The 112,611-nt window shown below is 71.1% G+C and carries 118 protein-coding genes, 2 tRNA genes, 1 other RNA gene and 1 riboswitch (1 of these 122 only partly in view); of the genes, 44 read left to right on the top strand and 77 right to left on the bottom strand.

The annotated features are described in order from the left end of the window. The 5 genes from ACILSK_RS11285 to ACILSK_RS11265 all read right to left on the bottom strand — a co-directional run. A protein-coding gene (locus ACILSK_RS11285) for a DUF4157 domain-containing protein (RefSeq protein ID WP_395727372.1) crosses the window boundary here: on the bottom strand, positions 1-496 show its start. The gene continues 1,853 nt to the left of window position 1, outside the view; the window shows 496 of its 2,349 coding nt (coding positions 1-496); the start codon lies at positions 494-496; its stop codon lies off the left edge, out of view. A gap of 80 nt (positions 497-576) precedes the next feature. Beyond that, positions 577-795: a hypothetical protein gene (locus ACILSK_RS11280; RefSeq protein WP_395727252.1), complete on the bottom strand. Its 219-nt coding sequence runs from the start codon at positions 793-795 to the stop codon at positions 577-579. A 93-nt stretch (positions 796-888) separates the two neighbouring features. Next, the gene (locus ACILSK_RS11275) at positions 889-1,581 is read right to left on the bottom strand and encodes an alpha/beta hydrolase (RefSeq protein WP_395727251.1); all 693 of its coding nucleotides are present in this window, start codon (positions 1,579-1,581) and stop codon (positions 889-891) included. Between the two features lie 51 nt (positions 1,582-1,632). Next, complete coding sequence (locus ACILSK_RS11270) at positions 1,633-1,851, bottom strand: DUF6582 domain-containing protein (RefSeq protein ID WP_395727250.1); 219 nt, start codon at positions 1,849-1,851, stop codon at positions 1,633-1,635. A gap of 25 nt (positions 1,852-1,876) precedes the next feature. Continuing rightward, positions 1,877-2,065, bottom strand: a complete 189-nt coding sequence (locus ACILSK_RS11265; RefSeq protein WP_395727249.1) for a hypothetical protein — start codon at positions 2,063-2,065, stop codon at positions 1,877-1,879. Positions 2,066-2,211: 146 nt separating this feature from the next. Between ACILSK_RS11265 and ACILSK_RS11260 the strand changes: the two genes are divergently transcribed. Further along, positions 2,212-3,216, top strand: a complete 1,005-nt coding sequence (locus tag ACILSK_RS11260) for a TIGR03557 family F420-dependent LLM class oxidoreductase (protein WP_395727248.1) — start codon at positions 2,212-2,214, stop codon at positions 3,214-3,216. Between the two features lie 52 nt (positions 3,217-3,268). On the opposite strand, the gene ACILSK_RS11255 is transcribed toward ACILSK_RS11260, so the two are convergent. Then, positions 3,269-3,928, bottom strand: coding sequence for an HAD family hydrolase (locus ACILSK_RS11255; protein ID WP_395727247.1), 660 nt, complete (start codon positions 3,926-3,928; stop codon positions 3,269-3,271). 277 nt (positions 3,929-4,205) lie between these two features. Then, positions 4,206-4,871 carry a DNA-binding response regulator gene (locus ACILSK_RS11250; RefSeq protein WP_395727246.1) on the bottom strand — a complete coding sequence of 222 codons (666 nt, stop codon included), beginning with the start codon at positions 4,869-4,871 and terminating at the stop codon, positions 4,206-4,208. Between the two features lie 157 nt (positions 4,872-5,028). Here ACILSK_RS11250 and ACILSK_RS11245 point away from each other — a divergent pair, with 157 nt between their 5' ends. Next, positions 5,029-5,808, top strand: coding sequence for an ANTAR domain-containing protein (locus tag ACILSK_RS11245; RefSeq protein WP_395727245.1), 780 nt, complete (start codon positions 5,029-5,031; stop codon positions 5,806-5,808). Between the two features lie 285 nt (positions 5,809-6,093). Continuing rightward, positions 6,094-7,830: a thiamine pyrophosphate-dependent enzyme gene (locus ACILSK_RS11240; protein WP_395727244.1), complete on the top strand. Its 1,737-nt coding sequence runs from the start codon at positions 6,094-6,096 to the stop codon at positions 7,828-7,830. 10 nt (positions 7,831-7,840) lie between these two features. Here ACILSK_RS11240 and ACILSK_RS11235 read toward each other — a convergent pair whose 3' ends face one another. From ACILSK_RS11235 to ACILSK_RS11195, 9 genes are all read right to left on the bottom strand, one after another. Beyond that, positions 7,841-8,584 carry a glycosyltransferase gene (locus ACILSK_RS11235; RefSeq protein WP_395727243.1) on the bottom strand — a complete coding sequence of 248 codons (744 nt, stop codon included), beginning with the start codon at positions 8,582-8,584 and terminating at the stop codon, positions 7,841-7,843. Then, on the bottom strand, positions 8,581-9,363 hold the full coding sequence (locus tag ACILSK_RS11230; RefSeq protein WP_395727242.1) for a PIG-L deacetylase family protein: 783 nt from the start codon (positions 9,361-9,363) through the stop codon (positions 8,581-8,583). The genes ACILSK_RS11235 and ACILSK_RS11230 overlap by 4 nt, the downstream gene beginning before the upstream one ends. Then, the gene (locus tag ACILSK_RS11225) at positions 9,354-10,403 is read right to left on the bottom strand and encodes an acyl-CoA dehydrogenase (protein WP_395727241.1); all 1,050 of its coding nucleotides are present in this window, start codon (positions 10,401-10,403) and stop codon (positions 9,354-9,356) included. Before ACILSK_RS11225 ends, ACILSK_RS11230 begins: the two co-directional genes overlap by 10 nt. A 50-nt stretch (positions 10,404-10,453) precedes the next feature. Then, positions 10,454-11,323 carry a hypothetical protein gene (locus tag ACILSK_RS11220; protein ID WP_395727240.1) on the bottom strand — a complete coding sequence of 290 codons (870 nt, stop codon included), beginning with the start codon at positions 11,321-11,323 and terminating at the stop codon, positions 10,454-10,456. A gap of 124 nt (positions 11,324-11,447) precedes the next feature. Then, entirely contained in the window at positions 11,448-12,467 is a 1,020-nt protein-coding gene (gene gnd, locus ACILSK_RS11215) for a phosphogluconate dehydrogenase (NAD(+)-dependent, decarboxylating) (RefSeq protein ID WP_395727371.1), read from the bottom strand. Between the two features lie 109 nt (positions 12,468-12,576). Further along, complete coding sequence (locus tag ACILSK_RS11210; protein ID WP_395727239.1) at positions 12,577-13,155, bottom strand: HD domain-containing protein; 579 nt, start codon at positions 13,153-13,155, stop codon at positions 12,577-12,579. 55 nt (positions 13,156-13,210) lie between these two features. Then, positions 13,211-14,446, bottom strand: coding sequence for a peptidoglycan-binding protein (locus ACILSK_RS11205; RefSeq protein WP_395727238.1), 1,236 nt, complete (start codon positions 14,444-14,446; stop codon positions 13,211-13,213). A gap of 84 nt (positions 14,447-14,530) precedes the next feature. Continuing rightward, positions 14,531-16,078 (bottom strand): flotillin family protein, encoded by a 1,548-nt coding sequence (locus ACILSK_RS11200; protein ID WP_395727237.1) that lies wholly within the window; start codon positions 16,076-16,078, stop codon positions 14,531-14,533. A 5-nt stretch (positions 16,079-16,083) separates the two neighbouring features. Next, positions 16,084-16,683: an NfeD family protein gene (locus ACILSK_RS11195; RefSeq protein WP_395727236.1), complete on the bottom strand. Its 600-nt coding sequence runs from the start codon at positions 16,681-16,683 to the stop codon at positions 16,084-16,086. A gap of 230 nt (positions 16,684-16,913) precedes the next feature. Here ACILSK_RS11195 and ACILSK_RS11190 point away from each other — a divergent pair, with 230 nt between their 5' ends. From ACILSK_RS11190 to ACILSK_RS11175, 4 genes are read left to right on the top strand one after another with little or no spacing between them, the layout of a single operon-like run. Further along, positions 16,914-17,531: a trimeric intracellular cation channel family protein gene (locus ACILSK_RS11190; RefSeq protein ID WP_395727235.1), complete on the top strand. Its 618-nt coding sequence runs from the start codon at positions 16,914-16,916 to the stop codon at positions 17,529-17,531. Between the two features lie 54 nt (positions 17,532-17,585). Beyond that, positions 17,586-18,440 (top strand): LLM class flavin-dependent oxidoreductase, encoded by an 855-nt coding sequence (locus ACILSK_RS11185; protein WP_395727234.1) that lies wholly within the window; start codon positions 17,586-17,588, stop codon positions 18,438-18,440. Then, positions 18,437-19,360: a dioxygenase gene (locus ACILSK_RS11180; protein ID WP_395727233.1), complete on the top strand. Its 924-nt coding sequence runs from the start codon at positions 18,437-18,439 to the stop codon at positions 19,358-19,360. Before ACILSK_RS11185 ends, ACILSK_RS11180 begins: the two co-directional genes overlap by 4 nt. Then, positions 19,357-20,391 carry a maleylacetate reductase gene (locus ACILSK_RS11175; protein WP_395727232.1) on the top strand — a complete coding sequence of 345 codons (1,035 nt, stop codon included), beginning with the start codon at positions 19,357-19,359 and terminating at the stop codon, positions 20,389-20,391. The genes ACILSK_RS11180 and ACILSK_RS11175 overlap by 4 nt, the downstream gene beginning before the upstream one ends. Positions 20,392-20,409: 18 nt before the next feature. Here ACILSK_RS11175 and ACILSK_RS11170 read toward each other — a convergent pair whose 3' ends face one another. Continuing rightward, positions 20,410-21,030, bottom strand: a complete 621-nt coding sequence (locus ACILSK_RS11170; protein WP_395727231.1) for a helix-turn-helix domain-containing protein — start codon at positions 21,028-21,030, stop codon at positions 20,410-20,412. 83 nt (positions 21,031-21,113) lie between these two features. On the opposite strand from ACILSK_RS11170, the gene ACILSK_RS11165 reads away from it, so the two are divergent. From ACILSK_RS11165 to ACILSK_RS11150, 4 genes are all read left to right on the top strand, one after another. After that, on the top strand, positions 21,114-22,076 hold the full coding sequence (locus tag ACILSK_RS11165; protein ID WP_395727230.1) for an NAD(P)/FAD-dependent oxidoreductase: 963 nt from the start codon (positions 21,114-21,116) through the stop codon (positions 22,074-22,076). Between the two features lie 48 nt (positions 22,077-22,124). Then, positions 22,125-22,928: a PIG-L family deacetylase gene (locus tag ACILSK_RS11160; protein WP_395727229.1), complete on the top strand. Its 804-nt coding sequence runs from the start codon at positions 22,125-22,127 to the stop codon at positions 22,926-22,928. Further along, on the top strand, positions 22,925-23,464 hold the full coding sequence (locus tag ACILSK_RS11155; RefSeq protein ID WP_395727228.1) for a cysteine hydrolase family protein: 540 nt from the start codon (positions 22,925-22,927) through the stop codon (positions 23,462-23,464). The genes ACILSK_RS11160 and ACILSK_RS11155 overlap by 4 nt, the downstream gene beginning before the upstream one ends. Positions 23,465-23,568: 104 nt before the next feature. After that, positions 23,569-24,750, top strand: coding sequence for an RtcB family protein (locus tag ACILSK_RS11150; protein ID WP_395727227.1), 1,182 nt, complete (start codon positions 23,569-23,571; stop codon positions 24,748-24,750). A 26-nt stretch (positions 24,751-24,776) separates the two neighbouring features. On the opposite strand, the gene ACILSK_RS11145 is transcribed toward ACILSK_RS11150, so the two are convergent. Beyond that, positions 24,777-25,133 carry a hypothetical protein gene (locus tag ACILSK_RS11145; protein WP_395727226.1) on the bottom strand — a complete coding sequence of 119 codons (357 nt, stop codon included), beginning with the start codon at positions 25,131-25,133 and terminating at the stop codon, positions 24,777-24,779. After that, positions 25,126-25,692: a Uma2 family endonuclease gene (locus tag ACILSK_RS11140; protein ID WP_395727225.1), complete on the bottom strand. Its 567-nt coding sequence runs from the start codon at positions 25,690-25,692 to the stop codon at positions 25,126-25,128. The genes ACILSK_RS11145 and ACILSK_RS11140 overlap by 8 nt, the downstream gene beginning before the upstream one ends. 216 nt (positions 25,693-25,908) lie before the next feature. Here ACILSK_RS11140 and ACILSK_RS11135 point away from each other — a divergent pair, with 216 nt between their 5' ends. Then, positions 25,909-26,988 (top strand): NADH:flavin oxidoreductase/NADH oxidase, encoded by a 1,080-nt coding sequence (locus tag ACILSK_RS11135; protein WP_395727224.1) that lies wholly within the window; start codon positions 25,909-25,911, stop codon positions 26,986-26,988. Between the two features lie 11 nt (positions 26,989-26,999). Here ACILSK_RS11135 and ACILSK_RS11130 read toward each other — a convergent pair whose 3' ends face one another. Continuing rightward, on the bottom strand, positions 27,000-27,629 hold the full coding sequence (locus tag ACILSK_RS11130) for a TetR family transcriptional regulator (protein ID WP_395727223.1): 630 nt from the start codon (positions 27,627-27,629) through the stop codon (positions 27,000-27,002). Further along, positions 27,626-30,223 carry a PEP/pyruvate-binding domain-containing protein gene (locus ACILSK_RS11125; protein WP_395727222.1) on the bottom strand — a complete coding sequence of 866 codons (2,598 nt, stop codon included), beginning with the start codon at positions 30,221-30,223 and terminating at the stop codon, positions 27,626-27,628. Before ACILSK_RS11125 ends, ACILSK_RS11130 begins: the two co-directional genes overlap by 4 nt. 91 nt (positions 30,224-30,314) lie before the next feature. Here ACILSK_RS11125 and ACILSK_RS11120 point away from each other — a divergent pair, with 91 nt between their 5' ends. Then, positions 30,315-31,031, top strand: coding sequence for a hypothetical protein (locus ACILSK_RS11120; RefSeq protein WP_395727221.1), 717 nt, complete (start codon positions 30,315-30,317; stop codon positions 31,029-31,031). Here ACILSK_RS11120 and ACILSK_RS11115 read toward each other — a convergent pair. Beyond that, a complete protein-coding gene (locus tag ACILSK_RS11115; protein WP_395727220.1) occupies positions 30,983-32,272 on the bottom strand; it encodes an alpha-hydroxy-acid oxidizing protein in 1,290 nt (429 codons plus the stop codon). The genes ACILSK_RS11120 and ACILSK_RS11115 overlap by 49 nt on opposite strands. Positions 32,273-32,401: 129 nt before the next feature. On the opposite strand from ACILSK_RS11115, the gene ACILSK_RS11110 reads away from it, so the two are divergent. The 3 genes from ACILSK_RS11110 to ppk2 are packed head-to-tail and all read left to right on the top strand — an operon-like array spanning position 32,402 to position 34,446. Then, the gene (locus tag ACILSK_RS11110; protein ID WP_395727219.1) at positions 32,402-32,638 is read left to right on the top strand and encodes a DUF2945 domain-containing protein; all 237 of its coding nucleotides are present in this window, start codon (positions 32,402-32,404) and stop codon (positions 32,636-32,638) included. Further along, entirely contained in the window at positions 32,635-33,543 is a 909-nt protein-coding gene (locus tag ACILSK_RS11105) for a DUF1206 domain-containing protein (RefSeq protein WP_395727218.1), read from the top strand. Before ACILSK_RS11110 ends, ACILSK_RS11105 begins: the two co-directional genes overlap by 4 nt. A gap of 60 nt (positions 33,544-33,603) precedes the next feature. After that, positions 33,604-34,446: a polyphosphate kinase 2 gene (ppk2, locus tag ACILSK_RS11100; RefSeq protein ID WP_395727217.1), complete on the top strand. Its 843-nt coding sequence runs from the start codon at positions 33,604-33,606 to the stop codon at positions 34,444-34,446. A gap of 16 nt (positions 34,447-34,462) precedes the next feature. Here ppk2 and urtE read toward each other — a convergent pair whose 3' ends face one another. From urtE to ACILSK_RS11060, 8 genes are all read right to left on the bottom strand, one after another. Then, entirely contained in the window at positions 34,463-35,155 is a 693-nt protein-coding gene (gene urtE, locus ACILSK_RS11095) for an urea ABC transporter ATP-binding subunit UrtE (RefSeq protein WP_395727370.1), read from the bottom strand. After that, positions 35,155-36,030 (bottom strand): urea ABC transporter ATP-binding protein UrtD, encoded by an 876-nt coding sequence (gene urtD / locus ACILSK_RS11090; protein ID WP_395727216.1) that lies wholly within the window; start codon positions 36,028-36,030, stop codon positions 35,155-35,157. The genes urtE and urtD overlap by 1 nt, the downstream gene beginning before the upstream one ends. 1 nt (position 36,031) lies before the next feature. Continuing rightward, a complete protein-coding gene (gene urtC / locus ACILSK_RS11085; RefSeq protein WP_395727215.1) occupies positions 36,032-37,138 on the bottom strand; it encodes an urea ABC transporter permease subunit UrtC in 1,107 nt (368 codons plus the stop codon). 88 nt (positions 37,139-37,226) lie between these two features. Further along, the gene (gene urtB / locus ACILSK_RS11080) at positions 37,227-38,111 is read right to left on the bottom strand and encodes an urea ABC transporter permease subunit UrtB (protein WP_395727214.1); all 885 of its coding nucleotides are present in this window, start codon (positions 38,109-38,111) and stop codon (positions 37,227-37,229) included. A gap of 82 nt (positions 38,112-38,193) precedes the next feature. Continuing rightward, positions 38,194-39,453 carry an urea ABC transporter substrate-binding protein gene (urtA, locus tag ACILSK_RS11075; protein ID WP_395727213.1) on the bottom strand — a complete coding sequence of 420 codons (1,260 nt, stop codon included), beginning with the start codon at positions 39,451-39,453 and terminating at the stop codon, positions 38,194-38,196. Between the two features lie 286 nt (positions 39,454-39,739). Next, positions 39,740-41,113, bottom strand: a complete 1,374-nt coding sequence (locus ACILSK_RS11070) for an amidohydrolase (protein WP_395727212.1) — start codon at positions 41,111-41,113, stop codon at positions 39,740-39,742. Positions 41,114-41,211: 98 nt separating this feature from the next. Continuing rightward, a complete protein-coding gene (locus ACILSK_RS11065) occupies positions 41,212-42,477 on the bottom strand; it encodes an Ig-like domain-containing protein (protein WP_395727211.1) in 1,266 nt (421 codons plus the stop codon). A 213-nt stretch (positions 42,478-42,690) separates the two neighbouring features. Beyond that, positions 42,691-42,912 carry a DUF3618 domain-containing protein gene (locus ACILSK_RS11060; protein ID WP_395727210.1) on the bottom strand — a complete coding sequence of 74 codons (222 nt, stop codon included), beginning with the start codon at positions 42,910-42,912 and terminating at the stop codon, positions 42,691-42,693. A 125-nt stretch (positions 42,913-43,037) separates the two neighbouring features. On the opposite strand from ACILSK_RS11060, the gene bcp reads away from it, so the two are divergent. From bcp to ACILSK_RS11045, 3 genes are all read left to right on the top strand, one after another. Further along, the gene (bcp, locus tag ACILSK_RS11055; RefSeq protein ID WP_395727209.1) at positions 43,038-43,514 is read left to right on the top strand and encodes a thioredoxin-dependent thiol peroxidase; all 477 of its coding nucleotides are present in this window, start codon (positions 43,038-43,040) and stop codon (positions 43,512-43,514) included. A 19-nt stretch (positions 43,515-43,533) separates the two neighbouring features. Beyond that, a tRNA-Leu gene (locus ACILSK_RS11050) sits at positions 43,534-43,607 on the top strand. 183 nt (positions 43,608-43,790) lie between these two features. Beyond that, positions 43,791-44,543: a hypothetical protein gene (locus ACILSK_RS11045; protein ID WP_395727208.1), complete on the top strand. Its 753-nt coding sequence runs from the start codon at positions 43,791-43,793 to the stop codon at positions 44,541-44,543. A 27-nt stretch (positions 44,544-44,570) separates the two neighbouring features. Here the strand turns inward: ACILSK_RS11045 and rdgB are convergent, their stop codons facing one another. The 9 genes from rdgB to clpS form a co-directional block, all read right to left on the bottom strand. Next, complete coding sequence (gene rdgB / locus ACILSK_RS11040; RefSeq protein ID WP_395727207.1) at positions 44,571-45,197, bottom strand: RdgB/HAM1 family non-canonical purine NTP pyrophosphatase; 627 nt, start codon at positions 45,195-45,197, stop codon at positions 44,571-44,573. Continuing rightward, positions 45,194-45,934, bottom strand: a complete 741-nt coding sequence (rph, locus tag ACILSK_RS11035) for a ribonuclease PH (protein WP_395727206.1) — start codon at positions 45,932-45,934, stop codon at positions 45,194-45,196. The genes rdgB and rph overlap by 4 nt, the downstream gene beginning before the upstream one ends. 25 nt (positions 45,935-45,959) lie before the next feature. Beyond that, the gene (murI, locus tag ACILSK_RS11030) at positions 45,960-46,787 is read right to left on the bottom strand and encodes a glutamate racemase (RefSeq protein ID WP_395727205.1); all 828 of its coding nucleotides are present in this window, start codon (positions 46,785-46,787) and stop codon (positions 45,960-45,962) included. A 25-nt stretch (positions 46,788-46,812) separates the two neighbouring features. Next, the gene (locus ACILSK_RS11025; RefSeq protein WP_395727204.1) at positions 46,813-47,511 is read right to left on the bottom strand and encodes a rhomboid family intramembrane serine protease; all 699 of its coding nucleotides are present in this window, start codon (positions 47,509-47,511) and stop codon (positions 46,813-46,815) included. Between the two features lie 79 nt (positions 47,512-47,590). Beyond that, positions 47,591-48,544: a PLP-dependent cysteine synthase family protein gene (locus ACILSK_RS11020; protein ID WP_395727203.1), complete on the bottom strand. Its 954-nt coding sequence runs from the start codon at positions 48,542-48,544 to the stop codon at positions 47,591-47,593. A 13-nt stretch (positions 48,545-48,557) separates the two neighbouring features. Continuing rightward, positions 48,558-48,884, bottom strand: coding sequence for a MoaD/ThiS family protein (locus ACILSK_RS11015; protein WP_395727202.1), 327 nt, complete (start codon positions 48,882-48,884; stop codon positions 48,558-48,560). A 69-nt stretch (positions 48,885-48,953) separates the two neighbouring features. Beyond that, on the bottom strand, positions 48,954-49,406 hold the full coding sequence (locus ACILSK_RS11010; protein WP_395727201.1) for a Mov34/MPN/PAD-1 family protein: 453 nt from the start codon (positions 49,404-49,406) through the stop codon (positions 48,954-48,956). Positions 49,407-49,458: 52 nt separating this feature from the next. After that, positions 49,459-50,004, bottom strand: coding sequence for a DUF2017 domain-containing protein (locus tag ACILSK_RS11005; protein ID WP_395727200.1), 546 nt, complete (start codon positions 50,002-50,004; stop codon positions 49,459-49,461). 4 nt (positions 50,005-50,008) lie between these two features. Further along, on the bottom strand, positions 50,009-50,296 hold the full coding sequence (clpS, locus tag ACILSK_RS11000) for an ATP-dependent Clp protease adapter ClpS (protein ID WP_395727369.1): 288 nt from the start codon (positions 50,294-50,296) through the stop codon (positions 50,009-50,011). A gap of 188 nt (positions 50,297-50,484) precedes the next feature. Here clpS and ACILSK_RS10995 point away from each other — a divergent pair, with 188 nt between their 5' ends. Both ACILSK_RS10995 and ACILSK_RS10990 read left to right on the top strand, forming a co-directional pair. Next, positions 50,485-51,804, top strand: coding sequence for a nicotinate phosphoribosyltransferase (locus tag ACILSK_RS10995; RefSeq protein WP_395727199.1), 1,320 nt, complete (start codon positions 50,485-50,487; stop codon positions 51,802-51,804). A gap of 19 nt (positions 51,805-51,823) precedes the next feature. Then, positions 51,824-52,429, top strand: a complete 606-nt coding sequence (locus ACILSK_RS10990; protein WP_395727198.1) for an isochorismatase family protein — start codon at positions 51,824-51,826, stop codon at positions 52,427-52,429. A 19-nt stretch (positions 52,430-52,448) separates the two neighbouring features. On the opposite strand, the gene ACILSK_RS10985 is transcribed toward ACILSK_RS10990, so the two are convergent. Further along, positions 52,449-53,459 (bottom strand): LacI family DNA-binding transcriptional regulator, encoded by a 1,011-nt coding sequence (locus ACILSK_RS10985; protein ID WP_395727368.1) that lies wholly within the window; start codon positions 53,457-53,459, stop codon positions 52,449-52,451. Between the two features lie 194 nt (positions 53,460-53,653). Here ACILSK_RS10985 and ACILSK_RS10980 point away from each other — a divergent pair, with 194 nt between their 5' ends. Then, positions 53,654-55,576 carry an alpha-amylase family protein gene (locus tag ACILSK_RS10980; RefSeq protein ID WP_395727197.1) on the top strand — a complete coding sequence of 641 codons (1,923 nt, stop codon included), beginning with the start codon at positions 53,654-53,656 and terminating at the stop codon, positions 55,574-55,576. A gap of 4 nt (positions 55,577-55,580) precedes the next feature. On the opposite strand, the gene ACILSK_RS10975 is transcribed toward ACILSK_RS10980, so the two are convergent. From ACILSK_RS10975 to ACILSK_RS10950, 6 genes are all read right to left on the bottom strand, one after another. Then, on the bottom strand, positions 55,581-56,408 hold the full coding sequence (locus tag ACILSK_RS10975) for a peptidyl-tRNA hydrolase (RefSeq protein WP_395727196.1): 828 nt from the start codon (positions 56,406-56,408) through the stop codon (positions 55,581-55,583). 16 nt (positions 56,409-56,424) lie between these two features. Further along, entirely contained in the window at positions 56,425-57,624 is a 1,200-nt protein-coding gene (serB, locus tag ACILSK_RS10970) for a phosphoserine phosphatase SerB (protein ID WP_395727367.1), read from the bottom strand. A gap of 3 nt (positions 57,625-57,627) precedes the next feature. Further along, the gene (gene ctaD / locus ACILSK_RS10965) at positions 57,628-59,400 is read right to left on the bottom strand and encodes a cytochrome c oxidase subunit I (RefSeq protein ID WP_395727195.1); all 1,773 of its coding nucleotides are present in this window, start codon (positions 59,398-59,400) and stop codon (positions 57,628-57,630) included. A 307-nt stretch (positions 59,401-59,707) separates the two neighbouring features. Next, positions 59,708-59,780: transfer RNA gene (locus ACILSK_RS10960), tRNA-Ala, on the bottom strand. A gap of 43 nt (positions 59,781-59,823) precedes the next feature. Beyond that, a complete protein-coding gene (locus ACILSK_RS10955; protein ID WP_395727194.1) occupies positions 59,824-60,639 on the bottom strand; it encodes a DsbA family protein in 816 nt (271 codons plus the stop codon). Between the two features lie 51 nt (positions 60,640-60,690). Further along, positions 60,691-61,140: a MauE/DoxX family redox-associated membrane protein gene (locus tag ACILSK_RS10950; RefSeq protein ID WP_395727193.1), complete on the bottom strand. Its 450-nt coding sequence runs from the start codon at positions 61,138-61,140 to the stop codon at positions 60,691-60,693. A gap of 152 nt (positions 61,141-61,292) precedes the next feature. On the opposite strand from ACILSK_RS10950, the gene ACILSK_RS10945 reads away from it, so the two are divergent. Together ACILSK_RS10945 and ACILSK_RS10940 are read left to right on the top strand one after the other, a co-directional pair. Next, on the top strand, positions 61,293-62,453 hold the full coding sequence (locus tag ACILSK_RS10945; RefSeq protein ID WP_395727192.1) for an anion permease: 1,161 nt from the start codon (positions 61,293-61,295) through the stop codon (positions 62,451-62,453). Beyond that, positions 62,450-62,674 carry a hypothetical protein gene (locus ACILSK_RS10940; RefSeq protein WP_395727191.1) on the top strand — a complete coding sequence of 75 codons (225 nt, stop codon included), beginning with the start codon at positions 62,450-62,452 and terminating at the stop codon, positions 62,672-62,674. Before ACILSK_RS10945 ends, ACILSK_RS10940 begins: the two co-directional genes overlap by 4 nt. Positions 62,675-62,731: 57 nt before the next feature. On the opposite strand, the gene ACILSK_RS10935 is transcribed toward ACILSK_RS10940, so the two are convergent. Further along, the gene (locus ACILSK_RS10935; protein ID WP_395727190.1) at positions 62,732-63,811 is read right to left on the bottom strand and encodes an FKBP-type peptidyl-prolyl cis-trans isomerase; all 1,080 of its coding nucleotides are present in this window, start codon (positions 63,809-63,811) and stop codon (positions 62,732-62,734) included. Positions 63,812-64,018: 207 nt separating this feature from the next. On the opposite strand from ACILSK_RS10935, the gene ACILSK_RS10930 reads away from it, so the two are divergent. Next, the gene (locus ACILSK_RS10930; RefSeq protein ID WP_395727189.1) at positions 64,019-65,314 is read left to right on the top strand and encodes a magnesium transporter MgtE N-terminal domain-containing protein; all 1,296 of its coding nucleotides are present in this window, start codon (positions 64,019-64,021) and stop codon (positions 65,312-65,314) included. Continuing rightward, positions 65,307-65,858 (top strand): DUF1003 domain-containing protein, encoded by a 552-nt coding sequence (locus ACILSK_RS10925; RefSeq protein ID WP_395727188.1) that lies wholly within the window; start codon positions 65,307-65,309, stop codon positions 65,856-65,858. Before ACILSK_RS10930 ends, ACILSK_RS10925 begins: the two co-directional genes overlap by 8 nt. A 79-nt stretch (positions 65,859-65,937) precedes the next feature. Here ACILSK_RS10925 and ssrA read toward each other — a convergent pair. The 5 genes from ssrA to ACILSK_RS10900 all read right to left on the bottom strand — a co-directional run bounded on the left by ssrA (position 65,938) and on the right by ACILSK_RS10900 (position 69,527). After that, positions 65,938-66,309, bottom strand: a transfer-messenger RNA (tmRNA) gene (gene ssrA, locus ACILSK_RS10920). Positions 66,310-66,402: 93 nt separating this feature from the next. Further along, positions 66,403-66,903, bottom strand: a complete 501-nt coding sequence (gene smpB, locus ACILSK_RS10915; RefSeq protein WP_395727187.1) for an SsrA-binding protein SmpB — start codon at positions 66,901-66,903, stop codon at positions 66,403-66,405. Positions 66,904-66,955: 52 nt separating this feature from the next. Continuing rightward, entirely contained in the window at positions 66,956-67,858 is a 903-nt protein-coding gene (ftsX, locus tag ACILSK_RS10910) for a permease-like cell division protein FtsX (RefSeq protein WP_395727186.1), read from the bottom strand. Positions 67,859-67,908: 50 nt separating this feature from the next. Further along, positions 67,909-68,598 (bottom strand): cell division ATP-binding protein FtsE, encoded by a 690-nt coding sequence (ftsE, locus tag ACILSK_RS10905; protein ID WP_395727185.1) that lies wholly within the window; start codon positions 68,596-68,598, stop codon positions 67,909-67,911. Positions 68,599-68,726: 128 nt separating this feature from the next. Next, complete coding sequence (locus ACILSK_RS10900) at positions 68,727-69,527, bottom strand: inositol monophosphatase family protein (RefSeq protein WP_395727184.1); 801 nt, start codon at positions 69,525-69,527, stop codon at positions 68,727-68,729. A gap of 88 nt (positions 69,528-69,615) precedes the next feature. Between ACILSK_RS10900 and ACILSK_RS10895 the strand changes: the two genes are divergently transcribed. After that, positions 69,616-70,611: a phosphotransferase family protein gene (locus ACILSK_RS10895; protein WP_395727183.1), complete on the top strand. Its 996-nt coding sequence runs from the start codon at positions 69,616-69,618 to the stop codon at positions 70,609-70,611. An 18-nt stretch (positions 70,612-70,629) separates the two neighbouring features. Here the strand turns inward: ACILSK_RS10895 and ACILSK_RS10890 are convergent, their stop codons facing one another. Both ACILSK_RS10890 and ACILSK_RS10885 read right to left on the bottom strand, forming a co-directional pair. Then, positions 70,630-71,547, bottom strand: coding sequence for an alpha/beta fold hydrolase (locus tag ACILSK_RS10890; protein WP_395727182.1), 918 nt, complete (start codon positions 71,545-71,547; stop codon positions 70,630-70,632). A 4-nt stretch (positions 71,548-71,551) separates the two neighbouring features. Then, complete coding sequence (locus ACILSK_RS10885) at positions 71,552-72,979, bottom strand: hypothetical protein (RefSeq protein WP_395727181.1); 1,428 nt, start codon at positions 72,977-72,979, stop codon at positions 71,552-71,554. A 162-nt stretch (positions 72,980-73,141) separates the two neighbouring features. On the opposite strand from ACILSK_RS10885, the gene ACILSK_RS10880 reads away from it, so the two are divergent. After that, positions 73,142-73,693, top strand: coding sequence for an Lrp/AsnC family transcriptional regulator (locus ACILSK_RS10880; RefSeq protein ID WP_395727180.1), 552 nt, complete (start codon positions 73,142-73,144; stop codon positions 73,691-73,693). A 16-nt stretch (positions 73,694-73,709) separates the two neighbouring features. Here the strand turns inward: ACILSK_RS10880 and glsA are convergent, their stop codons facing one another. Both glsA and ACILSK_RS10870 read right to left on the bottom strand, forming a co-directional pair. Then, the gene (glsA, locus tag ACILSK_RS10875) at positions 73,710-74,708 is read right to left on the bottom strand and encodes a glutaminase A (protein WP_395727366.1); all 999 of its coding nucleotides are present in this window, start codon (positions 74,706-74,708) and stop codon (positions 73,710-73,712) included. Positions 74,709-74,776: 68 nt separating this feature from the next. Continuing rightward, positions 74,777-77,521 carry an aminotransferase class I/II-fold pyridoxal phosphate-dependent enzyme gene (locus ACILSK_RS10870; RefSeq protein WP_395727365.1) on the bottom strand — a complete coding sequence of 915 codons (2,745 nt, stop codon included), beginning with the start codon at positions 77,519-77,521 and terminating at the stop codon, positions 74,777-74,779. Between the two features lie 222 nt (positions 77,522-77,743). On the opposite strand from ACILSK_RS10870, the gene ACILSK_RS10865 reads away from it, so the two are divergent. Further along, the gene (locus tag ACILSK_RS10865; protein ID WP_395727179.1) at positions 77,744-78,985 is read left to right on the top strand and encodes a CpaF family protein; all 1,242 of its coding nucleotides are present in this window, start codon (positions 77,744-77,746) and stop codon (positions 78,983-78,985) included. A 15-nt stretch (positions 78,986-79,000) separates the two neighbouring features. Here the strand turns inward: ACILSK_RS10865 and ACILSK_RS10860 are convergent, their stop codons facing one another. Continuing rightward, positions 79,001-79,579: a dihydrofolate reductase family protein gene (locus ACILSK_RS10860; RefSeq protein ID WP_395727178.1), complete on the bottom strand. Its 579-nt coding sequence runs from the start codon at positions 79,577-79,579 to the stop codon at positions 79,001-79,003. Between the two features lie 204 nt (positions 79,580-79,783). Between ACILSK_RS10860 and ACILSK_RS10855 the strand changes: the two genes are divergently transcribed. Then, a complete protein-coding gene (locus tag ACILSK_RS10855; RefSeq protein ID WP_395727177.1) occupies positions 79,784-81,589 on the top strand; it encodes a threonine/serine exporter family protein in 1,806 nt (601 codons plus the stop codon). Here the strand turns inward: ACILSK_RS10855 and ACILSK_RS10850 are convergent. Beyond that, positions 81,569-82,393, bottom strand: coding sequence for an oxygenase MpaB family protein (locus tag ACILSK_RS10850; RefSeq protein WP_395727176.1), 825 nt, complete (start codon positions 82,391-82,393; stop codon positions 81,569-81,571). The two genes, ACILSK_RS10855 and ACILSK_RS10850, sit on opposite strands and share 21 nt — an antisense overlap. Continuing rightward, a complete protein-coding gene (locus tag ACILSK_RS10845) occupies positions 82,390-83,217 on the bottom strand; it encodes a DUF1295 domain-containing protein (RefSeq protein ID WP_395727175.1) in 828 nt (275 codons plus the stop codon). The genes ACILSK_RS10850 and ACILSK_RS10845 overlap by 4 nt, the downstream gene beginning before the upstream one ends. A gap of 148 nt (positions 83,218-83,365) precedes the next feature. Continuing rightward, positions 83,366-83,461: riboswitch (TPP riboswitch) on the top strand. Between ACILSK_RS10845 and ACILSK_RS10840 the strand changes: the two genes are divergently transcribed. From ACILSK_RS10840 to ACILSK_RS10830, 3 genes are all read left to right on the top strand, one after another. Then, positions 83,454-84,527, top strand: a complete 1,074-nt coding sequence (locus ACILSK_RS10840; RefSeq protein WP_395727174.1) for an ABC transporter substrate-binding protein — start codon at positions 83,454-83,456, stop codon at positions 84,525-84,527. It overlaps the preceding riboswitch by 8 nt. After that, the gene (locus ACILSK_RS10835) at positions 84,524-85,438 is read left to right on the top strand and encodes an ABC transporter permease subunit (protein WP_395727173.1); all 915 of its coding nucleotides are present in this window, start codon (positions 84,524-84,526) and stop codon (positions 85,436-85,438) included. Before ACILSK_RS10840 ends, ACILSK_RS10835 begins: the two co-directional genes overlap by 4 nt. Then, positions 85,431-86,204 carry an ABC transporter ATP-binding protein gene (locus ACILSK_RS10830; RefSeq protein ID WP_395727172.1) on the top strand — a complete coding sequence of 258 codons (774 nt, stop codon included), beginning with the start codon at positions 85,431-85,433 and terminating at the stop codon, positions 86,202-86,204. The genes ACILSK_RS10835 and ACILSK_RS10830 overlap by 8 nt, the downstream gene beginning before the upstream one ends. On the opposite strand, the gene ACILSK_RS10825 is transcribed toward ACILSK_RS10830, so the two are convergent. The 3 genes from ACILSK_RS10825 to ACILSK_RS10815 all read right to left on the bottom strand — a co-directional run bounded on the left by ACILSK_RS10825 (position 86,183) and on the right by ACILSK_RS10815 (position 90,147). Next, on the bottom strand, positions 86,183-87,334 hold the full coding sequence (locus tag ACILSK_RS10825; RefSeq protein ID WP_395727171.1) for an ABC transporter ATP-binding protein: 1,152 nt from the start codon (positions 87,332-87,334) through the stop codon (positions 86,183-86,185). The genes ACILSK_RS10830 and ACILSK_RS10825 overlap by 22 nt on opposite strands. After that, entirely contained in the window at positions 87,324-88,838 is a 1,515-nt protein-coding gene (locus ACILSK_RS10820; protein ID WP_395727364.1) for an ABC transporter permease, read from the bottom strand. Before ACILSK_RS10820 ends, ACILSK_RS10825 begins: the two co-directional genes overlap by 11 nt. 133 nt (positions 88,839-88,971) lie before the next feature. Then, positions 88,972-90,147, bottom strand: coding sequence for an iron ABC transporter substrate-binding protein (locus ACILSK_RS10815; protein WP_395727170.1), 1,176 nt, complete (start codon positions 90,145-90,147; stop codon positions 88,972-88,974). Positions 90,148-90,320: 173 nt separating this feature from the next. On the opposite strand from ACILSK_RS10815, the gene ACILSK_RS10810 reads away from it, so the two are divergent. Next, entirely contained in the window at positions 90,321-90,665 is a 345-nt protein-coding gene (locus ACILSK_RS10810; protein ID WP_395727169.1) for a BlaI/MecI/CopY family transcriptional regulator, read from the top strand. A 20-nt stretch (positions 90,666-90,685) separates the two neighbouring features. Here ACILSK_RS10810 and ACILSK_RS10805 read toward each other — a convergent pair whose 3' ends face one another. The 6 genes from ACILSK_RS10805 to nhaA form a co-directional block, all read right to left on the bottom strand. Beyond that, positions 90,686-91,708, bottom strand: a complete 1,023-nt coding sequence (locus ACILSK_RS10805; protein WP_395727168.1) for a phosphotransferase — start codon at positions 91,706-91,708, stop codon at positions 90,686-90,688. 10 nt (positions 91,709-91,718) lie between these two features. Beyond that, a complete protein-coding gene (gene dhaM, locus ACILSK_RS10800; protein WP_395727167.1) occupies positions 91,719-92,141 on the bottom strand; it encodes a dihydroxyacetone kinase phosphoryl donor subunit DhaM in 423 nt (140 codons plus the stop codon). Then, positions 92,138-92,788 (bottom strand): dihydroxyacetone kinase subunit DhaL, encoded by a 651-nt coding sequence (dhaL, locus tag ACILSK_RS10795; RefSeq protein WP_395727166.1) that lies wholly within the window; start codon positions 92,786-92,788, stop codon positions 92,138-92,140. The genes dhaM and dhaL overlap by 4 nt, the downstream gene beginning before the upstream one ends. A 4-nt stretch (positions 92,789-92,792) precedes the next feature. Next, the gene (gene dhaK / locus ACILSK_RS10790; protein WP_395727165.1) at positions 92,793-93,794 is read right to left on the bottom strand and encodes a dihydroxyacetone kinase subunit DhaK; all 1,002 of its coding nucleotides are present in this window, start codon (positions 93,792-93,794) and stop codon (positions 92,793-92,795) included. Positions 93,795-93,926: 132 nt separating this feature from the next. Beyond that, complete coding sequence (ddaH, locus tag ACILSK_RS10785; protein ID WP_395727164.1) at positions 93,927-94,712, bottom strand: dimethylargininase; 786 nt, start codon at positions 94,710-94,712, stop codon at positions 93,927-93,929. Positions 94,713-94,722: 10 nt separating this feature from the next. Next, on the bottom strand, positions 94,723-96,006 hold the full coding sequence (gene nhaA / locus ACILSK_RS10780) for a Na+/H+ antiporter NhaA (protein ID WP_395727163.1): 1,284 nt from the start codon (positions 96,004-96,006) through the stop codon (positions 94,723-94,725). Positions 96,007-96,114: 108 nt separating this feature from the next. On the opposite strand from nhaA, the gene ACILSK_RS10775 reads away from it, so the two are divergent. The 9 genes from ACILSK_RS10775 (at position 96,115) to ACILSK_RS10735 (ending at position 104,530) form a co-directional block, all read left to right on the top strand. Beyond that, complete coding sequence (locus ACILSK_RS10775; RefSeq protein WP_395727162.1) at positions 96,115-96,987, top strand: helix-turn-helix domain-containing protein; 873 nt, start codon at positions 96,115-96,117, stop codon at positions 96,985-96,987. Further along, positions 96,984-97,412, top strand: coding sequence for a VOC family protein (locus ACILSK_RS10770; RefSeq protein WP_395727161.1), 429 nt, complete (start codon positions 96,984-96,986; stop codon positions 97,410-97,412). Before ACILSK_RS10775 ends, ACILSK_RS10770 begins: the two co-directional genes overlap by 4 nt. A gap of 54 nt (positions 97,413-97,466) precedes the next feature. Continuing rightward, the gene (gene dinB / locus ACILSK_RS10765; RefSeq protein WP_395727160.1) at positions 97,467-98,690 is read left to right on the top strand and encodes a DNA polymerase IV; all 1,224 of its coding nucleotides are present in this window, start codon (positions 97,467-97,469) and stop codon (positions 98,688-98,690) included. A 14-nt stretch (positions 98,691-98,704) separates the two neighbouring features. Next, positions 98,705-99,211, top strand: a complete 507-nt coding sequence (locus ACILSK_RS10760) for a GyrI-like domain-containing protein (RefSeq protein WP_395727159.1) — start codon at positions 98,705-98,707, stop codon at positions 99,209-99,211. A 102-nt stretch (positions 99,212-99,313) separates the two neighbouring features. Continuing rightward, positions 99,314-100,162 (top strand): LLM class flavin-dependent oxidoreductase, encoded by an 849-nt coding sequence (locus tag ACILSK_RS10755; protein ID WP_395727158.1) that lies wholly within the window; start codon positions 99,314-99,316, stop codon positions 100,160-100,162. A 790-nt stretch (positions 100,163-100,952) separates the two neighbouring features. Continuing rightward, a complete protein-coding gene (locus ACILSK_RS10750) occupies positions 100,953-101,807 on the top strand; it encodes a type II secretion system F family protein (RefSeq protein WP_395727157.1) in 855 nt (284 codons plus the stop codon). A gap of 91 nt (positions 101,808-101,898) precedes the next feature. After that, a complete protein-coding gene (locus ACILSK_RS10745; protein ID WP_395727156.1) occupies positions 101,899-102,837 on the top strand; it encodes a type II secretion system F family protein in 939 nt (312 codons plus the stop codon). A 304-nt stretch (positions 102,838-103,141) separates the two neighbouring features. Next, a complete protein-coding gene (locus ACILSK_RS10740; protein ID WP_395727155.1) occupies positions 103,142-103,915 on the top strand; it encodes a hypothetical protein in 774 nt (257 codons plus the stop codon). Between the two features lie 234 nt (positions 103,916-104,149). Then, entirely contained in the window at positions 104,150-104,530 is a 381-nt protein-coding gene (locus tag ACILSK_RS10735; protein WP_395727154.1) for a type II toxin-antitoxin system PemK/MazF family toxin, read from the top strand. Between the two features lie 49 nt (positions 104,531-104,579). Here ACILSK_RS10735 and ACILSK_RS10730 read toward each other — a convergent pair whose 3' ends face one another. The 9 genes from ACILSK_RS10730 to ACILSK_RS10690 form a co-directional block, all read right to left on the bottom strand. Continuing rightward, positions 104,580-104,894: a hypothetical protein gene (locus tag ACILSK_RS10730; RefSeq protein ID WP_395727153.1), complete on the bottom strand. Its 315-nt coding sequence runs from the start codon at positions 104,892-104,894 to the stop codon at positions 104,580-104,582. Positions 104,895-104,896: 2 nt separating this feature from the next. Next, a complete protein-coding gene (locus tag ACILSK_RS10725) occupies positions 104,897-105,307 on the bottom strand; it encodes a P27 family phage terminase small subunit (RefSeq protein WP_395727152.1) in 411 nt (136 codons plus the stop codon). Positions 105,308-105,669: 362 nt separating this feature from the next. Further along, on the bottom strand, positions 105,670-106,488 hold the full coding sequence (locus ACILSK_RS10720; RefSeq protein WP_395727151.1) for a phage major capsid protein: 819 nt from the start codon (positions 106,486-106,488) through the stop codon (positions 105,670-105,672). A 544-nt stretch (positions 106,489-107,032) separates the two neighbouring features. Continuing rightward, a complete protein-coding gene (locus ACILSK_RS10715; RefSeq protein WP_395727150.1) occupies positions 107,033-107,335 on the bottom strand; it encodes a hypothetical protein in 303 nt (100 codons plus the stop codon). A gap of 8 nt (positions 107,336-107,343) precedes the next feature. After that, complete coding sequence (locus ACILSK_RS10710; protein ID WP_395727149.1) at positions 107,344-107,580, bottom strand: hypothetical protein; 237 nt, start codon at positions 107,578-107,580, stop codon at positions 107,344-107,346. Between the two features lie 73 nt (positions 107,581-107,653). Then, complete coding sequence (locus ACILSK_RS10705) at positions 107,654-107,860, bottom strand: hypothetical protein (RefSeq protein WP_395727148.1); 207 nt, start codon at positions 107,858-107,860, stop codon at positions 107,654-107,656. 84 nt (positions 107,861-107,944) lie between these two features. Continuing rightward, positions 107,945-109,912: an AAA family ATPase gene (locus ACILSK_RS10700; RefSeq protein ID WP_395727147.1), complete on the bottom strand. Its 1,968-nt coding sequence runs from the start codon at positions 109,910-109,912 to the stop codon at positions 107,945-107,947. A 667-nt stretch (positions 109,913-110,579) separates the two neighbouring features. Further along, a complete protein-coding gene (locus tag ACILSK_RS10695) occupies positions 110,580-110,873 on the bottom strand; it encodes a hypothetical protein (protein WP_395727146.1) in 294 nt (97 codons plus the stop codon). Positions 110,874-111,052: 179 nt separating this feature from the next. After that, a complete protein-coding gene (locus tag ACILSK_RS10690) occupies positions 111,053-112,456 on the bottom strand; it encodes a recombinase family protein (RefSeq protein ID WP_395727145.1) in 1,404 nt (467 codons plus the stop codon). Here ACILSK_RS10690 and ACILSK_RS10685 point away from each other — a divergent pair. Then, entirely contained in the window at positions 112,445-112,567 is a 123-nt protein-coding gene (locus ACILSK_RS10685; RefSeq protein WP_395727144.1) for a hypothetical protein, read from the top strand. The two genes, ACILSK_RS10690 and ACILSK_RS10685, sit on opposite strands and share 12 nt — an antisense overlap. Positions 112,568-112,611: the final 44 nt, after the last annotated feature.

Here is a 112,611-nt window from a genome sequence, read left to right as displayed (position 1 = left end):
GGCCCAGGGTGAATGCGCGCGCCTGCATGCTCCGGGCGACCGATCCGACCCCGTCGCCGGTGTGCACCCGCACCGCCCCGAAGTCGGCGCCGAACGCCTGCTCCATGGGCCCGCGGTGGGCCGCCGGCAGGGGTAGGCCGGCACCCAACCTCGCCAACGCCGCCGCGGCGACCGGAGGCAGCGGGCCACCCGCCGGACCGATCGCACCGCCGGGATCCGGCCGCGGGGGGCCGCCGGCCGCCGGCCCGCCCGTCGATTCGGCGGTCCGACCGCCCCGTCGACGCAGGATGCCGAGCGCACGGTGGGCGGTGGCGTCCGCATCGAGTTCGGCCGCGTCGCTCACCGATCCGACCACGAGTGTTCCCGGCTGGACCAGCCCGGGAACGGGCCCACCGTCGACGGCGATCTCGGCCGGGCGGGTCAAGGCCTCGAGCCGATCCGACCCGGGTCCGCGGTGGGACGGCCCGACCCGCTCACGTTCCCGATGGGTGTGCATGCTCACCCCCGCGTCGCTCGACCGAGGGACGCCGGACCGTCGGTCACCCTCTGGCTGGGGTCAGACTATGGGGCGGGCGCTCAGCGGGGCAACCGCTCGACGCCCTCTCCATCCCGGGCACCACCCGAGCGCAGCCGACCCACGAAGTCGGCGACCCGGCGTCGGTTCTCCGGATCCCGCGCCTGCCGCTTCGCCTCTTCCACGATGCGCTGTCCGGCCGGGCTGCGCAGCAGTGAATAGACCGTTGCCACCGCACCCAGCTTGCCCAGAACCTTCATATTGAACCCCTTTGCCGGCACCTACGAAAAGATCGACGCCGCCGCACTGCGGCGGCCGCCACCGGTGGGTACCCGGCATCGGGTCCAGGCAATCCGCTGCGCGCACGGAACGACCTAGCGCGGGCCGGCGCCGGGACCAACGGTCAGCCGGCGTCGCAGGAACTGCGCCACGTCGGTGAGCTCGGGCATCGAAATGCTATGCCCCATCCCCGGATACGTATGTTCTTCCAGCGCCGAGTGGCTCCGCAGGAAGGTGACGGCATGCCGCAGGGCGACCCCCGGCACCCGTGGATCGACCGGGTCGTAGCCGACGAAGGCCGGCACGCCGTGCCCGGACGTCGCCATCACCCGGAGTTGGTGGTCGCCCGGATGCGCGTCGTCGTAGAGATACCCGCTCAGCCCGACGAGCCCGCCGACGAGATCAGGAGACCGGCGCATCGTCGTGATCGCCGCCGCCATGCCCTGCGAAAACCCGATCAGCACCGACGATGTGGTGTAGTGGCGGACGACCTTGGCGATGAGCTCACCGGTGTGGGCGATGTCGGCCAGCGGCGGTTGTGCCAGCAGCGGTCCGGGAAACCATGCGTGACCTCGCCGGCCTGGCGCCGGGTAGGGACCACGGACGGCCACCACCCGGGCGGTGACGCCCGGCAGGAACAGGCCCAGCGCGGGCACCAGAGCGATCAGGTCGGCCTCGCTCGATCCGTACCCGTGCAGCAGCACGAGCGTCGGGACTGCCGGGTCATCCGGCGCCGGCCGGCCCAGCCAACGGACCTGGTGGGTCGGCAATTCCGGGGGGATCGGCACCCGGCCAGGGTAATCCGCACCGACGACCGGGGTGCTCGGGTGCCGTCCGGATCACGACTTCTTGTCCTTCTTCCCGATGCTCGGGAACCTCTTGTGCACGGCGGCCTTGACCTTCTTCTGCTCGTCCTTGGTGCCATGCTGGGCGACCCGGGCGAGCGCATTCCGGGCGTGCACCTTGTCCGGGATCGGGTACTTCCGCTTCCCGGGCAACGCGAACGACTTCTTGTCGAGCTTCTTGCGGTTCTTGGTACTGCTCAGGTCCTTGCTCATCTTGCCGCTCCCGCACTCGAGGTCATCATGTGATCACCTGCCCGCCAGCGAAATCTCCCCCGCTGTAGGCACCGTCCTCCCGGAAGGCCGCACGCTCCGCCTCCTCGCCCAGCTCGGTGAATCGATCCTGGTCGACGGACGGTGCGCCCTCCACGGGTTCGGCGTGGGGGATGGCGGGGTCCGGGCGATCACTGCGGGGGGGCGGATCGGGCATCGGGCCACACTCCTTCACGACGATGTCGGCATGACCGGTACCCGATTCCGACTCGCACCACACGTGATTCGGTCCGGTGACGGGCCGGAACACTGGCGGGGACCGAGCGGCGTTTCACGGCGATGGGCGATGGGCACCGCTCGATCATGGTTTCGGTGGGATACACGTTGATGACGGAACAGAGCGGCCCGCGCGAGCTGGTCCGGAACGCGGTCGCGGCCGAGCGCGCCGGCTTCGACTTTGCCGTGTGCAGCGACCACTATTTCCCCTGGCTGGACGAGATGGGCCACTCGCCCAACGCCTGGGTGACCCTCGGTGGGGTCGCGCAGGCGACCGACCGGATCGGCCTGATGACCTACGTCACCGCGCCGACGTTTCGGTATCACCCGGCGGTGGTCGCCCAGCAGGCCGCCACCCTGCAGATCCTGTGCGGCAACCGGTTCACCCTCGGGCTGGGTTCCGGGGAGGCCCTCAACGAGCACATCGTCGGCGCCGGCTGGCCGTCGGCCGATCTGCGGCAGGAGCGTCTGGTCGAGGCAGCCACGATCATCGCCCGGCTCTTCGACGGCGGTTATCTGACCTATCAGGGCCGACATTTCCGGGTCGACTCGGCCAAGGTGTGGGACCTGCCGGTTCAGCGGGTACCGATCGGCATCGCGGTGTCCGGGCAGCAGTCGTGCGAGTTGTTCGCCCCGCTGGCCGAGGTGATGGTCGGCATCGACCCCGACCCGCAACTGGCCCGCTGGTGGGACACGGCATCCCGGCCGGGGGCGCCCGATGGAGGCCGGGCCCGCAAGGTCGCCCAGTTGCCGATCTCCTGGGACTCGGACGAGGCGGCCGCGGTGCACCGCGCGCACCGGCTGTTCCGCTGGAGCCTGGGCGGCTGGAAGGTCAACGCGGAACTCCCGGGAACTGCGGCATTCGACGGCGCGTCGGCCACCGTGCGGGAGTCCGATGTAGCCGCCCAGATCCCCTGCGGCAACGATGTGGGGGCGATCGTGGATGCGGCGTCGGCCTTCTTCGACGCGGGCTACACCGATCTCGCCCTGGTGCAGATCGGCGGCGACCGGCAGGACGAATTCTTCGAGGCGGCCGACGACATCATCGCGGCGCTGCGCCGGATCGGCGCGCCGTCCGTCGCCCCGGCCTGACCGGCGCGCGTCGGGGTCGCCGGTGGGCCCGGGGCGGCAGCCGGGCGGACCGTCAGTCGGCGGCGGCCAGCGGCGTTTCGTCGAGCCGGTCGCGCATCTCGACCAGATTCGCACACACCATGGCAGCACCGGCGTCGGTCAGCTCGTCGACCGAGAATCCGCCGGTGCGCACGGCCAGCGTCGGGATGCCCAGCTTTCCGGCCGCGAGGCAGTCCCAGGTGGAATCGCCGATCATCACCGCGCCCGCGCCGTCGACCTTGGCCAGCGCAACCTCCAGCAGATCGGGCGCCGGCTTGGTCGCTTCCACGTCGGACGACGTGGTCCAGGCATCCGCAAGCCCGCGGGCATCGAGAAGGTCGAGCATGTGCTCGATGTCGTGCTGCTTGCCGGAGCTGGCCAGCACGATCCGGAAGCCGCGGTCGCGGACATCCGCCAGTAGGTCATGGGCGCCGGCAAACGGCCGTACCTCGTCGATCAGCTCGGCGAACTGCTCCCCCGATGCTGCCCGCAGGTCGTCGCCCAGTTGCCGTTCCACCTGCGAACCGGCCAGGTGCGCCACGATCTGATCACCGCCCATCCCGATGGCCCGATGGATCTCCCAGACCGGCTTGGTGATGTCGAAGCGCCGAAACGCCCGAAACCAGGCCAGCGCATGGTGGTAGTTCGTGTCGACCAGAGTGCCGTCGACGTCGACGATCGCGGTGTCGGCCATCAGTCCTCCTGGAATCGGCCCCCGGGCGGGCGCCGATGAGAAGGGTTCCCCCTCCGGGCGATCGACAATCGGGACGCTGCGTGCGGCGGGGTCCGAACGGACGGCTCAGAACACCGGGCGACGGCGCGCCGGGCATCGAGCAGCGGAGTGGAGAATGCCCAGGGGGCCGGTGCCGCGTTCCGCCGGGGTCGAGTGAACCGCGGTTGCGCATCCGCCCGCCCTCCTGCGCAACCCAGGTTCAGCGGAGCGACCCTTGCCGTCCGGGACCGCCGGCCGCTCAACCCAAGGCCTGCCAGTTGTCGATGCGGTGGCCGGACGGCGCGAACCCATGGTTCACTCCCCACAGCACTGCTTGGGTGCGGCTGCCGGCACCGATCTTGCGGTAGATCGCCCGGATGTAGGACTTGACCGTGTTGGGGCTCAGGTAGCTCAGCGATGCGATTTCGGCGTTGCTGCGGCCCTGAGTGATCAGGGCCAGGATTTCCGACTCGCGGTCGGTCAGCCCGTGATCGCGACCGGGCCAGTCCAGGCCCGGGGCGCTGTTGACCCGTCGCTGCGGCACGCTCACCACGATCTCGCCCCCGTGGACCGCCTCCAGGGCATCCACCAGGTGGCCGGCCGGCAACGACTTGGCCAGGTAGCCATGCACCCCGTGCCGGCGGGCCGCCGCCACCAGACCCGGGTCGAAGCTCCAGGTGTAGATGACAACCCTTGACGCATGCGGATTCTCCAGCAGGGTCCGGAAGTCGTACCGGTCCGACTCCGGCTGGGCGAACGTGTCGTACAGGGCGACGTCGACATCGACCGACACGGGCTCGTTCACGTCGAGTTCGACCACCTCGACCCGGTCCCGGAAGGGTTCCAACATGTGCGCGAGCCCGTAGACGACCACGTCGTAGTCGTCGATCAGGGCAATTCGGACAGGAACTGACGGGGCGGTCACCTCACCGACGGTAAACCTCCCTAGGGGTGTGCCGGACCACCCCTGCGGGCGTGTTCAGTGGGGACTGCCGATCGGTCGTCCCGGTCGGATCGGGGGAGGAACAGGACGGTGACATGATGCGGGACAGCCACGATGGGATGAACCGCGGGTCGTCCACGTGACCGACGCAGTGGTGCCCGTGGACGGCGCCGCCGATCCGGACGGTCCCCCGATCGAGGGTGTGATGCGCAAGCTGGACGGCGCGACCAGCGGGAACGGTCTGCCGGCCGGGACCATTGCCGAGGCCGTTCGATCGGCGGTGACCCTGCCCGACGAGGACGGTGCCCGGCTGCTGATGGAGCTGACGCTCGCCGGTGGCCCCTGGGACTCCGCGGCGGTCGCCTGCCGGCTGCCCTCCGGGACCTGGGGAACCAGGACCGGTACCGGCGCTCTCGGCCAGGTGTGTGACCGGCTGCAGTGGGAGCTCGGCGAGGGACCCGCCCGCGACGCGCTCACCACCGGCCTCGTCTCGGCGCACCACCTGACCGCCGATCCGCGGTGGCCGACCTGGCGGACCGAGGTCCGCGCGCTGGGTGCCCGCGCCGCCGTGTCCGCCCGCCTGTATGCCGGCCGGACGCTCGGCACCCTGACCGTGTACGCCACCCATCCCGTCGACCCGGATCGGGCCGCCGGCGACCATCTGCGCACCATGGCGGCCCACCTCTCGGTCCTGCTCGACATGGTGGATCGACGGCGGAATCTTGAACAGGGAATGGTCAACCGGGGAATCGTCGGCCAGGCCATCGGGCTGCTCGTCGAGCGATACGGCATCGCCGCGGACCAGGCATTCGCCACCCTGCGCCGGATCTCGCAGAGCGAGAACCAGAAGATGGCGCACCTGGCGACGGTCCTGGTGCAGTCCGGAGACCTGCCCGGGTTGCACGGGCGCGGGGACTGACCCGGATGGAAGGCCGGCCGTTCGCGCGTCGGCCGGCAGCCCGCCGATTCCGGACCGCAAACCCCACGGACGAGCCGTTTCCGATGGAGAACGCTGGGGACACTACAGAAAGGGAGCCGGCCGGCCCGGGACGCCGGTGTTCCTCAGGCTCGGCCGGTTCAACCAAGAGCCGGCCGGGCCGCCCACGGGCTGTCGTCGCCCCGAACCCCGGACGGGTGAGCCGGACGTTCGACCCGACGGGCCCGCTGAGGGGTTCGCCCGGCTACCGAAGGGAAAGCGATCGCGATGAGCAACTCGACCGTGGCCGAACTGATCACGGACACCCTCGTGCAACAGGGGGTTCGTACCGTCTGGGGGGTGGTCGGGGACGCGCTGAACCCGATCATCGACGCGATTCGCCGGCAGGAGGAGCTGGAATGGATCGGCGTCCGCCACGAGGAGGCCGGCGCCTTCGCCGCGTCCGCGCAGGCCCAACTCACCGGATCGGTGGGGGTCTGCATGGGCACGGTCGGTCCCGGATCGGTGCACCTGCTCAACGGGTTGTACGACGCCAAGAAATCGCATGCCCCGGTGCTGGCGATCTGTGGCCAGGTCCCGTTGGCCGAGATCGGCACCGACTACTTCCAGGAAGTCGACAACGACCTGCTGTTCCGCGATGTCGCCGAGTACGTGCGGACGGTCACCGCCCCGGAGCAGGTGGCGACGATGCTGACCCAGGCGCTGCAGGCCGCCCTGAACCGACCCGGCGTGGCCGTTCTCACCGTGCCGGGTGACATCGGCGATCTGGAAGTACCCAAGGGGACGTCGCCCCCGCGGACCGTGCGGGCCCACCCGCCGACCGTGCCCGGCGGCGACGGGCTGGACGAGGCGGCCCGACTGATCGAGCAGGCCGGCACGGTCACCATGCTGGTCGGGATCGGCGCCCGGGACGCCCGCGCGCAGGTGCTCGACGTGGCCGAACGGCTGCAGGCGCCGATGGTGCTCACCCTGAAGGCCAAACCGGTTCTGGAGAAGGAGAACCGCTTCCAGGTGGGGCAGAGCGGGCTCATCGGCAACCCGGGCGCGCAGGCCGCGCTCGACGGCGGCGACCTGCTGCTGATGGTCGGCACCGACTTCCCGTACCGGGAGTGGTACCCATCGGGCAAGACCGTGATCCAGATCGACGCGCGGCCCGAGCACATCGGCCGGCGCACGCCTGTCGATCTGGGCCTGGTCGGGCACGCCATGCCAACACTGACCGCGCTGCTGGCCCGGGTGGCGGCCAAATCCGACGGTGCGCACTTGGCGACGAGCCGGGACGCGTACACCGAATGGGCCGACCGGCAGGAGCAGCTGACCGATCCCGACCACGACAAGGGCCTGGTCGGTCGGATCCGGGAGAGGTTCGACAACCCGGACACCCGCATCCGGCCAGAAGCGCTGGCGCAGGCGGTGAATCGACTCGCCGCCCCGGATGCGATCTTCACCACCGACACGGGCATGTCCACGGTCTGGATGTCCCGGTTCGTGCAGATGACCGACCGCCGGGAGTTGCTCGGTTCGTTCAACCTCGGCTCGATGGCCAACGCACTGCCGCAGGCGCTGGGCGCGCAGGCACTGGACCGGGGCAGGCAGGTGGTCGCCTTCTGCGGTGACGGCGGGCTGTCCATGCTGCTCGGCGACCTCATCACCGCGGTCAACTACGACCTGCCGGTCAAGCTGGTCGTCTTCGACAACGGTTCGCTGGGCATGGTCAAGCTCGAACAGGAACAAGGCGGGTTGCCGAACTTCGGAACCGCCCTGGCCAATCCGGATTTTGCCGCGCTGGCCCGGGTGATCGGCCTGCACGGCGTCCGGGTCGAGGATCCGGACGCGCTCGACGATGCGGTCCGCGATGCGCTCGCCCATCCGGGGCCGGTGCTGCTGGATGTGCTGACCAACCCCGATGAGGTGTCCTTGCCGGGCAAGGTCAAGATCGGCCAGGCGTGGGGGTTCGCCGTCGCCAAGATGCGCGAAACGGTACTGAGTCAGGGCGACTCATGATGGCCGGCGCTCACCCCGCGGCGTCGAGCGGGCCCTCCAGCCCGGAGTGCAGCCGGCGCAGGTAGTCGGCCATGCCGCCGGGCGCACGGCCGGTCAGCCGGGCGCTGGTCAGGACCGGGCTCGCCCCGGTCCGCTCGATCCGGCCACCGGCGGCGTCCACCGCGGCGGCGAGCGCGACGTCCTCCTGCCGGGCAACCGGCGGAAACCCGCCGACCCGCCGGTACCAGTCGGCCCGAACACCCAGGTTGGCCCCGTGCACGTGCCGATGACCGTCGATCAGCCGATGATTGCGATACCAGCGGTGTTCGGCCGTGCCGTCGAGTTCGGCCGGGTCGGGCCGGACGGTGCCGAGCATCATCGCCGCCCCGCGTCGCGCGGCGTCCGCGTGGGTGCTCAGCCAACCCGGCGGTACCTCGGAATCGGCGTCGGTGTTCGCGATCCAGGTGCCGGCGGCAGGCACATCGGCCCGATGCAGCATGGTGAGCAATTCGTCGATCCCGGTCGACCGCGCCGCTCCCACCCGTCCGGCCGTGCAGACCACAGGGGCGACCGCCGGCCACTGCGCGACGCGCTCGAGGGTGCGGTCGCGGCAGCCGTCGACGACGACCACGATCCGCACCGGCAGGCCGGCGCCATCGGGCCGGCAGCGCAGGTCGCGCACGGACTCGGTGACGGCGGCCAGGCAACGATCCACCCGGTCCGCCTCGTCGCGAGCCGGGATCACCACCCCGATAGCCGCGAGGCGGGGGGTCATGCCTCCACTCCCCCGGCCGGCACGAATATCTCGTAGCGCCGGCGAAAGTGCTCCAGGAACGTCGGCGTCAGCACGGTCCGATCGCCGGGATCGTCGCCGAGCGACGCGATCTGGCTGCGGTGCTCGGCGATCGCCCGCTGCTTGCACTGCCATTCCCGCTCGTCCAGTCGCAGCACCAGCAGGTGGTCGGGGCGCAGCCGCGGATCGTCCGGGGTGGCCCACAGCCACGCCCAGATCGGGAACTCGACGAGCGCGGCGCCGGAGCGGTGCGCGGCCCGGGCGACCGCCCGAGCGACCGCCTCGTGGTCGGGGTGGCCGTCCGCCCGCCACGGCGCGGCGACCAGCGTCGTCGCTCCGCCGTCGAGCAGCCGACCGACCGCGGTGGCGAGCTCATCCTCGTGGTCGGCCAGGTGCCCGTCCGGCAGGCCCAACCGGTCGATAGTCGCTCCAGGTGCCAGATGCGCTGTGGCGCGGGTCATCTCGTCTCTGCGTAGGGTCCCGATGGCCGCCGCGGAGGTGGTCGGCGAATCCGGGTGCGACCCTTCCCCGTCAGTGGCCACCAACACGTCGACGTCGGCACCTCGGGCCTGCAGGCGAGCGATCAGGCCGGCAGCACCGAGGGTTTCGTCGTCGGGGTGGGCGGAGACGACGACCAGCCGGCGATACCGGGCGGTCTCCAGGGACGTCGCCCGGTCCGCGAGCACGGCGGCGGCCCAGGTCGATTCCGCAGTGCCCGGCGATCGGCCGTCGAACCGGGCCGGACGGGTGGTCACCACCACTGCGGCAGCTCCCGGACCTGGGCGCCGAGCCGGGCGTCGTCGCGTTCGGCGTGGTGCTGGCGCACGTACAGCTGCAGGTCGGCGACCCGTCGGGCGTGCGCCGCATCGAACGCCAGGGGTGCCGGACCGAGGGCGTGCCCGACCCGGGTGAGCACCGCGTCCACCGTGCCGGCGACCACCGACCGCACCCGGGCGGCCAGCAGCGCGCCGGCCGGTCCGTCGGCCTCGCCCCGGTCGACCGACACCGCGGCCGCCGTCAGGACCGCGTCGGCGGCGAACAGCGCGGTGTCCACGGCCCCCAGGTGGGCCGACGACAGCTGATCGGGCTCGCGGTCCCGACCGGCCGCCCGCAGGGTGCGGGCGATCCCGACCGCTCCGCCGAGCCAGCAGGCCGCCACCCCCATGCCACCCCACGCGAAGCCCGATCGCTCCAGGTACCAGCCGATCGCACCGACCGGCCGGGCCGGGCAGCCGGTCAACCGGATCGACGTCGACGGCACCTCGACCAGCCCGCGGGCGACCCACCCGGTGGCCGCGTCCACCGACACCCGCCGATCGGTCAGGTCGATAGCGAACAGCCGCCGGCCGGTCGGGCCGACATGCGCGGTGACCAGGGCTCGGTCCAACCGGCCGGCCAGGGAGCACCAGGGTTTGATCCCGTGCAGCACCCAGCCGTCGCCGACCTGCTCGGCGTCGATCCGTAGCCCGGGCCCCTCGGCGGCGAAAACGCCCCACAGCGGATAGCTCTCGGCGATGTCGAGGTCGGATCCCGCGTCGGCGGCCTCGGCCAGGATGGCCAATCCGTCGGCGTGCGCCTCCAGCACCCGGGCCGCGGTCAGGTCGGCGGCGGCGATGTCGCGCAGGCGCCGCCAGCGTTCCCCGGTCCGGCCGGAGCCTGGCAGGGGCAGCTGCCGGCCGACGTCGCGGGCAAGGTTCAGAGCCCGACCTGCGTCCCCGTCGACCAGGCCGGCCCGCACGAGCTCGTCATGGACGGTGTCGGCGGGCGCGGACGGCTCGGCGAGCGCCGGCAACGAATTCACGGTCGTCAGGTGCCCGCACCCGGCAGCCGCCAAACCGCCGCCGGATCCGGTCAGCGGCCGGCGGCGACGACGCGTTGCACCGGTTCCGGGATCGGCCGGCCGAGCGGCGTGGTCGCCGAGGCCGGGCCGAAACCGAGCGCCGCCGGCAGGATCGCCCCGACGTCAAGATGCAGCCCGACGATGACGGTGTTCCCGGACAGGTTCAACTGGACGCCGAGGCCCGGCACCTTGGGGACCGGGATGATCTTGTCGTTCAGCGTCGCGGTGATCCACTGCCGGGCGTCGCGGCTGGCCAGCACCCCGGCGACGGCGCCTCCGGCAACCACGACGGACCCGGTCACCACAGCGACCGCGCCGCCGGTCGACAGTTGGTCCCACTGGGACCGGGCCCGGGCCGCCGCCTGGTCGCCGAGCGCGGTGATGGCCGGTCCGAGCGACGGCTCGGCCAGCACCGCCTTCCAGATGTCGCCCCCGGCACCCCCGCGCGGGCCCATCAGTCCGGTGCCCGGCGCCGGTCCGGTCGCCGTCGCCGGCGCGGGGGACGGCGGGGCGAGGGCGGGTCCCGGCACCGCCGCCGGCTGCCCCGTCGGCTGCGGCAGGGTGAGATCCAGCAGGCCGGCCCGCACCGGCTCGGGGGCGAGCAACGCGTGCATGGTGGTGATCGCCCGGATCTGCGCTTCGATCTCGGGATCCAGATGCAGCCGCGGTCCGTCACCGCCGCCGCCCCGCAATCCGCCCGGGTCGCGCTGCACCGTCGTCGCCGGACGCGCCAGCAGCTCGACGACGGCGCGGTTGCCGACCTGGCGCTGCAACACGGCGAGTGGGGGCGCCGGGCCGGCGCTCGACGCGTCCGCCCGCGCGACGACGGCCGTCCGGCGCGCGAACCCGGCCCGCTCGCCCGCGGCGTGCTCGTTCGTCATGCGCGACCGCCTTCGGCCCGACCGGACTCCTGCCCACCAGTGTCGCGCAGGTCCGGCCCGTCGTCACCGGACGGAGGGGGACGAATCCGCTGCCTGATCGGGCAGCCGTTGCCGGGCGCGCGGGTCAGCCCGCGGCGGGCTTCTCCGCGTGGCCCCCGAACTCGCTGCGCATCGCCGAGAGCACCTTGTCGGTGAACTCACCGAGCCGGCGGGACTCGAACCGCTGATCCAGTGCGGTGGTGATGACCGACGCCGGCACGCCCTCCTCGACCGCGGCCAGCACCGTCCAGCGACCCTCACCCGAGTCGGACACCCGACCGGCGAAATCGTCCAGCTGAGGCGACCGGGCCAGGGCGTCCGCGACCAGGTCGATCAGCCAGGATCCGATCACCGAGCCACGGCGCCACACCTCGGCGACCTCGGCCACGTTGATCTCGTACTGGTAGTCCTCGGGGTTGCGCAACGGCGTGGTCTCGGCGTCGATCTCCTGCGAGCGCTTGCCGACATCGGCGTTCTTGATGATGCTCAGGCCTTCGGCGATGGCGGCCATCATGCCGTACTCGATGCCGTTGTGGACCATCTTGACGAAGTGCCCGGCGCCGTTCGGCCCGCAGTGCAGGTAGCCCTCGGGCGCGGTGCCACCCTGCTCGGTGCGGCCCGGCGTCGGCTCGGCCGTGCCCGTTCCGGGCGCGATGGTCTTGAAGATCGGGTCGAGGTGGCCGACCACGTCGTCCTCGCCGCCGATCATCAGGCAGTAACCGCGCTCGAGACCCCAGACGCCGCCGCTGGTCCCGCAATCGACGTAGTGCAGACCGGACTCGGCCAGCCGCGCGGCCCGGGTGATGTCGTCGCGATAGTAGGAATTCCCGCCGTCGATGACGATGTCGCCCTTGCCCAGCAGCGGGATCAGCTGATCGAGAGTGCGGTCCACGATGGCGGCGGGGAGCATCAGCCAGATCGCCCGGGGCTCGGTCAGCTTGCCGACGAAATCCGCCAGCGACGACGACCCGGTCGCGCCGTCGGCCTCGAGCGCGGTCACCGCGTCGGCATTGACATCGAAGACCACGCAGCTGTGCCCGTCGCGCATCAGCCGCCGGACCAGATTGGCCCCCATCCGCCCCAACCCGACCATGCCCAACTGCATCGGCCTGTCCGTTGCCATCGACCCCTCCGCATTCTCGCGGCGGCCCGTGGTGACCGCCCGATCATGATCCTCGTTCCGAAGGCGCTTCGCAGGGGACACCCCGAACGGGTCATTTCTCCTTCAGCCGGGCCTCCACCCGTTCGGCGACGGCCAGCAGGTAGGGCACCCGGTCGACCCGGGCGCGCGCGTTGGGCGAGTCCGGTCCGTGCCGTGCAATCGCCTCGGCGATCCGGTACTCGACGGTCATCCGTCGGCCGCCCGGGCCGACGGTCTGGTCGGCGTAGGTCAAGGCGTCGGACACCGGCGAATCCTCGAAGTCGAAGGTGCCCATCAGGTCGGCAAAACCGCGTTCGACCGGGACGAATCGAGCTCCGGAATGGTGCGCGACCAGGGCCACCACCCGCGGTTCCCAGTGCTTGCGGCGCAGGTGCAGTGCCCCGTCCAGGGGGTGGAAGCCGGTCCGCCGGATGGCCGGCGAGTAGCCGATGTCGTGCAACCAGGCCGCGGCGATCAGGATCGACCGCTCACCGACCGGCACCGTCCCGGCCAGTTCCACGGCCCGCTTCGCCACGCCCTGGGTGTGCTGCCACCGTTCGATCAACGGCTTGCGCAGCAACCCCTTGGCCAGCCGGCGGGCCCGTGGGACCAGCGCCGGGTCGACGCCCGGCCGATCGAGGTGGGCCTTCACGATGACTGAGGCTGCACCAGCCGGGTGAACGGACGGCAAACAGCCAGGGCGACCGTCACACCTGGACCCGCCGGCAGCCGTCCTTGTCCGGCTGATCGAACTTCAGGTCGTCCCAACAGGTTCCCCCCGGGGTGGAGCGGAAGACCAGGTTGCCGCTGCGGGCGAAGTACAGGTCGGCCAGCTTCTCCGGGTCCACCGCGGCCAGGGTGGTGCCGGGACCGAAACCCAGGATGCAGTCGGGATTGGTGATCTTGTGATTGTTCACGTCCAGGTGGGACGGGATCAATGCCTTGAGCGCCGTCCCGAACTGCGCCCTGGTCATACCGGGCGGCAGATCGGTGGGCCCGAGAATCGGCTTGCCCTGGCCGTTCTGCCGCCGGGCCGGGGTCAGTCGCTGGGTCTCCAGGAAGCAGTTGACGCCCTCCACCGCAGCGGCCGCGATCTGACCCTTCAACGCCGTCATGCCCGGCGTGTCCCGACCGATGTTGCAGCCGAGGAACTGCACCCGGTCGATACTGCCGGCCGACCGTTTGGTCAATGTGGCCGCGATGGTGGCCAGCTTCTCGTTCGACCCGCCGATCTTGACCGTCCCGTCCAGCCCGCCGTGCGAGATGATCGCCAGCATCCCGATGTTCGGGTGCTGGTCGAGCACCGCCTTGAGGTCGGCGATCGAGCCGACCTGCACGACCTTGCCGCCGACCGCAGCCGCCTCGTCCTTGTCCTGGGCCTCGCCGGTCAGCACCACGGTCAGGTTCACCTTCGCCGCTCCGGGCGTCGGAGGTGCCGCGATCAGGTTGCCGCCACCCCCGCCGCCGGCGTTCTCGGCCAGGGCGCGCTCCTCGGCGCCGTCCGGGCCGGGCTTGTCCGGGGTGTGGCACGGGACGAGGAAGTTCGCACCCTTGACGGCCCGCTCCGCCCGCACCATCGGCGCGGTCGCCGGACCGACGATCCCGTCCGGTTTGAGCCGGTGCGCCCGTTGGAAGAACCGGACGGCGGCGTCGGTGCCGCCGCCGAACTTGCCGTCCGGTTCCAGCTGCGGGGTGGCGCCGAGCGCGTTCAGATCGATCTGCAGGGCCCGGACCGGCTCACCGGACGAGCCCCGGGCGAGCAGACCGGCACCGGCCGCGACCCGTTGCAGGTGCAGTAGCCGGCCGACCGCAGCATTGCCCGCGGCCCGTTGCAGTCCCAGCAGCGGATGGGTGGCCAGCTCGGGGTCCGACCGATCGGTCGACCGGTCGACGGGCCTCGGCGCTCGAGGTCGGCGGGTACCGCGGTGCACCGGTGGGTTCATCCGACCGCCTCCCGACTCTGCACATCGTTGTACCCGGAGGTCGGGCCCTTCGGAAGGGGCGCGGTCGAACCGACGACCGGCGGATCAGGATCTCCGACCCGCGGACGCCGGCGGCAGCGGAGCCGCTCCGTTGCCGGCGGCCGGTGAAGCGTCGTCCGTCCCGATCCCGACGTGGCCGAACAACCCGGACAGATCCAGCCCGAGCCCCTTGGCCATCTCGAGCACCTGGTTGAGCACCGCCGGGGTCACCGAGATGGCCCGCTGGATCGCGCCGCCCCCACCGGTGCCCTCGGACCCACCGGCGCCGCCGTCGACCACGACCAACCGGTCGATGCTGACGCCCTTGGCGATCGCGTCGGCCAGCTGCGGCAGCACCTGGATGAGCTGAGGCAGCACGTTCTGCCGAGCGGCCTGGTCGGACAGCTGGTTGAGCGCGTCCGCGCGCTTGGCCTGCCCGTCGGCCTCCGCCGTCATGACCGCACGGATGCCCTCCGCCTCGGCCAGCCGCAGCGCCTTATTGCCGGCCGCCTCGGCCTCCTTCTCCTTCTGCGACGCGCCGGCCAGGATGCTGCGCGCGTCGGCGTCGGCCTTGCCCTGCAGTTCCCGGCGCCGCGCGGCCGCCGTGGCCGCAGCGATGTCGGCATCCCGGAGTCCCTCGGCGCGCGCCACCGCGGCGCGGCGTTCGGCCTCGGCGGGCACCACCACGTCCGCCTGGACCGCCTTCTCCTGCTGGCGGGCCCGCTGCTCCTCCACCCCGATCTGCGCCTCGGTGCGCTCCCGGTCGGTGCGCACGCCGGCCAGGACGACGGCGCGCTGGGCCTCCGCTTCGGCCAGCGGGCCGGCCTGCCCGGCTCGGGCCTTGGCCGCGTCGACCTCGGTGGCGATCGCGGCCAACCGCAGGTCGCGTTCCTGGTTCGCCTCGGCAATCCTGGTGTCGGCCTGCGCGCGGGCGATCTTGCCCTGTTGCTCGGCCGCGGCCGACTGGATCGCCGAATCGCGCTCCGCGTTGGCCCGGCCGATGATCGCGTCCCGCTTCACCTCGGCGATCCGCCGCTGGCCCAGCGCGTCCAGGTACCCGTTGTTGTCCGAGATGTTCTGGATGTTGAAAACGTCCAGCTGCATGCCGATCGGCTGGAACGACTGCGCCGCTTCGTCCTTGACGCGGCGCATGAACTCCTCACGGTTGCCGTTGAGCTCCTCCACGGTCAACTGGGAGACGATGTTGCGCATCGTGCCGGACACGATCTCGGTCAGTTGCGGCTTCAACGCCTCGCGCGGGGTATCCAGATAGCGCTCGGTGGACAGCGCAAATGCCTCATGGGACGAGGAGAACTTCACCTGGCCCACCGCGGTCACGCTGACCGGCACGTTGTCCTTGGAGTAGACGTCCACGACCTTTGCCTCGATATTGAACGGCTCGATCGACATGACGTTGACCTGTTCCAGCAGCGGCATGCGGAACCTGGCCCCACCGTTGATGATCTTCGCCTCACCGCGGCCGGTGAACACCGCGACCTTGTTCTTCGGCACCTTGACGTAGTTCTTCGCGAACACCGTGGTGATCACCAGAATGACGGCCACCAGCACCGCCACGAGAACCAGCAGCCCACCCAGCCCGGACAGAAATTCCATACCCCTTACCTTCCTTCGAAACGCAACGGATCGGGATCGACCACCACGTGCTGCGCGGTGACGTCGACGACCAGAACGTCGGTGCCGGCCGGTAACTCGGCTCCGTCACCGGACACCGCGAAATCCGTGACCGGGGCGCCGTTGCGGTCCAGGAAACGCACGAGACCGCTTTCCCCGGAACGGATCCCGAGCGTGACCTGGCCGCGGCTACCGACATACGAGTCGCGGCTGAGCAGCAGGTTGGACTGTTGCCGCCACATCGGTCGCAGCACCAGCTGGCGAATGACGATCGCCATGCCGAAGAAGCCGACAAGGGCGATCGGGAGGGTGACCCACCCCGAGAGCCCGACGGCCTGCGCCCCGAGTCCGAACGCGCCGAAGCCGGCGGCCGCGCCGAGAATGACCCGGCTGGACAGCCACGATGGCCCGTCTGCCTCGATATGGCCTGCGTGCCCGGTGGTTTCGTGACCCGCGCCGGCGTCGTGAGCCATGTCGGTGTCGTGCGACAGTTCGGCGTCGTGCCCGAAACCGAACACCAGGGCCGCAATCAGCAGCAGGACGCTGACCAGCAGGACGCCGAGGTAGACGGCCGAGTAGGTGTCCATCGAACCTCCCTTCCGAAGAGTCGACCGGGTCGACGGAGCGACCGATCCGATCGAGGAACTCGATCGACGACGGATCAACTCGAAGGCGAACACAACCGAACTGGCCGGAATCGATGTCCCCACGATCACCGCGACCACGTGTGATTCGTGTCTCAGCTTAGCATGGCGAACCCTTCGCCTCCCGGTCGCGAACCCCGATTCGCACGCGGCGGCCTGTTACCGTGCGCGGCGTGCGCATCACCGCCGGGCGCCTGCTCACCACCGCGGATCTGGCTGCCACCTGCCTGTTTGCCATCGAGGGTGCGATCGTGGCCCGCTACGCCGACCTCGACGTGTTCGGCGTCCTGGTCATCGGATTCGTCAGCGCGCTGGTCGGCGGAATCATCCGCGACGTGCTGATCGGATACACCCCGCCGGCCTCACTGCGCAGCGCCCTGTACCCGATCACCGCCTTCGCCGGGGCCGGCCTGGTGATCGCCCTGGCCGGGCTGGTCGAGCAGGTTCCGCTCACCGTGGTCCAGGTGACCGACGCCGCCGGACTGGCGTTGTTCGCCGTGGTCGGTGCGACCAAGGCGATCGACTTCCGGATCAACTGGTTCGTGGCGATCCTGCTGGGCGCGGTGTCCGCGGTCGGTGGCGGCGTGACCCGGGACCTGCTGCTCAACGTCGTCCCCGGGATCCTGCGGCAGGACATCTACGCGGTCGCGGCGCTGGCCGGCGCGGCGGCCACGGTGCTGGCGCTGCGGCTGAACCTGCCCCGGGCGGCGGCGATGGCCATGGGCTTCGCGGTCTGCTTCGGTCTGCGCATGCTCAGCGTGTGGCTCGGCTGGAACTTGCCACGGGCGTGACCGCCAAGCCGGTTGCTAATCTCGATCTCCCACCGCCGACGTTGGGAGCTCGGAATGGACATCGGAATCGGTTTGCCGAACACCGTCCTGGAGGTCGACCGGGCCGGCATCGTCGAATGGTCCCGTCGCGCGGAGGCCGCGGGGTTCAGTTCGCTGGGCACCATCGACCGGCTCGTCTACCCGAACTTCGAGCCGCTGATCACGCTGGCCGCCGCCGCCGCGGTCACCGAGCGGATCCGGCTGCTGACCGACATCCTGATCGCACCCCTGCACTCCAACACCGCCCTGCTGGCCAAGCAGGTGGCCACGATCGACTGCCTGTCCGAGGGTCGCGTGGTGCTCGGGGTGGCCGTCGGCAGCCGACCTGACGACTACACGGCCAGCGGGGTCGAACTCAGCCGGCGCGGCCGGATCTTCGATGAGCAGTTGCAGACCATGACGTCGGTGTGGGCCGGCGAGCGGGGCATCGGGCCCGCGCCGTTCCGCGGCTCCCGACCGCAGCTGCTGATCGGTGGGACCCAACCGCGGTCCTTCGCGCGGGTCGCGCAGCATGCCGACGGCTGGACCAGCGGCGGCGGCGGTCCGCAGGCCTTCGCAGCGGCGATGCCGGCGGTCCGGCAGGCCTGGTCCGACGCCGGCCGGGACGGGAATCCGCGAAATGTCGCGTTGGCCTACTTCGGACTCGGCGACACCGCCGCCACCGACATCGCGCACACCCTGGGCAGCTATTACGCGTTCGCCGGGCCGTACCGGCAGACGGCCATTGACGGCGCCGCCGACGGGCCGGCCGCGGTCCAGGCGGTCATCGACGGTTACCGGGCGGCGGGTGCCGACGAACTCGTGCTGTTCCCGGCGTCAGCCGACCCGGCGCAGGTGGATCGGTTGGCCGAGATCGCCTTCGGCCGATGACCGGGCCGGCCCGCGATCCGGACCCCGCCGCACCGCCGTCGGGTTACTTCGAGGTCGACCGCTCCGCCGACGTCGTCGGCGCCAGCTTCGCCACCACCACCGACCCGCGGTTGCGGGAGATCCTGCAATCCCTGGTCGGTCACCTGCACGCGTTCGTCAAGGACGTGGAACCGACCGTCCCGGAGTGGGAGTCGGCGATCGCCTTCCTCACCGCCACCGGGCAGATGTGCGACGACGTGCGCCAGGAGTTCATCCTGCTCTCCGACGTGCTGGGCGTGTCGATGCTGGTGGAATCGCTGAACCACGCCGCCGGCGGCCGGCTCACCGAGGCCACCGTCGAGGGTCCGTTCCACATGGTCGCCTCGCCCGAGCGGCAGCTCGGCGCCGACATCAACGTCTCCGCCGAGCCCGGGGAGCCCTGCCTGGTCACCGGACGGGTGGTCGACCAGCACGGGATACCGGTCGCCGGCGCCTCGGTCGACGTGTGGCAGGCCAACGCTCGGGGCTTCTACGACGTGCAGCGACCGAACGAGATGCCGCAGGGCGAATTGCGCGGCCTGTTCCGGACCGACGCGGAGGGCCGCTTCCACTTCCGCACGATCGTCCCGGCCCACTACCCGATCCCGACCGACGGACCCGTCGGTGACCTGCTCCGGGCGACCGGACGGCACGGGTTCCGGCCGGCCCATGTGCATGTCGAGGTGTCCGCGCCCGGGCTGCGCACGCTGACCACGCACGTCTTCGTGGCCGGCAGCCCGTACCTGGACTCCGATGCGGTCTTCGGGGTCAAGCAGAGCCTGATCGTCGACTTCGCGACGGTCGACGATCCGGTGCGCGCCGCGTCGATCGGGCTGTCGAACCCGTTCCGGCACGCGGACTTTCCGGTCGTGCTGCGCCGTGACGAACGAGCGGGCGGATGACCACGGTCACCCGGCTGCCGGCCTGCCGGGTCCTCATCGGACCGGGTGCCCGACATGACATACCCGCCGAGGCAGCACTTCTCGGCGGTCGAGCGCTGCTGGTGGCGACGCGGTCGGCCGGAGCTGCCGCGGACGAACTGGCCGGCGCGCTCGGCGACCGGCTGGTCGCCCGGTTCGACGGGCCGGTGGCGCACACCCCGGTCGAGGTCACCGCACGGGCGATGGAGCTGGTCCGGGCGCGGGCTCCTGACCTGCTGGTCGCCATCGGTGGCGGGTCGGCGATCGGTCTGGCCAAGGCGATCTCGGCGCGCACCGGGCTGCCGCAGATCGCGGCGCCGACGACCTACGCCGGCTCCGAGGTGACCGGCGTGCTGGGTGAGACGGAGAACGGGACGAAGAAGACCCGCCGCGACCCGGCCCTGGCCCCGGGGACCGTGGTGTACGACGCCGAGCTGACCGTCGGCATGCCGCCCGGGTTGACCAGGACCAGCGCGCTGAACGCCCTGGCGCACGCGGTCGAGGCGCTGTGGGCGCCCGACGCGACTGCCCTCACCGACGCATTGGCGGTCGAGTCGTTCGCGCTGTTCCTGACCCACCTGCCGGCCGCCATCGCCCACGGCGCCGACCTGGGCGCCCGGCAGCCATTGCAGCAGGCCGGTTGGCTGGCCGGCCTGTGCCTGGCCCAGACGACGATGGGGCTGCACCACCAGCTCGCGCACGCGCTGGGCGGCACGTTCGACCTGCCGCACGCCGAGCTGCACGCCATGCTGCTGCCGCACGTGATGGCGTTCAATCTGCCGGCCGCACCGGCCGCCGCGGACCGGTTGACCCGGGCCGTCGGGCCGGATCCGGTGGCGGCCGTCCGGTCACTGGCCCAGGGGTACGCCGGACCGCGGACACTGGCCGAGCTCGGCGTGCCGCGGGCGGGCTTGCCGGCGGTGGCCGAGCGGGTGGCGGCCAACCCCTACCCCAACCCTCGATCGTTCGACGCCGACGAGCTGCTCGGCCTGCTCGAACAGGCGTGGTCGTGACGGCCGCCGGCCCGACCGTCAGCCGGCCCCGTCCGCCCGGGACGGCCCGGCCCGCAGGTGCGCCCGTTCGCCCTGCGCGCCGAACAGGCTGAGGAACTCCACGGCCTCGTCCCCGGCCGGCCCGAACCAGTGCGGGAGCCGGGTGTCGAACTCGACCACCTCGCCGGGGGTGAGAACGAGGTCGTGCTCGCCCAGGATCGCCCGGAGCCGCCCGTTCAGCACGTACAGCCACTCGTAACCCTCGTGGGTCTTCAGTTCCGGCGCGCGCCGGCTGCCGGCCGGCAGGATCAACTTGAACGCCTGGACACCGCCGGGCCGGCGGGTCAGCGGGATCATGGTCATCGTGCCGCGGGTGATCGGCCGCAGGTGGATGCGGGGGTCGCCGGTCGGTGGCGCGTCAACCAGCTCGTCGAGGGTGACACCGTGCGCCTTCGCCAGCGGCAGCAGCAGCTCGAGGCTCGGCCGGCGGACACCCGATTCCAGGCGGGACAGGGTGCTGACCGAGATGCCCGTCGCCGCGGCGAGGTCGGCCAGCGTGGTCGCCCGTTCCTGACGCAGCGCCCGCAGCCGCGGTCCCAGCGCCCGCAATGTGTCGTCCAGACGATCCTCGTCCCCACCGATCGGCTGCACGCCGACCATTTTGCCATTACCGCAAACCTACTTGCCTGTTCTTCGGCCGGTCCATCACAGTGGCCCCAGTTGTTGACAACGGTTCTCAACGGATGGACGAGGAGGCGGTCGGCATGACCGGATACGACGCGGTGGTGATCGGCGGCGGCGCCGCCGGATTGAACGGGGCCCTGATGCTGGCCCGGTCGCGCCGATCGATCCTGGTGGTCGACGCCGGCGAGCCGCGGAATGCGCCGGCCGGCGGCGTGCACGGGTTGCTGGGTCACGACGGGGTGCCACCGGCGGAACTGCTGGTTCGCGGCCGGGACGAGGTCCGGCGGTACGGCGGGCAGATCGAGGCCGGCACCGCGATCTCGGTGTCCGGGACGGTCGACGATTTCGTGATTGCGCTCGCCGACGGCCGGTCGGTCGGTGCCCGCCGGCTGCTGGTCGCCACCGGCCTCGTCGACGAGCTGCCACCCGTCCCCGGCCTACGCGCGCGGTGGGGCCGGGACGTCCTGCACTGCCCGTACTGTCACGGCTGGGAGGTCCGGGACCAGGCGATCGGGATCCTCGGCGGCCACCCCCGGGCGCTGCACCAGGCCCTGCTGTTCCGGCAGCTGAGCGCGGACGTCGTGCTGTTCGGCAACGACGCCCCGCTCTCGGCACAGGAGCGGCTCGAGCTCACCGCCCGCGAGATCCCGGTGGTGGAGGGCGCGGTCGTGGGTCTGCGGACCGAGGAAGACCGGCTCACCGGCGTCCGGCTGGCCGACGGCACGACTGTTCCGCGGCAGGCCCTGGCCGTGGCCACGCGAATGGTGGCCCGGGCCGACTTCCTGGCCGGGATCGGGCTTCGGCCGGTCGAGCACCCGCTCGGTGCCGGCGACTACCTGCCGGCCGACGCCTTCGGCCGTACCGAGGTCGCCGGCGTGTGGGCCGCCGGCAACGTCAGCGACCCGATGGCCCAGGTCGGGGCCAGCGCCGCTGCCGGGGCGTCGGCCGGGGCGCAGATCAACGCCGACCTGGTCATGGCGCAGACCCGGGCGGCGGTCGAGTCGCTGCGCGCGCCGGTGTGAAGAGACCGAGGCAGTGACGGCCGCGGGCAGTGACTAGGGTCGTCCGTCATGGCGACCCTGGTCTCGTTCCACGCTCACCCCGACGACGAGTCGATCACCGCCGGCGGACTGCTGCGGCGGGCGGCGGATCAGGGACACCGGGTGGTGCTGGTGTTCGGGACGCGCGGTGAGCTCGGCGAGGTGCCGGACGGCTTCCTCGACGAGGGCGAGCCGCTGTGGCAGCGTCGGGTGGCCGAGACGCTCGAGTCCGCCAGGATTCTGGGCGTCTCCCGCACCGAGTTCCTCGGCTACGTCGACTCCGGGATGATGGGCGAGCCGTCCAACGACGATCCGAGCTGCCTCTGGCAGGCCGATATCGACCAGGCCGCCGGCCGGCTGGCCGCGATCCTGCGCGAGGAGCAGGCCGACGTCCTGACGGTGTACGACGACAACGGCGGCTACGGTCACCCCGATCACATCCAGGTGCACCGGGTCGGGCTGCGGGCGGCCGAACTCGCCGGGACCGGGCGGGTCTATCAGCTCACCACGAATCGTGAGTACTTCGAGGCCGGGTGGGAACAGTTCCGGGCCGGCGCAGAGGCGGCCGGCATCGACATTCCGGACTCCGACGCTCCGGGCGTGGAGATGGGCAAACCAGAGGCGGAGATCACCGGCCGCTTCGATGTTTCCGACCAGCTGGAAGCCAAACGCGCGTCGATGCGGGCCCATGCCAGCCAGATCTCCGAGCACTCCCTTTTCCTCGGGATGCCCGAGGAGGCCTTCGCGTACGCCTTCGGTGTCGAGTGGGCGATCCGGGACGGCCAGGGACCGGGCATCACCGAGACCGATCCGATGGCAGGGTTGCCGGCATGACCCGGACCCTGCTCATCATCGACATCCAGAACGACTACTTCCCCGGCGGCGCCCACCCGCTGGTCGGGGCGACCGCGGCCGGCGATGCGGCGGCGGCCGTGCTCGCCGCCGCCCGGCGCGCCGGCGATCCGGTGGTGCACGTACAGCACGTCTGGGATGCACCGGACGCACCGTTCATGCGGCCCGGGACGCCCGGCATCGAGATCAACCCGGCGGTCGCGCCGTTGCCGGGTGAGCCGGTGGTGACCAAGTCCGCCCCCAACGCATTCGTCGGCACCGAACTGGCGACGCTGCTCGACCGGGACAGCACCCTGGTCGTGGTGGGCATGATGACGAGCATGTGCGTCGACTCCACCGTCCGGGCCGCCGCGGATGCCGGCTACACCGTGGAGCTGGTGCACGACGCCTGCGCCGCACCAGATCTGGAGTTCGGTGGCATCTCGGTGCCGGGCGCGGCCGTCCATGCGGCGTTCATCGCCGCGCTGGGCGACGGCTTCGCGACACTGCGGGCGAGCGCGGAGATCGCCGCCGGCTGAACCCGCCGCGGTAATTGCGGATGCGATCGGGTGCCGCATCGGCCATGCTGACGCGGCGCGCGGCCGTCCTGCGCGCTCCCGACAACCGAAGGCTGGTGATCAGCATGCCCACACATCTTGCCCCCAAGTGCATCTCGTGGGCCTCAGTGCTCGACGAGAACGCCAAGGAGCAGGCGATCCGCACCGGCTCGATGCCTTTCGTCTTCCCGCACCTGGCCCTGATGCCCGACGCCCACCTGGGCAAGGGGGCCACCGTCGGCTCGGTGATCCCGACCCAAGGAGCGATCATCCCGGCCGCGGTGGGGGTGGACATCGGCTGCGGCATGATCGCGGTGAAGACGTCGTTCACCGTGGCCCAGGTGCGGGCGGCCGCTCCGCTCGGCCGGCTGCGGACCCGGATCGAACAGTTGGTTCCGCTGTCCGCCGGTCACCACAACCGGACCCTGGACGTCGGCCCACACACTCGTTCCTACCTCGACGAACTGTCCGAGCTGGCCGAGCGGGCCGGGGTCGACCCGGCCCGTCATGCCAAGAACTGGCGGCTGCAGCTGGGTTCGCTCGGTTCGGGCAACCACTTCATCGAGGTGACCGCCGACGAGTCCGACGCCGTCTGGCTGTTCCTGCATTCGGGGTCGCGGGGGGTGGGCAACCGCATCGCCCAGCACCACATCGGCGTGGCGCAGCGGTACGCGGAGAAGAACTGGATCCAGCTCCCGGACCGGGATCTGGCCTACCTGGTGGAGCAGACGCCCGAATTCGACGCGTATGTCGCCGAACTCGGCTGGGCTCAGCGGTTCGCCCTGCTGAACCGGCGGGAGATGATGGACCGGGTCGAGCTGGCGTTCGCCGAGCACGTCGGGGCACCGGTGCAGCCGGTGGAGACGATCCAGTGCCATCACAACTACACCGTCCGCGAGACCCATTGGGGTAAGCCGGTCTGGCTGTCCCGGAAGGGGGCGATCGACGCGCACGAGGGCGTCGACGGCCTCATTCCCGGCTCGATGGGTACGGCGTCATACGTGGTGCGGGGCAAGGGCAATCCGGTGGCCCTGCATTCCTCCCCGCACGGCGCCGGCCGGCAGCATTCCCGGAGCGCGGCGCGAAAGCTGTTCACCCAGGACCAGTTGCGGACCCGGATGGCCGGCATCGAGTACCGGGACACCGACGCGTTCATCGACGAGATCCCGGACGCCTACAAGTCGATCGACGTCGTCATGCAGGACGCGGCCGATCTGGTGGAGATCCGGCACACCCTGCACCAACTGGTGAACGTCAAGGGCGATTGAGGCGGGTGGCGTTCTGGTCGGGACGATCAGAACGCCACCCACAGCGCCGCCGCGGCCAGCAGCAGCGATCCGGCGACACCGCCGAACACCCACCGCCGCACCGGTAACCGGAAGCGGCGGGCCAGCGCCATGAACACCCCGACCGCGACGGCCAGCACCGCCAGCAGGGCCGGGCCGCCGATGCCCAGTCCGAGCCCGGCGTCGCCGTCGTTCCAGGTCGGGTCGCCCAGCGTCGGGAACCATGTCGCCAGGGCGGCCAGGACGCCCAGCCCGAACAGCATCAGCGGCAGGAACAGCAGTCCGGCCGTCAGCACCGCAACGATCCCGACGAGGAGCGAGCCGAGGATCCCGGGGCGGACGGCCGGCCCGGCCGGGTCAGCCAAGCAGCACCGCCGGGTCGAAGCGGACCGGCACCGGGCCGTCGACCGTCACCATGTCGCCCGGCCCGCCCGTCGCGACCAACCGGTACTCGCCGCCGACCAGGTCGAACACCTGCACCGACGGGCCGGCCGGGTCCACCAACCAGCACTGCGCGATCCCACCCTCGGCGTACCGGGACATCTTCACCATCCGGTCGAACCGCGCGGTACTCGGCGACAGAACCTCCACCACCAGCGTCGGCGCCTCGGCGACGTTCTTCTCTCGCAATCTGTCGAGGCGGACCACCATGAGGTCTGGCTGCAGTGACGTGCGGCCGTCGGGCTGCCAGTCCACCGGCGCGACCAACACCTGATGGTCGGGCGGGCATACTCGATCCAGCAGCACCGTGAGCCGAACGATGGCGATCTGATGGCGAACCCTCGATGCAGGGCTCACCAGCAGCACCCCGTCCAGGATTTCGTAACGCTGCCCGTCGTCCGGCGAGTGCACCAGGTCATCGACCGTCCACTCACCGCGCACTCGCGGCGGCCAGGCCGGCGCCTGCTGTTCGACCGCTGACATACCCGCCATGATCCACCCTTCGCCCGGCCCACGTCAGCAGTCTGAACCAGATCGCCGACCCGTTCTCGAAGTGTCCACAATCCGCAGGCCAGCGGACGTGACGGTGGGCACGGAATAGGTCGTCGAGCGGCCGGGTTGCCCTGGGTGAGCGGCCGGGCCACCGGCCACCGGGGTCCACCGCCGCACCTCGGACACGTACCGAGGAAGGCAAGTCCCATGCCGTCGCTGTTCGACCCCATCACCCTGCAGGACCTGACGCTGAAGAACCGGATCTGGCTGTCCCCGATGTGCCAGTACAGCGTCGAGAAGCAGGACGGCGTCCCCACCGATTGGCACCTCGTGCACCTGGGCTCGCACGCCGCACTCGGCTACGGCCTGATCCTGACCGAGGCCACCGCCGTCACCCCGGAGGGCCGGATCAGCCCGCAGGACACCGGCATCTGGAACGACGAGCAGATCGTCGCCTGGCGGCGGATCGTCGATTTCGCCCACGCCCAGGGCACGTCGATCGGCGTCCAGCTCGCCCACGCCGGCCGCAAGGCCTCGACCGCCACGGCATGGCTCGGCCATGGCACGGTCCCGGAGAGCGAGGGCGGCTGGCCGACCGTCGCACCGTCCGCCGTCGCATTCGACGGGTATGCCACCCCGGCCACGCTGACCATCGAGCAGATCGGCGACATCGTCACCGCTTTCGCCGACGCCGCCCGCCGCGCCGACGACGCCGGATTCGACGTCGTCGAGGTGCACGCCGCCCACGGGTACCTGCTGCACCAGTTCCTGTCCCCGCTGGCCAACCGCCGCACCGATGAGTACGGCGGCAGCTTCGAGAACCGCACGCGGGTGGTCCTGGAGGTGGTGGACGCGGTCCGCGCGGCCTGGCCGGCCGGGAAGCCGGTCCTGGTGCGGATCTCCGCGACCGACTGGGTCGACGGTGGGTGGACCGTCGCCGAGAGTGCCGAACTGGGCGGGCTGCTGCGGGCGCACGGCGTCGATCTGATCGACACCTCGTCCGGCGGCCTCGACCCGGCGCAACAAATCACCGTCGGCCCCGGCTACCAGGTGTCGTTCGCCCGCGATGTCCGCACCAAGAGTGGCATCCCCACCGGAGCGGTCGGGATGATCACCGAACCCGTGCAGGCGCAACAGATCCTGGACGAGGGGTCGGCCGACGTCGTGCTGCTCGCCCGCGCCGCGCTGCGCGAACCGGCGTGGCCGCTGCGGGCCGCCCACGAGCTCGGGCTTCCCCGGGACCGGGCGCCGTACCCCCCGCAGTACCTGCGCGGCGCCTGGCGGTGATCCGGGACCGCTCAGCCGCCGGCGATCTCGCCGGTGAGGTAGCGCTGCAGGGTGGGCGCGACCGCGACCACGACCTGGTCCACGGTCGCGGACGCCAGTGGCTCCACCCGCACGATGTAGCGGGCCATCACCAGCCCGATCATCTGGCTGCCGACGAGGGCGGCGCGCAGCGGCCCGTCATGCTCGCCGAGCACTCCGGAGAGCCGGCGCAGGATCTGGTCGGTGACGAAGGTGCGCAACAGCACCGTCGATTCCTCGTGGGAAACCGCGGATCTCACGAGGATGATCATCGGGCTGGGCATCCCGACCACGTCCCATTCGCCGAGCATCCGGCGAAGCAGGCGCTCCCCCAGCCCTTCCGGACCGCCGTCGAGGACGCCGGCCAGCAACTGGTCCGGGTCGACGGTCGGTTCCATCGCGGCGCGAAACAGGCCGGCCTTGTCGCCGAACCAGTGCCGGATCATGCCCGTGTCCACCCCGGCGTCGGTGGCGACCTGTCGGATGGACGCGCCGGCATACCCCCGGTCGGTGAAGGCGCGACGGGCGGCCGCCAACACCTGGCTCCGGGTGCTGGACGCGCCGCCGGAGGGCCGCCCCGGTCGCCGGCCCCGGCCCGTCCGCCCGGCCACGCCTTGAGTCACTCGCCCGCCATCCGCACCACACCGGCCGCACCGTCAACGGTGATCTGCATCCCCGACCGGATGTCCCGGGTGGCCCCGGCCACGCCGACCACGGCGGGAATCCCGTACTCCCGCGCCACCACCGCGCCGTGACTGTTCGACCCACCCATTTCCATCACCAGCCCGCCGGCGGTCAGGAACAACGGTGTCCAGCCGGGATCGGTGGAGGGCGCGACCAGGATCTCTCCGGGTTCGAGCCGCGCGCCGACCGGATCGAGGATCACCCGGGCGACCCCGGTCACGGTGCCCGCCGAGGCCGGCGAGCCGACCAGCGTGCCCGGCTCACCGGTGGTGGCGACGTCCGCGACCGCCTCCGGTTCCGTGCCATCGGACAGCACCACCCGGGGCACGTGCCGCCGCCCCAACTCCTGCTCGTACCGCGCCCGGCGCTGCGCCACGGTCACCCGCAGATCCTGGCCGGCAGCCGCCGCCTTGACCTCGTCGAAGTCGAGGAAGAAGACGTCGTCCGCCGCGTTCAGCGCGCCGGCCGCGGCCAGTTCGGCGCCGACCCCGGCGAGAATGCCGCGGGACCGGGCGATCGCGGTGATCATCAGGAACTTCGGCATCTCCCGCAGCCCGACCAGGGCGCGGGCGCGGCGCAGCCCGAACGAGACCAGCACACCGCGCAGCGGGCCTCGCCGGCGTGCACGTCCGACCAGGTCGTGCACCATCTCCTCGGCCTGCCGTACCCCGTCGGCGAACCGGCGATCCGGCGCCACGGCGGTGGCGCCGGCGCCGGTGTCCAGCCGCAGGTATCCCGCGAGCACGCCGAACAGGTGGGCGGGATCGTCGGACCAGCGGGGCAGGCCGAGGTCGATCTCCGCGACCGCCCGTTGCCCGTACCGGGCCAGAAAGGCGGCCATCTCCCGCTGCAGCACCGCCGGCAGGTCCCCGGCCCGATACCGAACCGAGAGCTCGTCGGCTGCGGTCGAGGCCAATAGGTCCGCGCTCGCCCGGTCGCCGCGCACCCGGACCGCCATATCCCACAGGGACATGTCCATCTCGGTCGTCACGTTGTGTGGAACCCCGCGGAGCACCGTCTCCGCGTCGGTGGCGGTCACGTCGCCGCGCAGCAACCGCCAGGCCAGGCCCAGCCCGGCGAAGCCGACCACGGCGGCCTGCAGGATTCGCGGTGCCAGCGGGAACGACCCGGACAGCAGGTCGATCGCGGCGTCCACCCGCTCCCGGATCGGCGCGCTCGGCGGCGGCACCGGTGCGCGCTCGATCCGGGTCAGCGAACGCCGCGCGGAGCGGATCGCCGCGGCCGGCCGGACCGCCGCGCGAAGCGCACCGAACGGCGCCCGAACGGCGACCACCGCCCGCAGGATGGTGCGGACCCCGGCCCGCCGCGATCCGGGCAGCACGGAGAACCGCGGGTCGTCGAACAACCCGCGCAGCACGACCGCCGACCGGGCCTCCATGACGTCCAACCCGCGCGGGGCGATGGCGCGCCCGATCCGGGACCGCAGCGCCGGGGTGAAATCGGCGAAGACCCGCTCGGCGGCGATCGCGAAACCGGCCGGGCCACCGGTGATCGACTCCGGTGGATAGCCGGCCAGGGTGGGCAATCCACCGCCGATCACCCGCAACGCCGCCTGCCCCATCGGCGTGATCGGCCGGTGCAGACCCTGGGCCAGGGTGACACAGAAGAAGACCCGAACATCGCCGGCAGCAACGGGTTTCGATCGGACCGGGACCGGGAACAGGGTGGTGATCGGCCGGGACTGGGTCAGCCACAGGTCACCGGCCGGATCGAACGCCCACTCGATGTCCTGGGGTGAACCGAATGCCGATTCCACCCGGTCGCCCAGCTCGGCCAACTCCCGGACCTCGCCGTCGGTCAGGCAGTACGTCCCGGATCCGCCGACCGTCCGCCGCAAGATCCGCCCGGTCGCGGTGTCGACGACGAAATGATCGGGGTCGACGCTGCCGGACACCACCGCCTCGCCCAGTCCCGGTGCGGCATCGATCACCGCCTGCCGGCGCCGCCCGGTGATCGGGTCGGCGGTGAACAGCACACCGGCGGCCCGGGCGTCGACCATCCGTTGGACCACCACGGCGAGGGCGACGTCGTCGTCGATGCCCTGCGACGCGCGGTAGGCCACGGCCCGGTCGGTCCACAGCGAGGCCCAGCATCGATGGACGGCGTCGAGCACGGCATCGATGCCGACGACGTTCAGGTAGGTGTCCTGCTGACCGGCGAAGCTGGCGCCGGGCAGATCCTCCGCGGTCGCCGAGGACCGCACCGCCACCGGCACGTCCGGTCCCAGGTCCGCGTAGCGTTCCCGGATCGCGTCCGCCACCGGCGCGGGCATCGGCGCGGCGAGCACCGCCGATCGCGCAACCGCCGCCGCGTTGGCGTCGACGGGGACCGGGACCGGCAGTCGCCCGTCGGTGGCCGCCCGATACGCGGCCGTGCCCACACAGAAGCCGTCCGGCACGCGGAATCCGGCCGCGAGGAGCTCGCCGAGATTGGCGGCCTTCCCGCCGACCTGCGCCAGCTGCGAACTCGACAGGTCGGACAGCTCGAACACGACGGACGCAACGGTGGTCATCGACAAGCCCCTTGATTAATTCCACAAGTGTGGAGTTACTGGTCAGCCTGACACCACCGACCACGACGCGCAAGGGTTGCATCATGACGCCATGGGCCAACCACCGCCGCGCCGCAACCGGGTCACTCCGTCCGGTGAGATCGTGCCCATCGACGTGCGCGGGGCATGGACGGGAAACCGGGGAATCCTGCACCGCGGAGGTGGCGACGACGCCCGGATCGTCCGACAGCACGCCGGGATCGCCTGGATCACCTGCGTTCTGGACTTCCGCGGACGGCGCATCCCGCAGTGGGCACCCGGCCACTACACGCCGCTGTTCTTCCCCGACGAGGCCGTGGCCTTCGCCGCCGGGCACCGGCCGTGCGCGGAATGCCGGCGCCCGGCGTTCCGCGCCTTCCTCGACGCACTCGCCGCCGCGGGTCCGGACGGCGACCCCGACGAGCGTCTGCCGGTGCCGAACCGGGCACCGGATCTGGACCGTCTGCTGGACCGGCAGCGCCGGTACCCCCGAAGCTCACGCCGCCGGCTGCACGACCGCCCGTGGCGGGAACTGCCCGACGGCACGTTCGTCGTGCTCGGGGACGAGCCGGCCGTGGTGATCGGGGACGCGGTGATCGGCTGGACCGTCGACGGGTACGGCCCGGCGCAGGTCCGCCCGGCCCGCGGCGCGGCCCGGCTGCTCACCCCACCGGCGACGGTCCGCGCGCTCGCCGCCGGGTACCCGGTGCAGATCGACCGCCGCGCCCGGTCGTCGGCCCATCAGGCCCGTTCGAGCACCGACGGGTCGAGCTCGGCCACGGACCGATAGCCACACAGGCCCAGCGTCAGGTCGAACTCGGCCATCAGGTTGGCCAGCTGCTCGTCGACGCCCCGCCGGCCGGCCAGACCGAGCGCCAGCGCGTAGGGCCGCCCCACGCACACCGCCCGGGCACCGAGCGCGACCGCCTTGAGCATGTCGGCGCCGCCGCGGATCCCCGAGTCCATCAGCACCGGAACCGCACCGCCCACCGCCGCGACCACCTCCGGCAGGCTGTCCAGTGCGCCGCGGGCACCGTCCACCTGCCGGCCGCCGTGCGTGGACACGATGATCCCGTCGACTCCGGCGTCGAGCGCCCGGCGGGCGTCGTCACCGCGTTGGATCCCCTTGAGCACGATCGGCAGCGAGGTCAGCGACCGCAGCGCCGGCAGGTCGCTCCAGGTCAGCGATGGCCGTGAGTAGGTCTGTAGGAACGTCTGCACGATCGCCCGGGCTCGGCCGGGCGGCCGGGCGGTGCTCGACATCATCCGGGCGACCGACCGGAGTACCGCGGGCAGCTCGGCCAACCGGGGCCGCCCAGCGGGGCCGGCCGGGCCGGCCGGGGCGGTGCCGGCCAGCCGCCGGAACACCGGGTCGGAGGTGTACTGGGCCAGGCCGTCCCCCACCGCGAACGGCAGGTACGCCCGGTCCAGGTCGCGGGGTCGCCAGCCGAGCATGGTGGTGTCCAGGGTGACGACGATCGCCGAGCAGCCGGCCCGCTCGGCCCGGCCGACCAGGCTGGCGACCAGCTGGTCGGAGGTCGACCAGTACAGCTGGAACCACCGCGGCGCGTCCCCCATCGCCGCCGCGCACTGCTCCATCGCGACGGACGCCTGATTGGAGAAGATCATCGGGACACCGTGCGCGGCGGCGGCCCGGGCCACCGCCAGGTCGCCCTCCCGGTGCACGATGCCCAGCGCCCCGATCGGGGCGAGCAGCAGCGGAGCCGGCAGCCGGCGACCGAACAACTCGACCGAGGTGTCCCGGACGGACACGTCGCGCAGCACCCGCGGCACCAGGCGCCACCGGTCGAACGCGGATCGGTCGGCGTCCATCGTCGACTCGGACCCGGCGCCGCCGGCCACGTACCCGTACGCCTTCGGCGTCAGCCGCCGGCGCGCCCGGCGGTCGAGCTCGACCCAGGTGGTCGGCACCGCGGGCCGCCGGCCGAGAACACCGCCGGCGTAGATGTGCGACTGACGGGCGCGGCCGATCGATTCGAGTGCGGCCGCGGGCAGGGTGACCTGGGACATCGGTCCAGCCTGACCCACCTCCGGGCGCCCGACCACCCGGGTCCGTGGTCCGCGGGGCGAAGACCGGCGATTGAGCACCGCACGGCCCGGGAACATGCGCCGCGCAGGCAACCCAGGAGAGGCAGATCCGTGAGCAAGGACGACGAAAGGTGCCAGCCGGGCGACGAGGTGTCCTGGCGCACGCACGGTACGACCACCCACGGCACCGTGGAGCAGCAGATCACCACGGACACCGAGGCCGCCGGCCGGACCGTGCGGGCGTCCGCGGACGACCCGCAGTACCTGGTCCGCAGCGACAAGTCCGGCCGGACCGCAGTGCACCAGCCGGACGCGCTGGATCCAGACGCGTCCGGACGCCGGTCATGACCGCGAGTGCCGCCGGTGCGGCCCGCTCGGCCAAGGACGGCGCCGAGCGCGCCGGCGGGCAGGCGGTGGACAGCAAGCCGTTCCGGATCCTGGTGACTGTCGGCCTGGTCACCTACGGCATCGTGCACATCCTCGTCGGCTGGATCGCCGCGCAGGTCGCCTGGGGCGGCACGGGCGGCGGCCAGGAGGCGTCCCAGCAAGGCGCGCTGGCCGAGATGGCCCAGAACCCGGTCGGTGTCGTCGTGCTGTGGCTGACGGTGCTCGGCCTGTTCGCGATGACGGTCTGGCAGGCGGCCGAGGCCGCCTGGGGGCATCGGGACAAGCCGTCCGGATTCAAACGCGTCCGCAAGCGGCTGAGCTCCGTGGGCCGGGCAATCACCTACGCGGCGATCGCCGTCGCCGCCATCTCCGCGCTGCAGGGAGCGTCCCAGTCGGGCGATCAGAAGCAGGAAGGCTGGACCGCCCGGCTGCTGGAGCTGCCGTTCGGCCGGATCCTGGTCGGCGCCGTCGGCGTGGTGATCGTGGTCATCGCCGTCCGGCTGGTGATCAAGGGGATCAAGCGCAAGTTCACCGAGGACCTGGCGGGCGGCGCCTCGGCCGGCGTGCAGCGCCTCGGCCAGGCCGGCTACATCAGCAAGGGGGTGGCCATGGCCGTGGTCGGCGGGCTGTTCGGCTGGGCCGCGGTGACCTACGACCCCAGCAAGGCCGGCGGCCTGGACGACGCCCTGCGCACCATCAACTCGGCGCCGCTCGGGTCGGTGCTGCTGACCGTCGTCGCGCTCGGGCTGGTCTGCTTCGGCGTCTATTGCTTCTTCTGGGCCCGGCACCCGAAGATCGACGCGGGAACCGGCCAACGGTCCGGCGAAACCGCAGGTACCCGGGCAGCGGGCGGCCGGACGGCATGACAAGCTGACTCGACGCGGCGACGGCCGCGTCGAGTCCAGCCCTGCCGAGGAGTGCCCGCCGTGGGTGACAAGAAGAACAAGGTCGTCGATCCGGATCGCCCGCCGAAGATCAAGAAGTCCGCGTACGAGGCCGAACTCCGCCGCCTGCAGACCGAACTGGTCACCATGCAGCAATGGGTGCGCGAATCCGGCACCCGGATCGTGGCGATCTTCGAGGGCCGGGACGCCGCCGGCAAGGGTTCGGCGATCAAGCGGATCACCGAGTTCCTCAACCCCCGCACGGCCCGCATCGTGGCGCTGCCGGCGCCGACCGAGCGGCAGCGAACCCAGTGGTACTTCCAGCGGTACATCGAGCATCTGCCCGCGGCGGGCGAGATCGTGCTGATGGACCGGTCCTGGTACAACCGGGCCGGCGTCGAGCGGGTCATGGGCTTTTGCACCACCGACGAGTACCGGCGATTCCTGCACCAGGCGCCCATCTTCGAGCGGCTGCTGGTCGAGGACGGAATCCTGCTCTTCAAGTTCTGGTTCTCGGTGTCGGACGTCGAGCAGGAACGCCGATTCCACTCGCGGCTCACCGACCCGATGCGCCGGTGGAAGCTCTCGCCGATGGACGTGCAGTCGATCAGCCGCTGGGAGGACTACTCGCGGGCCAAGGACGAGATGTTCATCCACACCGACATCCCCGAGGCGCCCTGGTACACCGTGGAGAGCGAGGACAAGAAACGCTCGCGGATCAACGTCATCGCGCACATCCTCGAGCACGTACCGTACGAGCACATCGAACCCGAACCGGTCACCATCCCCGAGCGGCCGCCGGGCACCAGCTACCTGCGGCCGCCCCGGGAGGAGTTCAAGTACGTCAAGGACCACGCCTCTTCTCTGGTCAAGCCGGCTTTGTAGGGGGGTCGGCGGCCGGTCAGATCGTCATGGCCGCCAACACCTGCGGCACCGCGGCACCGCCACCCGCGCCCGAGGCGGTGACCCGGCCCGAGGCGAGCACGTAGTAGTGCGCGGCCGCGCCGAGCGCGAAACCGACGTGCTGCTCGACCAGCAGCACGGACAGTCCCCCCCGCGCGGTGAGATCCATGATGGTCTGCTCGATCTCGGCCACCACCGACGGTTGGATGCCCTCGGTGGGCTCGTCCAGGATCAGCATCTTCGGCTCGGTGATCAGCGCCCGGGCGATCGCCAGTTGCTGGCGCTGACCGCCGGACAGCAGGCCGGCCTTGCGCCCGAGCAGCCCGGCCAGCGCCGGGAACAGGTCGAGCGCCTCGGCGATCAGGTCCTTGCCCCGGCGCCGGCCGTCGGCGACCAGCTGCAGGTTCTCCAGGGTGGTCAGCTGACCGAAGGACTGCTGGCCCTGCGGGACGTAGGCCAGCCCGCGGGCCACCCGCTGGTTCGGCGCCAGTGTGGTGACATCCTCACCGAGCAGTCGGATCTGGCCCGACCGCGGCTTGAGCAGCCCGACCGCCGCGCGCAGCAGCGTCGACTTGCCGGCCCCGTTGTGCCCCATCACGGCCACCACGCCGTCCTCCGGCACCGCGACCGAGACCCCATGGATCACGTCCGTCCGTCCGTAACCGACGTGCACGTCAGTCAACTCGAGCATCATGACGAGGCCCCTTCCGGAACCGAACCGGCCGATTCGCCGGCCGGCGTGACCTGACCACCATCGGCCTGCCCGACCTCGAGCGCGACCTGTTCGGCCTGCGCGGCGATCACCTCCACCACGTCCGCACCGCCGGCCAGGGCGTGCCCCGCGGTGCCCAGGTAGACCTCCTGCACCTTCGGGTCGGCCTGCACCTGGGCGACGGTGCCCTCGGACAGCACCTTGCCGGCCGCCAGCACCGTGACCGATGTGGCGAACGATCGCATGAAATCCATGTCGTGCTCGACGATCACGACAGTGCGGTCCTGGGCGATGCGCTGCAGCAACCGGCCGGTCTCGTCCCGCTCCTCGGCGCTCATCCCGGCCACCGGCTCGTCCAGCATCAGCAACTGCGAGTTCTGCACGAGCAGCATGCCGATCTCCAGCCACTGCTTCTGCCCGTGCGCAAGGATGCCCGCCGGCACGTCGGCGAGCTCGACCAGAGAGATGGTCTCCAGCACCTCGTGCACCGGGCCGGGCACCCCGTGGCGCCTGCGCAGCAGCGAGAGCTTCTTGCGCGACGCTCCCGCCGCGATGTCGAGATTCTGCAGCACGGTGAGCTTCTCGAACACCGTCGCCGTCTGGAAGGTGCGCCCCACGCCGAGTGTGGCGATCGTGTGCACCTTACGCCCGGACAGCTGCTGCCCGGCGAACTCGATGTAGCCGGTGGACGGCACCAGGCCGCTGACCGCGTCGATCAGCGTCGTCTTACCGGCCCCGTTCGGCCCGATGAGGAACCGCAGATCGCCCTTGAGCACGGTCAGGTCGACGTCGTCGACCGCCACGAAGCCGTCGAAGGCGACCCGCAGCTTGCTGATTTCCAGGTAGTCGGACACGTCAGGCCGAACCCTTCACCATGTCGGGGCGATCCGCGCCGGCCGGATCCACCGGCGGCCCGGCCGGCCGCGATGGCCGCCGCAGCCGCCCGAGCACCGAGCCGAGCGACGCCAGCCCGCCGGGCAGGAACGCCACCACGAGCATGAACACCGCGCCCTGGAAGTAGATCCAGAACGAGGGGAAGGACTCGGACAGGCTGGTCTCCATCCAGGCGATCGCGATGGTGCCCAGTACCGGCCCGAGCAGGGTGGTCCGCCCGCCGATGGCCACCCCGATCAACATCGAGATCGACGGCACGATGCCGACATCGGCCGGCGAGATGATGCCGACGATCACCGTGAACAACGCGCCGGCGATGCCGGCCATCACCGCCGCGATCACGTACGCGACCGTCTTGACGTTGGCCGGGTCGTAGCCCAGGAACCGGACCCGTTCCTCGCTGTCCCGGCAGGCCACCAGCAGCTCGCCGTACCGGCTGACGTACAGCTGACGGACGATCAGCACCATCGCCAGCAGCACGCCGGCGGTGATGAAGTACACCATCCGCTTGTTCGCCGGATCGGTCAGATCGAACCCGAAGAAGGACCGGAACCCGTTGAGCCCATTGGTGCCGCCCGTGGTCGCCTGATTGCCGATCAACAGGATGGCGAACGCCGCCGCCAGGGCCTGGGACAGGATGGCGAAGTAGGCGCCCCGTACCTTGCGCTTGAACGTGGCCAGGCCCAGCACCAGCGCGAGGATCCCGGGGATAGCGACAATTCCGATCAGGGTGATGATGTCGCTGCGGAACGGCTCCCACCAGGCCGGCACGGTGCCGGAACCGTAGAGCCGCATAAAGTCCGGGACACCGGACGGCCCGGCGTCGTCCAGCTTCATGTGCATGGCCATCACGTAGCCGCCGAGGCCGAAGAACACGCCCTGGCCCAGGGTCAGCATGCCGCCGCGACCCCAGGCCAGACCGATGCCGACGGCGATGATCGCGAAGCACAGGTACTTGCCGAGCAGGTTCAGCCGGAAGTCGGACAGCACCGCCGGGGCCACCAGAAACAGCAGGACCGCCCCGATCGCCAGCCCGAGCCACACCCGATAACCCGTCAGGTATCTCATGCCGGCACTCCCGACGGGTCACTCGCAGGCTCCGCGCCCCTCCCGGGCGTGCCGCCGCGGTGTTGATGATTCGCTCGCTGTCGCTCGCTCATGCCAGGCTCCTGGTCCGCACGTTGACGATGCCCTGCGGCCGGATCTGCAGGAAGACCACGATCGCGATGAACACCAGGACCTTGGCGATGCTGGCCGAGGTCCAGAACTCGAACCCGGACCGCAGCAGGCCGAGTGCGAACGCGGCGATCACCGCGCCCTTGATCTGCCCGATGCCGCCGACGACGACCACCAGGAACGCGTCGATGACGTAGTTCGTGCCCAGAGTCGGCCCGATAGAGCCGATCTGGCTCAGTGCAACCCCGGCGATGCCGGCCAGCCCGGACCCGATGAAGAAGGTCGTCCGGTCGGTCCGGCGGGTGGAGATGCCGGACGTCTCGGCCAGTTGGCGGTTCTGCACGGTGGCTCGGATCCGCCGGCCGAGCGACGTCATGGTCAGCACCAAGGTCAGCGCGGCGACCGCGGCCAGCGAGAGCAGCAGGATGAAAATGCGGGAGAGCGGCAGGTTCACGCCGAATAGCTCGACCGACCCCTTGAGCCAGCTCGGCGCGGGCACGTCCACGTTGGGTGCGCCGAAGATGTCCCGGGCCGCCTGCTGCAGGATCAGCGCGACACCCCAGGTGACCAGCAGGGTGTCGAGGGGCCGGTCGTACATCCGGCGCAGCAGGGTGGCCTCCAGGACGACGCCCATCAGGCCGGCGACCAGGAAGCCGACCGGCAGCGCGACGAGCAGCGACACCCCGGGCGAGGAGAAGACGAACTGCATCAGGTACGCGGTGTAGGCCCCGGCCATGATGAACTCGCCCTGCGCCATGTTGATGACGCCCATCTGACCGAACGTCAGCACCAGGCCGAGCGCGATGAGCAGCAGGATCGAGCCGACGCTCAGACCCGCGAACACCTGGGAAACGAAAGTATCCATGCCGTCCTGTCTCTCGGCTGGTGGATCCCGGCGACCGCCGGCCGCGCCGCGGGTGCGGAGCGGCCGGCGGTGACGGGCGGACTCAGCCGGTGGCCAGCCCCGCGGCCCACGGGTAACCGGTGAGGAACGGGTCAGGCTGGATCGGCGCGGGCGAGCTCCACTCGGTGTAGAGCAGGCCGTCCGGGCCGATCTTGCCGATCAGCGCGGTCTTGCTGATGTGGTGGTTCGCACCGTCGACCACGACCGTGCCCTCGGGCGCGTCGAACGTGATGCCGTCGGCCGCCGCCTGGATCGAGGCGGTGTCGAACGCCTTGGCCTTCTCGGCCATCAGCTTCCACAGATACAGCGAGGTGTAGGCCGCCTCCATCGGGACGAACTTCTTGTTCACCGGGGTGTCGATCGTCTGGAAGTAGTTCCAGGCGGCCAACTGTCCGACCACGTTGTCCAGGCCGATGCCGCCGACCTCCTCCTCGGCGATGGACACGCTGACCACCGGCATGGTCTCCGGCGTCAGGCCGACGTTGCGGTACTGCTTGAAGAATGCGACGTTCGAGTCACCGTTGAGCGTGTTGAAGACCGCGTCCGCACCGGAGGCCTGCACCTTGTTCACGATGGTGGAGAACTCGGTGTCGCCGAGCGGGGTGTATTCCTCGCCCTTGATCTCGATGCCGTTCGCCGCCGCGTACGCCTTGATGATCTTGTTGGCGGTCCGCGGGAAGACGTAGTCGCTACCCACCAGGAACAGGCTGGTCACGCCCTGCTCCTTGAGATAGTCCAGCGCCGGAACGATCTGCTGGTTGGTCGTCGCCCCGGTGTAGAAGATGTTCTTGCTCGCCTCCAGGCCCTCGTACTGCACCGGGTAGTACAACAGCGAGTTGTTGCCTTCGAACACCGGCAGCATGGCCTTGCGCGACGCCGACGTCCAGCCGCCGAATACCGCTGCGACACAGTCGCTCTTGATCAGTTTCTCGGCCTTCTCAGCGAACACCGTCGGCTCGGATGCGCCGTCCTCGGTGATCACGTCCAGGGTCTTGCCGTTCACCCCGCCGGCCGCGTTGATCTCGTCGGCCGCCATCTGCAGCGAGTCGTGCACCGTCTTCTCGCTGATCGCCATCGTGCCCGACAGCGAGTTCAGGAAGCCGATCTTGACGCTGTCGCCGGAGGTGTCGACGCAGCCGGCCGCCGCTGCGCCGGGGACCGAGCCCGACCCGCCGGCCGCGGCCGAGGTGGTGGATGCGGTGTCCACCCGCGAACCGCAGGCGGTGAGCGCGAGCAACGCGGCGAGCGCCACGGCGGGGCCGCGGGTGCGGCGCAGCGTCGAACGGAAGGTCGGACGGGTCATGCGGAGCCCCTTCACTGGGCCGGGCGAACGCGTGCACGACTGCCGGACACGTCGGTGGGCCGGGGCGTGCAGCAGTGCGTTTCACTACCGGGACGTCAGGCTGATGCGAGGTCGGTGGGTACCGAGGCTCCGCGGCGGATGGGTGGGGTCGCCAGCCGGAACCCGGATCACCCCGGCGGACCGGGGATCACGCAGCGACCGTAGGAGTCCTGTGTTTCCGCTGAGGACACCACTCGTTAACTCGAGATTGCCGAGCACGGTTGACGTAGTGGATCGTTATCCGAACTCAACCCTGCGTGGCGCCCCGGTCAACCTTTCGGGTTGGTCGGCGCCCGGACGGGAGAGCACGCCCCAACTCGGCGGTGATCCGGGCGACCCGGTGCCGGACGTCCGCCCGGATGGCCGCTTCGTCCAGGGTGGTGAGCCGGCCGGCGGCGAGCAGGCGCCGGCCGGCCACCACCACGTCGGTGACGTCGGACCCCCGGGCGGAGTACGCCAGGTGCGCCACCGGTTCGGGCATCGGGGTGGCGTGCGGCGCGGTGACGTCCAGCATGATCAGGTCGGCCGGTTCGCCCACGGCGAGGCGCCCGGAGAGCCGGTCACCGAAGGCGCGGGCCCCACCCCGGGTGGCCATCCGCACCACGTCGGCGGCCAGCACCGCGGTGGGATCGCGCCGAGTGCCGCGCGCGACCAGCGCCGCCGTCTTCATCTCCTCGAACATGTCCGCGCTGTTGTTGGAGGCCATCGAGTCGGTGCCCAGCCCGGCACAGACGCCCGACCCCTGGAACTCCGGAACGGGCGCGACCCCGGCCCCCAGCTTGAGGTTGGACACCGGGCAGTGCGCCACCGAGACGGTGGGCCGGGCGAGGATCGCCAGGTCCGCGTCGTCGTGCGGGTGGACCGCATGCGCGACGTGCAACCGGCCGGCGTCCAGGCCGACCCGGTGGGCCAGGGCGATCGGCGAGCACCCGTTGCGGTCCAGGCTGTCCCGCACCTCCCCCGCCGTCTCGGACAGGTGGATGTGCACGGGCAGGTCGTGGGTCGTGGCGCGCCGGGCGACGTCCGCCAGCAGCTCGGGCCCGCAGGTGTACGGGGCGTGCGGGCCGAACGACACCTGGACCAGCTCGTCGCCGGCGAACTCGGCGGCCAGGGTCGATGTCCGGTCCAGCACCTGGGCGCCGGTCTCCGGGGTGGCCGCCGGGTACGCGACGGCGTCGTACCCGAAGACCGCGGTGGCGGCCAGCACCCGCAGCCCGGCGTCGCGCACGTCGCCCACCAGCCCGGCGTCCCACAGGTACATGTCGGCGAAGGCGACCGTGCCGGACCGGATCATCTCGGCCATGGACAGCAGCAGGCCGGCCCGGATGTCGTCCCTGGTCATCCGCAGCTCGAACGCCCGGATGTGGCCGAGCCAGCGGTCGAGCGGCTCGTCGTCGCTGTGGCCGCGCAGCAGCGACATCCCGGCGTGGGTGTGCGCATTGACCAGGCCGGGCAGCACGAGCCGCCCGGTCCCGTCCAGATCGGCGGACCGGACGGGCCCGCGGACCGGACCCAGGTAGGTCACCCGGCCCGTGTCGGACGAGTACGCGATCTCGGCGTCGCGCAACTCCCGCTCGGGATCGGCGACGATCGTCGCCCCGACGACCCGCAGTTCGCTCACCCGGGCATCTTGCCGCAGGGCCGGGGGCCGAACGCACTGCGGGCCCCCGACCGGATCGGTCGGGGGCCCGCAGCCGGGTTGCTGTCGCCCGGGTCCGGTCAGGCGGTGCCGACCGGGACCGACATGGCCTTCCACTCGTCCCAACCCATGGCCCAGGTGTAGACGTCGCCGTCCATCGAGCTGAGGGTGATGTCAGTGCCGGAGATCTCCACCGGGTCGCCCAGGAAGGCGGAGTTGAAGTACGCCTCGGCGTCCGCGTTGGACAGGTTGATGCAGCCGTGGGTCACGTTGCTGTTGCCCTGGGCGCCGGCACTGGCCGGGTTGGCGTGGATGAACTCACCGTTGTTGCTGATCCGCACTGCCCACCGCTGCAGGCTGTTGGTGTAGCCGTACCGGGCGTTGTTCATCAGGTATTCGGCGTCCTTGGCCATCACCACATGGGTGCCGGAGCGGGTGACCAGGTTGGGATCGCCGTTGTCGCCTCCCCGACCGTACGAGGCCGGGTAGGTCGCCACCACCTGCCCGTCGCGCTTGACGAGCATGTCGTGCGAGTTCACGTCGGCGACCACGACCTGGTTGCGGCCGATGGTGAAGTCGCTGGTGATGTCGGCGGCGCCGTACGAGGTGTCGTCGAGCTTGACGCCGTACAGCTTGGCATCGACGTGCACCTGGGTGCCGGACGGCCAGTAGTCCTTGGGCCGGAAGTCCAGGGCCCAGCGGCCGTCGTCGTGCTTGATCCAGGCCCAGGCACCTTCCACCTGCGGGGTGGTGGTGATCGAGATCTGTTTGGCCACGGCCGCCCGGTCCTGCGGTTCGGCGCCGAAGCTGACGCTGACCGGGACGGCGACGCCGACCTCGGCGTTGTCGCTGGGGCTGATCGTGTTGCGGGTCTTGGTGTCCTCACCGACCGTGGTCCAGGTGCCCTGGATCGGGATCTGCTTGCCGTCGGTGCCGGTGGCGGTGCCGGTGACCGTGTAGGTCTTGCCGAACCCGAGCGGCTCGCCGACCGTCCACGACGTCTGGTCGGCCCCGATGGTCGCCTGCACGACCTTGCCGTCCGGGTTGGTCATCTGGACGTTGTCGATAGTGCCCTTGGCGATGGTGAAGGTCAGCGGCTCGACCGGGGACAGGCCCTCGGTCCCGAAGGCGGGGGTCGCCGCGACGGTGGCCACCGGCGGGACGACCGTCGTGGAGGCCACCGAACTGGCGTCGGCGCTGCTGGCGCCGCCGGTGCCAGCAGTTCCACCGGCGGTCGAGGTGACCGTCTCGGTGGCGAGCGATCCACCGCTGCACCCGGCCACCAGCAGCAGTCCCACCAGGGCGAGCAGCAGCGCAGCGAGCGACCTGCGGCGTGCAGGGTTCAACCTGGTCAAATCTCGTCCACTCCCGGAGTTTCCACGGGCGGGCTATTCCCCGCCACGGCAGCCGATCAGACACGGCTGTGTGCAGGGTAGCGATCGTCGCTGTGCGAACGGCGTGAAGCACGCCGGGCGGGGCATCGCAACCGGCGTGAGTTCGACCTCATGGGGCGGCCGGCGAAGCGTCCGGGGCGCCCGCGAACGGTGCGTTCGCGCCGTCTACCGGAACAGGCGCCGGAGCACGACCAGGCCGACCAGGGCCCCCACCGCGATCAGCGAGTACTTCACCTTCGGCTCGGCGAGGGTGGCGGCCAGGGTGCGCCGGCCCTCGTCGACGACCCGCTTGGGGTTGGCCCGCGTCGTCAGTTCGTCGACCGCCGCGGCCAGGGAGTCCCGTGCACGTTCGATTTCCGCCTGGATGGTCTCCGCGTCGCGGACCACGGCGCCTCCCGTTCTGCCTCAAGGTTCACTGCCGGCGCTCATGGACATCACTGCCGGCACGTCGCTGCGCGCGGCGGTGGCGGGCCCGGACCGACACCGGCCCCGCGGGTGTTTACCCTAGCCGCATGGCCACCACTGCACCCGGAGTGGGCGACGAAGCGCCCTCCTTCACCCTGCCCGACGCGGACGGCAACCCGGTGTCGCTCGCCGACTTCGCCGGCCGACCGGTGATCGTCTACTTCTACCCCGCCGCGATGACGCCCGGTTGCACCACCGAGGCCTGTGACTTCACCAGCGCCCGCGGGTCGTTCGACGGCGGCGGGTACACAGTGCTGGGCGTCTCGCCGGACAAGCCGGACAAGTTGGCGAAATTCCGGGACAAGGAGAGCCTGTCCATCGTGCTGCTCGCCGACACCGACCGCTCGGTGATGACCGCATACGGCGCGTTCGGCGAGAAGCAGATGTACGGCAAGACGGTGCAGGGGGTGATCCGGTCGACGTTCGTGGTCGGCGCGGACGGCCGGATCGAGCAGGCCTGGCGCAACGTCAAGGCGACGGGCCATGTGGCGAGGGTGCTCAAGGAGCTGGGTCTGGCAAGCTGAGGCGCTGGGCAGACGTTGCGGGGCCGTAGCCCAATTGGCAGAGGCACACGGTTTAGGTCCGTGCCAGTGTGGGTTCGAGTCCCACCGGCCCCACTGTTCAATCCAGTTCACACTCGATTCGACAACACGCGGCCCGAGGTACCACACCTGCGCCCGGTGAACAAGCACGATGTGAAGCGCTGGCACCGGGTCCCGAGCATTGATCCCGAGCATTGATGCAGCGCGGTGCGGCGGCCAGACGGCGAAGCCAGTTGCTCGACTAGAGGGGCGAAATCGATGAGCGCACCGGAAAACACCAAGTCCGGCACAGGTGAGAGCAGTGCGGAACACTCCCGCGGCGGGGTGACCACCGTGTCGTCGGGGTACTCGACGGCGTCGCCCTTCTCGGACGACTCCCCGGACAGCCCGTACGGCGCCGCGAAGTCGTCCGGCTCGGCCTGGAGCGGCAGCCCGTACGAACCGCTGGACTCCGAGTCGTCGGCGGCGGCATATCCGTCCACGTACGGGGTGTCGGACTCCGCTAGCCCGACCTACGTGCCCGCTCCGGGCTCGGACGTCCCGGACGAGCCGCGGACGACCGGCCGGCAGACCAAGCAGCGGACCGTCGCCGGGCTGTTCAGCGCGATCCTGGGCACCCTGCTGGTGGGCACCGGCCTGTACCTGATCGGCGAGTTCGGGATGGGCATCTTCCAGTCGATGCTGAACGGCGGCGGCCAGCCGTCCGGCTGGGACATCACCTGGACGTCCGTCGGTGCGGCCCTGATCTTCGTCGCCGTGCTGCTCAACGGCTGGTCGCCATGGGCGACCCTGATCCCCGGGGCCGCCCTGACCGCCGCCGGAATCTGGTCGCTGGCCTGGTACGACGGCGCCGACCGGGTGGCCAGCTTCGTCGACCAGATGTTCGCCCGGCCCGAGATGGTCGTCTGGGGCATCACCGGCTGGATGCTGGTCCTCGGGCTGATGCTGCTGGGCGCCAGCTTCGCCGTTGTCATCGCCCGGGCCGTCGGCCGTCGCCGCCCGTTGAACTGATTCGGGGCGAATCCGGCGGGCGGTTCGTCACGCCGGATTCAGCTGCCGACGCAGAATCGGCAGCATCAGCCGCAGAGCCCGGCCGCGATGGGACAGTTCGTCCTTCTCGGCCGGGCTCAGTTGTGCCGAGGTCCGGCCGTCGCCGCCCGCGTCGCTCTCCGCCGGGATGAAGACCGGGTCGTAACCGAACCCGTTCGTGCCCACGGCCGCTCGGCCGATCCGGCCTCGCCACTCGCCGCGCAGCACCTGCACCTCGCCGCCCGGGGTGGCCAGGGCCAGCGCGCAGATGAACGCGGCGCCGCGCCGCTCGTCGGGCACGTCGGCGAGCTGACCGAGGAGCAGCGCGGTATTGGCCGGGTCGTCACCGTGCCGTCCCGACCACCGCGCGGACAGCACCCCGGGCATCCCGTTCAACGCGTCCACGGCCAGCCCGGAATCGTCGGCCAGCGCGATCTCGCTCGTCTCCCGGGCCGCCTGCCGGGCCTTGTCGGCGGCGTTCTCCTCGAACGTCGCGCCGGTCTCCGGCAGCTCCTCGAAGGCGGGTACGTCGGCCAGGCCGAGCACTCGCACGTCGTCACCGAGGATGCGGCGCAGCTCGCCGAGCTTCTTCGCGTTGCGGGTGGCCAGCACCACCTGCACGGGGCCGGCCGTCACGCCGACCCGCCGATGGGCCGGGCCAGCGCGGCCCGCTGCAGCTCGGCGAGGGTGGCGATGCCGGCCAGCGCGCTGTCCAACATCGAGTCGAGGGTGGAGCGGGAGAACGTCGCGCCCTCCGCGGTCCCCTGCACTTCGACCAGCGTGCCGACGTCCGTGGCCACCACATTCATGTCCACCTCGGCGCGCGCGTCCTCCTCGTACGGCAGGTCCAGCCGGACCCGGCCGCCGACAACACCCACCGACACCGCGGCGATCTGGCACGACAGCGGCTGCGGGTCGGCGAGTTGGCCTCGTTCGCGCAGCCAGGCCACCGCATCGGCCAGCGCCACGTACGCCCCGGTGATGGCCGCGGTGCGGGTGCCACCGTCGGCCTGCAGCACGTCGCAGTCCACCGCGATGGTGTTCTCCCCGAGCGAGCGCAGGTCCAGACAGGCGCGCAGGGACCGGCCGACCAGTCGGGAGATCTCGTGCGTGCGGCCGCCGACCCGTCCCTTGACCGATTCCCGGTCGCTGCGCTCGTGCGTCGCCGACGGCAGCATGGCGTACTCGGCGGTGAGCCAGCCCAGGCCGGAGCCCTTGCGCCAGCGAGGCACGCCGGTGGTGACCGACGCCGCGCAAAGCACCTTGGTGCCGCCGAATTCGACCAGCACCGAACCCGCCGGGTGCTGCTGGAACCCGCGGGTGAAAGTGACTGGGCGAAGTTCGGTGTCGGCGCGGCCGTCTGCTCGGGTCATACAGGCAGGCTAGTTGGCCGCCGGATCAGCCGACCGATGCGCCCAGCTCGACCACCGACCCGATCTCGGGTCCGAGGAAGCGCTTGCCCAGCTTGGTGAACGGCGCGGGGTCCCCGGTGGCCAGGAACTCGTGCGGGGCGACGGGCTCCGTACCGGGCGCCAGCAGGTCCAGCTCGGTCAGCTTGCGGTAGACGTCCTTGGCGGTCTCGTCCGCGCTGGAGACCAGCGTGACCCCGTCCCCCATCACCAGCGACAACGCGCCGGTCAGCAACGGGTAGTGGGTGCAGCCCAGCACCAGCGTGTCCAGGCCGGTGCGCTGCAACGGCCCCAGATAGGCCTGGGCCAGCCCGATGACCTGCCGGCCCGACGTGATGCCCCGCTCGACGAAGTCGACGAACGACGGGCAGGCGACCGCATGCACCGTGATGCCGGGGTTGACGTCGAACGCGTCCTGGTAGGCACCGGAGGCGATGGTGGCCGAGGTGCCGATGACGCCGACCTCGCCGGTCCGGGTTGCCGCGACCGCCCGCCGGACGGCCGGCCGGATCACCTCGACGACAGGCACGTCGTACCGCTCACGGGCGTCGGCCAGGCACGCCGCCGAGGCCGTGTTGCACGCGATGACCAGGATCTTGACCCCGCTGTCGACCAGCCGGTCACCGACCGCCAGGGCGTGCCGGCGCACCTCGGCGATGGGCAGCGGACCGTACGGGCCGTTCGCGGTGTCCCCGACATACCGGACCCGCTCCCCCGGCAACTGGTCGATGATCGCCCGGGCGACGGTCAGCCCCCCCACCCCGGAGTCGAAGATGCCGATCGGCGCGGTCACATCCGGACTGACGACAGCACTCACGCCCCGACGCTACCGCCGGGACGCATCAGGCGGCGACCGCCCGCCGCTGCCGGTCGGCCCGGCCGACGATGAACGCGGCCAGCACCCCGCCGAGCGCGCCGAACAGGTGCGCCTGCCACGACACGGTGACCACACCGGTAATGTCCGAGGCCGCCACCCGCACGATGCCGGTCCAGAACAGGCTGCCGTACAGCACGAGCAGGACCAGGCCGAGCAGGATGTGCTGCCAGGTCCGGGTCCAGATGCCGCGGACGATCAGGAAGGTCAGCCACCCGAAGACGACACCGGAGGCGCCGACGGTGACGCTGGCGGCCGGCGCGACCAGCCACACGCCCAACCCGGAGACCAGCCAGACCAGCACGGTCACGGCAAAGAACTGCCGCAGTCCGCCGACGGTGATCAGCACCCCCATGATCGCCAGCGGCACCAGGTTGGACCACAGGTGCGCCCAGGACCCGTGGATCAGCGGCGCGGCCAGCACGCCCCACAGACCGGACCAGCTGCGCGGCTCGATGCCGAACTGGTCCAGGCGGTAGTCCATCGCCCAGTTGACGGTCTGCACGACGACCATCACCAGGGCCAGCGAGCCGACCACGATGATCGCGGTCCGCAGATTCTCCGGGAGAACCTTCTTCGTGGCCGGGGCGGCCGACCCGGCCGGCGTGACGCCGTAGCCGGGGGGTACGTAGGAACCGGACGAGCCGAATTGCGACGGCGAGGTCATACCACCAGGCTACGGACCGCCGCTCGCCCGGGAATCCGGGGAAACCCTGACCGTCAGGGTCCTGACAAGCTCCGCCGGCTCAGGCCCAGAGCTGCCCCTCCAGGCCGGTCGCGGCGAGCGCGTCGTCGCCCGCGTCGTACACCCCGGTGGACAGGTACTTCCACCCGCCGTCACAGACCACGAACGCGATGTCCGCCTCGACGCCGTCCCGGACGGCCCGGGCGGCGATGCCCAACGCGGCATGCAGGATCGCGCCGGTGGAGATGCCGGCGAAGATGCCCTCGACCTCCAGCAGTTCCCGGGTCCGGCGGACCGCGTCGTCCGGTCCGACGGAGAAGCGCGAGGTCAGCACGGACGCGTCGTACAGCTCGGGGACGAAGCCCTCCTCCAGGTTGCGCAGCCCGTAGACCAGCTCGCCGTAGCGCGGCTCGGCCGCGACGATCGAGACGTCCGGCACCTTCTCCCGGAGGAACCGGCCCACCCCCATCAGCGTGCCGGTGGTGCCCAGGCCGGCCACGAAGTGCGTGATGGTGGGCAGATCGGCCAGCAGTTCGGGCCCGGTCGTCTCGTAATGTGACAGCGCATTGTCCGGATTGCCGTACTGGTAAAGCATGACCCAGTCGGGGTGGTCGGCGGACAGTTCCTTGGCCATCGCCACCGCGGCGTTCGAGCCGCCCGCGGCCGGCGAGGAGATGATCTGCGCCCCGTAGGCCCGGAGCAGCAGCTTGCGTTCCTCCGAGGTGTTCTCGGGCATGACGCAGATCAGCCGGTACCCCTTGACCCGGCACACCATCGCCAACGAGATGCCGGTGTTGCCGCTGGTCGGCTCGATGACCGTGCAGCCGGGCCGCAACCGGCCGGCGCGCTCCGCGCGGGCAACCATGGCCAGCGCGGGGCGGTCCTTGATCGAGCCCGTCGGATTGCGGTCCTCCAGCTTGGCCCACAGCCGCACCGACGGGGTCGGCGACAACCGGGGCAGGCCGACGAGCGGGGTCCCACCGACCGCGTCGACCAGGCTGGCGTACCGAGTCATGTGTTCGACGGCGTCAGTGGTCGCCGGCGGCAGTCGCCCGACTGTCGTCGGCGACAGTCGCCCGATTGTCGCCTCCGGCGACGGCGGGCAGGATCGTCACGTTGTCGCCCTCGGCGATCGCGGTCTCCAGGCCACCGGTGAACCGCACGTCCTCGTCGTTGACGTAGACGTTGACGAACCGGTGCAGCGAACCGTTCTTGATCAGCCGGTCACCGAGCCCGGTGTAGCGGCTGTCCAGGTCGGAGATCACCTCGGCCAGGGTGGCACCCTCGGCGGAGACGGTCTTCTCCCCCTTGGTGACCGGACGCAGGATCGTCGGCACGGACACCGAAACACTCATGGGGAAACTCCTTGTTCGCGCCCGGCAGCGGGCGAGGTCGTCGTGCGGTTCATCGGTTCTCAGATCGGATCAATTGTGACGGACGCGAACGCCCTCTTCTGCAACGTCGGATCGGGCGGGAATGATTTCCACCGGTTCCTCGCTGACCACGCCGTCCACGATCCGGTACGACCGGATCTCCTCCTCGTCCGGCTCCCGGGTGGAGACCAGCAGGTAGTGGGCCTGCGGTTCGCCCGCGTAGGAGATGTCGGTGCGGCTCGGATAGGCCTCGGTGCCCGTGTGCGAGTGATAGACGACGATCACCTCCTCGTCGGCCGCGTCCAGTTGGCGGTACAGCCGCAACTGCTCGCCCGAATCGAATCGGTAGAAGGTGGGCGAACGTTCGGCGTTGAGCATTCGAACCAACCGGGTCGGCGTATCCGAGCCGGCCGGCCCGGCGACGATGCCGCAGGCCTCGTCCGGATGGTCGGCCCGGGCATGGGCGACGATCTCGTCGATCATCGCGGCGGGGATGCGCAGCACCCGGACAGCCTAATGGCCGGCGAGCCGGCGGGAGGTCGGCGGGCAGCGCCGCTCAGGCGTCCAACATCGCGCTGACCAGCGAGTCCTGCACCGCGGACAGCCAGCGGTAGGTGGCGTACATTGCCGCCTGCGGGCTGTCCGGGACGTCGACGCCGGGCGGCGGGGTGTCGTCCTCGGTGATCTCCAGCCGCACCCCGAGGGCCAGCCGCACGTCGTTCAGGGCGGCCATCCAGGCCGCGGCCGCCTCGTCGTCCAGTCGCACCGGACCGCCGCCGCGCGGCAACGAATCGAGCAGCGTGACGGCCGCGGCGTCCTTGGCGGCGATCAACTCGGGTTCGTGCAACACGCGCAGCCCGGACGAGAGCCGGGCGTCGTCGGCGTGGAAGTCGGGCAGCAGCCGGGCGACCGCCGGATCGGCCGGCTTGCTGTCCGGACCCATCGTCATGCCCGTGAGCTGGACCAGCGGGTCGGTCGGCGCCTCGGCGCGGCGGTCCGCGAGCAGTTGCCGGATCTGGTCGACGAGGTCGGCGATCAGCGACGCCTCGGCCGGCTCGAAGGAGGCGCTGTACTTGCCGAAACGGCGGTGGAAGGGACGCACGCGGTCAGCTGTCCCGGGCCATCGTCGCCCAGAGACCGGCCGCCTGCAGCTTGGCGACGTCGGCCTCCATCTTCTCCCGCGGCCCGCTGGACACCGTCGCCCGACCCTTGTGGTGCACGTCCAGCATCAGCGCCTCGGCCTTGGGCCGCGGATGGCCGAGCAGCTTCTGGAACACCAGGGTGACGTACGACATCAGATTGACCGGGTCGTTCCACACGATGGTCACCCAGGGCACGTCCGGCGCCAGCACGGTCTCGGACGAACCGGTCTTCTCCGGCGCGGGCGCGGTCATCACCCCACCGGGTCCCGTGCTCGTCACCGACCCGACCTCCGACAGTTGCCCACGCCACCCACGCCCTCATTTTCGCACCGATCCGCGCGCCGGCCAACGGCCCGGGCCGATGTCTGGACATCCCCGCGGACGCGCGCCGAGCGGTACCGATGACGGCCTTGCCCGATCGGCGGACCTAGGCTCCAAGGATGCACCCCCGCACCGGGTCCACTGTCGGGTCCACCGCCCTGTTCACCGATCGGTACGAGCTGACCATGCTCGCCGCCGCACTCGCGGACGGAACCGCCGCCCGGCACTGCGTCTTCGAGACCTTCGCCCGGCGACTGCCGCCGGGCCGCAGGTACGGCGTGGTCGCCGGGGTCGGCCGGTTGATCGAGGCCGTGGCCGACTTCACGTTCGGCGACGCCGAGCTGGCCGGGTTGCAGCCGTTCCTGGACCCGGCGACGATCGACTACCTCGCCGGCTACCGGTTCGACGGGGACATCGACGGCTACCCCGAGGGCGAACTGTTCTTCCCGGGTTCCCCCGTGCTCACCATCACGGGCACGTTCGGCAACGCGGTCATCCTGGAAACGTTGGTCCTGTCCGTGCTGAACCACGACTGCGCGATCGCCGCGGCGGCCGCGCGGATGGTCTCGGCGGCCGGGGATCGCCCACTGATCGAGATGGGCACCCGACGCGCCCACGAGGAGGCGGCCGTCGCCGCGGCCCGGGCGGCCTGGCTGGCCGGGTTCTCGGCGACCTCGAACCTGGAGGCGGGTCGCCGGTACGGACTGCCAACCGCGGGCACCGCCGCGCACGCGTTCACCCTGCTGCACGACACCGAGGAGGCGGCCTTCGCGTCCCAGGTCGCCACGCTCGGCGTCGGCACCACGTTGCTGGTCGACACGTACGACATCACCCAGGGCATCGAGACCGCGGTCAAGGTCGCCGGCCCCGACCTCGGGGCCGTCCGGATCGACTCGGGCGACCTGGCCGTCCTCACCCGGGCGGCCCGGCGTCAGCTGGACGGATTGGGCGCGAGCGGTACCAAGATCGTCCTGTCCGGCGACCTGGACGAGTACGCCATCGCCGCGCTGCGGGCCGACCCCGTCGACGTGTACGGCGTGGGCACCTCGCTGGTCACCGGTTCCGGCGCGCCCACCGCCGGGATGGTCTACAAGCTGGTGGAGGTCGACGGTCGCCCGGTCGAGAAGCGGAGCAAGGACAAGGTGTCGCACGGCGGCCGCAAGTCGGTGGTCCGGCGGGCAAAGTCCAGCGGCACGGTGACCGAGGAGGTCATCTTCCGCGGCACCGAGGAGGATGCCCGCGCCGCCGCCGGACCGCACGACCGGGTCGTGCCGGTAGCCCTCGTCCGCGGCGGACGACCGGTACCGGGTCTGCCGGACCTGGCCGGCGGACGCGAGCACCTGCGCCGGGCCCTGACCACCCTGCCCTGGGAGGGTCTGACCCTCGCCGAGGGCGAACCGGCCATCCCGAGCACCCAATTGACCGAACCACCCAGCTGACGCACCGAACGGGGACACGATGAGCACGTCAACCTGGACCACCGGCCCGGACCACGCCCTGGTCGTGGTCGACATGCAGCACGACTTCGGCCACCCGAACGGGTCGTTGTACGTGCGGGGCGGCGAGGACATCGTCGAACCGATCAACACCGCGATCGAGGAGGCCCTGGCCGCCGGTCAGCTGGTCGTCTACACCCGCGACTGGCATCCGGAGGTCACCCCGCACTTCGCCGAACACGGCGGGCTGTGGCCGGTGCACTGTGTCATCGACTCGGGCGGCGCCGAGTTCCTGCCCGGGATCAAGGTCGACGGGCCGGTCGTGCACAAGGGCTCCGGTCCGGAGGACGGGTACAGCGGTTTCTCCGTGCTGCACCTGCCGACCGGCCAGGACCGGGAGACCGAGCTGTCCGCCATCCTGGACGAGAACGGGATCATGGCCGTCACCGTCGTCGGGCTGGCCGGCGACTGGTGCGTCAAGTCGACCGCGATCGACGCGGTCCGGCTCGGCTACCGGGCGACCGTGCCGTTGGCGCTGACCCGGTTCGTCGAGCTGAACCCCGGCGACACCGAGGCCGCCGTCGAAGCCATGCGGGAAGCCGGCGTCGAGGTGATCGAGGCCGGCTGAGCGGGCGGCACGAGCCCGCTCAGGCGAACGGCCCGGGGATCTCCCCCGACCCCCGGACGACGAGCTGGACCGGCAGGACCACATCCTTGGTCAGGGGTGCTCCGGCCAGCGCCCCGAACACCGCCTCGGCGCCGATCCGGCCGATCCCCTCGGGGTCCTGCGCGATCACGGTCAGCGGTGGGTCGATCACCTCGGCCAGCGCCAGATCGTCGAACCCGACCACGGCGAAGCGATGCTGCAAGTCGCGGCGGCGCAGCTCGGCGGTCACCCCGACGGCCAGCAGGTTCTGCGCGGCGAAGACGGCGGTGGGCGGGTCGGGCAGGTCGAGCATGGCCGCCATGGCCAGTTCGGCCTGGCTGGCGTCGCCGGGGATCTGGGTCCGGCCCCGCCAGACCAGGGCCGGGTCAGGGGTGACTCCGGCCTCCCGCAGAGCCCGGGCCCAGCCCCGTTGGCGTTCCTCCGCGGTGTACAGGCCGGGCCGGCTGCCCAGGAACGCGATGCGGCGGTGGCCGTGCGCGATCAGGTGGGCGGTGGCGTCGTACCCGCCGCGGCCGTTGGCGACCCGGACCGTCGGGGCGGCCAGCTTGCGCGGTGGGCGGTCGATGAACACCACCGGCAACCCGCGGTGCACCTCGGGTTCGAGGAAGGAATGGTCCCGCCGGCAGGACATGATGATCAGGCTGTCCACCGCCCGGGCCAGCAGCCGGTGGATCAGGTACTCCTCGCGATCGGGATCGGCGTTGGTGCTGACCGCCAGGACCAGGCTGCCCTCCGCGCTCGCGACCCGCTCGACGGACCGGTTCAGCACCGCCGCGAACGGGTTGCTGACATCCTCCAGCACCAGGCCGACCGACGCGGACCGACCGTCCGAACGGCGGAGCGCGTGCGCGGCGTCGTTGCGCCGGTAGCCCAGCTTGGCGGCGGCCGCCAGTACCCGCTCCCGGGTCTCCGGGGAGGCACCCACTTCGTCGTTGATCACCCTGGACACCGATTTGAGGCTGACGCCGGCGGCCCTCGCCACATCGTTCATGGTGGGGCGGCGCAACCGATCAACCATCGCGCGGAGTCCTGTCCATGGGACGACCTTTACATTCCGCGGCGACGTCGGCCACCGCAGGTCGGCGGGGTGGGGATGCCAAATCGGTTCAGCGCGGCCGAGCCGGGTCCTGCGTGTGGGCACAACCACAAACGGCCCCGCGGCAAGACATCAGGCACAATCTCGCCATGCGAACCGCGCCTGCCGACATGCACGCCGAGGCTCAGGCGATTCTGCAGGGTCGGCCACGACACCAGCAGGAACTGTTCGGGCTGCGGCTCGACCGCTGGTGGCAGGACCTGGACGATGCGCTGACCGCGGTGTACGGCGGTGAGCGGGCCACCGACCTCGAGCGCCGGCTGGTCCGGATCGCGGCCACCGCGTTCGGCGAACGGGATCCCGAGCTGCACCGGCTCGATCTGCAGCGCACGCTGGACCCGGCCTGGTTCCAGGACGAGTCGATGCTCGGCTACGCCTGTTATACCGAGCGCTTCGCGGGCGACCTCGCGGCGCTCATCGACAAGATCGGCTACCTGCGCGAGCTCGGCGTCACCTACCTGCACCTGATGCCGCTGCTGCAGCCGCGGGACGGGGACAGCGACGGCGGCTACGCGGTCGCGGACTATCGGCGGGTCCGCACCGACCTGGGCACGATGGCGGATCTGCGCACGCTGGCCGCCGAACTGCGCGCCGCCGGCATCAGCCTGGTGATGGACCTGGTCCTCAACCATGTCGCCGCCGAGCACGCCTGGGCCCGGGCCGCCCGCGACGGCGACCCGCACTATCGCGACTATTTCTACGTCTATCCCGACCGGACGGAGCCCGACCGTTACGAACGGACCCTGCCCGAGGTGTTCCCGGATTTCGCCCCGGGCAGCTTCAGCCATTCCGCGGACCTCGACGGTTGGGTGTGGACCACGTTCAACACCTGGCAGTGGGACGTCAACTGGACCAATCCGGACGTCTTCGCCGAGTACGCCGACGTCATCCTGTTCCTGGCCAATCAGGGCGTGCAGGTCCTGCGGCTGGATGCCATCGCGTTCGTCTGGAAGCGCCTGGGGACCAACTGCCAGAATCAGCCGGAGGTGCACGCGATCACCCAGGCGCTGCGCGCGGTCGCCCGGATCGCGTGCCCGGCCGTCCTGTTCAAGGCCGAGGCGATCGTCGCCCCGCAGGATCTGGTGCACTACCTGGGTCAGGGCGCGCACCACGGCAAGGTCAGCGACATCGCCTACCACAACAGCCTGATGGTGCAGATCTGGTCGACGTTGGCGGCCGGCGACGCGTCGTTGGCCGCGCATGCGCTGCGGGCCATCCCGCCGGTGCCCACCACGACCACCTGGGTCACCTACGTCCGCTGTCACGACGACATCGGCTGGGCCATCGACGCGGCCGATGCGGCGGCAGTCGGCCTGAACGGGTTCGAGCACCAGCGGTTCCTGTCCGACTGGTACTCCGGCAGCTTTCCGGGGTCACCGGCGCGGGGCCTGGTGTTCCAGGAGAACCCGGACACCGGCGACCGGCGGATCAGCGGGTCGGCGGCGAGCCTGGTCGGCCTGGACACGGCCGGTTCACCGGCCGACGTCGACCTGGTGGTGGGCCGGCTCTACCTGGCGCACGCGATCATCATGGGCTGGGGCGGCATCCCGGTGATCTGGATGGGGGATGAGATCGCCATGTCCAACGACCCGGACTGGGCGTCCGAGCCCGGCCACGAGAGTGACAACCGGTGGGCGCACCGGCCCCGGATGGACTGGGACCGGGCGGCAATGCGACACGACCTCACCACCGTCCCCGGGCGCGTCTTCGCCGGCCTGCGGCACCTGGCGGCCGCGCGGTCGGCGCTGCCGCACCTCGAGGCGTCCGTGGCCGCCGAGATCCCGGCCCTGTCCGACCCGGGCGTGCTGCCCGTGCTGCGCCGGCATCCGCTCGGCCCATTGCTGGAACTGTTCAACGTGACCGGCAGTTGGCGCGCCTTCCCGGGATCGCGCCTGGCCGAGTACGGCCTGGTCGGGGCCCGGGACGCGCTGTCGGGCGAGCAGGTCTTCCCCGGCCCCGACGGCAACATCTGGCTGCATCCCTACGCCGTGCGGTGGCTGGTGCGGGACTGAGCAGTCAGCTGCCCGGGGCGCGGGCGAGCACGGTGACCGTGCCCGGGGCCACCTCGGTGAAGCCGGCGTCCCGGACGGCCAGCAGGCTGCGTCCGGTCCAGGCGGTCGCCTGGTCCCGCCGCAGCGGTTCGCCCAGGGCCGCCCACTCCGCGTCGTCGACCCGGCGGACCCGGACCGGGTAGCCGGCGTCGCGCCACCGGTCGAGCCGGGTCCGGCCGGCCGGCCCGTCGCGACCGAGCAGGGCCGCGCCGATCATGCCGGCGTGGCCCGCCTGCGCCATCGCCTTCCCGACGGTCATCGGCAGGGCCGTCGGCACCCACAGGCGGAGCCGGCCGCGCTTGTCGGTCGACGGGGCCGAATCCGACACCGCGGGGGCCGTCGGTTCGTCCGGCGGCACGTCGGTGCCGCCGACCTGCAGCCGGGAGACCCGCGGATCCAGCTCGGCCACCGGGCCGGGTACCAGCGCCCGCACCTGGGTGCCGGCGTCCGTCACCGTGATCCCGGGCAGGCCCTGGACCGCGGTCCAGTGCGCGCCGCGGGCCCGCCGGGTCACCTTACGGATGTGGCCGCCGATGTAGGCGGCGACGGCGTCGTGCCATTCGCCGCCGGGTTCGCTGCGCGGGTCGAGGCAGATGGCGGCGGCCACCCCGGCGGCCAGCGCCACGGCCCGGTGCCACGACGGCGGGTCGGCCCGCTCCATCCGCAGGATCAGCTGCATGGCCCGGACGTCCTGCGCCGCCTCCGCCCGGTCGAGAACGACCTGCGCGGCGTCCAGCCCCAGCCAGTGCCCGTACCGGTCGGCCAGCGGGGAAAGCACCGAAGCCTCGCTCATGCCGCCCTCACCGTGCTCACTCCAACGGCACCCGACGCAACGTGCCGTCGGCGGCGTCCGCGGCCTCGATCTCGTCGCGCGAGATGCCCAGGATGAACAGGACCGGGTCCAGGAACGGCTGGTTGAGCGTGGTGTCGGCGAACCCGGCGACCACCGGCTTGGCGTTGAACGCGATGCCCAGGCCGGCCGCGGACAGCATGTCGATGTCGTTGGCGCCGTCGCCGACCGCGACGGTCTGGGCCAGGCCCACCCCGTGCTGCGCGGCGAACCGGGCCAGGGCCTGCGCCTTCCCGGGCCGATCGACGATCTCGCCGACCACCCGGCCGGTCAGCCGGCCGTCGCGGACCTCCAGGGTGTTCGCGGCCGCGAAGTCGAGGTCGAGTTCGGTCACCAGGTGGCTGATCACCTGGGTGAACCCGCCGGACACGACGCCGCAGCGAAAACCCAACCGTTTCAGCGTCCGGATCGTGGTGCGGGCGCCGGGGGTGAGCACCAACGAAGCGGCGACCTGATCGAGCACGGCGGCGTCCAGGCCGGCCAGCATGGACACCCGGGCGCGCAGCGACTCGGCGAAGTCGAGCTCGCCGCGCATCGCCGCCGCGGTGATCTCCTCGACCTTGGACCGGGTGCCGGTGTGGTCGGCCAGCATCTCGATCACCTCACCGGTGATCAGCGTGGAGTCCACGTCGAAGACGATGAGCCGCTTGGCCCGCCGGGCGATGCCGATCCGCTCGACCGCGATGTCCACCCCGGCGGCCGCGGCGACGTCGATCACGGCCGAGCGCAGCGCATCGTCCTCGGGAGCGCTGACGGTGAGTTCCAGGCCGGTGACGGGGTAGTCGGCGATCCGCCGGATCGACTCGATGTTGACGCCCAGCGTGCCGAAGCGCAGGGCCAGCTCGCCGATCGCGGTCGCCTGCAGCGGCCGGCCGAGCACGACGATCGCATGCGTGGCGCTGCGCCGGATCTCGTCCTCGGGCTGATCGACGCCGACCCGCACGGTCATCCCCATCGACCGCATCGCCCGTTCGACATCGGCCTTGATCGGCTCGGCGCTCTCGGGCGTGCGGACCAGCACACCGAGGGTCAGCTGCCCGCGGATGACCGCCTGATCGATGTCGAGCACCTCGACGCTGTGAGTGGCCAGCGCGGTGAACAACTCACCGGTGACACCGGGCCGGTCATGCCCGGTGACCGTGACCAGAACCGTGGACAGCGCTCACCCGCCGAACGGCGCGGACGCGGAACCGGATCCCTCGCCCTCCGGAATTTTCAGATGCGGGCTGGACTCGGCCTCGTCCAGCGCCTTCCACCCCCGGTGCGGGTGCGCCTCGGTCCGCATCCGATCGACCATGTACGGGTGGTGCAGTTCGAACGCCGGGCGTTCGGACCGGATGCGCGGCAACGACTTGAAGTTGTGCCGCGGCGGCGGTGAACTCGTCGCCCACTCCAGCGAGTTGCCGTAGCCCCAAGGATCGTCCGCGGTGGTGATCTCGCCGTACCGCCACGACCGGATCACGTTCCAGATGAACGGGATGGTCGAGAAGCCGAGCACGAAGGCGCCGATGGTGGACACCGTGTTCAGCGTGGTGAAGCCGTCGCTGGGCAGGTAATCGGGGTAACGGCGGGGCATGCCCATGTCGCCGACCCAGTGCTGCACCAGGAACGTGAGGTGGAAGCCGATGAACGTCGTCCAGAAGTGCAACCGGCCGAGCCGCTCGTCCAGGAACCGCCCGGTCATCTTCGGGAACCAGAAGTAGATGCCGCCGTAGGTGGCGAACACGATGGTGCCGAACAGCACGTAGTGGAAGTGCGCGACCACGAAGTACGAGTCCGACACGTGGAAGTCCAGCGCCGGGGCGGCCAGGATGACGCCGGTCAGCCCGCCGAACAGGAATGTCACCAGGAAGCCGGCCGCGAACAGCATCGGCGTCTCGAAGCTGACCTGACCCCGCCACATCGTGCCGATCCAGTTGAAGAACTTCAGGCCGGTCGGAATGGCGATGAGGAACGTCATGAAACTGAAGAAGGGCAAAAGCACGGCACCGGTGGCGAACATGTGGTGGGCCCACACCGCGACCGACAGCGCGGCGATACCCATCAGGGCGTACACCATGCCCCGGTAGCCGAACAGCGGCTTGCGGCTGAACACCGGGATGATCTCGCTGATGATGCCGAAGAAGGGCAAGGCGATGATGTACACCTCGGGATGCCCGAAGAACCAGAACAGGTGTTGATAGAGGATCGCGCCGCCGTTGGCCGGGTCGAGCACGTGGGAGCCGAAATGCCGGTCCGACGCCATGCCCATCAGCGCCGCGGTCAGGATCGGGAACGCGATCAGGATCAGGATCGAGGTGATGAAGATCGCCCAGGTGAACATCGGCAGGCGCCACATCGTCATGCCCGGGGCGCGCATGCAGATCACCGTGGTGATCATGTTGACGCCACCGAGGATGGTGCCGAGGCCGGACACCGCCAGGCCCATGATCCACAGGTCGCCGCCGACGCCGGGCGAGTTCTCGGCCAGCGAGAGCGGCACGTAGGCGGTCCAGCCGAAGGCGGCCGCGCCCCCCGGGGTGAAGAAGCCGGAGGCCGCGATCAGCGCGCCGAAGAAGTACAGCCAGTAGGAGAACGCGTTCAACCGCGGGAACGCCACGTCGGGCGCGCCGATCTGCAGCGGCAGGACGAAGTTGGCGAAGCCGAACACCACGGCCGTGGCATAGAACAGCAGCATGATCGTGCCGTGCATGGTGAACAGCTGGTTGTACTGCTCGGGCGCGAGGAACTGCATGCCCGGCTGAGCCAGCTCGGCCCGCATGAACAGCGCCATCAGGCCGCCGATCATGAACCAGGCGAACGACGTGGCGATGTACATGACCCCGAGGACCTTGGGGTCGGTGGTGTGCAGGTACTGCAGGAACTTCGCCCCCCGCGGCGCCCGCTGCACCGGGTACGGGCGGGTCACCACGGGACGGGGTGCAACTGCGGTCACAGTGGTGCCTCCAGCGGTTCGGCGCACGCTCGGGGTCGGTTCACATGCCACATCCATGACGTGACCATCAGAGCTTAATCCGACGAGGCGTAGAACACTGCGCGAGGGGGGGCCGAGTTTCCCCGGACCGGGCTCGGACTGCCGCCCGGGCGCCCTCGATCGACGACGGGGATGCCGAGATCGCGGGCGGCAGCGGCCGGCCGTTCGTCGAACGTCGCGATGGGCTCGAGCGCCGTGCGGTGCGCATGGACCGCCGACACAACAGAAAAGGCCGGCCGTCCCGAACGGAACGACCGGCCCACTTGGGTGGAGCTGAGGGGACTCGAACCCCTGACCCCCACACTGCCAGTGTGGTGCGCTACCAGCTGCGCCACAGCCCCAAGCTGCCGGAACAGGTTACCAAGCTCCCGCAGCGGTTCCTAATCAGCCCACCAGTTTGGTCAGCCAATCGGAGTTCAGGGTCACCGGCGCGCCGTTCTGCACGACGGTCGGAGTGCCCGCCCGGCCGCCGGTGATGGTGCCGAGGTTCGTCATGAACGCGGCTGCCGCGGTCGCCGCGGCCTGGGTGTTCGCGCCGGTCGAGATGCAGGTCTGCGCCTGATCGGAGGCGCCCGCGGTCTTGGCCAGGTCGGCCAGTTGCTGGTTGGACAGGTCGGTCGACCCGTTCTCGGCGGGCTGGTTCGCCGGCGCGAACAGCGCGGAGTGCATGGCCATGTAGACGCCCGGTTGGGTGCCCGAGTTCTGCGCGACGCACAGCAGCGCGCCGGCCGCGCGACTCGAGTAGTCCCCCGAGTGCGAACCCTTGTTCAGGAAGTCGACCATGTGGTAGTTCACGGTGAGGTTGCCGTTGTCCAGCTGCTGATTGATCTGCTGCCCGAACTGCCGTTCCAGTTCGGCGCAGGCCGGGCAGAGAGCGTCCTCGTAGACGTCGATCGTGGCCTTCGGGGTGCTGCCGGGCTTGGTCACGGTCACCACGCCGTCGGCCGAGGCCGTGGCCACGGACTGCGTCGAGGCGCCGTAGCCCTCGGCCTGGGTGGCGGTCTGCTGCCGGTTCAGGATGACCCCGAACACGACGATCGCGATGATCACGACAATCGCGATGCCGCCGATGATCAGCTGGGTGCGGTTGTTCCCCGGGCTGGATCGCCGGGCGGCGGCGACGGACTGCCGGCCGCTTGCGGAGCCCTTGCCCCCCTGACCCTGGTTCTTGCCGTTCTTGCCCGCGCCCGATTGCGCCACTGCCGTGTCCTCTCCGTCGCCGGGGCCGCTGCCGCCGGCTCGCCGTCACCACTATGCCGGGTCGGCCGCACGGCGATGCACGAACCGGTCCACCGACAACGGCGTGTCCGGCCGGATCACCAGATAACCGGCGAGCAGGAACAGCGCCAGGTCGCGAAGGATCTCCGCGGTGTACGCAGTCTGGCCCGCGGCCACCTCACCACCGCCGCCGAAACACCCGCAGTCGATCGACAGGCCCCGGGCCGCCGCCGAGATCACCGCGGCGACGAAGATCACCATGACCACCGCGGCGAGCACCGCGGCCAGCCGGGTCGCCAGTCCGATCAGCAACAACAGGCCCAGGGCGATCTCGAAATACGGCAGCACCGCGGCCACCGTGCCGACCAGCGACTCCGGGAGCAACTGGTAGGCGCGGACCGCCACGATCGTCTCCCGGGCGTCCCAGGCCTTGATCGCCCCCGAGACCAGGAAGACCGCCGCCAGGATCAATCGGGCTAGCACTCCTAGGACGTCGCGGATGCGCCCGCCTCGGGATACTGTCCGCGTGTTGGTCACCCGTTCACCCTAACGATCCCATTTCGCCATTCTCGGTTCCGCAACAACTCCCGCCCTCCACGCACCGACCCTGAACCCTTCGCCCAAGAAAGGCCTGGATGACGACGACGTTGTTCGTGGTGGCGCTGGTCGTGCTGACCGCGCTCGTGTTCGATTTCACCAACGGGTTCCATGACAGCGCCAACGCCATGGCAACGTCGGTCGCGACGGGAGCATTTGCGCCGCGGGTGGCGGTGCTGGTGGCGGCCATCTTGAACGTGATCGGGGCCTTCCTGTCCACCGAGGTGGCGAAGACGATCTCGGGCGGCATCGTCAACGACGCCGTCGTCACCCCGGTGATGATCTTCGCGGGTCTGGTCGGCGCGATCCTGTGGAACCTGGTGACCTGGCTCTTCGGGCTCCCGTCGAGCTCGTCGCACGCCCTGTTCGGCGGCCTGATCGGGGCCGTGCTGGTCGGTGCCGGGACGGCCGGGGTCAACTTTTCCGTGATCGTGTCGAAGATCGTGCTGCCGGCGATCATGGCGCCGCTGGTCGCCGGCCTGGCCGCGGGCCTGGCCACCTACCTGGTGTACCGGTGGATGCGCCGGGCCGACCGGGAACCCGCCGTCTCCTGGTTCCGCCGCGGGCAGACCGTCTCCGGCTCGATGATCGCACTGGCCCACGGCACCTCCGACGGCCAGAAGACGATGGGCGTCATCACCCTGGTGCTGATCACGGCCGGCTACCAGGAGTCGGGCACCGGTCCACAGGTGTGGGTGATCGTCACGGCCGGGTTGGCGATCGGGCTGGGCACCTATTCGGGTGGTTGGCGGATCATGCGGACGATGGGCAAGGGCATCGTCGAGGTCACCTCCCCGCAGGGGCTGGCCGCCGAGACCACGTCGGCCGCTGCCATCCTGGCGTCGTCACACATGGGGTTCGGATTGTCCACCACCCAGGTCTGTGCCGGGTCCATCATGGGCTCCGGCGTGGGTCGGAAACTCGCCGACGTCCGCTGGGGCACCGCGCGCCGGATGGTCTACGGCTGGTTGCTCACGCTGCCGGCGGCCGCGCTGGCCGGCGCCATCGCCGCCGCGATCGCCGGAACCGGCACCCTCGGCCTGGTGATCGTGTTCGCCGGACTGGTCGCCGGATCCGCGGCGATCTACACCATCTCCCGCCGGGCCCCGGTGTCGGCCGACAACGTCAACGACTCCCGCGACGTGGTCATCAACCCCGGCGACGACCCGACCGCCCGCTCCCCCGAGGTGATCGGATGAAGATCGATTGGGCGTCCCTGGCCCTGGTCGCGGTGACCACGGTGGTCGCCGCGATCTCCATCGTCGGCATCTTCGCCCTCGGGGTGGCGGCCCTGACCCACGAACCGGTCGGTGGCGGGCGGCCCAACATCGTGGCGCGGATGGCCGGCTTCGCCTGCGTCGGCGTCGCCGGGCTCATCGCGCTGTACGGGATCTACCTGATCGTCCCCGCGTTCCACTGACCCGGCCCGCCCCGGGTGGGGCCGGAGCTGTCGGCTGCGCCCCCTCCACCGCCCGACTCAGCTGGTCGGTGCGGCACTGCTGGGCGCAGCGCTCGCCGGCGCCGACCCGCTGGGCGTCGTCGCCGGGGTGACTGTCGTCTGGTACAGCAGGTCGACGACGGCCGCGATCGCCGGCTGGCTCTGCCCGGAGGACGGGTCGGTCTGCCCGGGTACCTGGACCAGGACCCGGCTGCCCAGAGGTACCCCGACGAGGCCCTCGAAGGGGCCACCGGTGGCCACCGGCAACTCCTGCGGACCCTGGGCCGGGGCGCCCGACGCGGGATCGGCCGTCCAGGTGGATCCGGCGTTCTCGCCGGTCCAGGTGACCGCCGCGTACTGGACCAGCACCTGACCGAGCTGGATCGGGGCACCGGTGCCCTTGGCCAGCACGGTCACCGACGGGGTCGTGGGTTCGGGAGTGCCGGCCGGCACGGTGATGGTGGCCGGTCCGCCCAGGTCCCCGCTGACCTGCGGCGCGTTGGCGGGGGCGGGCTGCACTTCGGCATCGGACTGACCGGCGGCATTGGGCCCGATGGCGTTCACGATGTCGACGACGAAGACCAGGGTGTCGGTGCCACCGATCTTGGCGTCGCTCTTGCCGGCCGACCCGTAGCCGTCCGCCGGCGGCAGGGACAGCATCACCCGGCTGCCGACCGGGACCCCGACCAGGCCGACGTCCCAGCCCGGCACCACCTTGCCGACGCCGATCTGGAACGCCGAGGTGGCCCCGCGGTCGTAGGAGTTGTCGAAGACGTCCCCGCCCCAGATCTGGCCGAGGTAATTGGTGATCAACCAGTCGCCGCTCTGGGTGACCGGACCGGTGCCCTCGGACAGGATCACCCGCTGCAGGCTGGGTGGTGGGTCGGTCGACGGGAAGGTGAGGGTCGGCTTCTCGCCGAACGCCCCGCTCGCGGTCGGCAACTGGTCGGCGGGCACCGCCGCGGCCACGGCGGTGGCCGGCGGGACGCTCGGCCCCAGGGTCGCCGGCGTGGTCGTGGCCGATGAACTCGTCGGCGTCGACGTGCCCCCGGAACCGCAACCGGCGAGCAGGACGCCGACCGCCAGGGGCAGGGCCAGGACAAGGGCGCGGACGCGCATCGAACATCCTCGGAGTCTGATGGGGTGGTGTCGGTGGAGCCGTTGCACTGCGGGCGCCGAGGGCGCTCGGCAACCCGCAACCCTACGCAGCGCAGCTGTTGGGCCACCGTTGGCCCGCCGTGTGAACACCCTGGGAATGTCCGGCCCGGGTTTGCGCGGGCCCGGGGTTGCGCGGGCCGGCCGATGCGCGGCCCCTAACCTGGTCCCGTGGCTCCCACCGCGAAGGTCTTCGTCGCCCAGCTGGCCGGGCTGCCGGTATTCGGCCCGGGCGGCGAATCGATCGGCAAGGTGCGGGACATCGTGGTCGCGCTGCGGGTGGACCGCAAGCCGCCCCGGGTGCTCGGGCTGGTGGTCGAGCTGCTCACCCGTCGACCGATCTTCGTGCCGATGTTGCGGGTCGGCAGCCTGGAGTCGCACGCAATCGCCCTGTCCACCGGCTCGGTCAGCATGCGCCGGTTCGAGCAGCGGCCGATGGAGCTGCGGTTGATCGGCCAGTTGTTGGGCGTGTCGGTGCATCTGGCCGCCCGGGCCACGTCGGCGGTCGTGGTGGACGCGGCGATGGAGCGCACCCGCAGCCGGGACTGGGTGGTGGCCCGCGTCGCGGTGCGGGAGAAGACGCGCCGGCTCGTCCGGCGGGCGCCGATCCAGGTCGTGAGCTGGCAGGACGTCCGGGGGCTTGGCCCGGCCGAGCTGACCGGTCAGCCGATCCGCGGGTCCCAGCAGGTGCTGGCCCAGATGGAAGGGCTGCGGGCGGCGGACGCGGCCGCAATCCTGCGGGAACTGGAGCCGGCGCTGCGGTACGAGGTCGCCGACACGATGGACGACGACCGGTTGGCCGACATCCTGCAGGAACTCGGCGAGGACGATCAGCAGGAGATCCTGGCCCATCTGGACGAGGCCCGGGCGGCGGACATCCTGGAGGCCATGGACCCGGACGACGCGGCCGACCTGCTCTCCGAACTGCCCGCCGGGGTTCAGGAACGGCTGCTCGGCCTGATGGAACCGGAAGAGTCGGCGCCGGTGCGGCGGCTGCTGCAGTACTCGTCCGAATCGGCCGGCGGCCTGATGACCCCCGAGCCGGTGGTGCTCACCCCGGACGCCACGATCGCCGAGGCCCTGGCCCGGGTCCGCTCCCCCGACCTGACCCCGGCGCTGTCGTCGATGGTGTTCGTCTGCCGGCCGCCGCAGGCCACCCCCACCGGCCGGTACCTGGGCTGCGTGCACACCCAACGACTGCTCCGCGAGCCCCCGTTCGAGCTGGTCGCCGGCGCGCTGGACACCGAGATGGCCCGGCTGTCGCCCGACGCCTCGCTGGCCGACGTCACCCGGTTCTTCGCCTCGTACAACCTGGTCTGCGCGCCCGTCGTCGACGACGAGGACCACCTGCTGGGGGCGGTCACCGTCGACGACGTGCTGGACCACCTGCTGCCGGACAACTGGCGGGACGAGGGGCTGGACGAGGACGAACCCGCGCCGGCCGCCCGGGGGGTGACGCATGGCTGAGTCCCCGCCCCGTCGGCGGCTGGACCAGCCGCGCAGCGGGCGCCGGTTCGCCATGGAGATCGACCCGGAGACCTTCGGCCGGCTCTCCGAACGGCTGGCCCGATTCCTGGGCACCGGCACGTTCCTGTTCTGGCAGACCCTGGTGGTGATCATCTGGATCTCGCTGAACCTGTTCGCGGTCAGCTACCAGTGGGACCCCTACCCGTTCATCCTGCTCAACCTGGCCTTCTCCACGCAGGCCGCATACGCGGCGCCGCTGATCCTGCTGGCGCAGAACCGGCAGGACGACCGGGACCGCATCACGCTGGAGGAGGACCGGACGCGGGCGGCGCAGACCAAGGCCGACACCGAGTTCATCGCGCGTGAGCTGGCCGCGCTGCGGGTCGCCATCGGCGAGGTCGCCACCCGCGACTACCTGCGCGGCGAGCTCGAACGGCTGCGGGAGGACCTGGAGCAGCCCGACGGAGGGGAGTCGACGCGGGACAAGCCGGCCAAGCGGTCGGACAAGCGCAAGTCCCGGCCCAAGCCGTCGCCGTCCGACTGACCCCGGCGCGGGTCGGACCCGGTGAGCAGCCGCCGAAACGATGAATGCCCAGGTCCGAGGACCTGGGCATTCATCACTCCAGTGGAGGTGGCGGGAATTGAACCCGCGTCCACCGCGGCCTTGCGAGGGCTTCTCCGGGCGCAGTCCGTTAGATCTCTACTCGGCCCCACCGCTGTCACGGACACCCCGGTGTGACGGGCCCAGTCGCTGTTTGATGTCCCTCGAGGTCCCGCGACCGGACCTCTCGGTGATCCCCCTAGCTGACGTCAGGGTCCGGGTCGGAGGATCCCCGGTCTGACGGACTTCTTACTCGCTCAGGCGGCGAGGGCGAAGTCAGTGCGCTTAGAGTTGGCACTTGATTTTTTTGCAACGGATGGTTAACGAGATCATCGTTGCCTTCCTCGGCCCGCTTCACCTCACTTGACGCACGCTGTCGAATCCGATCACCCCCGAGTCGCTGGGGTTACAGCTCCTCCAGTCTACGGCATGGCGCGGCGGAGCGGGACGGGATTGCGGGGCCGCCGGGCCGTCGTCGGGGACGTCGTCAGTGACCCTTGGCCCGCCGGCCGGCGTACCGCTCGAGTTCCCGGTCGGCGTCCCGCTTGGCGATGGTCTGGCGCTTGTCGTATTCGCGCTTGCCGCGGGCCAGGCCGAGCTCGACCTTGACGCGCCCGTTGCTGAAGTACAGCGACAGCGGAATCAGCGCGGTTCCGCTCTCGCGCATCTTGCCGGCGAGCCGGAGGATCTCCGCGCGGTGCAGCAGCAGCTTGCGGGCCCGCCGCGGCGCGTGGTTGGTCCAGGTGCCTTCGGCGTACTCGGCGATGTGCACCCCGCGCAGCCACACCTCGTCCTCGCTGATCGTCGCGTACCCGTCGACCAGCGTGGCCCGTCCGGCCCGGCAGGACTTCACCTCGGTGCCGGTGAGCGCGATCCCGGCCTCATAGGTGTCCAGGATCTCGTAGTCGTGCCGGGCCTTGCGGTTGGACGCGATGATCTGCCGGCCGGTCGGCCGGTTGCTGCTCTGGGACTTGGCGATCTTGTTCATGGCGCCGTCAACAGTAGTCAGTCCTCCGGACGGACTTCACCGCATTTCGACGTCACAAGCGCACGTAGAGCCGGAGCGTGACGTAGGCCGATATCGCCGCCAGACCGCCGCCGGCGGCCAGCAGGATCGGGGACACCCAGACCAGGGTCGCCGCGTCGATCTCCGGCAGGATGCCCGACCTGATCACCGGGCCGAGAGCCTGGTCGACGAACAGGAACTTGGCGGCGACCAGCCCACCGATGGCCAACGCCGCGCCGACCAGGCCGGCGATCACCGCCTCGAGCATGAACGGCAACTGCGTACGCCACCGGGAGGCGCCCACCAGTCGCATGATCGAGGTCTCCGCCCGCCGGGTGTAGGCGGCCACCTGGACCATGTTCGAGATCAGCAGCAGCGCCGCCAACGCCTGGATGAGCGCCACGATGATGGTCGCGTTGCGGATGCCGTTGAGCAGGCTGAACAGCCGGTCCAGGAACGCGCTCTGGTCGGCCACCGACTGCACCCCGGGCTTGCCGGAGAACTGCTCGGAGATCACCCGGTACCGCTGCGGGTCGTAGAGCTTCACATGAAAAGACGCGGACAGGGCCTCCGGTGAGCCGATCTCCAGCAGCTCGGGCTGCCCGGCGAACTGCTGCTTGTAGCGCTCGTACGCGGCGGCCTGGCTCTCGAAGTCGACGGTCTCGACGTCACCGTTGGCCTGCAGCGCCTGACTGATGTCCTGGCAGGGCGACTGGCGGCAGTCGGGGTCCTGCGCGGAGACGTCCGGGCTCAGGTAGATGGTGACCTCGACCTTGTCGCCGTAGATGTCGCGCATCTGGTCGGTCATCCGGGCGATGATGAGCCCGCCGCCGAGCAGGCCGAGCGAGATCGCGGTGGTGAGAATCATCGCGATGGTCATGGTGATATTTCGGCGAAATCCGGTCAGGACTTCGCTGACGACAAATCCGGCGCGCACTGGGTTCCTCTCGTTGACTGCGCGGTGGGCAGGCTGGCGGTACGACTTGTCTAGCGGCCGACGCCGTAGACGCCGCGGGCCTCGTCCCGCACGACCTTGCCCAGCTGCAGTTCGATGACCCGTCGGCGCATGGAGTCCACGATGGTGTTGTCGTGGGTGGCCATCAGCACGGTGGTGCCGGTCCGGTTGATCCGCTCCAGCAGCAGCATGATGTCGGCGCTGGTGTCGGGGTCGAGGTTGCCGGTGGGCTCGTCCGCGAGCAGCAGGATCGGCCGGTTGGCGAATGCCCGGGCGATGGCAACCCGTTGCTGCTCGCCACCGGACAGCTCGTGCGGCAGCCGGTTCGCCTTCCCCTCCAACCCGACCATCTCGAGCACCTCGGGCACGGTCTGCTTGATCGATGCCTTCGACCGGCCGATCACCTCGAGGGCGAATCCGACGTTCTGCGCCACGGTGCGGTTGGTGAGCAGACGAAAGTCCTGGAAGACACAGCCCAGCCGGCGCCGGTGCGCGGCGACCCGGCCCCGCCGCATGTGCACCAGGTCCTCGCCGTTGACCTCCAGCTCGCCCCCGGTCGGCACGTCCTCCCTGATGAGCAGGCGAAGCAGGGTCGACTTACCGGACCCGGACGGGCCGATGACGAAGACGAACTCACCCTTGTCGACCTCGATGCTGACGTCGTCGAGGGCGGGCCGGGTGGATGTCTTGTATTGCTTGCTGACCTTTGACGCGTGAATCACAACGCCGGAGTGTAAAGGCAAAAGAGTTATCGACCCGTGATTGCGAGCCGAAACACCACAGCGAAGAGCCGGTCGACCTCACCGATACGAGGATTCTTCCCGGATGAGAACGCTCCGACGGGGGTTGATCACCCGTTCAGCAGCGCCATGATGTCCTGATGCAGGAGGCCGTTCGTAGCCAGCGCGCTGACCGTCGTGCCGCCGGATGGCTGACCGTCGATCGCCGTGAATCGGCCGCCCGCCTCGATCACGATCGGCACCAGGGCGGCGACGTCCCACAGGCTCAACTCGGGCTCGGCGGCGATGTCCACCGCCCCCTCGGCCAGGAGCATGTACGAGTAGAAGTCTCCGTAGGCGCGGGTGCGCCAGCAGGCGTCGAGCAGGGCCTGGAACTGCCGGGTCCGGCCGGCCGACCGCCACTCGGCCGGTTCCGAGTAGGACAGGGACGCATGGGCGGGCGACCGCACCCCCGACACCCGGCAGCGGCGCTCCGGTCCGCCGGCGAACCGGGTGAAGGCGCCGGTTCCGGACGCCGCCCACCACCGCCGGGCCAGCGCGGGCGCCGACACCACACCCACGACCGGGTCGGCGCCGGGCGGCCCGTCGATCAGGGCGATCAGCGTGGCCCAGATCGGTACGCCGCGGACGAAGTTCTTGGTGCCGTCGATGGGGTCGACGATCCACCGCCGGCCCTGGACCTGGGCCGCCGACCCACCGAACTCCTCCCCGACGACCTGATCGTCCGGCCGGTCCACCGCCAGGCGCGAGCGGATGGCGGATTCGACCGCGAGATCGGCGTCGGACACGGGCGTCAGGTCGGGTTTGGCGGTCACCTGAAGGTCCGCGGCGCCGAACCGGGGCAGGGCGATGGCGTCGGCGATGTCGGCCAACTGCAGGGCGAGCGCGAGGTCGTGGTGATAGCCGGGCACGGTGTCACTGTAGGAACCCGGCCGACCGGCGCGAGCAGGGATACCCTTGATATGCACGATTCGTCCGGTTTATCACGCGGAGGCCGCCATGCCCGCCGTCCTGCCGCGAATCAGGGATCTGCTTGCCGGACTGGACGATCTCGAGCCGATGCCGGACGCGCCCGGAAAGTCGGGTGCCCGCCTGCGTCGCGGGCGCCGGGACGGCCACTCCTACGTGGTGAAGTTCATCGACGCCGGCCGGGACTGGACCCAGCACGCGTCGGGCGTCCTGGGCGGGCCGATCGTGCCCCTGTGGCAGCGGGGAATCCTGGATCGGCTGCCCGACTGCATCAACCAGCCGATCATCGCCGTGGCCGACGAGGGTCACGGGTCGCACCGGCGGACGGCCATCCTGATGCACGACGTGGCCCGTTGGCTGATCCCGCCGGTCGACGAGAGCATCCCGTTGTCGGTCCATCAACTCCAGTTGGCCCACCTGGCGACCATGCACGCCACGTTGTGGGAGCCGGGGGCCGAGTTCGACGTGGTCCCCGAGATGCACCGGTACCTGGAGCTGTCGCCATGGACCGCATGGACGGAGGCGGCGATCGGGTCCGACCACGTCGTGCCGCCCCTGCTCGACCGGGGCTGGCAACTGTTGCCGCAGGTGGCACCGCGCGCGGCGGCGATCGTCGGTCCGCTCGCGCTGGATCCCGGCCCGCTGGTCCAGGCGCTCGGCGGCACCCCGCAATCGTTCGTGCACGGGAACTGGAAGTTGGACAACCTCGGGCTGGACGACCGCGGACGAACGGTGCTGATCGACTGGGAGCTGCCCGGCATCGGTGCCCCGTGTGGCGACCTGGCGTGGTACCTGGCCATCAACTGCCGGCGACTGCCGCAGAGCAAGGAGGCCGCCATCGCCGACTACCGGGCCGCACTGGAAGCGGCGGGGGTGGACACCGGCGGCTGGTGGGATCGGCAGCTCGGTCTGGCCCTGCTCGGCGCTCTGGTGCAGTTCGGCTGGGAGAAGGCGTTCGGCGGGTACGACGACGAATTGGCCTGGTGGGCGGACCGGGCGACGGAAGGCGCGCGCTACCTCGGGTGATGGGTCCCGATCGGCGGGTCATCCCGCCGGCGGTGCAGTCCGCCCATCGAACCGGATCGTCTCGGCTTGCACCACCGTGCGCCCGATCTCGGCGACGAACGCGGGCCACAAGGCCTCCGGCAGGTCGTGACCCATGCCCGGGTAGGTGACCAGCCGGGCGTCCGGAATCGCCCGGGCGGTGGCCCGGCCGCCCGTCACGCCGATGAGCGGGTCCGCCTCGCCGTGCAGCACCAGGGTCGGCACGTCGACCGCGGCGAGCGCTACCGTGCGATCGGGAGCGGCGAGCAGGGCGGCGAACTGCCGGGCGTTGCCGGCCGGGTCGTACCGGCGGTCCCAGGACTCGCTGACCCGCCGACGCTGCCGATCCTCGTCGAACGGGTAGCCGGGCGAACCGGTCTGCCGCCAGTTCGCCAGGCCGCTCTCGATCGCCTCCTCCTTGGTCCGCGCGGGCTTCTGGGTGACCATCCGCCGGGCGATGTCCAGGCGGGGCCGGCCCACCCGACGGCTGCCGGTGGTCGAGGACATCGAGGTCAGGCTGCGCACCCGGGTGGGGTACTCCAACGTCAGGACCTGGCTGATGCAGCCGCCCATCGAGATGCCGACCACATGCATGCTGTCGTGGCCGAGCGCGGAGATCAGCTCGGCGGTGTCCTGGGCCATGTCCGCGAGCAGGTATGGCGGGGTGCGCCCGAAGAACGCGGCGACCGGCTGGCCGCGGGGCAGGTCGTCCAGGTGAGTGGACAGCCCCACGTCCCGGTTGTCGAACCGGGTGACGCGGTGACCCGCGTCCGCCAGCAGCTGGCAGAACTCCGCGGGCCAGCCGAGCATCTGCGTGCCCAGGCCCATCACCAGCAGGATCGGGACGGCGTGCGGATCACCGAACGACTGGTACGCCAGGGTCAGCCCGTTGGCCGCGGCGGTTCGGACATCATCCACGCCCCTATTGAAGCAACCGGCCACCGGTCAGCACCGACCAGCGTCGCCTCGGCCCGTGGCCGTGCGAGCGGACCAGCGGGTGGGTCGGCCGCAGGTAACCGCTGACGGCCAACCCCCGGTAGCCGGCGGCATCCAGCCGCACGTCCAGCTCCGCGCCGGTCAGCCGGGCGTCGCCGACCAACCGCTGCAGCGCCCGGTCGGTCACCCAGCCGAGCCGGCGCGGGTCGACGCCGTCGGCCAGTGCCCAGGTGTCGGCGTCGGTCCGGGTCAGCAGGGCCGACCCGCCGAGTTCGCGTCGCAGCCGGCGCTCGTTCACCCCGAGGGCGGACATCCGGTTCACCCCGGCGGCGATCTCCGCGGTCGGCAGCGGGCCACCGGCGGCGATCATCCGCGCCGCGATCCGCGGGACCAGATCGTCCCGCCGGTCGAAGGTGGTGGTCCGGGCCGACCGCCGGTCGCGGACCCGGCGGCGGGCCGCTTCCCGAGCCTCCACGTACTTGGTGTGGCCGCTGCCCAGGGTGACGGCCAGCGCGCCCAGGGTCAGCGCGACGACGATCGGGCTGGTCAGCAGCGAGACGGCCCGGTCGAGCAGCGTCTCGTCGAGGATGATCACCAGGTAGGCGATCAGCAGCAGCACCCACAGCGCGCACAACGACCGCCCGGTCTCCCCCGCCTTGGCCCGGTCGTCGGCGCGGGACCCGGGCATCGTGCCGACCACGAACGACCAGCGGCAGGCCACCGCGGTGCAGCCGGCGTGGATGGTGAAGGCCACCGCGCCGACCAGCGCGAACGGGGCATGCTCGGCATCGACCAGGGCGTAGCCCAGCGCCAGGCAGACGCTGAGCAGGTCGATCACCACGACCAACGCGAACCCGACCCAGCCGGCCTCGGTGGACACCGCGGCGCCGAACACCTCCAACAGCAGCCCGAGGAAAAACGCCAGGCCGAGCGCCACGGTCAGCCACTCCGGGACCGCGCAGATCCCGGCGGCCAGCAGCCAGAGCACGGCAACGGTGCTGCCGGCGAGCAGCCACCGGCCCACCGCGGTGGCCGCGGCGCCCTGGATCCGGCGCTGCCAGTTCGGGTACATCCACATCGACCGGCGCCGGCCGATCACCAGCACCCGGCGGATCGCGACGACCGCCCCGACCAGGGCGGCCAACCAGAGCCCGACGGCCGCGACCGCGGCGCCGGCGGAGACGCCGGGATCGTCCGGGCCGGCATCGAACTCCAGGTCCACCGGCAGGTCGCAGGTCGACCCCGACGACCGGGCCACGGTCACCACGGTCAGGATGGCCAGCAGCATCACCAGCGAGCTCCGGCGCAGCACCACCCAGCGGGTGCGCCGGCGGGGCAGCCCACGGGCCTGCCATCGAACATAGGAGACCTGGACGTCCCGGACCGCCCGGGCGGCCCGCTGGTGAGCCCGCACCGGACGGTCAGCCCGGGGCGCCGTCGATGGTCATCCGTGCACTCTGGCACGGGACGGTCCACCGGTGCGCCGCGACGCGCCTTCCGCCGGCCCCAGCCGGCCGGGCACCTCGCGCGACGGTCCGACCGGCTACCGTCGGACGACGACCGGAGGAGGTACCCCGTGGCCGATGCCGGGCGGTCCGACCGCGGCCACCACGGCGGGGCCGGTGCCGCCCCGCCGGCCCTGGACGCAGTCGACCTGGACCTGCTGGCGGCGCTCGCCGCCGATGCCGGGTCGACCATCAAGGCCGTGGCCCGCCGCCTCGGTCTGGCGGAATCGACCTGCGCCTACCGGCTCCGTGCGCTCCGGGCGGCCGGCGTGATCCTGGGGACGCGGCTCGAGGTCGATCTCAAGCGCCTCGGTTACCCGCTGCACGCCGTTGTCAAGGTCCGGCTGGGCAATCACAGCCAGGCCGACGTCGACCAGTTGTATGCCTCGATGGCGTCGGCGCCAGGGGTGACCCAGGTGCTGCACCTGGCCGGGGCCGACGATTTCCACGTTCAGGTGGTCATGCGCGACTCCGAAGCCCTTCGCGACTTCGTCGTCCAGCGGATCTCGTCCCACCGGATCGTGCGGCAGACCGAAACCCTGCTGGTGTTCTCGGTCCGGCAGGGACCGGGGGTGCTCGGCGGGGGCCCCGGACTCACCCGGAACGGGGGCCGGCCGAGCTGACCGGTCGGACCTTTCCTCAGCCACCCGCCCGCGAGTCGAAGAGGTTCAGCGCCAGTTGCGCGGACAGGAACGCGGCCGCGAGCTGGCCCTTGACGCTGTTGCCGTAGCCGTCCAGGCGCGGGGCGTAGGTCGCCAGCCCGCCCTTGCCGGGAAAGGACGTGACGATCCCGCCGCCGATTCCGCTCTTCGCCGGCAGCCCAACGGTGTAGAGCCAGTCACCGGAGGTCTCGTACAGTCCGGCGACGGTCATCACGGCGAGTGTGTAGCGGCATGCCTCCGCGCTGACCACCCGATGCCGGGTGATCGGATTGACGCCGCCGTTACCCAGGGTCGCGCCCATCACCGCCAGGTCGCGGACGGTCACCCGAAGGCAGCTCTGCCGGGTGTACAGGTCGAGCACGGCGCTCGGCTCGCCGTAGAGCCGGCCGACGCTGTGCAGCAGCCAGGCCAGGGATCGGTTGCGGTGATTGGTGGCGGTGGCGGAAGCCAGCACCCCCTCGTCCAGCTCGAGCGGCCGTCCGGCGAACCGTCCCAGGCCGGCCTGCAGCATCGCCCACTTCTGCTCGATCGTGTCCCCCGGCAGCAGGCCGGCCGCAGCCATCGCGCCGGAGTTGACCATCGGATTGGTCAGCCCGGTGCCCCCGTACTCCACCGCGCCCAGCGAGTTGAAGGGCCGTCCGGTCGCATTCACGCCGAGCAGCCGCCGGCTGGCCGCCGGCCCGATCGCCTCGCAGACCAGCGCGAACACGAAGGGCTTGGCCACGCTCATGATGGTGAACGGGGCCTCGACGTCCCCGGCCAGGTGCAGCCGGCCGTCGGCCTGGGCCAGGCAGATGCCGAACAGGTCCGGGTCGGCGTCGGCCAGCGCCGGGTACACCGTCGAATTCGCCCCGTCGGCGTTCGTCCGGTACCGCTCGTGGGCCTGCGCGACGAGTTCGGACACCCGGTGCCGCGGCGGCAGGTGCCCGGTGGAGACGTGCCGACCGATGCCGAGCCGGGCCGGCCAGTCGTCCAGCACGTCGGGGCGGTCCGCCTGGACGTCGGGGCGGTTCGGCAGGACGTCGGGGCGGTTCGATCCGCCGGTCACGGTTGCCCACCCACGACCGCCGACGGAGCCTGCGGCGCCCAGCGGGTCAACGCGTCCACGGTGAACACCGACAGCCCGAGCTCGGCGCGGTAGCCGTGGATCTCCTTGACGTCCAGGCCACGCAGGAAGTCCACGATCACCGGCGACACCCGTTGCCCGGGAATGAGAACCGGGAATCCCGGTGGGTACGGGACGACGAAGGTGGTGCTGACCAGCCGGCGGCCGGCGCGCAGCAGCTCCGCCGCCCGGTCGAGGCGGACGTATTCCTTGTCCTCGTCGACGTAACCGGCGTAGAACGCGGCCCGGATGTCGCCGTCCGGCGACGTCGGGGTGGACCGGAAGGCCGGATCGAAGTCGCTGAAGTCGGGCAACGCGGGAAGTCCCTCGGTCAGCGACCTGACCTTCTCCGCCTGCAGGGCCAGACCGGCCCGGCCGGCCTGCCCCTGGCGGGCGGTCAGATCGACGGCGACCGCGCGCAGCGCGTCGAGCAGGAAGTGCACGCTGGACCAGGTGACACCGATGGTGAAGATCAGCAGCACGCTGTTGATGGAGGTCTTGTTGATCTGGATGCCGAACCGCCGCATCAGCACGTCCTCGCGGAACTCGAAGCCGTTCATCCCGGTCCGGCCCAGGTAGAGCGTGACGCGGGTGGGGTCCAGGACGAATTCGTCGCCGCGCCAGGACTCGTTCCACCGCTCGACCTGCCCGCCGGACCAGGTCGCCGACGCGGACCCCCGGTACCGCTCGGGCACCAGGTCGGCCTCCTCCAGGATGGTGAACCACCGGCTGATCGTGCGGTCGGTCCGGACGCGCTGGCGGAACGCGAGCGCCATCTTGTAGGCCGATCGCACCAGCTGGAAGCCCTCCACGTCGACCTGCCGGCGCGCCAGGTCGAGTGAGGCCAGCAGCTGCTGGTTGGGCGATGTCGACGTGTGGGTCAGGAACGCTTCGTCGAACGCCTCTCGGCTCAGCCGCTCGAAGTCCTGGTCCCGGACGTGGATCATCGATGCCTGGCGCAGGGCGGAGAGCGACTTGTGGGTGGAGTGGGTCGAGTAGACCCGCACCCGGGCCGCGGCCGGGTCGGGCAGCAGCCGATGCCGGGCCCAGTCGGACCGCGGAACGGTCGCCATCTCCGCCCGCCACCGGGCGTACTCGGCGGCGTAGGCCGGGCCGGCCAGCCGGTCCGCCAGGCGTTCCGCGGCCACCATGGCCGTCCGCTGCCGCGTCCACGGCACGGCCACCGCGAAGGCGAACCACGCCTCGTCCCACAGGAAGCACAGGTCGGGCTTGATCGCCAGCAGCTCGGCCATCACCTGTTCCGGGTTGTAGACGACGCCGTCGAACGTGCAGTTGGTGAGCAGCACCATCCGGACGGCGTCCAGCCGGCCGGCGGCCTCCAGATCCAGCAGGGCCTGCTTGATCGATTCGAGCGGCACCGCGCCGTAGATCGAGTAGTCGGCCAACGGGTAGGCGTCCAGGTAGACCGGTTGGGCCCCCGCGAGCACCAACCCGTAGTGGTGAGACTTGTGACAGTTGCGATCGATCAGCACGATGTCGCCGGGCCGGGTCAGCGACTGGACGACGATCTTGTTGGCCGTCGACGTGCCGTTGGTGACGAAGTAGGTGGCGTCGCTGTTCCAGGTGATCGCCGCCTTGTCCATCGCCGAGCGCAGCGCGCCGCGCGGGTCGAGCAGCGAGTCCAGCCCGCCGGAGGTCGACGACGTCTCGGCCATGAAGATGTTGCGGCCGTAGAACTCCCCCATGTCCTTGAGCGACCGGGAGTTGAAGATGCTGGCACCCCGGGCCACCGGCAGCGCGTGGAACTGCCCGACCGGGGACGCCGCGTACGCCCGCAGCGCGTCGAAGAACGGGGTGCGGAAGCGTTCCCTGATCCCGGCCAGCACCGTGGAGTGCAGATCGGTGACGTCGTTGAGCCGGTAGAAGGTGCGGTCGTACAGCCCCGGCGCCTCCTCGGCCCCGGCCACGATCGACTCGTCGGTCAGCAGGTACAGGTCGACGGTCGGTCGGAGCTCACGGATCCACTGCCCGCACTCCACCCAGTCGTAGGTGCGATCGGTGGCCACCTCGATCCCGTCGACCCCGAGCAGCCGGCTCATCAACGGCAACCGGTCCGTGGACCGAAGGGCGAGATCGTGCCGGATGATCGCCGCCTGGATCTCCCCGTTGAGCGCGACCGCGGTGATGGCGTCCTCGACGCTGGTCACCCGCAGGACCGCGTACTGGACGTCGTCGCCGGGGCGCTGCAGCGACCGCAGCGCCCCGGCCAGGCCCTCCGGGTCGGTGGCCGGCGAGTCGTCGGCCAGCAGCACCGTATGGAACTGCTGCTGCGACGCCCGGGCGACCAATTCCTGCTCCGGCAGGGACGTGGCCAGGTCGAACATGGCCGCCCGGTCGCCGTACTCCTCGAGCAGCCGGGCGGCCAGGTTCGTCTGCGCGGCCAGACCGGCGGTGTCACCCAGCGCCAGTTGCCCGCGCAGGTGGTCCAGCCACCGCGGGCCGGGAAACAGCCAGAACCGCTCGTACCCGGCGAGCCGGTCCACCAGCCGGCGGACCTTCGCCTGCTCGACGGCGGTGTCGAAGCCGGCCCGGTCGACCGCCGCCAGTTGCTGGGTGGCGTCGTCGAGCAGGTGCCAGACGTCCAGGCGCTGGGACGACGGGTTGACCATGGCGGCCAGGGTCGACACGCGTAGTCGGCGATCACGGGTGCGGTGCACGGGCAGTGTCCTCTGTGATGGTGGGCTACTTGATCATGCGGGGGCGATTGCCCGAAATGGTGCCATTTGACACCAAACAACACCACCGATCTTGCGTTTGCCGCGATAATGCGCCGATTTCTTGCTGATTCGCCAACAGCGCGGCCTCAGCCGGCCGGGTGATTGCGCAACGGCCAACCTGTGGACAACCCGGACCCGCCGCGGCGCCGACCGGCTACCGTCACCGGCATGGCCGCGCTGACCGCCACCGAACACATCCAGGACGAGGTCCGCGAGCTGATCCGTCGCCGCGGCATCGACCCGGTGACCGACCGTCGTTCCACCCGGCTGCTCATCGACGAGGTGGTCGCGCACTACGAGGAACGGGTGCCGGTCTCGTCGCTGCCACCGCTGCTGGACCGGGCCGGCGCGATGCGGCACGTCTTCGACGCCCTGGCCGGGCTCGGACCGCTGCAGAAGTTCCTGGACGACCCGACCGTGGAGGAGATCTGGATCAACCAACCCGGCCGGGTGTTCATCGCCCGGCACGGCCGGTCCGAGCTCACCACCGTCGTGCTGTCCGCGCAGGAGGTGCGGGATCTGGTGGAACGCATGCTCAAACCCTCCGGCCGCCGCCTGGATCTGTCATCCCCGTTCGTGGACGCGCTGTTGCCGGACGGCAGCCGGTTGCACGCGGTCATCCCCGACATCACCCGGGAGCACCTGAGCCTGAACATCCGCAAGTTCGTCGTCGCCGCCAACGGTCTGGACGACGTCGTTGCGTTGGGCACCGTCACCCCGCACGCGGCGCGGTTCCTCGAGGGGGCGGTCACCGCCGGGTTGAACATCATCGTGGCCGGCGGCACCCAGGCGGGCAAGACCACGTTGCTGAACACCCTGATCAACTCGATCCCGGCGCGCGAGCGGGTGATCACCTGCGAGGAGGTGTTCGAACTCCGACCCAACCTGCCCGACGTGGTGGCCATGCAGACCCGCCAGCCGAACCTGGAGGGTCACGGCGAGATCCGGTTGCGCCGGCTGGTCAAGGAGGCGCTGCGGATGCGGCCGAGCCGGCTGATCGTCGGCGAGGTCCGGCAGGAGGAGTCCCTGGATCTGCTGATCGCGCTGAACTCCGGGCTGCCCGGCATGTGCAGCGTGCACGCCAACTCGGCGCGGGAGGCGGTGGTCAAGCTGTGCACCCTGCCGTTGCTGGCCGGCGAGAACGTGACCGATGCGTTCGTCCTGCCGACCGTGGCCGCGTGCATCGACCTGGTGGTGCAGATCGGGGTCGAACCGGACGGGTCCCGGCGGATCCGGGAGATCGTCGCCCTGCCCGGCCGCGTGGAAGGCGGCGTGGTCGAGACCGAGGACATCTTCACCAGCCGCGAGGGCCGGCTCGTCCGCGCGCAGGGCTACCCGCCGCACGCCGACCGGTTCGCCCGGTACGGGATCGATCTGGTCGGTCTGCTGTCCGGCGGCCGGCAGGCGTGACGACCTCGGCCCAGGTCAGCGGATCGGGTAACACAGGTGAAGCACCCGGTTGCCCCGGATGACCACGTCGGGATCCGCCAACAGCTGCGGCGCGTCGACCGACCCGAAGTAGCGCTTGCCGGAGCCGAGGACGACGGGCACGACGTCCATGCGCACCTCGTCGACCAGGCCCGCGGCCAGCACCTGACCGCCGACGTCCCCGGCGGCGACCTCGACCACGCGGCCGCCCGCCAGCTCGTGCGCCTTCGCCACGGCCGCCGCGACGCCGTCGACGAAATGGAACGGCGCCGCGGGGTCCCAGCCGGCCGGCGGTGGCCGGTGCGTCACGACCACCACGTGGTCGATCCCGGCCGGCGGCGTCCCGTCCCAGCCATCCGTCAGGTCGAAGACGTGGCGGCCGGCGATGGTGACTCCGATCCGGTCCCAGTACGGCCGGGTGTGGTCGAAGGACGTCTGCGACACCATGAGTTCACCACTGGCGTCCAACGGGACGTCACCGTTGGAGAGCCAGTCGAACAGCGGTCCGGGTAGGTCGTTCTCGTCCGCGATGAAGCCGTCGACCGACACCGAGCCGTACATGACCACCTTGCCCACGCGGGCCTCCTGTTCGTCGGGTGCCCCCAAACTAGCGATCCGGCCGGCCGTGCCACCGTCGCCGGCCGGCGACCGTGCTGCCTGGCTACAGTGGCGCCACACCGGTTCACGACCGACCGACGACCACCGACGGCTCACTGACGGCCACCGATCGAACCGGGGACGACCTGTGCCTGACCATCGCCACGCGATCCTGGACACCTCGTGGGTCCGCTGACGGCCCGACCGGTCCGCGGCGCCGCCGCCCTGCTGCTCGCCGCCACCCTGCTCGCCCTGGCGCCGGCCGTGGCCACGGCGCAGACCACCGACCCGCCGGCGCCGGTCGGCCCGGGCATCGCCGCGACCACCGGAGCCGGGTCCCCGGTGTCCATCACCTCCGGCGCGCCGGGCACCGGCGCCTCCGGATCGGCCGGCTCGTCCGGGTCGGCCGCGCCCTCGCGGAGCACCGACGGGTCCGCCTCGCCCACGGCCTCGCCCACCACCGCCGCCACCGAGTCCGCGCCGGCATCGACGGCGAGCGGGACGACGGAGGCGCCGTCGAGCACGCCGGAGAGCACCGCCGCGACGAGCACCTCTCGGCCGGTGCCGACCGCGGAGCTGCCGGCCGTGCCGCCGGCCGCGCAGCGGTCCGACATCGGCGCCGGCACCGTACTCATCGCCATCGCCGTCCTGCTGCTGGCCCTGGTGGTGATCACTGTGGTCCGCCGGCGGATCCGTCCGGCGCCGGCCCGGCCCGGTCCGCCGCCGGCGGCCGGTCCGACGGACGGCTCGACCGTGACCGTCGCCCGGGGCGGCGACGATCTGATCGACCTGCTGGTCGAACTGGGCGACGCGATGGTCCGCTCGGGCGCCCCGGTCACCCACGTGCAGGCCGACCTGGTGCGCATCGCCGCGGCCAACGGCGTGCGCGATGCCGAGATCGTCGTGCTGCCGACGGCGCTGATCATCACCGTGCCCGGGCAGGACCGGTCCCGCACCGAGGTAGCCACCAGCGGTGGGGCCGGGCTGCGGCTCGACCAGATCGACGCGGTGTTCCGCGTCGCGGCGGAGGCGGAGGACGGCGAGATCGGCGTCCACGAGGCGCTGAGCCGGCTCCGGGCGATTCGCACCCTGCCGCCCAGCGTCGGGCCGGCGGTCGTCGTTCTCGGCCACGCGGTGATCGCCGTCGGCCTGGCCATCGTGCTGGCCGGGACCTGGCTGTCGTTCCCGGTGGCGGCGGTGCTCGGCGCAGCGGTCGGCGGCGTCAAGCAGTGGTCGGCGGCGCGCTCGGCGGCGTTGCAGGTGTTCGTCCCGATCGCCTGCGCCTTCGCGGTCTCGGCCGCGGTCGCGCTGCTCGCCCGGACCAGCCTGGATCCCGGCGTGCTGCCGCCGATCCTGGGCGCACTGGTTACCTTCATCCCGGGTGGGCTGCTCACCACCGCGGTGCTGGAACTGGCGACCGGGCAGATGATCTCGGGGGCGAGCCGGTTCATCTTCGGCGGTCTGCAGCTGGTGCTGCTGGCCATCGGCATCGTCGGCGGGGTGCAGCTGGTGGGGCTGCCGGTGATCGACATCGTGCCGTCCGGCGACTCGGCGGTCGGCGCCATCAGCCCCTGGCTGGGCGTCCTGGTCTTCGGCGTCGGCGTGCTGCTGACCTTCTCCGGCCGGCCGCGGTCGCTCGGCTGGATGCTGCTGGTGCTCTATGTCGCGTTCGCCGGGCAGGTGCTCGGCGGCCTGCTGGTCGGCAGCTACCTGTCCGGTTTCGTCGGGGCCGCGTTGATGACCCCGGTGGCGGTGTTCGCGGCCGGTCAGCGCTCCGGCCCGCCGACGATGGTCACCTTCCTGCCGGCGTTCTGGTTGCTGGTGCCCGGCGCGGTGGCCCTGGTCGGGGTGACCCAGGTGATGGGCGACACCCGCGAGGCCGGGGTGACCTCGATCCTCACGGCCGGCGTCACCTTCGTCGCCATCGCGCTCGGCGTGGTCTTCGGCTCGGCCCTGGCCCCCGACTGGCTACGCCGCCGGCGCCGCTGACCGGGCACGGGCCGCCCGGACCTCCGGCGGCCCGGAGAACCGCTCGGGCAACGCCGACGCGCCCACCCGCAGCGCCCGCAACGCCGCGGTGGCCGCCGGGTCGGTGGTGGGCAGGCCGGGCAGCCGGTACATCCGCCGGGCCCAGCGCGGCAGCAGGGCGGCCGCCAGCCCGGCCAGCGTCAGCCAGGCCGGCCAGGCCGGCGTGAGCAGCCGGACCCAGGAGGCCATCGGGGGCACCACCAGCTGCCGGACGGCCCGGCGGGCGTCGTCGGACACCCGCAGGACGGGCCGGACGTCCTGGAAGTAGTCCCGCAGGCCGGCCACCGTCGTCGGCGCCATCGCGCCGGGGATGCCGATCAGCTCCGCCGCCAGCACCTGCTCGGCCACGTACCGGTCGGCCGACGCCGCGTCGATCGGCGCCCCGGCCCGGCGCGCGGTGCCCAGGTACGACTCGATCTGGCAGCAGTGCACCCACAGCAGCAGCTCGGGCTCGTCCAGCCGGAAGGTGCGGCCGGTCTCCGGGTCGGTCCCGCGCAGCCGCCGGTGCACCCCGCGCACCCGGGCCACGGTCCGGCGTGCCTCGTCGGCCGGGGCGAAGGTCGTCGTGTTCACGTACCGGACGGTCCGCTCCAGCCGGCCCCAGAAGTCCTCGTCGAAGCCCCCGTGCTGGGCGACGGCCGCCATCGTCATCGGGTGCAGCGCCTGCAGCAGCAACGCCCGGACCCCGGCAACCGGGAACACCGGGTCGGCGTGCACCGCCCAGGTGACGCTGGCCGGGCCGAACAACCCGTCGTCGGCCGTCACCGGCCGGTCCGGTGCTCGCCCCGAGCCTTCGGCGGGAGCGGGACGAAGAAGGACACCCGCCGCTGGTAGTCGCGGTACCCCGGGCGGTCCTGCATCCGGCGCTCGGTCCGCCGGGCGCCGGTGGCGACGACCAGCAGGTAGCTCATCAGCGCCGGCGCCGGCACGGTCCAGCCGCCGGGGGCGGACGCCGCGGACGCGAGCCAGGCGCCGTCCCAGACCAACGAGTCGCCGAAGTAGTTGGGGTGACGCGACCATCCCCACAGGCCGGTGTCCAGGATCGGCGGTTTCGCCGCGTCCGTGCGGGCCCGGTAGCGGTCCTTCTGCCGATCGGCCAGCGCCTCGATCGCCGCGCCCGCGACCATGACCGCCAGCCCCACCGGGAGCAGGCGGCGCCGGGCCGTCTGCGGCAGCGCGCTGGCCGCGGCCAGCTGGATGGGCGCCGAAACGACCAGCTGGGCCAGACCCTGCGTCACGAACACCTTGCCGACCACCGCCGCGGTGGAGTCGCCCTCCAGGTACTCGGCGTAGCGCGGATCCTCCTGGTCGCTGTGCCGGAGCCGGCCGGCGATCTGGCCGCCCAGCCGGGCCGCCCAGACCGATGTCGCCGCCGCCAGGGCCCACCGCCGGGTGCGGTCGCCGCGACCCACGACCGCGGCGGCGATCGCGATCGCCCCCAGGCCGGGCCCCCAGACCGCGTCGACGTAGTCGCGACGGCCGCGCCGCAGCGCCAGCACCGCGGTCGCGGTCTGCACCCCCGCGGTCACCGCGGCGGCGGCCGCCACCACCCGCCGCAGGTTCCGGCCGTCGACCCCGGTCACACCCATCGATCTCCCTCTCACCGTTCACCGTCACCTGCGCCCGCCGGTCCCGACACCGACTGGCCGGACTACCGCCCGACCGGCCCCGCCGGATGCCACCAGGATGCTCGCCCGATCGCTCGACCGGGCCGTCGACCGCGCAGGAGTAGGGTGAGCTCTCGACACGGGGTGCCCCGACCAGGGGCTGAGAAAACACCCGTTGAACCTGATCTAGTTCGTACTAGCGAAGGGATTGTCGTTCGATGCGACCCCGCCTGCGGCGCGTACCCGCCGTCGCATTCCTCCTGGCCGCAGTCCTTGCGGTGGTCGGCTGCTCGGCGGCCGGCGGTTCCCCACCCGGCAGCTCGGCGGCCGGCTCAGCGGACGGCTCTGGCACCACCCCGAGCGAGAAGACCACCATCCGGTTCGCCCTGGACTGGACCCCGAACACCAACCACACCGGCCTGTACGCGGCCCTGCAGCAGGGCTGGTTCGCCGACGCCGGCCTGGACGTGCAGATCGTGCCGTACAACACGGCGCTGCCCGAGACGATCATCGACGCCGGCAACGCCGAATTCGGCATCAGCTTCCAGGACTCGACGACGGTGGCGCAGGCGTCCGGCGCGAACCTGGTCTCCGTGCTGGCCGTGCTGCAGCACTGGGCGACCGCGATCGGGGTGCGGGCCGACCGGGCCGACCTGACCTCGCCCAAGGACCTGGACGGTAAGACCTACGCCGGCTTCGGCGGCCCCACCGAGGAACCGCTACTCAAGACGGTCATCAAGGACGCCGGCGGCACCGGCGACTTCACCACGGTCACCCTCGGCACCTCGGCCTACGAGGCCCTGTACTCGGGCGACGTCGACTTCACCATCCCGTTCCTGGCCTGGGAGGGCATCGAGGCGCAGCACAACGGCACCCCGATGAAGTACTTCACGTACACCGACTACGGGTTCCCCGACGCCTACTCCGTCGTCGTCATCGGCAACCGGAGCTGGCTGGCCGAGCACCCGGACGCGGCCCGCGCGTTCGTCCAGACCCTGCAGCGCGGGTACCAGTTCGCCGCAGACAACCCCGACGCGGCCGCGCAGCTGCTGATGGACGCCAACCCCGGCGCCTTCCCGGATCCGTCCCTGGTCAGCGAGAGCCAGGAACTGCTGGCCGCGCAGTACCTGAAGAACGGCGACGGAAAGGTCGGCCCACAAACCCTGGCGCAGTGGTCCGGCTATGGAAAGTTCCTGTACGACAACGGCTTGCTGATCGGGCCGGACGGCGCCCCGCTGCCCGCCGAACCGGACTACTCGACGCTGTTCACCGACGAGTACCTGACCCCATGACGATCCGATCCGCGCCGACCACCCGCCCGGATGCCGGACCGACGGGCCCGGTCCACGTCGGTCCGACCGCCAAGCCGATTGCCGATCCGACCGCCGGCCCGGCTCCGGTCGCGCGGCCCGGGCCGGGCGCCTCTCGCGTCCGGCGGATCCTGCGGACGGTCGGCCCCGCGCTGCTCGTCGTGCTGGTCCTGCTCCTTGCCTGGCAGGTCGCCGTCCAATTGACCGGGGTGCGGCCGCAGATCCTGCCGTCCCCGCTGCGAGTGGCGCAGCAGGGGTGGCTCAACCGGGACGACCTGGCCCGGCACGGGCTGTCCACCCTGGGTGTCACGCTGATCGGGTTCGCGGTGTCCCTGGTGGTCAGCTGGGCGGTCGCGATGACCGTCGACTTCGTGCCGTGGCTGCGCCGGGCGCTGGTGCCGCTGCTGGTCGGCTCGCAGACCCTGCCGATCATCGCGATCGCCCCGCTGATGATCATCTGGTTCGGCTTCGGGCTGCTGCCCAAGGTGCTGGTGATCATCCTGACCACGTTCTTCCCGGTGGCGATCGGCCTGATCGAGGGCTTCGCGGGCGCCGACCGGGAGACCGGCCGGCTGCTCGCGTCGATGGGCGCGTCGCGCTGGCAGCAGTTCCGCTTCCTGCGGCTGCCCGGCGCGATGCCGCGGTTCTTCACCGCGTTGCGGATCGGCATCACGTATGCGGTGGTCGCCGCGATCTTCGCCGAGTACGTCGGCGCGACCAGCGGCCTGGGCATCTACATGAGCATGCAGAAGAACTCGTTCCGCACCGACCTGGTGCTGGCGGCGGTCTTCGTCACGGCGGTCCTGTCGATCACCCTGTTCGCACTGACCTACCTGGTCGAGCGGCTGGTCTGCCCCTGGAACAGGCGGAGCGTCGACGCCAGTGATGTCTGACGACTACCTGCGGCTGCGCGGGGTGAGCAAGACGTTCGCCACCCCGGCCGGCCCGCTGCCGGTGCTCGACCGCATCGACACCGCCATCGGCCGGGGCGAGTTCGTCGCGGTGATCGGGCCGAGCGGCTGCGGCAAGAGCACCCTGTTCAACGTGCTCTCCGGGCTGGAACCGCCCACCGGCGGCGGCCGGGTCGAGCTGGCCGGGGCCGACATCACCGGCACCGTCGGGCACTGCGCGTACATGCCGCAGCGCGACCTGCTGATGCCGTGGCGGTCGATCCTGGACAACACCGTGCTGGGTCTGGACGTGCAGGGGGTTCCCCGGGCGGCGGGCCGCCGGCGGGCGGCCGCGTTGTTCGAGCAGTTCGGGCTGGCCGGCTTCGAGAATGCCTACCCCGCCGAGCTCTCCGGCGGCATGCGGCAGCGCGCGGCGCTGTTGCGGACGGTCGTGCAGGACCGGGAGATCGTCGCCCTCGACGAGCCGTTCGGCGCGCTCGACTCGTTGACCCGGACCGACCTGCAGGGCTGGCTGCAGGGCGTGTGGCGGCGGCACGACTGGACCGTGCTGATGATCACCCACGACATCCGCGAGGCGATCTACCTGGCCGACCGGGTGCTGGTGCTCTCCCCCCGGCCGGCCCGGATCATCCGCGACCTGGCGGTGCCACTGCCCCGGCCGCGCGAGGTCCGGCTGCTCACCGCACCCGAATTCGTGGCGCTGGAGGCGGAGCTGCTGGACCTGCTTCACTCCCCGGCGCGGCGCTGACCGGAGTAGGCCAGCACGTCGCCGGCCACGGCCAGCGCGACCTCATCGTCCGGCGGGCGCGGCGCGTACCCGGGGGTGCGGACGGCGACCAGCTCACCCGAGGCGAGCCGGGCCCGGATCACCGTGTCCGGTCCGTAGTAGCGGTGCTCCACCACCCGCGCGGCGACCCCCGTGCCGGCGGCGGTCTCCGTCCCGGCGGCGGTCTCCGTTCCGGCCAGGCTCACCTGCTCGGGCCGCAGGGCGATCGTCACGGGCCCGTCGGGGACCGGCATCCGGGCCGGCAACCGGCCGAGTCCCGATTCGACGTGCCCGCCGGACGCGGTCCCGGCGAGTTCGACGATCTCGCCGACGAACGCCGCCGCGGCCAGGCTGACCGGCCGGTGGTAGAGCTGCGCCGGCGGGCCGATCTGCTCGACCCGGCCGCCGAGCAGCAGCACCACGGTGTCGGCCAGCGACAGCGCCTCGGCCTGGTCGTGGGTGACCAGCACGGCGGTCGTCCCGGCGTCCCGGAGCACCCACGCGATCTCCTCCCGCACGGTCATCCGCAGGGCCGCGTCCAGCGACGAGAACGGCTCGTCCAGCAGGATCAGCGCGGGGTCGGCGGCCAGCGCCCGGGCCAACGCGACCCGCTGCTGCATGCCGCCGGACAGCTCCTCCGGCCGCCGGTCGGCCGTGCCGGCGAGGCCGACGATGTCCAGCCAGCGGTCGACCGCGGCGGCCCGGTCCTTCCCGGCCGGCAGGCCGAAGCCGACGTTGCCGCCCACGCTCAGGTGCGGGAACAGCGCCCCCTCCTGCGGCAGCAGCCCGATCCGCCGGTCCTGCGGCGCGACCGAGGTCCGGCGCCCGACCAGCTCCCGCCCGGCCAGCCGCACCCGGCCGGCGTCGGCCGTCTCGAACCCGGCCAGGATCCGCAACATCGTCGTCTTGCCGCACCCGGACGGGCCGAGCACCGCGGTGATCGAGCGGGGCGGCACGGTCAGGCAGACGTCGTCGAGCACCCGCTGCCGGCCGAACGACTTGGTCAGCCCGGCGACGACCAGGCCGCCGGCGTCCCCGTTGACCACCGGATGCGCCAACGGCCGCCGGTCCGGTGACGGGCGGCGACCCACCGACCGGAATTCAATGACCACGGATCTCCCCCGCCCGTCCGCTCCAGCGACCCAGGATCGCCGTCGGCACCGCGGCGAACAGCACCAGCGCGGCCGCATACGGCGCGGCATTGCCGTAGTCGCTGACGGTGGTGTACCTCCACAACCCGGTGGCCAGCGTTTCGGTTCCCGTCGGGTGCAGCAGCAGCGTCGCCGGCAGTTCCTTCATCGTGGCCAGGAACACCAGGGCCGCGCCGGCGGCCAGCCCGGACGCGGCCATCGGCGCGGTCACCGCGAAGAACGCCCGGGTGGACGACCGGCCCAGGGAGACCGCGACCTCCTCCAACCGCGCCGGCGACGACTCGACGGCGGCCCGGATCGACCCGACGGCCAGCGGCAGGAACAGCACGACGTAGGCCAGCACCAGCAGCGGCGACGTCTGGTAGAGCGGGCGCAGCAGCCGCGCCCCCAGGTACACCCCGGCGACGGCGACCACGATGCCCGGCAGCGCGTGGGTCAGGAAGGTGGTCCGTTCGATGAGGCCCACGGTGGGTCCTCGGTGGCGCGCGGCCAGCAGGGCGACCGGCACGGCCAGCGCGGTGGTGACCAGGGCCGCGGCCAGCGCGTAGCCCAGCGAGGCGGCGAGCGCGGCCGTCAGCTCCCCCAGGTCGAGCGAGGCCTGGGCGGACCGGACCACCCAGCGGGCCAGCACGGCCAGCGGGAACACCAGGCCGGCCGCCAGCACGGCGCCGACCAGCGCGAACCCGGCCACCCGGCCGGCCCGGTCCAGCCGGATCAGCGGGGCCGGGCGGGCCACGCCGGCGCCGAGCCGGTAGGCGCTGGCCCGGCCACGGGCCATCGCCTCGGCGACGATCAGCGCGACCGCGAACACCATCAGCAGCAGGGCCAGAATGGCCGCCCGGGAAGGGTTGAAGCCGGCCCGGTAGGCGCCGTAGATGACCCAGGTGAAGGACTCGTACCGCATGGTCGCGACGGCGCCGAAGTCGCTGAGCACGTAGAGCCCGACGAGCAGGCAGCCGGCGGCGATCGCGGCCCGGGCCCGCCGCAGCGTCACGCCGAACAACACGGCGACGCCGGAGCGGCCCAGCGACCGGGCGACCTCCTCCTGGGCCGGGTCGAGCCGGGCGAGTGCGGCGACCGCGGGCAGGAACACATACGGGTAGCTGACGATCGTCAGCACGATCGCCGCGCCCCAGAAGCCGGCCAGGCCGGGGAACTCGGAGATCCAGATGTAGGCGGCCACGTAGCTGGGCACGGCCAGCGGCAGCGCGAGCAGCACCGTGGTGTACCGGCGGCCGGGCAGCGACGTGCGGGTGACCAGGACGGCCAGGGCGGTGCCCAGCACTCCACAGGCCGCGGTGACCACCGCAACGAGGCCGAGGCTGCGACCGATCAGGGACGCCGTGCGGACCTGGAACAGCTCGTCGGCGACGAACCCCCAGCCCCGGTCGATCGCGCGTTCGCCCAGGTAGAGCAGCGGCACCAGGGTGACCAGGGTGATCAGCGCGGCGGCGGTGACCAGCAGCCACGGCGGCCGCCGCCCGGACCGGCCCCGGGGAGCGCTGCGGGGACGGCTGTCGGGACGGTTGCGGGGACGCCCGCGCCCGCCCCGGACCGGGTCCGGGGCGGGCGGGTGCAGCTGGGTCGAGGTCACCCGGTCACCGGGTCAGCAACCCCACCTCGGACAGCAGCTGCTGGGTCTGCTCCAGCGACGCCAGGTCCGACAGGTCGATCTGCGGCGGGCTGAGGTCGGCCAGCGGGGGCACCTCGGGGGCGGCCGCGATGCCGGGCACCAGCGGGTACTCCTTGGTCTTGGTCGCGAAGTACTCCTGGCCGGCGTCGGAGAGCAGGTAGTCGACGAACACCTGGGCCTGCTCGGCGTTCGGCGCCGTCTTCAGCACGCCGACCCCGGCCACGTTCAGCAGCCCGCCCGGGTCGCCGGCCGCCATGAACCGGTTCTGCGCGGTCACCGCGGCCGCCCCGTCGGCGGCGATCTTCTCGTACAGGTAGTAGTGGTTGACCAGGCCCAACGCGATCTCGCCGGTGTTGACCGCGTCCCGGACGGCGCCGTTGCGCTCGAACGGCTTGGGCTCCTGGGCCGCGAACGCGGTCAGCCATTGCCGCGCACCGTCCTCCCCGCGCAGCACCCGCAGGCCGGTGACGAACGCCTGCCAGGACGCATTGGTCGGGGCGTAGCCGATCTGGCCCTTCCACTGCGGGTCGAGCAGTCCGTCGACGGTGTCCGGCGGGGTGGGGGCGAGCGTCGGGTTGTAGACGACGACCCGGGCGCGCCCGGACACTCCGGCCCAGGTGCCGTCGTCGGCGGCGTATGCGGCCGGGACCCGGTCCAGGGTCGCGGCCGGCAGTGCGGCGAACAGGCCCGCCTGGGTGACCGCACCCAGGGCGCCGGCGTCCTGGGAGAAGAACACGTCGGCCGGGGAGGCGTCGCCCTCGGTGAGGATCTGCGCAGCGAGTTCACCGGAGTCGCCGCCGCGGAACTCCACCTGCACACCGGTGTCGGCGGTGAACTGCTCCAGCAACGGACCGACCAGGTCCTTGTTGCGGCCCGAGTAGAGCACCAGCGTGCCACCGGCCACCGGGGCCGCGGACGCGGCCGGCGACGCCGGGGCGGAGGCGGCGGCCGAATCGGCCGGCGGGACAGCTGAGGCAGCCGACGCAGGCGAGACGGCCGACGATCCAGCCGTTGACGCGGATGTCCCGGACGAACCGGCCGAACCCGAACCGCAGCCGGCCACCAGGGCGACCAACCCCAGGGCTCCGGCCACCGACAGCACCCTGGCGGGTCGCGGTCGGCGAATCTTCAGCACACGCATGGGACTCCTTGCAGCAGTTAGGTAAGGGTAGCCTAGGCAGAGGTACCGTACTACAGGCTGTGTAGTAGTTCTCCCGCCACCGGGGTGCGGCCGGACCTACGATGTGAGCCGCGCACCGCTCGACGCGGAGCCGCAGGCCGGACCACAGGCCGAGGGCGAGAGGGGACATGGGCATGCGACGCGGTCCCGGACACCTCGAGCAGGAGGTGCTCGGCGTCCTGGCGGCGGGTCCGCGCCCGCTGACCCCCGGGGAGGTTCGCGACCGGCTCGACCGGAACCTGGCCTACACCACGGTGATGACGGTGCTGTCCCGATTGACGGAGAAGGGCGCGGCGGTCCGCGAGCCGCAGGGTCGCGGCTACGCCTATTCGGCGGTCACCGACCCGGCCGCCCAGGTGGCGGCGGCGATGCATCGGGCCATGGCCGGCAACGACCACGCGGCGGTGCTGCAACGGTTCGTCCGGTCGCTGTCCCCGGCCGATGAGCAGGTGCTGTCCCGGCTGTTGCACGAATCCTGATCGGCCACCGGCGAACCGGCTCAGCCGACCGTCAACCAGTCCTGGTCGAGCACCGCGACCAGCGTGTCCAGCGGCGCGTCGCGGAACCGATCGGCCGCCTCGTCGCCCTGCTCGGCGGCCGCGCCGATCGCCCGCTGCCAGGTGTGCGCCCGGGCGATCTTGGCCACCCGGCAAGCGGTCTCGAGCATCGCCGGCAGATCCTCGGCGGGCGCCAGGTCGCGGAACAGATCCAGGTAGGCGTTCCGGACGGCGAGAAAGCCTGGCCCATCGAGCGGCTCGTCGAGGAACCGGCGCACCATCCCCAGCGGGACGAGCGCCGCGGCGAACGGGTGCGCGAGCACCGCGTCACCCCAGTCGAAGAACCGGGCCTGCCCCGATCCGGAACCGGCCCCGTCCCAGAAGATGTTCCGCGGGTGCAGGTCGTTGTGATCCAGGCTCGCCGGCAGGGCCGATTGCGCCACCGTCGCGCACCACCGTTCGACTGCCGGCCGGGCGGCGGCGACCGCCGCGCGCCGGCCGCGCCGGTCCGGGTCGTCCCGCACGCCGGCGGCCGTCATCGCCACGGCCCGGTCGAACTGCTGCAGCATGGCGGCCGGTCGCATGTCGGCCACCCCGGCCGCGAGCATGCGCCCCGCCGCGGGCATCAGGTCCAGCTGCACCCGCCCGTACTGGACCAGCGCCGCGCCGAGTGCCCGCGCCAGCGCGGGCCCGGACAGCTGCTCGCCCAGCAGCGGCCCGCCGTCCGGCAGCAGGATCCAGGCCCGGTCGGGATCGGCGGCCAGCGGCCGCAGCACGTGGGCCGGCACCCGTTCGGCGAGCACCGCGTACAGCCGGACCTCGAACGCGGTACCGGGACTGCACGCCTTGAACCAGTACGTGCCGCGGTCGGTGGGCACCCGCACCGCCGTGGCCCAGGCCCGGATGTGCGGGTGCGCGACCGGCCCGGTCCGCCGGATCCCGGCATCCGCCAGCCGGTGGTCGAGCCACTCGACGGCGGCCGCCTGCCAGGCCCGGGACGACCAGACCGCGGTGCCGAAATCCAAGGGGGCGGCGCTACTCCAACTCGTCGACCGACCGCACCCCACCGGGACCGTTCGCGGTGCGCGCCTCCAGCGCGGCACCGACCACCCCGCGCAGATCCAGGCCGACGTTCGCGGCGATCGACGCGGAGACCGCGCCCAGCACGAACGGGGTGTCGACGATGACCACCCGGTCGGCCTGCTCGCCCTCCAGGAATTCCACGGCCGTCTCGGCGGTGAGGTACCCGGAACCCAGGTCGTAGAGCAGGATCGCCCCGTCGCCCGCGTCGGCCTCCTGGATCGCCGCGGTGATCAGGTCGAACGAGGTGCCGACCGAGCCGTCCTCGAGCCCGCCGGCCGGCCGGATGGCCACGTTCGGCGCCATCTGCCCGGCCACCTCCGCCACGCCGGCCGCCAGCTGCGCGCTGTGCGAGACCAGCACGATGCCGACCGTCACGACGACTCGGCCGCGGATCCGGCGGCGGCATCGGCCAGCGCGGCGAGCAGGTAGGCCGTACTCGTCGCCCCGGGATCCTTGTGCCCGATCGATCTTTCGCCCAGGTAGCTGGCGCGACCCTTGCGGGCCTGGAACGGGATGGTGGCCTCGGCGCCCAGGTTCGCGTCGGTCGCCGCCGCCCGGAGCACCGCGGCGACGTCGTCGCCGACTTCGGCGGCGGCCCGCGCCGCGTTCACCGCGGGCGTCAGGGCATCGACCATCGTCTTGTCCTCGAGCTCGGCCTTGCCCCGCGCGACGACACCGTCCCGGGCCGCGGTCAGCGCGGTCACCACACCTTGGGCATCCAGCGTCGGCTGGTCCTTGACCGCGGTCGATGCGCGCAGGAAGGCGGTGCCGTACAGCGGCCCCGCCGCCCCGCCGACGGTCGAGATCAGCGTGGAGGCCACCATCTTCAGCACCGCGGCGGGGGTGTCGAACTCGGTGGTATCCAGCTTGGCCAGCACCGCGGTGAACCCGCGCGCCATGTTCTCGCCGTGGTCGCCGTCACCGATGTCCCGGTCCAGCCGGGTCAGCTCCACCTTGTGCTCGGCGATGGTGGCGACGACCGCCCGGATCCCGGCGACCGTGCTCGCGGCGTCACACGTCATCGGCTCACACGCCCCAGCGCAGGGCGGGGGTGTGCACGGGCGCGTCCCACAGCTCGATGAACTCGTCGTCCAACTTGAGCAGCGTGATCGACATGCCCTGCATCTCCAGCGAGGTGATGAAGTTGCCGACGAGCGAACGAGTCACCTCGATGCCACGCTCGCCCAGGAACGACCGGGCCGAGTGGTACGCCAGGTACAACTCGATCAGCGGCGTGCCGCCCATCCCGTTGACGAACAGCAGGGTCCGGTCGCCACTGGTGAACGGCAGGTCCTCGACGACGGCCCCGAGCAGGGTCGCGACGATCTCGTCCGCCGACTGCAGCTTCACCCGGTGCCGGCCCGGCTCGCCGTGGATGCCGATGCCGATCTCCATCTCGTCTTCGGCCAGGGTGAACGACGGCTCGCCGGAGTGCGGGACGGTGCACGGTGTCAGCGCCATGCCCATCGACCGCACCTGACTATTCACCCGCTGGGCGATCGCGGTGACGGTCGCCAGGTCGTCGCCGCGGGCCGCGGACGCCCCGGCGATCTTCTCCAGCAGCACGGTGCCACCGACACCCCGCCGGCCCGCCGTGTAGGTCGAGTCCTTGACGGCCACGTCGTCGTCGACCACGACGCTGCTGATCTGGATATCCTCGGCCGCCGCGAGTTCGGCCGCGGTCTCGAAGTTCAGGACGTCGCCGGTGTAGTTCTTCACGATGTGCAGCACCCCGGCACCACCGTCGACCGCCTGGGTGGCCGCGAGGACCTGGTCCGGGGTGGGCGAGGTGAAAACGGCCCCCGGCGCGGCCGCGTCCAGCATGCCGGCACCGACGAAGCCGCCGTGCAACGGTTCGTGACCGCTTCCGCCACCGGACACGAGCGCGACCTTGCCCTGGATCGGGGCGTCGGCCCGCACGATGGTGGCCGGGTCGAGGGTGACGGTGATCAGATCGGGATGGGCCAACGCCATGCCCTGCAAGGCTTCGGTGACGACGGTCGTCGGGTCGTTGATGATCTTCTTCACGAGGTTCCTCTCGTTGCTGTGCGGGCGTCATTGCCCCCGACGATCTTCCCCCGCGCCCGATCCGGTTGCCACCGCGGGTGACACCCCGACGGGGTGGTTCCGGGGCCGACCGGGGCCGACCCCGATCGATCCTCAAGCCGTGGTCGACGGAGCGTGACGAAGTCGCACGGACAGGCACGTCACGCAGCCCTCGAGCTTCTCGAACTCGGAGATGTCCACCGGCACCGGCGTGAACCCCAGGTCGGCGATCAGCTCCGCCGACCTGGGCGCGGACGCCGCCATCAGCAGCCGCCCGTCACCGAGATCGACCACGTGCGAACCACCCTCCTCGGGCATCGCCCGGAAGTGCGGCCAGAAGCCCGGGTCGTCGACCAGCGGCGGGTACCCGATCACCGTGCCGTCCGGCAGCGCGGTCACGGCCGACTTCAGGTGCAGCACCTTGGTGGTGGGCACCGCGATCACCCGGTGGCCCAGCGGTGCGCAGATCCGGCGCAGGGCGGCGACGCCCGCCGCGTCGGTGCGCTCGGTCCGGCCGACGTACACCGTGCTGCCGATCTTGAGAACGTCGCCGCCCTCCAACGACCCGTCGTCGATCGTCGCGGTCGGGTAGCCGAGGGCGCGCACCGTCACCGAGGTGCCCAGCGTCTCCGGCCGGCGGGACTGGGCGCCCGGGTGGGTGATCACCGCCGTGCCGCCGATCATCACCACCGTGTCCTCGACAAACACGCCGTCCGGGCATTCCGGCACGGCCGGCACCTCCACCGGATCCCAGCCGGCGTCGGTCAGCGCGGTCACGTACCCGTCCCACTGGCGACGGGCCAGGTCGATATCGACCGGCACCCGCTCCAGGTGGGTGAGCAGGCCGTCGGCCAGGTGCGGCGACGGCGGTCGGACGAGCGCACGGGGGGTGTCGGTCACGCCGGGCAGGCTACTCGCGCTCGTAGACGTCGGGGATGCCGTCGTGGTCGTCGTCCCGGTTCTCCGCCTCCCAGATGAGGCGGTACCGGCGGTTGCGCAACCGCAGCAGCACCGCGGCCAGCAGGGCCGCGGTCAGCGATCCGGTCAGCACGGCGATCTTGACGTGGTCGTCGGCCTCCGGGTTGGCCGCGAAGGCCAGCTCACCGATCAGCAGCGACACGGTGAACCCGATGCCCGCCAGCATGGCAACCCCGGTGACGTCGGGCCAGGTCAGGCCCTGTTGCAGCGGGCGGCGCAGAGCCTTCGAGGTGAGGAAGGTGGCGATCAGGATGCCGATCGGCTTGCCCAGCACCAGACCGAAGATGATGCCCAGCGCGATCGGGTCGGCCAGCGCCGAGGCGAAGCCGCTCAGCCCGCCGATCGTCACCCCGGCCGAGAACAGCGCGAACAGCGGCACCGCGACGCCGGCCGAGATCGGCCGCAGCAGGTGCTCGAAGCGCTCCGCCAGCCCGGTCCCCGGCTCCTTGTCCCGGGCGTGCGGGCGGACCGGAACGGTGAACGCCAGCAGCACGCCGGCGACGGTGGCGTGCACCCCGGAGGCGTGCACGAGGATCCAGGTGGCCGCGGCCAACGGAAGCAGCAGGTACCAGTGGCTGATCCGGCGCTGCACCAGCAGGCCGAACCCGGCCAACGGCACCAGCGCCAGCGCCAGGAACCCCAGCTGCAGGTCGTCCGTGTAGAACAGCGCGATCACGATGATCGCGAGCAGGTCGTCGACCACGGCCAGGGTCAGCAGGAAGGTGCGCAAGGCCGACGGCAGGTGGGTGGAGATCACCGCCAGCACGGCCAGCGCGAACGCGATGTCGGTGGCCGTCGGGATGGCCCAGCCCTTGGGCGCCGTGCCCGCCGCGAACACCAGGTAGATCACGGCCGGCACGAGCATGCCGCCGACGGCCGCGAACACCGGGACCGCCGCCCGCTTCGGGTCGCGCAGGTCGCCGGCGACGAACTCCCGCTTGAGCTCGAGCCCGGCGACGAAGAAGAAGATAGCCAGCAGCCCGTCGGCCGCCCAGCTCTCCAGCGACAGGTTCAGGTGCATCAGTTCGGGCCCGGCGACCAGATCGAGCATCGCGAAGTAGGACGCCGACCACGGCGAGTTCGCCCAGACGAGCGCGATGACCGCGGCGCCGAGCAGCAGTGCGCCGCCGACCGTCTCCTTGCGCAGGATGTGGGCGAGGCGGCTGTCCTCCGCCCACGATCCATGGGCGAACAGCGACGAGGACTCCGTTGGCATGCTGGACCCTTCCGCCGACCAGACTTCCCGGCACACCATTTGGTCGTCCCGCGGCTCGGGCGAAACCTGCCCAACCCTATCGAGGCGGACCGACGCTACGTTGATGGCATGTCTGCCGACCCGGCCACCGAGACCCTGGTCCGGCTGGCGCCGCCGGTCGCCGCGCGGGGGGCCGTGCGGGACATGGTCGGCTACCGGATGGCGCCGATGCCGGGCGAGCATCGAGGCTTTCCCAGCCCCTGGCTGACCCTGGTGTTCTCACTGTCCGGGGCACTGCCCATCGAGGTCCCCTTCGGGTCGCGGGTCCGGTCCGCGGCGTTCCACGTTCCCGTCGGCGGCCTGCACACCCGGGCGGTGGTCATGCCCCGGCGCCTGCCGCACGCGCCGACGGCGAGCCAGCGCGGCATCCAGCTCGCGGTGCACCCGCTGGCCGCGCGGGCGGTCTTCGGTGTCCCGGCGTCCGCACTGGCCGGCGAGGTGCTGGAGATCGACGAGCTGGCCGTCGGCGGGTCCGAGCTGGCCGGCCGGCTGGCCGAGTGCTCGTCCGGGATCGAGGCAACCGCGGTCGTCGACCGCTGGCTCGGCGCGCGCATCGCCGCCGCCGAGGTGGCGCCGCCGGCCCCCGAGCTGGCCCGGGCCTGGCGGCTGATCGTCGGCAGCCACGGCCGGGCCCGGATCGCCGACACGGCGCGCGCCGTGGGGTGGTCCCGCCGGCACCTGACCGCTCGGATGCGCGCCGAGATCGGTGTCGGAGCGAAGGATCTAGCCCGGTTGGCCCGGTTCGCCCGGTCCCGGCGGCTGATCGGCCGGCAGGATCGGAGCCTGGCCGAGGTGGCCGCGGATGCCGGGTACGCCGACCAGTCGCACCTGACCACCGAGTGGCGGGAGTTCGCCGGGTGCAGCCCGGGGCGGTGGATCGCCGAGGAGCTCTCATTTCTGCAAGACGACTCCGGGTCGCGGTCGGCAGACTCGCCGGCATGACGACAGCAATCCGCACCCAGCCCGGGGCCTGGCCCACCCTTTCCTACCGCGACGGCGAGGCCGCGCTGCGCTTCCTGACCGAGGTGGTCGGCTTCACCGAGTCCGTGGTCCACCGCGGCGGGTCCGAGCGACCCATCGCCCACGCCGAACTGTTGTGGCCGGACGGCGGCGGCATCATGTTCGGCTCGGAGCCGAGCGAGCCGCGGTGGTCGGGCTCGGCCGGTGGGCCGGGCACCGGCACCGCCTACCTGTCCGTCGGCAGCGCCGCCGACCTCGACGCGCTCGCCGGGCGGGTCGCCGACGCCGGCTGGCTGCTGCTGCGGGAGCCGGCCGACACGGACTACGGCAGCCGGGAGTTCGCGTTCGCCGACCCCGAGGGCAACGCCTGGAGCGTGGGTACGTACCGGGGAGCCGCCGCGGGCTGACCGCCGGCAGGGGCCGCGTCGGTCCTCGACTCCGGCCCCCGGTTATGCGAACATGTGTTCGTGCGGATCGGCGGGAGCAGGACGGATGCGTCGATCCTGCACGCCGACCTGGACGCCTTCTTCGCCTCGGTCGAGCAACGGGACAACCCGCGATTGCAGGGTCGCCCGGTCATCGTCGGCGGCGGGGTGGTGCTGGCCGCCAGCTACGAAGCGAAAGCGATGGGCGTCAAGACCGCGATGGGCGGCCGGCAGGCGCGGGCGTTGTGCCCGGATGCCGAGGTCGTCGAGCCCCGCTTCAGCGCCTATACCCGGGCCAGCAAGGACGTCTTCGAGGTGTTCCGGGACACCACCCCCCTGGTCGAGGGCCTGTCCATCGACGAGGCGTTCCTGGACGTGGGCGGGCTTCGCCGGGTCGCCGGCTCCCCCGCGGAGGTGGCCGCCCGCCTGCGGGCGCGGGTCCTGGACCAGGTCGGCCTGAAGATCACCGTCGGGGTCGCCCGGACCAAGTTCCTGGCCAAGGTGGCCAGCGGCGTGGCCAAACCCGACGGTCTGCTGGTCGTCGAGCCGGACCGGGAGTTCGACTTCCTGCACCCGCTGCCGGTGCAGCGGTTGTGGGGTGTCGGCCCGAAGACCACCGCGAAGCTGCACGCCCTCGGCATCACCACGGTCGGCCAGGTCGCGGCCCTGGACGAGGCCACCCTGCTGACCGCCCTGGGCGGGGCGTCCGGGCGGCAGCTGAACGCCCTGGCCCACAACCGTGACCCGCGCATCGTTCAGGTCGGCAAGCGGCGCGGGTCGATCGGCTCGCAACACGCGATGGGCCGGGGCCGGCACACCATGGCCGAGATCGACGCCACCGTCATCAGCCTGGTCGAACGGGTGACCGGGCGGATGCGCAAGGCCGGCCGGGAGGGCCGCACGGTCGTGCTCCGGTTACGGTTCGACGATTTCACCCGGGCGTCGCGGTCCCGGACGCTGGCCCGGGCGACGTCCCGCACCCCGATCGTGTTGGAGGCCGTCCGCGACCTGGTCGCGGTGGCCATGCCACTGATCCGGGACCGCGGCGGCCTGACCCTGCTCGGCATCGCGGTCGGCAACCTGGACGACGACAGCGGGCAGTTGGAGCTGCCGTTCACCGACGCCGCCTCGCCGACGCGCGCGGCCGCGTTGGACCGGGCGATGGACGGTGTCCGGGAGAAGTTCGGTTCGGCGTCGCTGACCCGGGGTGTGCTGCTCGGCCGGGACCCGGGGGTCAGCATGCCCGGGCTGCCGGACTGAGGTCGAATGGCGCCATGACCAGTTCCGAACCATATATCCACGACCGGCCGGCGGTGCCGTTCGTCGGCACCACCACCGGGGTCACCCGGGCCACCATCGCCGAGATCGCCGACCGGATCCCCGCCCTGATCGGCGCGCTGACCAGCCACGGCGGCACCCCGGCCGGCGCGCCGTTCTTCCGGTACCTGGAGATCACGGGCGACTCGATGACGGTGCAGGTCGGCGTGCCCGTGCTGCCGGGGACCGCGCTCCCGGAGCACGTCGCGCCGTTCTCGACCGAGGTGGGCGAGCTGCCCGCCGGCCGGTACGCCACGCTCACCCACGTCGGCCCGTTCGACGGCCTGGCCGGCGCGACGCAAACACTTCTCGACCGGGCCCGCTCGGACGGGCTCGAGGTGGACGGCGACGTGCTCGACGGGGTCGAACGATGGGTGGCCCGGCTGGAGATCTATCTGACCGACCCGCGCATGGAGACCGACCCGAACCGGTACGAGACCGAACTGGCGATCAAACTCCGCTGATCCGGCGGACCGGCTGTCGGGCTGACTGCGGCTGCGGGCGGACTGCGGACTTCGGACCGACTACAGGGCGCGCTGTCGGACGTCTCTGGCACAGTCCGCACCATGGCGCGAATGCAGGCGGGAATCGTCATCAGCACCGGAACGGCGCGGGAGTTCGCCGACCTGGCCGTCGCCGCCGAGGCGGCCGGCTGGGATGCGATCTTCACCTGGGAGGCGGTGTGGGGGCCCGACGCCTGGGTGACCCTCACCGCCGCGGCGATGGTGACCGAACGGATCCGGTTGGGCACCATGCTCACCCCGCTTCCCCGCATCCGGCCCTGGGACCTGGCCGGCAAGGTCGCCACCCTCGATGCGCTGTCCGGCGGGCGGGTGCAGCTCGCGGTCGGCCTCGGGGCGTTGCACGAGGGGTGGTTGGCCTTCGAACGGGACGAGGGCCGCCGGGTCCGCGCGGAGAAGCTCGACGAGGGGCTCGCCGTGTACGACGGCCTGATGCGCGGGCAGCCGTTCGCCTTCACCGGCACCCACTACCAGGTCACGCCCACCGATTTCATGCCGCCGCCACCGCCGGTCCAGCAGCCCCGGGTGCCGGTGTGGGTGGTCGGGGCGTACCCGTCGGCGACGTCGCTGCGGCGGGCCGCCCGGTGGGACGGTCTGCTGCCCACCACGGTCGGCGGCGGGGCGGAGGCCCCGTTCGGCCCGGCCGACCTGGCACAGGTCGTCGCCGCCGTGCGTCCGTTGCGGGCCACGGCCGGCCTGCCCTGGGACGGCTATCAGGTGATCGCCGAGGGCGTGTCCCCGGCCGGCGCAGCGGGTGACGAGCTGGTCCGCGAGTGGGCGGACGCCGGGGCGACGTTCTGGGTCGAATCTGATTGGTCGATGAGCGAGGATGCCGTACGGCGGCACCGCGAGCGCATCGACGCCGGCCCGCCGCGGCCGTTTCCGACCCAGTGATGTTCGCGCGCGCCGATGCCTGCTCGTCGTCGCGCTTGCGTTCAACCAGATCGACGACTCCCTGCGCGATGTCGGCGCCCGGTCGATGTCCGTCCCTTCGATCGCGACAGGGTGGATATTCGCGGTTCGACATTCGGCATCACGCCCTGGTCGATTCACGACCGAAACCGATCGGCTGAACATGCAAATCAAGATCGAAATAGTCAAGGAGCTGACTGACGGTCAAGAATGGAATCCGGGCAGCGCCGACGACCATCTCGACCGGCGGCCATCAGGTGACCTGCGCCGACGAATTCGGTCGCGCGAAGGCCGTCGTCCGCCGGCGTGCCGGCGACGGTGTCCTCCCGGTCGCGGTCCGATCGGGAACGGCGCGCAGCTGCCCGACCAACGGTGCGCTCGGAGAGATCGGTTGACGGTGGGAAGGGGGCCCGCCCCCTTCCCACCAGCCGCCGAGTTGTCCGCATGGCCCTGCCCGATTTGGCCTCATCCAGCCCGATCCGGCCTGTTCCTCGCGTTCGGCGGTGGCCACCGATCGTGGCGCACGGTTACCCAGCGACGACCCCATTCGGTCATCGGAACACCCGATTGAAGCCCTTTTCACCCCTGCCAGATTCCGACCGACGACCCGGAATTCGATCCGATGTCCGCGGACTGAGCCGTGGTCAATGACTCGCGATCGCCACAGCCGACTATTGATCTTGAGTTATCCACATCACCGAAAGTTAATTTCTGCCGGGCTCGCATTGCTGGGTATCGTCACCCGATCGCGCAGGAACGCGGACGGAGGATCATGGGGGCCTTTCTGGGTCTGATGCTGGGCCTCGGCCTGCTGCTGATCTGGCACGGGCTGTCCTCCGTCACGACCCCGCGGCCGAGCCGTCCACCGTTCGAACGCACCCGGGAACGTCTGCTGCAGGCCGGGCTGCCCAGCGTGTCGCCGGCCCAGCTGTTCGCATTGCAGGCGCTGTCCGCCGTCCTGGTCGCCGTGCTCGGCCTGGCCCTGACCCAGTCGATCAGCGTGTCGTTGATCTTCGCGCTGTTCGCCGGCGCCGTGCCGCATCTGATGGTGTCCCGATTGCGTCACAAGCGGCAGGCCGACCTGCGCGAACTCTGGCCGGAAGTGGTCGACAACCTGACCTCCGGCGTTCGGGCCGGGCTGTCCCTGCCGGAGGCGCTGGCCGCGATCGGCGATCGCGGCCCCGAACAGCTGCGCGAGCCGTTCCGGCAATTCGGCGCGGACTACCGCACCACCGGGCGGTTCAACGACTCGCTCGACCGGCTCAAGGCCATCCTGGCCGATCCGGTGGGCGACCGGGTCATCGAGTCGTTGCGAGTGGCCCGCGAGGTCGGCGGCACCGACCTGGGCCGGCTGCTGTCGACGCTGTCCGGATTCCTCCGGGACGACGCCCGGACCCGCGCCGAACTGCTGGCCCGGCAGACCTGGTCGGTCAACGCCGCGCGGATGGCCGTGGCCGCGCCGTGGCTGGTGCTGGTCCTGCTGGCCACCCAGCGCGAGACGCTGCAGGCCTACGACACGCCGACCGGGACGGTCATCCTGTTCGCCGGGGCCGCGCTGTCGTTCATCGCCTACCGCCTGATGATCAGAATCGGCCGGCTGCCGGAGGATCGGCGGGTGCTGCGATGAGCGAGGCTTGCCGAGCGAACCATCGGAGAACTCATGGGGCCGGCCGAGCCGGGACGGTTGAGCCTGCGAGGCGTCCCGGGACGGCGGCCCCATGAGCGAGTGGCTGCTCGGCGGCATCCTCGGCGCCGTCGTCGCCGCCGGCCTGCTGATCGCGATCCTGGCCACGCCGCCGTTGCGCCGCCCGACGATGTCGGACCGGATCGCGCCGTACCTCACCGACGCCGGACGTCCCTCCCGCCTGCTCACCGGCTCCACCGCCGGACCGACCTCCAGCGCGTTGGGCAAGCTCGCCGCGCCGCTGGTGCGAGACGCCGTCCGATTCGTCGACAAGATCATGGGCGGGCGCGGCTCCGTCGAACGGCGGCTGACCGCGATCTCCTCGCCGCTGACGGTCGACCAGTTCCGGGTCGAGCAGGTGCTGTGGGGCTCGCTCGGCGCCGCGGTCGGCGCCGGGATCGGCCTGCTCGCGGTGCTCCTGGGCCAATCGAACCCCTTCATCCTGATCCTGCTGATCGTCGCGTCCGCCGCCGCCGGGGTGCTCGGACGCGACTGGTGGCTGACCCAGACCGTCAGCAAGCAGGAGGAGGAGATCATCGCCGAGTTCCCGGTGATCGCCGAGATGCTCGCCCTTTCGGTGACCGCCGGCGAGAGCCCGACCGGGGCGATCGACCGGGTGACCAAACTCGCGCACGGGCCGCTCGTCAGCCAGCTCAGCGGGGTGCTCGCCGAGACCCGGGCGGGCACGCCCTTCCTGACCGCGCTCACCCATCTGCGGGACCGCACCCGCCTGGAGCCGCTCGCCCGGTTCCTGGACGGGATGGCCGTCGCGATCGAACGTGGCACCCCGTTGGCCGATGTGCTCCGCGCTCAGGCCGCCGACGTCCGCGCCCTGTCGAAGCGGCAACTGCTGGAATCCGGCGGGCGGAAGGAAATCGCCATGATGGTGCCCGTCGTGTTCCTGGTGCTGCCGATCACGATCCTCTTCGCCCTCTACCCCGGACTGCTGGCCATCACCACGGTGGCCCAGTGAGCCGTCCCGCACTACGCCGAAGCACCGAGCCTGGAGGCCACCATGACCCCGACCGACCGCGCACTCGAATGGCTGAACACTGTCACGCTGTCTCTTGTGGCGCGACTGAACTCCGCGGAACGCGAGGATCGGGATCGGGGCGACGTCCCCGGCTGGGTGATGATCACCGTCATGACAGTCAGTGGAGATTCATAATCACTCACTTAGGGCACCCACCAGCTCACCTCTTCCCCTCGGCCAGCACGTTGGTCGACGTACGTGGGCACGACAATGCCCCCCGCGCTACCTGCGCTATCGTCAAAGCATGGTTCAGCGGTGGACTGCCACGCTGAGGATCTCCTGGCATCCGATCCTGACCTTCGAGCGTCGGCGCCTGGATCTTCTGGATTGGATCGACCAGCACTTGGAGATCGTCGCGTTCAAGAACGACTCCGCCGACGAGGTTGCGGTAGCCGTGGGGCACCGGGGTCTGCGCGGCACAATCACGATGAAGTCGATGAGCATGAGCACCAGCAGCCCGAGCCTGACAGTTGATGCGCTCGGACCCCTGTTCGACGGTGCGTACGACGTGCTGGGGTTACATGGCGTGAGGGTGGTCGAGTACCAATCAAGCTGGACTGCTCCGCTAGAAGGGTCCTATAGCGCTGCATGTGGGATTTTCGCCCGAAATGTTACGTTCCATCAGGATCTTGGCGAGTTCGCAGCTACGGATGCCTCCGTGCTCTTCGACGCGGCGAGCGACTCGGCGACCTTGCAAGCGGAGATGGGCGTCGTGTCAAGCCGAGAACTCCGGGCAAGAATCATGCACCCTGCCATCGGTCGGCATCCCGACACCAGCAGGCCAACCTACGTTCCCGATCCAGCGGACGAACTACCGGAGCTTTCGCTCTTCGCCGACGTCCGATGGTTTCCATCCACCGGAATGTCGATTGCCTCGGGCGATGAGCTGGCTCATATCAGGGAGCACATCGAGAACGACTGTGCAACTATGATGGTCGGTCTTGGGGAGTCGGTCCAAGCAACTCTGGAAGGGGGCGGAGATGAGTTCAGTAGTGGTGGGTCAGGATTGCCCGCCTGATGAGACGGCTGAATCCGAACTCTGGATCGACGCGACGAGCATCGCATCACCGCCAGTTCGGAGAGCCACGGGGCGCTTCTTGCTGACCGTGGCCACGGCACGTCGTCGGATGAGCACGGGGCGTCCAAAGACGATGACCTTCGACCTCTCCCAAGTAGACGAAGACGATGATGTTTCGACCGACATCGCCCGTGACATGGCACAGCGGTGGGACGACTGAACTAACCCCGTTCGGTGTCGAGCGTCAAACTTCAGCAGGGCGATCTTTGGAATGCCTGGATTCCCTACAACGACGTCACGGGACCGGGCGCCAGCGGCGGGGTGGGCAAGTTTCGCCCCGTTCTGATCGTGGGCTTCTCGGATAGGACGCCTGCGGACGACCAAGTTGTCCTGCTTGTCCCGATCACGTCGTATGGAGCCGGGGCCGCACCCAAGAAGGGCGATGTCGAGATTGTCAACTGGCAGGCGTGTAACCTGTCGAAGCGGTCTTGGGCCCGCGCGAGGCGCATCTGGGGAGCAAACCCGAGGGTGCTTCGTGGAAGTTCAGCGTTCGGCACCGTAGAGGTCCAAGTCCTGAACGACGTCTTCTCGGAGATCGAACGTTTGATCGTGTAAGCCCTGTCGGACTTCGCCCCGCGAGGGGCGGGGACGACTGCCAGTGAACTCAGCGTTCAGCTTGGGCCCGTGCCCTTTCAAGCGCGCCAACGAGCGGCACGCCGAGGTCGTGGAGCCGAGCACGGTCGGGGATCGCCGGGGTCCCGGGCAAGACGATCATGTTTGTGATCGCCCAGGCGTCGGACGCCCAGCGGAACCGGTCCGCCCAGGTCTCCAGGTTCAGCTGGGCCACGTGCGCGATGCCATACGCCCGGCACCACGCATCGAACATCACCGGGTCGGACCAGGTCGCGTGCCGGGGGTCACGTAGCTCCGCCGGCACCATGGCGTCGCCGGCCGGGTCGTGGGATCGGAGTCGGGCCATCGTCAGCCCGCCCGGGATGCCGTGCGCCGGGACTTGGACCACCGGGCCGCCGCGCCGGTCTTGCCGCGCATGGCGTAGCCGCCGGGCACGCGTTCCCCGGCGTCATCGGGCAGCGCCAGCGCGGAAATGAGCTGCCGAAGCGTCGTCCTGGCGTTGTTCGCCGCCGCGACGGCCGGGTTTACGGCCGTCCGGCCGGCGTCCGTGAGAATCGTCGGACCCTCGGCCCGAATTGACTGGTCGAGAGAATCCAGAATATCAATCGTCCGGCACGCCTCGATCAGCAACGCAATTTCCGACTCGGACAGGTCATATTTCCCAACAATGGCGTTCCAGAATTCCTGACCTCGCTCCAAGAATTCCGGCCGTACCGGTTGCTTCATTTTATCATCCATTCTAAGGCTGGTGGTACCCATTCTTTTAGGGTCTGCGGGTCGAATTCCCTGGGCGAACCTTGATTTACCGCGATATTAAGTCGGTGGCACGGGCAGACTTGCTCTGAACTGCGCAGATTCCCCAGGACAGGCAGGGCTTGGACTGGCAGCACCCTCCCGCCCGGTCTAGCCGTAGCCGCATCCGGGGGTGCCCCCCTGGGGTGGTGTGTCCGGTTCGGGCGGTTCGGGTGTCGGCGATCATGATCATCATCTCCGATCGGTCGGTCGGCGGGCATCGGACGGGCGCCCCGGGGCCTGCCGGCCGTAACTGCTGTGGCGTTATGTGGGGGCCGGACCCGCTGCCATGCCCTCTCCCCGGTGCGCGGCAGCGGGTCCGTGTCCTATCAGGCGATCGTGACCGTGATCTTGGCCATCCGGTTCGGCCGAATGACCTTCCACCCGATCCGCCATGTCACCCGCACCGCTCGCGAATCACTCTGGAAATACAGGTCTTCGGAGGTCGCGAGGGTGACGACGCCGGACGCGGAGATGATGTTGGTCGAGTCGATGATCAACATCTTCCCGCTTGTCATCGCCGAACTCACGATCACGGGAACGCCGAACAGTGTGCGTCCGGTGGGCTCACCGGGAGCGCCCAGCAGCGGGAGGTTGCTGCCGGTCGCCACCTTCCGGACGCGCAGCACGCCGAACGATGCAGGATCCATCACGATGTGCGAGGCGGTCCCGCCGTTGACCTCGACCGACGTGATCGCCTCCGCGACGACGTCAAGGTCATCGTCTCCGAGGGTCCCGCCGTCCACCACGCCCGAGGTGGCCAGGAGTCCGGTCGGTGCCGATGCGCTCGTCAGCAGAGCAGCGTTCGCCTTGGTGATGATCGACCGTCGCAGCGAGTCCGTCATCAGATTCGCGGCGTCCTGGTAGCTCGCTGCCTCGCGCGAAACCTTGGTCAAGACCGCGATCTTCCCGGTCGAGACGGTGACCTCGGCGAGCGTCGGATCGACCGCCGTGATGTCCTGCCCTTCCGGAACAAAGGCAGCCGCAGCGTCGGCGGAGACGTACGGCACCCGGACGACCGGGGTGTCGCCCTCGATCCCGCCAGCATTTGTGGTGAGGGTGAAGATTAGCGCCTCGGGGACAAGGTCCCGGGCAACGAAAGTGGTGTCGGGGTAAAGGCCCCGGGGTCCTGCGGTGGTAGCGGCCATTGTCGGCGTTCTCGCTTCGGAATCAACGCCGGGCCGGATTTACGGGCACGGCGGAAACGGATCGGAAGGCCGGTCCATTTATTTCCTGGCGCGTGGTGACCGTAGGCGCCCGCGTTGCTAGAACGCTGGTGATGTACTGCTACCCGCTCGTTGAGGTCGGCGGTTAACCCTTGGCAATACCCCGTCTTACCGGCGACGTGACCGTGATCATCAGGCTACTCGGCGTCGCCGAGGTGCGACAAGAGATCACGGCCGGGTTGCCGATACGCCGCTTTCCTTCGAAGCCGTGAAATCAGGCGCGGGAGGTCGGCACGATTCAAATGAATCATGCCGATCCCTCGATGACGGGTCGAGGGATCGGCACGAGGCAAATGCCTCAGCCCCATCCCTCGATGACGGGTCGAGGGTTGCGAAAGTTCAATCCGCTGACTGGCCATGCTGCCGGCCCGGTGGGGGGATTGCCCCGCCGGGCCGGTGCTATTGCGGCAGCGTCGATCTGAGCGGCGCTCGGGGCCGGTTGCACTCCAGGACCCGCCGGGCGGAATCAGTCGGTGGGCACCCACCCGGAGACTCCACCCGCGTCGTCGGCTGAGAACGGGCTGGGCTCGGTGATCCACTCGGCCGGGTCGACGCCGATCGGAAACCCATCGGGGTCGGTGAGGATCTCGGCCTCCCGGACGGTCCGCGAGACGATATAGGTTCCTCCGGCTGCGTCCCGCCGGTAGGCGACCACGGTATCGGCGGCACGGGCAGCGGCGTCGGGGGTCAGCCCGTGCTCGATGCCGATCCGGATCTCGTCGGCCCGCATGGCCTGCCAATCGACCGGCTGATCATCGTTGTGGTTCATGGGCTTTGCTAGACCTTTCGGGTTGGGGTGAGGGACGGCCACGAGCGTCGGCGAAGCAATCGAGGCCAGGGGTAGAAGACGTGGGTGATCCCGGCGTCGGAGTAGCCGCGTGCGGCGAGTAGGGCCACCTCGGCGGCGGTCGGGGGTCGGCGGAATCGTCGGCGTCCGCTGTGCACCGCCCGGTCGTAGTCGGACATCTTGGTGTTGTCCTCGGCGATCAAGATCGGGCAATCGAAGACGTGCATGGCCTCGATCGGCCCGCCCTCGTGTCCGACGAAAAAGGCTGCGCCGCACTGTGGGCAAACGGGTTCGGGTGCCTCAGGCGGCGGCATGGTTGATCACCTCCAGGTCGGCCAGTCGGTCCCGGCCGGACCGGCGGGCGTCGATCAACGCGGTGACGTCTGCCGTGGCGACGAGGGCATGAAAGCGGCCGGAACACGGGCACCCGCACCGGTTCACCTTGGTCGTCGCGGCGATACAGCCCGGCGTGCACCGCTTGGACTTGATCAACTCAGCGGGGGTCACGGTGCCCCCGCAGACGCGTTCGGCTTGATGGCGATCATCGTGGGGTTTCTCCTTCGAGTAGGGGTCATGGCTGGGTGGTGCGGCTCATGCGGCCCGGGCGGCTTCGTGTTCCGGGTCGCGGCGGTCGCACACATCGCGGCCCGGTCGGTGCAGGTAGATCGGCCCGTCGCAGATCCGACATCTGTCCGGTCCGCCGGTGCCGTGCCCAACACTTGGCACGCTTAGCACGACCGTCGTCTCGGGGTCCTCGGAGACGTTGTTTCCGCAGGTCAGGGCAGTCATGCCAACGGTCGTGCCAAGGGGGTCGAACTGGTCATTGGTTGGGTAAGGCAATTCAGGTTGTTTTGCCTGGTCAGGGTATGTGTCATCGGTCGTGCCATCGGTCGTGCCAACTTGATCGGTCAATTCACGTGAATCGGATGACGCGGACGAATAGGTCGTGCCAACAGGGCCAGTCGTGCCAACGGTCGTGCCAAGCGCGTCGTCGCGTTTCCCCAGGTCAGGGCCGGTCGTGCCAACAGGGTCGGTCGTGCCAACGTCTTGTGTGTTGGGCAGGGACCAGTAGCTGACCCGCCGGACGACGCCCGCCCTGCCACCCGGCTCGATCCTGGTCTCCACCTCCAGGTCGAGCCTCTGACGGGCGCGCTGAATCGTCCGCTCCGAGAATCCAGCGTCCTTGCCCGCCGCCTTGACGGTGGCGCTGCGATCGGTGGCGCCGCACGATTCGAGGTAGTGCCGGAGCCAATCGACGGCGGCATCCAACTCCGAACGTTCGTCGGTGCTCTCCGGTGCTCGCAGTAGGGCGTTCGCGTCCAGGTCGACCGGCTCCGGCTCCCAGACCACGCGGGCACACCCGAACTCCGGGACGCTCTCCAGCCGGTAGGCCAGCGCTGGCGGTTCGGCGGCGATGTTCATCTTGGTCGGGGCCAGAATGCGGCGGTCCGGGTCGTCGGGGTCACGGGCGACCAGGAAAGCGGCACGCGCGGCGCCGATGATGCCGATGGACCCGCCGCCCCGGTAGAGCGCGCTCCCGCCGGACGTCTTGTTGAGGTGCCGGATGAGAATGATCGCGGCGCCCGTCTCCTCGGCCACAGCGCCGAGCAGGTGCAGCACGGCCCGCACGTCTTGGTCCCGGTGCGAATCCACCCGACCGGACAGGTACGCCATGAAGACGTCGATGATCACCAGCCGGATTCCGTTCCGCCGGATCAGGTCTCGGATGACCGGGATGTCAGCGGGTAGTGACGGCGGGACCATCCGGCCGGGGTCCTCGGGGTTGGGCACCTCGGTCAGCGCGTGGACGTTGCCCAGGTTGGCGCCGGCCGCGTGCAACCTCGGCACGATCGTGTCCGCCAAACCGTCCTCGGCGGACAGCAGCAGGACCCCGCCCAGTGCGCTCCCCGGCTGACCGTCGGGCCAGTCACGCCCGGCCGACACGCGCGCGGCGATGTCAACCGTCAGCGTGCTCTTTCCGGTGGATGGGTCGCCGTCGACCACGGTCACCTTCCGAGCGGGAATACGTCCATTCCACAGCCATTCGACGCGCTCGGGCTTGACGTTGGACAGCGTGACGAGCTTCGCGGTGGGTGCTGCGATGACGTCCGGTGGAACCTCGATCAGGTCGTCGGGGATGCCGTATCCCGCCGCGACATGATCTGCCGCATCTTTGACGTCGTGCTGGCTGCGGACGATCGTGACGGAGGCGGCGATGGGGGCCAGGATCGCGCAGACCTGCGCGGCGTGCTTCCGCCCCACCTCGTCGGCGTCCGGCCAGACGAATACGTTGGCACCGGTCAGCGGGGTCGGGTCGATCTTGTCGAACTTTCCGGCACCCATGGGGTTGCACGTCGCGACCGCGCCGACGGACTCCAGGGCCAACACGTCCTTCTCACCCTCGACCACGAATACCGAGTCGCTCGCCGCGACGGCCTTCCGCACCTGCGACGCTCGAAACAGGCTGCGGTCCTTGGTATCCCCGGTCTGATGGAACACCTTGCCCGGTGCCCGATGGACAACTCGACCACCGGGACAGCGACGGATTCCGGTCCTCATGCGCCGGGCATCTCGCGACGTAGCCCTCGCCGGACCGCCGGAGCACGCTGCCGTGAGATTCCAACTCCGATCGGACCCGATCCCAACCGCCATGATCGGTCGACGACCAAGAGTTCAACCACGAACGCCGACGCTGCTCACGCACCAACGCGCGGAACGTTGGCAACCCGCAGGGCTGAGAACTATCCTCAACAGCGATCGAGTGATCAGTAGGGCGATCCTTCGGCAGTTGGTCCCCCGGTGTGGCGTCCGGGGGTCTGCCAGCACATCATCGACCGGTGCGGTCACGGTGACCACCCGCATCCGCTGGCGGCATCACGCGAGCGGGAGCGTCCGGCGACGACCAGCACGCGCGTCCTCGGATCACGCATTCCGACCGCCCGAAAACAGCGCGGCGAGCCGGTCCCGCTGGGCGGCTGTCAACGGTGGAGCAGCGGCCACCGTCCGGCTGACGTAGTCGGCGATCTTCGCTGCCGCGAGATCACGGGTGGCAACTTCGATGTCGGCGGGATCGCCCTGCCGATGGGCGACAGCGACGCGAGCGCGCGCACGCGCAACGTCTGGGTGCATGACTGACCAAGCCCCTTTCGGGCTTTGTCAGGGCTCACCCGCCTGACGTGGTCGGCCATACCGGCGCCATCATGATCGTTGTCGTGGGACGACGACTTCAGGTTGACGTTATGCTGCGCTCGATCGGCTGCGCAACCCCGGCGAGTACGGCACGGCAGTCCGACGCGAGATCGACCAGCGGGACCATGGCGACGCGGTGGTCGCATCCGACCTCGAACCGCGCCGGGGGCCACCTATCGACGTCCAGCGGTAGGTCCCGGTCGACGCCTCGGACTCGGTGCATCCCGAACGCCACGGCCTTGCCGTCGGTGATGTCATTGATGCTCACGCCGGTACCAGTTCGCCGCAGCCATTCGCCCTGGGGCACGCGGAAGGCGTCCGCCAGCACCAACCACCCATCCGGTCGCCGGAACACTCGCAGCAGTCGGCAGGGCCGTTTGCGCGAACCGCACCCGGCGGTCTTCCACACCACCACCGGCGGCGAATGCCGGTAGCGGCTCGGCACCGCGTACCCGGACCGTCGGAGGCCGTCGCTCATCCGGACCCGGGTCCGCAGGTCGATCTCGGTCATCATGCCCTCCATTCCACGCGGACGGACTCGGGGTTGAACGGTGCGCGACCCTTCGGGGCCTCCGGCAGGATCGTGATCACCAGCAGGGTGTCGATCGCCGCCCGGCGGACGTCGAGCGAGGCGGATTCCCACTTAGCTCGGGCGTCAGGACCCGCCAACTCCCCGAGGTCGGCGCGCGGCAGTAGGGCCGTGATCTGCGTCCGGATGGCGTCCATCTGCGCTGTGAGTCGCGCACTGATCCGGCCGAGCTGGTCGGCGGTGATCAAGTCGTCGGCGTACTGGTCGGCGGCGAGATCGAGCCGAGCCTTGATCGCAGCATGGCGATTCTCCGCGTCCGCGAGGTCGTCGGCGCGGTCCGGCGGCGTCAGGACGGATATGGCATCCGGTTGGGACAGCCGAGCGATCATCATCTCGGACACCAACTCATCGACCGGCTCCTGAACCCGCGCGCATCGGTGGCAGTCGCGGCACACGTAGTACGGCCGACGCGTGGAGGTGCCCCCGGTGTTGACGATCATCGTCGGCGTGTCGCACCGGCCGCACCGGGCCAGTAGCGACAGTAGGTGCTTGCGCTCGCTGCCCCGGTTCTGCGTCCGGGCCGGGTTGGTCAGTAGTGCGGCCACCCGGTCGTGGGTGTCGCGGTCGTAGATCGGTGGCCAGTCGCCGACCCCGATTTCTTCGCCCCGGTGCACCCGGATACCCGCGTTCCGGGGTCGCAGCATGACCGTTCGCAATTGCGCACCGGTCCACCGTCCGCCACCGGTCGTGGTCAGCCCTCGCCGGTTCAGGTCGGCACTGATCGACCGGACGGACTCACCCTCTAGTAACCGCTTGGCAGTCTCCCGGATCACCTCGGCGGGCTCGGGGTCAAGCTGGTCCGTTCCCACCCGGACCCGCCGCGTGCCGGTGTCGATCAACTCGCAGCGCCATCCGTACCGGACCGGGCCGTGCGGCTTGCCGGTCTGGGCGCGCTGGGCCAGGGAACGGCGGAGTCGGCGCTTGAGCTTACGGACCTCCTCCTCTGCTCGGGCGGCACCGACCCGCGCGTTGAACCGGTCGGCGAACAGGTCGCGGCCGTCGACGTCGATGCACCGGAGCCCGGCCTCCGTAAGGTCCAGCCATGGCCGTAGTTCGTCGGGGTCCCGGGACAACCGGTCCTGGTCCCACACGATCACCGCGTCCATGGCGCCTCGCTTGACGGCGGCGAGCAGTCGCAGATACTGCGGCCGGTCCTTGCCGTTGGTGGCCGACACGCCATCGTCCACGTACTCGCCCACGATGGTCCAACCCTGCCGGGCGGCTTCGGCCCGGGCGTCCTGTAGCTGCCGGGCGATCCCGAGCTCGTTGTCCTTGCTCATCCGGGCATACAGGGCAACCCCGACAACCGCCTTTTGGGTACTCATGGCTCGATCATAACGACGGCCATCGTGGTCATCGCCCTGCTTGCGGTGTTCCGCGAGCAGGTGATCAACGCCGTGCAGAACGCGTTCCAGTCGGTGACCGGCGCGGGCTGATCGCCGATCGCGATCACAACTATGACTGCGACCGCGATCGCGGG

This window comes from Nakamurella sp. (assembly GCF_044224575.1).
Classification (GTDB): Bacteria; Actinomycetota; Actinomycetes; order Mycobacteriales; family Nakamurellaceae; genus Nakamurella.
The sequence above is the reverse complement of the archived record's forward strand: the minus strand, read 5'-3'. Positions and strand labels throughout refer to the sequence as shown.

Coding starts and splice junctions, on each gene's coding strand:
- ACILSK_RS11270 (WP_395727250.1), bottom strand. CDS start 1,851: ATGAGCAAGGACCTGAGCAGTACCAAGAACCGCAAGAAGCTCGACAAG.
- ACILSK_RS11265 (WP_395727249.1), bottom strand. CDS start 2,065: ATGCCCGATCCGCCCCCCCGCAGTGATCGCCCGGACCCCGCCATCCCC.
- ACILSK_RS11260 (WP_395727248.1), top strand. CDS start 2,212: ATGGTTTCGGTGGGATACACGTTGATGACGGAACAGAGCGGCCCGCGC.
- ACILSK_RS11255 (WP_395727247.1), bottom strand. CDS start 3,928: ATGGCCGACACCGCGATCGTCGACGTCGACGGCACTCTGGTCGACACG.
- ACILSK_RS11240 (WP_395727244.1), top strand. CDS start 6,094: ATGAGCAACTCGACCGTGGCCGAACTGATCACGGACACCCTCGTGCAA.
- ACILSK_RS11235 (WP_395727243.1), bottom strand. CDS start 8,584: ATGACCCCCCGCCTCGCGGCTATCGGGGTGGTGATCCCGGCTCGCGAC.
- ACILSK_RS11220 (WP_395727240.1), bottom strand. CDS start 11,323: ATGACGAACGAGCACGCCGCGGGCGAGCGGGCCGGGTTCGCGCGCCGG.
- gnd (WP_395727371.1), bottom strand. CDS start 12,467: ATGCAGTTGGGCATGGTCGGGTTGGGGCGGATGGGGGCCAATCTGGTC.
- ACILSK_RS11205 (WP_395727238.1), bottom strand. CDS start 14,446: ATGAACCCACCGGTGCACCGCGGTACCCGCCGACCTCGAGCGCCGAGG.
- ACILSK_RS11200 (WP_395727237.1), bottom strand. CDS start 16,078: ATGGAATTTCTGTCCGGGCTGGGTGGGCTGCTGGTTCTCGTGGCGGTG.
- ACILSK_RS11195 (WP_395727236.1), bottom strand. CDS start 16,683: ATGGACACCTACTCGGCCGTCTACCTCGGCGTCCTGCTGGTCAGCGTC.
- ACILSK_RS11185 (WP_395727234.1), top strand. CDS start 17,586: ATGGACATCGGAATCGGTTTGCCGAACACCGTCCTGGAGGTCGACCGG.
- ACILSK_RS11180 (WP_395727233.1), top strand. CDS start 18,437: ATGACCGGGCCGGCCCGCGATCCGGACCCCGCCGCACCGCCGTCGGGT.
- ACILSK_RS11175 (WP_395727232.1), top strand. CDS start 19,357: ATGACCACGGTCACCCGGCTGCCGGCCTGCCGGGTCCTCATCGGACCG.
- ACILSK_RS11170 (WP_395727231.1), bottom strand. CDS start 21,030: ATGGTCGGCGTGCAGCCGATCGGTGGGGACGAGGATCGTCTGGACGAC.
- ACILSK_RS11165 (WP_395727230.1), top strand. CDS start 21,114: ATGGACGAGGAGGCGGTCGGCATGACCGGATACGACGCGGTGGTGATC.
- ACILSK_RS11160 (WP_395727229.1), top strand. CDS start 22,125: ATGGCGACCCTGGTCTCGTTCCACGCTCACCCCGACGACGAGTCGATC.
- ACILSK_RS11155 (WP_395727228.1), top strand. CDS start 22,925: ATGACCCGGACCCTGCTCATCATCGACATCCAGAACGACTACTTCCCC.
- ACILSK_RS11150 (WP_395727227.1), top strand. CDS start 23,569: ATGCCCACACATCTTGCCCCCAAGTGCATCTCGTGGGCCTCAGTGCTC.
- ACILSK_RS11140 (WP_395727225.1), bottom strand. CDS start 25,692: ATGTCAGCGGTCGAACAGCAGGCGCCGGCCTGGCCGCCGCGAGTGCGC.
- ACILSK_RS11135 (WP_395727224.1), top strand. CDS start 25,909: ATGCCGTCGCTGTTCGACCCCATCACCCTGCAGGACCTGACGCTGAAG.
- ACILSK_RS11125 (WP_395727222.1), bottom strand. CDS start 30,223: ATGACCACCGTTGCGTCCGTCGTGTTCGAGCTGTCCGACCTGTCGAGT.
- ACILSK_RS11120 (WP_395727221.1), top strand. CDS start 30,315: ATGGGCCAACCACCGCCGCGCCGCAACCGGGTCACTCCGTCCGGTGAG.
- ACILSK_RS11115 (WP_395727220.1), bottom strand. CDS start 32,272: ATGTCCCAGGTCACCCTGCCCGCGGCCGCACTCGAATCGATCGGCCGC.
- ACILSK_RS11105 (WP_395727218.1), top strand. CDS start 32,635: ATGACCGCGAGTGCCGCCGGTGCGGCCCGCTCGGCCAAGGACGGCGCC.
- urtE (WP_395727370.1), bottom strand. CDS start 35,155: ATGCTCGAGTTGACTGACGTGCACGTCGGTTACGGACGGACGGACGTG.
- urtC (WP_395727215.1), bottom strand. CDS start 37,138: ATGAGATACCTGACGGGTTATCGGGTGTGGCTCGGGCTGGCGATCGGG.
- urtB (WP_395727214.1), bottom strand. CDS start 38,111: ATGGATACTTTCGTTTCCCAGGTGTTCGCGGGTCTGAGCGTCGGCTCG.
- urtA (WP_395727213.1), bottom strand. CDS start 39,453: ATGACCCGTCCGACCTTCCGTTCGACGCTGCGCCGCACCCGCGGCCCC.
- bcp (WP_395727209.1), top strand. CDS start 43,038: ATGGCCACCACTGCACCCGGAGTGGGCGACGAAGCGCCCTCCTTCACC.
- ACILSK_RS11045 (WP_395727208.1), top strand. CDS start 43,791: ATGAGCGCACCGGAAAACACCAAGTCCGGCACAGGTGAGAGCAGTGCG.
- rph (WP_395727206.1), bottom strand. CDS start 45,934: ATGACCCGAGCAGACGGCCGCGCCGACACCGAACTTCGCCCAGTCACT.
- ACILSK_RS11025 (WP_395727204.1), bottom strand. CDS start 47,511: ATGACCTCGCCGTCGCAATTCGGCTCGTCCGGTTCCTACGTACCCCCC.
- ACILSK_RS11020 (WP_395727203.1), bottom strand. CDS start 48,544: ATGACTCGGTACGCCAGCCTGGTCGACGCGGTCGGTGGGACCCCGCTC.
- ACILSK_RS11015 (WP_395727202.1), bottom strand. CDS start 48,884: ATGAGTGTTTCGGTGTCCGTGCCGACGATCCTGCGTCCGGTCACCAAG.
- clpS (WP_395727369.1), bottom strand. CDS start 50,296: ATGACCGCGCCCGCGCCGGAGAAGACCGGTTCGTCCGAGACCGTGCTG.
- ACILSK_RS10995 (WP_395727199.1), top strand. CDS start 50,485: ATGCACCCCCGCACCGGGTCCACTGTCGGGTCCACCGCCCTGTTCACC.
- ACILSK_RS10990 (WP_395727198.1), top strand. CDS start 51,824: ATGAGCACGTCAACCTGGACCACCGGCCCGGACCACGCCCTGGTCGTG.
- ACILSK_RS10985 (WP_395727368.1), bottom strand. CDS start 53,459: ATGAACGATGTGGCGAGGGCCGCCGGCGTCAGCCTCAAATCGGTGTCC.
- ACILSK_RS10980 (WP_395727197.1), top strand. CDS start 53,654: ATGCGAACCGCGCCTGCCGACATGCACGCCGAGGCTCAGGCGATTCTG.
- ACILSK_RS10975 (WP_395727196.1), bottom strand. CDS start 56,408: ATGAGCGAGGCTTCGGTGCTTTCCCCGCTGGCCGACCGGTACGGGCAC.
- ACILSK_RS10945 (WP_395727192.1), top strand. CDS start 61,293: ATGACGACGACGTTGTTCGTGGTGGCGCTGGTCGTGCTGACCGCGCTC.
- ACILSK_RS10940 (WP_395727191.1), top strand. CDS start 62,450: ATGAAGATCGATTGGGCGTCCCTGGCCCTGGTCGCGGTGACCACGGTG.
- ACILSK_RS10935 (WP_395727190.1), bottom strand. CDS start 63,811: ATGCGCGTCCGCGCCCTTGTCCTGGCCCTGCCCCTGGCGGTCGGCGTC.
- ACILSK_RS10925 (WP_395727188.1), top strand. CDS start 65,307: ATGGCTGAGTCCCCGCCCCGTCGGCGGCTGGACCAGCCGCGCAGCGGG.
- smpB (WP_395727187.1), bottom strand. CDS start 66,903: ATGAACAAGATCGCCAAGTCCCAGAGCAGCAACCGGCCGACCGGCCGG.
- ACILSK_RS10895 (WP_395727183.1), top strand. CDS start 69,616: ATGCCCGCCGTCCTGCCGCGAATCAGGGATCTGCTTGCCGGACTGGAC.
- ACILSK_RS10865 (WP_395727179.1), top strand. CDS start 77,744: ATGGCCGCGCTGACCGCCACCGAACACATCCAGGACGAGGTCCGCGAG.
- ACILSK_RS10845 (WP_395727175.1), bottom strand. CDS start 83,217: ATGGGTGTGACCGGGGTCGACGGCCGGAACCTGCGGCGGGTGGTGGCG.
- ACILSK_RS10840 (WP_395727174.1), top strand. CDS start 83,454: ATGCGACCCCGCCTGCGGCGCGTACCCGCCGTCGCATTCCTCCTGGCC.
- ACILSK_RS10835 (WP_395727173.1), top strand. CDS start 84,524: ATGACGATCCGATCCGCGCCGACCACCCGCCCGGATGCCGGACCGACG.
- ACILSK_RS10830 (WP_395727172.1), top strand. CDS start 85,431: ATGTCTGACGACTACCTGCGGCTGCGCGGGGTGAGCAAGACGTTCGCC.
- ACILSK_RS10815 (WP_395727170.1), bottom strand. CDS start 90,147: ATGCGTGTGCTGAAGATTCGCCGACCGCGACCCGCCAGGGTGCTGTCG.
- ACILSK_RS10810 (WP_395727169.1), top strand. CDS start 90,321: ATGCGACGCGGTCCCGGACACCTCGAGCAGGAGGTGCTCGGCGTCCTG.
- dhaL (WP_395727166.1), bottom strand. CDS start 92,788: ATGACGTGTGACGCCGCGAGCACGGTCGCCGGGATCCGGGCGGTCGTC.
- nhaA (WP_395727163.1), bottom strand. CDS start 96,006: ATGCCAACGGAGTCCTCGTCGCTGTTCGCCCATGGATCGTGGGCGGAG.
- ACILSK_RS10775 (WP_395727162.1), top strand. CDS start 96,115: ATGTCTGCCGACCCGGCCACCGAGACCCTGGTCCGGCTGGCGCCGCCG.
- ACILSK_RS10770 (WP_395727161.1), top strand. CDS start 96,984: ATGACGACAGCAATCCGCACCCAGCCCGGGGCCTGGCCCACCCTTTCC.
- ACILSK_RS10760 (WP_395727159.1), top strand. CDS start 98,705: ATGACCAGTTCCGAACCATATATCCACGACCGGCCGGCGGTGCCGTTC.
- ACILSK_RS10755 (WP_395727158.1), top strand. CDS start 99,314: ATGGCGCGAATGCAGGCGGGAATCGTCATCAGCACCGGAACGGCGCGG.
- ACILSK_RS10750 (WP_395727157.1), top strand. CDS start 100,953: ATGGGGGCCTTTCTGGGTCTGATGCTGGGCCTCGGCCTGCTGCTGATC.
- ACILSK_RS10745 (WP_395727156.1), top strand. CDS start 101,899: ATGAGCGAGTGGCTGCTCGGCGGCATCCTCGGCGCCGTCGTCGCCGCC.
- ACILSK_RS10740 (WP_395727155.1), top strand. CDS start 103,142: ATGGTTCAGCGGTGGACTGCCACGCTGAGGATCTCCTGGCATCCGATC.
- ACILSK_RS10730 (WP_395727153.1), bottom strand. CDS start 104,894: ATGGCCCGACTCCGATCCCACGACCCGGCCGGCGACGCCATGGTGCCG.
- ACILSK_RS10725 (WP_395727152.1), bottom strand. CDS start 105,307: ATGGGTACCACCAGCCTTAGAATGGATGATAAAATGAAGCAACCGGTA.
- ACILSK_RS10720 (WP_395727151.1), bottom strand. CDS start 106,488: ATGGCCGCTACCACCGCAGGACCCCGGGGCCTTTACCCCGACACCACT.
- ACILSK_RS10715 (WP_395727150.1), bottom strand. CDS start 107,335: ATGAACCACAACGATGATCAGCCGGTCGATTGGCAGGCCATGCGGGCC.
- ACILSK_RS10710 (WP_395727149.1), bottom strand. CDS start 107,580: ATGCACGTCTTCGATTGCCCGATCTTGATCGCCGAGGACAACACCAAG.
- ACILSK_RS10700 (WP_395727147.1), bottom strand. CDS start 109,912: ATGAGGACCGGAATCCGTCGCTGTCCCGGTGGTCGAGTTGTCCATCGG.
- ACILSK_RS10690 (WP_395727145.1), bottom strand. CDS start 112,456: ATGAGTACCCAAAAGGCGGTTGTCGGGGTTGCCCTGTATGCCCGGATG.